Origin of the sequence: Mesorhizobium sp. L48C026A00 (assembly GCF_000502375.1) — a bacterium.
Lineage (GTDB): Bacteria > Pseudomonadota > Alphaproteobacteria > Rhizobiales > Rhizobiaceae > Mesorhizobium > Mesorhizobium muleiense.
This window is the reverse complement of record NZ_AYWU01000017.1, coordinates 173,015-254,938: the sequence shown is the minus strand read 5'-3', so window position 1 is coordinate 254,938 and position 81,924 is coordinate 173,015. Positions and strand designations below refer to the sequence as shown.

At 62.5% G+C, this 81,924-nt stretch carries 76 protein-coding genes, 1 tRNA gene and 3 pseudogenes (1 of these 80 running past the window's edge); 21 read left to right on the top strand and 59 right to left on the bottom strand.

The window, feature by feature from the left end:
• Positions 1-183 precede the first annotated feature (183 nt).
• The 5 genes from X738_RS67380 to tpiA form a co-directional block, all read right to left on the bottom strand.
• A complete protein-coding gene (locus X738_RS67380; protein WP_023801245.1) occupies positions 184-723 on the bottom strand; it encodes a DUF1697 domain-containing protein in 540 nt (179 codons plus the stop codon).
• 33 nt (positions 724-756) lie between these two features.
• Positions 757-2,394, bottom strand: a complete 1,638-nt coding sequence (locus X738_RS67375) for a CTP synthase (protein WP_084833810.1) — start codon at positions 2,392-2,394, stop codon at positions 757-759.
• 148 nt (positions 2,395-2,542) lie between these two features.
• Entirely contained in the window at positions 2,543-3,655 is a 1,113-nt protein-coding gene (locus tag X738_RS67370; RefSeq protein WP_023801243.1) for a L,D-transpeptidase, read from the bottom strand.
• A gap of 211 nt (positions 3,656-3,866) precedes the next feature.
• Positions 3,867-4,325, bottom strand: coding sequence for a preprotein translocase subunit SecG (gene secG, locus X738_RS67365; RefSeq protein WP_023801242.1), 459 nt, complete (start codon positions 4,323-4,325; stop codon positions 3,867-3,869).
• 305 nt (positions 4,326-4,630) lie between these two features.
• A complete protein-coding gene (gene tpiA, locus X738_RS67360) occupies positions 4,631-5,398 on the bottom strand; it encodes a triose-phosphate isomerase (RefSeq protein WP_023801241.1) in 768 nt (255 codons plus the stop codon).
• A 146-nt stretch (positions 5,399-5,544) separates the two neighbouring features.
• Between tpiA and X738_RS67355 the strand changes: the two genes are divergently transcribed.
• From X738_RS67355 to lexA, 6 genes are all read left to right on the top strand, one after another.
• Positions 5,545-7,437, top strand: a complete 1,893-nt coding sequence (locus X738_RS67355; RefSeq protein WP_023801240.1) for a SurA N-terminal domain-containing protein — start codon at positions 5,545-5,547, stop codon at positions 7,435-7,437.
• On the top strand, positions 7,434-8,444 hold the full coding sequence (gene trpD / locus X738_RS67350; RefSeq protein WP_023801239.1) for an anthranilate phosphoribosyltransferase: 1,011 nt from the start codon (positions 7,434-7,436) through the stop codon (positions 8,442-8,444). The genes X738_RS67355 and trpD overlap by 4 nt, the downstream gene beginning before the upstream one ends.
• A gap of 4 nt (positions 8,445-8,448) precedes the next feature.
• On the top strand, positions 8,449-9,300 hold the full coding sequence (trpC, locus tag X738_RS67345) for an indole-3-glycerol phosphate synthase TrpC (protein ID WP_023801238.1): 852 nt from the start codon (positions 8,449-8,451) through the stop codon (positions 9,298-9,300).
• 66 nt (positions 9,301-9,366) lie between these two features.
• Complete coding sequence (gene moaC, locus X738_RS67340) at positions 9,367-9,864, top strand: cyclic pyranopterin monophosphate synthase MoaC (protein WP_023801237.1); 498 nt, start codon at positions 9,367-9,369, stop codon at positions 9,862-9,864.
• Positions 9,864-11,069 (top strand): molybdopterin molybdotransferase MoeA, encoded by a 1,206-nt coding sequence (locus X738_RS67335; RefSeq protein ID WP_023801236.1) that lies wholly within the window; start codon positions 9,864-9,866, stop codon positions 11,067-11,069. The genes moaC and X738_RS67335 overlap by 1 nt, the downstream gene beginning before the upstream one ends.
• Positions 11,070-11,173: 104 nt before the next feature.
• On the top strand, positions 11,174-11,911 hold the full coding sequence (gene lexA / locus X738_RS67330; protein WP_023801235.1) for a transcriptional repressor LexA: 738 nt from the start codon (positions 11,174-11,176) through the stop codon (positions 11,909-11,911).
• Here lexA and X738_RS67325 read toward each other — a convergent pair.
• Positions 11,905-14,361 carry a ComEC/Rec2 family competence protein gene (locus X738_RS67325; RefSeq protein ID WP_023801234.1) on the bottom strand — a complete coding sequence of 819 codons (2,457 nt, stop codon included), beginning with the start codon at positions 14,359-14,361 and terminating at the stop codon, positions 11,905-11,907. The genes lexA and X738_RS67325 overlap by 7 nt on opposite strands.
• A gap of 101 nt (positions 14,362-14,462) precedes the next feature.
• Here X738_RS67325 and gltX point away from each other — a divergent pair, with 101 nt between their 5' ends.
• Together gltX and gltA are read left to right on the top strand one after the other, a co-directional pair.
• On the top strand, positions 14,463-15,887 hold the full coding sequence (gltX, locus tag X738_RS67320; RefSeq protein WP_023801233.1) for a glutamate--tRNA ligase: 1,425 nt from the start codon (positions 14,463-14,465) through the stop codon (positions 15,885-15,887).
• A gap of 180 nt (positions 15,888-16,067) precedes the next feature.
• Positions 16,068-17,396: a citrate synthase gene (gene gltA, locus X738_RS67315; protein ID WP_031255684.1), complete on the top strand. Its 1,329-nt coding sequence runs from the start codon at positions 16,068-16,070 to the stop codon at positions 17,394-17,396.
• 151 nt (positions 17,397-17,547) lie between these two features.
• Here the strand turns inward: gltA and lpxB are convergent, their stop codons facing one another.
• The 16 genes and pseudogenes from lpxB to X738_RS87340 all read right to left on the bottom strand — a co-directional run bounded on the left by lpxB (position 17,548) and on the right by X738_RS87340 (position 32,478).
• Positions 17,548-18,714 carry a lipid-A-disaccharide synthase gene (gene lpxB / locus X738_RS67310; RefSeq protein ID WP_023801231.1) on the bottom strand — a complete coding sequence of 389 codons (1,167 nt, stop codon included), beginning with the start codon at positions 18,712-18,714 and terminating at the stop codon, positions 17,548-17,550.
• On the bottom strand, positions 18,704-19,606 hold the full coding sequence (locus X738_RS67305; RefSeq protein ID WP_023801230.1) for an LpxI family protein: 903 nt from the start codon (positions 19,604-19,606) through the stop codon (positions 18,704-18,706). The genes lpxB and X738_RS67305 overlap by 11 nt, the downstream gene beginning before the upstream one ends.
• Positions 19,593-20,426, bottom strand: a complete 834-nt coding sequence (lpxA, locus tag X738_RS67300; RefSeq protein WP_023801229.1) for an acyl-ACP--UDP-N-acetylglucosamine O-acyltransferase — start codon at positions 20,424-20,426, stop codon at positions 19,593-19,595. The genes X738_RS67305 and lpxA overlap by 14 nt, the downstream gene beginning before the upstream one ends.
• A 13-nt stretch (positions 20,427-20,439) precedes the next feature.
• The gene (gene fabZ / locus X738_RS67295) at positions 20,440-20,898 is read right to left on the bottom strand and encodes a 3-hydroxyacyl-ACP dehydratase FabZ (RefSeq protein WP_023801228.1); all 459 of its coding nucleotides are present in this window, start codon (positions 20,896-20,898) and stop codon (positions 20,440-20,442) included.
• Between the two features lies 1 nt (position 20,899).
• A complete protein-coding gene (lpxD, locus tag X738_RS67290) occupies positions 20,900-21,958 on the bottom strand; it encodes a UDP-3-O-(3-hydroxymyristoyl)glucosamine N-acyltransferase (RefSeq protein ID WP_023801227.1) in 1,059 nt (352 codons plus the stop codon).
• Between the two features lie 180 nt (positions 21,959-22,138).
• Entirely contained in the window at positions 22,139-24,484 is a 2,346-nt protein-coding gene (gene bamA / locus X738_RS67285) for an outer membrane protein assembly factor BamA (protein ID WP_023801226.1), read from the bottom strand.
• 217 nt (positions 24,485-24,701) lie between these two features.
• On the bottom strand, positions 24,702-25,844 hold the full coding sequence (gene rseP / locus X738_RS67280) for an RIP metalloprotease RseP (protein WP_023801225.1): 1,143 nt from the start codon (positions 25,842-25,844) through the stop codon (positions 24,702-24,704).
• Between the two features lie 116 nt (positions 25,845-25,960).
• Complete coding sequence (locus X738_RS67275) at positions 25,961-26,791, bottom strand: phosphatidate cytidylyltransferase (protein WP_023801224.1); 831 nt, start codon at positions 26,789-26,791, stop codon at positions 25,961-25,963.
• Entirely contained in the window at positions 26,788-27,519 is a 732-nt protein-coding gene (locus tag X738_RS67270; protein ID WP_023801223.1) for an isoprenyl transferase, read from the bottom strand. The genes X738_RS67275 and X738_RS67270 overlap by 4 nt, the downstream gene beginning before the upstream one ends.
• A 32-nt stretch (positions 27,520-27,551) precedes the next feature.
• Positions 27,552-28,106, bottom strand: coding sequence for a ribosome recycling factor (frr, locus tag X738_RS67265; protein WP_077384157.1), 555 nt, complete (start codon positions 28,104-28,106; stop codon positions 27,552-27,554).
• A gap of 122 nt (positions 28,107-28,228) precedes the next feature.
• Complete coding sequence (gene pyrH, locus X738_RS67260) at positions 28,229-28,951, bottom strand: UMP kinase (protein WP_023801221.1); 723 nt, start codon at positions 28,949-28,951, stop codon at positions 28,229-28,231.
• Between the two features lie 320 nt (positions 28,952-29,271).
• Positions 29,272-30,195: a translation elongation factor Ts gene (tsf, locus tag X738_RS67255; protein ID WP_023801220.1), complete on the bottom strand. Its 924-nt coding sequence runs from the start codon at positions 30,193-30,195 to the stop codon at positions 29,272-29,274.
• Positions 30,196-30,312: 117 nt separating this feature from the next.
• Positions 30,313-31,110, bottom strand: coding sequence for a 30S ribosomal protein S2 (gene rpsB / locus X738_RS0142580; protein WP_027151898.1), 798 nt, complete (start codon positions 31,108-31,110; stop codon positions 30,313-30,315).
• A gap of 177 nt (positions 31,111-31,287) precedes the next feature.
• Positions 31,288-31,898, bottom strand: a pseudogene (locus X738_RS67250) (LysE family translocator).
• Positions 31,895-32,113: a DUF4031 domain-containing protein gene (locus X738_RS67245; protein ID WP_245277750.1), complete on the bottom strand. Its 219-nt coding sequence runs from the start codon at positions 32,111-32,113 to the stop codon at positions 31,895-31,897. Before X738_RS67245 ends, X738_RS67250 begins: the two are co-directional and overlap by 4 nt.
• Before the next feature lie 161 nt (positions 32,114-32,274).
• Positions 32,275-32,478 (bottom strand): hypothetical protein, encoded by a 204-nt coding sequence (locus X738_RS87340; RefSeq protein ID WP_245277745.1) that lies wholly within the window; start codon positions 32,476-32,478, stop codon positions 32,275-32,277.
• A gap of 113 nt (positions 32,479-32,591) precedes the next feature.
• Between X738_RS87340 and X738_RS87335 the strand changes: the two genes are divergently transcribed.
• The gene (locus X738_RS87335; protein ID WP_245277744.1) at positions 32,592-33,608 is read left to right on the top strand and encodes a hypothetical protein; all 1,017 of its coding nucleotides are present in this window, start codon (positions 32,592-32,594) and stop codon (positions 33,606-33,608) included.
• A 63-nt stretch (positions 33,609-33,671) separates the two neighbouring features.
• Here X738_RS87335 and X738_RS67235 read toward each other — a convergent pair whose 3' ends face one another.
• Positions 33,672-34,499 carry a cell envelope integrity EipB family protein gene (locus X738_RS67235; RefSeq protein ID WP_023801218.1) on the bottom strand — a complete coding sequence of 276 codons (828 nt, stop codon included), beginning with the start codon at positions 34,497-34,499 and terminating at the stop codon, positions 33,672-33,674.
• 138 nt (positions 34,500-34,637) lie between these two features.
• Between X738_RS67235 and X738_RS67230 the strand changes: the two genes are divergently transcribed.
• The 4 genes from X738_RS67230 to X738_RS67215 all read left to right on the top strand — a co-directional run bounded on the left by X738_RS67230 (position 34,638) and on the right by X738_RS67215 (position 37,650).
• The gene (locus X738_RS67230; protein WP_023801217.1) at positions 34,638-35,102 is read left to right on the top strand and encodes a RidA family protein; all 465 of its coding nucleotides are present in this window, start codon (positions 34,638-34,640) and stop codon (positions 35,100-35,102) included.
• A gap of 7 nt (positions 35,103-35,109) precedes the next feature.
• A complete protein-coding gene (locus X738_RS67225) occupies positions 35,110-35,838 on the top strand; it encodes a glycerophosphodiester phosphodiesterase (protein WP_023801216.1) in 729 nt (242 codons plus the stop codon).
• Between the two features lie 41 nt (positions 35,839-35,879).
• Positions 35,880-37,097 (top strand): GNAT family N-acetyltransferase, encoded by a 1,218-nt coding sequence (locus X738_RS67220; RefSeq protein ID WP_023801215.1) that lies wholly within the window; start codon positions 35,880-35,882, stop codon positions 37,095-37,097.
• A 118-nt stretch (positions 37,098-37,215) separates the two neighbouring features.
• Positions 37,216-37,650: an HIT family protein gene (locus X738_RS67215; RefSeq protein ID WP_023801214.1), complete on the top strand. Its 435-nt coding sequence runs from the start codon at positions 37,216-37,218 to the stop codon at positions 37,648-37,650.
• An 84-nt stretch (positions 37,651-37,734) separates the two neighbouring features.
• Here the strand turns inward: X738_RS67215 and clpA are convergent, their stop codons facing one another.
• The 7 genes and pseudogenes from clpA to X738_RS88450 all read right to left on the bottom strand — a co-directional run bounded on the left by clpA (position 37,735) and on the right by X738_RS88450 (position 45,857).
• Positions 37,735-40,200 (bottom strand): ATP-dependent Clp protease ATP-binding subunit ClpA, encoded by a 2,466-nt coding sequence (gene clpA, locus X738_RS67210; protein WP_023801213.1) that lies wholly within the window; start codon positions 40,198-40,200, stop codon positions 37,735-37,737.
• A gap of 6 nt (positions 40,201-40,206) precedes the next feature.
• Complete coding sequence (gene clpS, locus X738_RS67205; RefSeq protein ID WP_023801212.1) at positions 40,207-40,533, bottom strand: ATP-dependent Clp protease adapter ClpS; 327 nt, start codon at positions 40,531-40,533, stop codon at positions 40,207-40,209.
• 461 nt (positions 40,534-40,994) lie between these two features.
• The gene (locus X738_RS67200) at positions 40,995-42,716 is read right to left on the bottom strand and encodes an ABC transporter permease (protein WP_084833809.1); all 1,722 of its coding nucleotides are present in this window, start codon (positions 42,714-42,716) and stop codon (positions 40,995-40,997) included.
• Positions 42,716-43,741: an extracellular solute-binding protein gene (locus X738_RS67195; protein ID WP_023801210.1), complete on the bottom strand. Its 1,026-nt coding sequence runs from the start codon at positions 43,739-43,741 to the stop codon at positions 42,716-42,718. Before X738_RS67195 ends, X738_RS67200 begins: the two co-directional genes overlap by 1 nt.
• Before the next feature lie 115 nt (positions 43,742-43,856).
• Positions 43,857-44,920: pseudogene (locus X738_RS67190) on the bottom strand (ABC transporter ATP-binding protein).
• A 147-nt stretch (positions 44,921-45,067) separates the two neighbouring features.
• Positions 45,068-45,397 carry a phasin family protein gene (locus X738_RS67185; protein ID WP_023801209.1) on the bottom strand — a complete coding sequence of 110 codons (330 nt, stop codon included), beginning with the start codon at positions 45,395-45,397 and terminating at the stop codon, positions 45,068-45,070.
• 334 nt (positions 45,398-45,731) lie between these two features.
• On the bottom strand, positions 45,732-45,857 hold the full coding sequence (locus tag X738_RS88450) for a hypothetical protein (protein ID WP_280809885.1): 126 nt from the start codon (positions 45,855-45,857) through the stop codon (positions 45,732-45,734).
• Between X738_RS88450 and X738_RS67180 the strand changes: the two genes are divergently transcribed.
• Positions 45,835-47,157 carry a D-alanyl-D-alanine carboxypeptidase gene (locus tag X738_RS67180; protein WP_245277743.1) on the top strand — a complete coding sequence of 441 codons (1,323 nt, stop codon included), beginning with the start codon at positions 45,835-45,837 and terminating at the stop codon, positions 47,155-47,157. The two genes, X738_RS88450 and X738_RS67180, sit on opposite strands and share 23 nt — an antisense overlap.
• Positions 47,158-47,201: 44 nt before the next feature.
• Here X738_RS67180 and X738_RS67175 read toward each other — a convergent pair whose 3' ends face one another.
• From X738_RS67175 to X738_RS67160, 4 genes are all read right to left on the bottom strand, one after another.
• Positions 47,202-47,903 carry a DnaJ domain-containing protein gene (locus tag X738_RS67175; protein ID WP_198032858.1) on the bottom strand — a complete coding sequence of 234 codons (702 nt, stop codon included), beginning with the start codon at positions 47,901-47,903 and terminating at the stop codon, positions 47,202-47,204.
• Positions 47,900-48,631, bottom strand: a complete 732-nt coding sequence (locus tag X738_RS67170; RefSeq protein ID WP_023801206.1) for a hypothetical protein — start codon at positions 48,629-48,631, stop codon at positions 47,900-47,902. The genes X738_RS67175 and X738_RS67170 overlap by 4 nt, the downstream gene beginning before the upstream one ends.
• Before the next feature lie 97 nt (positions 48,632-48,728).
• Positions 48,729-49,166, bottom strand: coding sequence for a DUF1489 family protein (locus X738_RS67165; protein WP_023801205.1), 438 nt, complete (start codon positions 49,164-49,166; stop codon positions 48,729-48,731).
• A 122-nt stretch (positions 49,167-49,288) separates the two neighbouring features.
• A complete protein-coding gene (locus tag X738_RS67160) occupies positions 49,289-50,692 on the bottom strand; it encodes an L-serine ammonia-lyase (protein ID WP_023801204.1) in 1,404 nt (467 codons plus the stop codon).
• 159 nt (positions 50,693-50,851) lie between these two features.
• On the opposite strand from X738_RS67160, the gene X738_RS67155 reads away from it, so the two are divergent.
• Positions 50,852-51,607: a DUF599 domain-containing protein gene (locus X738_RS67155; protein ID WP_023801203.1), complete on the top strand. Its 756-nt coding sequence runs from the start codon at positions 50,852-50,854 to the stop codon at positions 51,605-51,607.
• Positions 51,608-51,643: 36 nt separating this feature from the next.
• On the opposite strand, the gene X738_RS67150 is transcribed toward X738_RS67155, so the two are convergent.
• From X738_RS67150 to X738_RS67130, 5 genes are all read right to left on the bottom strand, one after another.
• On the bottom strand, positions 51,644-53,209 hold the full coding sequence (locus X738_RS67150) for an amidase (RefSeq protein WP_023801202.1): 1,566 nt from the start codon (positions 53,207-53,209) through the stop codon (positions 51,644-51,646).
• Entirely contained in the window at positions 53,209-53,667 is a 459-nt protein-coding gene (locus X738_RS67145; RefSeq protein ID WP_023801201.1) for a GNAT family N-acetyltransferase, read from the bottom strand. Before X738_RS67145 ends, X738_RS67150 begins: the two co-directional genes overlap by 1 nt.
• A gap of 7 nt (positions 53,668-53,674) precedes the next feature.
• Entirely contained in the window at positions 53,675-53,962 is a 288-nt protein-coding gene (gatC, locus tag X738_RS67140) for an Asp-tRNA(Asn)/Glu-tRNA(Gln) amidotransferase subunit GatC (RefSeq protein WP_023801200.1), read from the bottom strand.
• 92 nt (positions 53,963-54,054) lie between these two features.
• Positions 54,055-54,471, bottom strand: coding sequence for a hypothetical protein (locus tag X738_RS67135; RefSeq protein ID WP_023801199.1), 417 nt, complete (start codon positions 54,469-54,471; stop codon positions 54,055-54,057).
• A 38-nt stretch (positions 54,472-54,509) separates the two neighbouring features.
• Positions 54,510-55,217, bottom strand: a complete 708-nt coding sequence (locus X738_RS67130) for a metal-dependent hydrolase (protein ID WP_023801198.1) — start codon at positions 55,215-55,217, stop codon at positions 54,510-54,512.
• 100 nt (positions 55,218-55,317) lie between these two features.
• On the opposite strand from X738_RS67130, the gene ruvX reads away from it, so the two are divergent.
• The gene (gene ruvX, locus X738_RS67125; protein WP_023801197.1) at positions 55,318-55,803 is read left to right on the top strand and encodes a Holliday junction resolvase RuvX; all 486 of its coding nucleotides are present in this window, start codon (positions 55,318-55,320) and stop codon (positions 55,801-55,803) included.
• Here the strand turns inward: ruvX and X738_RS67120 are convergent.
• Together X738_RS67120 and X738_RS67115 are read right to left on the bottom strand one after the other, a co-directional pair.
• Positions 55,770-56,111 (bottom strand): DUF6105 family protein, encoded by a 342-nt coding sequence (locus X738_RS67120; RefSeq protein WP_373420440.1) that lies wholly within the window; start codon positions 56,109-56,111, stop codon positions 55,770-55,772. The two genes, ruvX and X738_RS67120, sit on opposite strands and share 34 nt — an antisense overlap.
• 457 nt (positions 56,112-56,568) lie before the next feature.
• A complete protein-coding gene (locus X738_RS67115; protein WP_023801194.1) occupies positions 56,569-58,197 on the bottom strand; it encodes a DNA alkylation response protein in 1,629 nt (542 codons plus the stop codon).
• Positions 58,198-58,355: 158 nt separating this feature from the next.
• On the opposite strand from X738_RS67115, the gene X738_RS67110 reads away from it, so the two are divergent.
• The 4 genes from X738_RS67110 to dprA all read left to right on the top strand — a co-directional run bounded on the left by X738_RS67110 (position 58,356) and on the right by dprA (position 62,474).
• Complete coding sequence (locus X738_RS67110) at positions 58,356-59,336, top strand: aspartate carbamoyltransferase catalytic subunit (RefSeq protein ID WP_023801193.1); 981 nt, start codon at positions 58,356-58,358, stop codon at positions 59,334-59,336.
• The gene (locus X738_RS67105) at positions 59,333-60,619 is read left to right on the top strand and encodes a dihydroorotase (protein WP_023801192.1); all 1,287 of its coding nucleotides are present in this window, start codon (positions 59,333-59,335) and stop codon (positions 60,617-60,619) included. Before X738_RS67110 ends, X738_RS67105 begins: the two co-directional genes overlap by 4 nt.
• 146 nt (positions 60,620-60,765) lie before the next feature.
• Positions 60,766-61,353, top strand: a complete 588-nt coding sequence (plsY, locus tag X738_RS67100) for a glycerol-3-phosphate 1-O-acyltransferase PlsY (protein WP_023801191.1) — start codon at positions 60,766-60,768, stop codon at positions 61,351-61,353.
• On the top strand, positions 61,350-62,474 hold the full coding sequence (gene dprA / locus X738_RS67095; protein WP_023801190.1) for a DNA-processing protein DprA: 1,125 nt from the start codon (positions 61,350-61,352) through the stop codon (positions 62,472-62,474). The genes plsY and dprA overlap by 4 nt, the downstream gene beginning before the upstream one ends.
• 117 nt (positions 62,475-62,591) lie before the next feature.
• Here dprA and X738_RS67090 read toward each other — a convergent pair.
• Positions 62,592-62,667 (bottom strand) — tRNA-Lys (locus tag X738_RS67090).
• Positions 62,668-62,929: 262 nt separating this feature from the next.
• Between X738_RS67090 and X738_RS67085 the strand changes: the two genes are divergently transcribed.
• Entirely contained in the window at positions 62,930-63,484 is a 555-nt protein-coding gene (locus X738_RS67085) for a BA14K family protein (RefSeq protein WP_023801189.1), read from the top strand.
• A gap of 85 nt (positions 63,485-63,569) precedes the next feature.
• Here the strand turns inward: X738_RS67085 and glpK are convergent, their stop codons facing one another.
• From glpK to queA, 17 genes and pseudogenes are all read right to left on the bottom strand, one after another.
• Positions 63,570-65,063, bottom strand: coding sequence for a glycerol kinase GlpK (gene glpK, locus X738_RS67080; protein WP_023801188.1), 1,494 nt, complete (start codon positions 65,061-65,063; stop codon positions 63,570-63,572).
• 88 nt (positions 65,064-65,151) lie between these two features.
• Positions 65,152-66,876 (bottom strand): ABC transporter substrate-binding protein, encoded by a 1,725-nt coding sequence (locus X738_RS67075; protein WP_023801187.1) that lies wholly within the window; start codon positions 66,874-66,876, stop codon positions 65,152-65,154.
• A 72-nt stretch (positions 66,877-66,948) separates the two neighbouring features.
• The gene (locus tag X738_RS67070; protein ID WP_023801186.1) at positions 66,949-67,230 is read right to left on the bottom strand and encodes a DUF2160 domain-containing protein; all 282 of its coding nucleotides are present in this window, start codon (positions 67,228-67,230) and stop codon (positions 66,949-66,951) included.
• Between the two features lie 2 nt (positions 67,231-67,232).
• Positions 67,233-68,111 (bottom strand): carbohydrate ABC transporter permease, encoded by an 879-nt coding sequence (locus X738_RS67065; protein WP_084833813.1) that lies wholly within the window; start codon positions 68,109-68,111, stop codon positions 67,233-67,235.
• A 43-nt stretch (positions 68,112-68,154) separates the two neighbouring features.
• Positions 68,155-69,097 (bottom strand): annotated as a pseudogene (locus tag X738_RS67060) (carbohydrate ABC transporter permease).
• Between the two features lie 2 nt (positions 69,098-69,099).
• The gene (locus X738_RS67055) at positions 69,100-70,170 is read right to left on the bottom strand and encodes an ABC transporter ATP-binding protein (RefSeq protein ID WP_023801184.1); all 1,071 of its coding nucleotides are present in this window, start codon (positions 70,168-70,170) and stop codon (positions 69,100-69,102) included.
• Positions 70,171-70,182: 12 nt separating this feature from the next.
• Complete coding sequence (locus tag X738_RS67050) at positions 70,183-71,265, bottom strand: ABC transporter ATP-binding protein (protein ID WP_023801183.1); 1,083 nt, start codon at positions 71,263-71,265, stop codon at positions 70,183-70,185.
• A gap of 28 nt (positions 71,266-71,293) precedes the next feature.
• The gene (glpD, locus tag X738_RS67045; protein ID WP_023801182.1) at positions 71,294-72,820 is read right to left on the bottom strand and encodes a glycerol-3-phosphate dehydrogenase; all 1,527 of its coding nucleotides are present in this window, start codon (positions 72,818-72,820) and stop codon (positions 71,294-71,296) included.
• Positions 72,821-72,945: 125 nt separating this feature from the next.
• Positions 72,946-73,713: a DeoR/GlpR family DNA-binding transcription regulator gene (locus X738_RS67040; protein ID WP_023801181.1), complete on the bottom strand. Its 768-nt coding sequence runs from the start codon at positions 73,711-73,713 to the stop codon at positions 72,946-72,948.
• A gap of 126 nt (positions 73,714-73,839) precedes the next feature.
• Complete coding sequence (locus tag X738_RS67035; RefSeq protein ID WP_023801180.1) at positions 73,840-75,249, bottom strand: pyridoxal phosphate-dependent decarboxylase family protein; 1,410 nt, start codon at positions 75,247-75,249, stop codon at positions 73,840-73,842.
• A gap of 55 nt (positions 75,250-75,304) precedes the next feature.
• A complete protein-coding gene (locus tag X738_RS67030) occupies positions 75,305-76,036 on the bottom strand; it encodes a peptidase (RefSeq protein ID WP_023801179.1) in 732 nt (243 codons plus the stop codon).
• A gap of 32 nt (positions 76,037-76,068) precedes the next feature.
• The gene (locus X738_RS67025) at positions 76,069-76,863 is read right to left on the bottom strand and encodes a transglutaminase family protein (RefSeq protein WP_023801178.1); all 795 of its coding nucleotides are present in this window, start codon (positions 76,861-76,863) and stop codon (positions 76,069-76,071) included.
• 117 nt (positions 76,864-76,980) lie between these two features.
• Positions 76,981-77,922, bottom strand: coding sequence for an alpha-E domain-containing protein (locus tag X738_RS67020; protein ID WP_023801177.1), 942 nt, complete (start codon positions 77,920-77,922; stop codon positions 76,981-76,983).
• 165 nt (positions 77,923-78,087) lie between these two features.
• The gene (locus X738_RS67015) at positions 78,088-79,500 is read right to left on the bottom strand and encodes a circularly permuted type 2 ATP-grasp protein (RefSeq protein ID WP_023801176.1); all 1,413 of its coding nucleotides are present in this window, start codon (positions 79,498-79,500) and stop codon (positions 78,088-78,090) included.
• Positions 79,501-79,671: 171 nt separating this feature from the next.
• Entirely contained in the window at positions 79,672-79,908 is a 237-nt protein-coding gene (locus X738_RS67010) for an Lrp/AsnC ligand binding domain-containing protein (protein ID WP_023801175.1), read from the bottom strand.
• 139 nt (positions 79,909-80,047) lie between these two features.
• Positions 80,048-81,178, bottom strand: coding sequence for a tRNA guanosine(34) transglycosylase Tgt (tgt, locus tag X738_RS67005; RefSeq protein WP_023801174.1), 1,131 nt, complete (start codon positions 81,176-81,178; stop codon positions 80,048-80,050).
• Positions 81,175-81,924 carry the 3' portion of a tRNA preQ1(34) S-adenosylmethionine ribosyltransferase-isomerase QueA gene (gene queA / locus X738_RS67000; RefSeq protein ID WP_023801173.1) on the bottom strand. It continues 363 nt past the right edge of the window, so the window shows 750 of its 1,113 coding nt (coding positions 364-1,113); the start codon falls outside the window, past its right edge; its stop codon occupies positions 81,175-81,177. Before queA ends, tgt begins: the two co-directional genes overlap by 4 nt.

Sequence of the window (81,924 nt, the reverse complement as noted above, 5' to 3'; positions counted from 1 at the left end):
GCGGCGGACACGACAGGGGGAAAACTGTAACCCATGTATCCGGTTCAAAGTGTTACCCATCTATCAACTGGACAGCTGGCCGCAACATCGGCGCCCCTTTCTGCAGCGCTGCAGATTGGCGAAATCTTTGGCCAAGGCGTCTTTCTCCCCGTCGCTATACTCTCCCTGGGAGAAGGGGAAGCCCTATCCGCCGACCATCTCGGCTAGCTTGCGCACGGTGTTCCAGTTGCGCGAGGTGCCGATGCCGAGCCGTTTATGGCTTATCGCCGCCAAAAGACGCGAGCTTGGCGTCTCGCGCGAAAAGAAGATCCAGATGTCACCGCCGACGGCCTGCATCCGCTCATCCTTGCCGATATAGGCCTCCAGCGCCGCGACGGCCTCAGCGGGAACGGGCTTGCGCATCACGCGCACCGCTACCTGATCCGCGGCGGCAGCCGATTCGGCGGGAAACGGATTGCCGGCCGCAAGCTTCAACCAGTCATCTGCGCGGCGCACGATGATGTCGACATGGCGGCCGAAGGTCTTTTGGAACGCCGTCTCCAATCGGCGCTCCAGCGCGGCAATCTCTGTTTCTTTCGTTTCGAAAACCAGATTGCCGGTCGCCACCAGCGTGCGCGGGTTGTTCAGGCCCAGGCCTTCTGTCATGGCCCTGAGATCGGACATGACGACACGCCGCCCCTCGCCCAGGACGATGCTGTAAAGCAGAGCGACGTAGGTTTGCATTCTAGCCCGGATATCTCACGATAGCCTGTCGATTTAGACCAAGCGGCTCTGCTCCACCGCTGCCTCGATGAAGCTGGCAAACAGCGGGTGCGGGTCAAGCGGCCGGCTTTTCAGCTCGGGATGATATTGCACGCCGATGAACCAGGGATGGTCGGGATATTCGACCGTTTCCGGCAGCACGCCGTCCGGCGACATGCCGGCAAAAACCAGCCCGCAATCCTCGAGCCGCTCCTTGTAGTCGACATTGACCTCGTAGCGGTGGCGGTGGCGCTCGGAAATCTGCGTGTCGCCATAGATCTCGGCGATCTTCGAGCCCCTGGCGAGGTCCGCCTGATAGGCACCGAGCCGCATGGTGCCGCCGAGATCGCCGGTTTCCCTGCGCTTCTCCAGCATGTTGCCTTTCAGCCATTCCGTCATCAGGCCGACGACCGGTTCCTCGGTCGGACCGAATTCGGTCGACGAGGCATGATTGACGCCGGCCAGCGAACGCGCTGCCTCGATGCAGGCCATCTGCATGCCGAAGCAGATGCCGAAATACGGCACTTTTCGCTCGCGGGCGAACTTCGCCGCAAGGATCTTGCCTTCCGCGCCGCGCTCGCCAAAACCGCCGGGGACCAGAATGCCGTGGACCTTTTCCAGCCACGGCGCCGGGTCTTCTTTCTCGAATATCTCGCTCTCGATCCAGTCGAGCTTGACCTTGACGCGGTTGGCGAGACCGCCATGCGACAGCGCCTCGATCAGCGATTTGTAGGCGTCCTTGAGGCCGGTATATTTGCCGACGACGGCGATGGTCACCTCGCCTTCCGGGTTGTGGATGCGTTTGGACACCGCTTGCCAGGGCTCCATCCGCGGCTTCGGCGCCGGATCGATGCCGAAAGCGGCCAGCACTTCGGAATCCAGCCCTTCATTGTGATAGGCCATCGGCACGTCGTAGATGTGCGGCACGTCGAGCGCCTGGATGACCGCGCTCTCGCGCACATTGCAGAACAGCGACAGTTTGCGGCGCTCTTCCCTGGGGATGGGGCGGTCGGCGCGGACCAGCAGGATGTCGGGCGCGATGCCGATGCCGCGCAACTCCTTGACCGAATGCTGGGTCGGCTTGGTCTTCAATTCGCCCGCCGTTGGAATGTAGGGCATCAGCGTCAGGTGCACGTAGACGGCGTTGTTGCGCGGCAGGTCGTTGCCAAGTTGGCGGATCGCCTCCAGAAACGGCATCGCCTCGATGTCGCCGACGGTGCCGCCGATCTCGCACAGGACGAAGTCATAGTCGTCATTGCCGTTGAGGATGAAATTCTTGATCTCGTCGGTGACGTGCGGAATGACCTGCACGGTGGCGCCAAGATAGTCGCCGCGTCGCTCGCGCTCGATGATGTTCTTGTAGATGCGGCCCGTGGTGATGTTGTCCTGCTGGTTGGCCGAGCGGCCGGTGAAGCGCTCATAATGGCCAAGATCGAGATCGGTCTCGGCGCCGTCATCCGTCACGAAGACTTCGCCATGCTGGTATGGCGACATCGTGCCGGGATCGACATTGAGATAGGGATCAAGCTTCTTGATGCGCGCGCGATAGCCTCGCGCCTGCAAGAGAGCCCCAAGGGCCGCTGCAGCGATGCCTTTTCCGAGTGAGGAAACCACGCCGCCTGTGATGAATACATATCGCGCCATGGGAGTCATCGCTTAACGCGGCCGAATTGATTCCGCCAGAGAAAAAACCGCCGCGAAGGCTTTTTCCAGAGAAGGCGACCTGGTGATGCCCAAGCTGGCGCACCACCAATACAAAAGGGCCGGCGAGGCCGGCCCTTTTGTTTGACCCGTCAAGGCGTCAGATGATGACGACCTTGGTGCCCACTTTCACTCTGCGATAAAGGTCCATGACGTGCTCGTTGATCATGCGGAAACAGCCGTTGGAGGAGCTCGTCCCGATCGACTGCGGCGCAATGGTGCCGTGAATACGCAGATGGGTGTCCTTCCTGCCGTCGTAGAGATAGATGGCGCGCGCGCCGAGCGGGTTATCGCCGCCGCCGGGCATGCCATCCTTGTACCGGCCGTAATTCTTCGGCTCACGCTTCTGCATGTCGAGCGTCGGGATCCAGCGGGGCCATTCCTGCTTGTCGCCGACGGCGACCGTGCCCTTGAACTGCAGGCCGTCACGACCGACCGCAATCGCATAACGGCGGGCGGTCCAGGAGGATTCGACGAGATAGAGGCGGCGCGCACTGGTATCGATGACGATGGTCCCGGGGCTATAGCCGGTGAACTCGACCTCTTGCGGCACGAACTCCGGCCTCACCTTGAACTGCTTCCTGGCTTCCTTGCTGGCGAGCGCGGCATCGAGGGCGCGGGTCTCGGGCAGCAACGACATCGACGAGGACGTGCCGCCGAACAGGCCGGCGAACAGCCCGACGCGCTGCGGCTTCTGTCCGACCGGCTCGCTGCGCAATTCGCCGTTGTTGCCGGTCAGCGCGACGTTCATGGCCTCGGCGGGAATGGCCTCGGCCGACTGGATTGCTGCGATGGGTTGCATAGGGTCGATGATCTTGACCGGCCTAGCATTGGCCAGCCTGGCTTGGCCAGCGGACTTATCCTTCTTGACGAGGCCCTTTTTGGCAAGAAACGCCTGCCGTTCCGCGTCCGACTTGGCTTTGGCCGCCTCGCGCATCGCCAGCTTCCTTGCCTCGATGGCCTTTACTCGAGCAGCCTGCTTGCCAGCCGCGATCTTGGCTTCGAGCTTCCTGATCTGGGCAAGATCGGCCGCGGTCGGGTCTTTTTTCTTCTTGAGGAGTTTTAGTTGCGCCGAATCGCTTTTGGCGGCGACGTTGACGACGTCAGTTGTGATTGCAGGGGCCGAATTGCCCGCCGGCATGGCCGCGTAAGCGGGCGCACCAAGGCTGAGCACGGCCCAAAGGCCGGCTAAAATGAAGCTGCGAAGCTGCATGGCGAAGATCCGATCGTTCAATGCTTGTTGCCACGGCGTTGCCCGGCGTCCCCCAAGGACCCCGAATGTGCCGCGCGCAATCTATAATCGATTAATCGGAGACGCCTCAAGCGCCCTGGCGTGCCGCGCCCGGTCGAATCCTCGCGATCGTGCGGCATTTGCCGCGACTGTGTTCAAACAACAACAGATCGCGGCGCCGGACGTCTGCTGATTACTGGTTTGGAACCTGCGGCGTTACTGGCTGGGTGGCGCCGTTTGTGGCCGGCGGCGTGGTCGCTCCCGCCGCTGGCGGTGCAGCGGGGGCCGGGGCTGCGGCATCATTGCCGGAAGGCGGCGTTGGCGCCGTATTGCCGGACGGCGGTGTCGGCGTCGTGGTGCCAGGCAACTGGTTGAGCACGCCGCCCCCGCCGTTCGTCACAGGCACGCGATCGAGAATGTCGATCGGCTTCTCGCCGTAACGGGCGACGATCGACAAGGTCAGCGAGGTGGCGAAGAACGCCGCCGCCAGGATCGCCGTCGCCCGCGTCAGCGCGTTGGCGGCACCGCGCGCGGTCATGAAGCCCGATCCGCCGCCGATGCCAAGGCCGCCGCCTTCGGAGCGCTGCAGCAGCACCACGCCGACAAGAGCGAGCACGACCATGAGGTGAACGACGATCAGTACGGTTTCCATAATTTATCCTGGCAAAGCCTTACGCGGCCGCAGATACGACCGGTGATTTGGAGGCGGCTCAATACAATGCTTTGACGGCAATTCCAAGCCCGTGGCCGGAATATGGGAAGCAATGCGGCCGTTGCAACATTTTCCGCTGCGGCACAGTATCCGAAGTGCCCGACAGCCTTTCGATGCTAAAGCATGTCGCGCAAAAGCATGCCCTTGGGCCTGACCCGAGGGTGTGCAGCGGTTTTGCGATAACGACATGCGTAAAAACAACAACCTAAAGCGCGTCGCATTAGGCCGGCCAAACGCGACGCGCTTTAGGAGATGTTTCGATAGGCTTCGGCAATGCCGAGAAAGTCCGCCGCCTTCAGGCTGGCGCCGCCGACCAGCGCGCCGTCGACATTTTTTACGCCCAGCAGTTCGACCGCGTTCGACGGCTTGACCGAGCCGCCATAGAGGATACGCATCTTTGCCGCTGCGCTGCCAAGCTTTTCCGACAGTTTTTCGCGAATATGCGCATGCGCCTCAGCAACGTCGGCGGCAGTCGGCGTCAGCCCCGTGCCGATCGCCCATACCGGCTCGTAGGCGATGACGGTATTCGATGCCGTTGCATTCGGCGGCACCGAGCCGGCGACCTGGCGCGACAGCATGTCGAGCGTGGCGCCCGCCTCGCGCTCGGCTCTCGTCTCGCCGATGCAGATGATGGCAACCAGCCCGGCGCGCCACGCGGCGGACGCCTTTGCCTGGACAATGGCGTCGTCCTCGTTTTGATCGGCGCGGCGTTCGGAATGGCCGACGATGACGTGACTGGCGCCCGCATCTTTCAGCATCTCGGCCGAAATACAGCCGGTATGGGCGCCGCTCTCCTTGCTGTGGCAATCCTCGCCCCCGGCCCGGACCGGCGTGCGCGACAAGATCTCCGCGGCATGCGCAAGCAGCGTCGCCGGAACGCAGACCAGCGCTTCGGTCTCGGCATCGAGCCCGCTCATGAAGCCGTTGCCGATCATCCTGAGTTCGTTGAGTGAGGCGCTGGTGCCGTTCATTTTCCAGTTGCCGGCGACCAGCGGGCGGATTCCAGGCGTCATGGGATTTGCTTCTCCGGGCAATATTCGGCTGCGTCCTCACTACCAAACTCAGCCCACAAAGCAATCGACAGTGGGCCGGAAGGACGCTATTGCGCTTGTTTCAGACTCGGCGCATGCGAAAATGCGCGAAAAAATCGGAAGTGACCATGCTTGGTATCTTGAGAAGCGCGGCTGGGACCTGGATCGCGAAAGCGCTGCTGATATTGTTGGTGTTGAGCTTCGCCGTCTGGGGCATTTCCGGACAGATGGTCGGTGGTTTTGCAGGCCACGACGCCGTTGTCACGGCCGGCGGCACCAAAGTGTCGATCAACGAGTATCGGCTGGCCTATGACCGGCAGATCAGCGTGATGTCGCAGCAATTCGGCCAGCGCATCAGCCGCGAGCAGGCGACGGCGCTCGGCCTCGACACCCAGGTGCTGGCGCAACTCGTGTCGGGCGCGGTCCTCGATGAGCAGGCCCGCAAGCTCGGGCTTGGGCTGTCCAAGGACCGGCTGGCCCAACTCACGCATGAAGACCCGGCCTTCAAGGGTCCCGGCGGCAACTTCGACAGAAGGACTTTCGAATACATACTGCAACAGGTCGGCATGCGGCCGGAAGACTATCTCAGGAATCGCGCCCAGGTGGCTGTGCGCCAGCAGATCGTCGAGGCGGTTTCGGACGGCCTCAAGGCCCCGAATACGTTCTTGAAGGCGGTCGCGCTTTATCGTGGCGAAGACCGCACCATCGACTATTTGACCTTGCCGAAATCGCTGGTCGAGCCGATCGAAGCGCCATCCGACACTACGCTTTCGGCGTATTTCGAGGAAAACAAGAAGACCTATGCGGCGCCCGAATACCGCAAATTCTCCTATGTCAGGCTCGAGCCGGAAGACATCATGGATGTGAGTGCCGTGACCGACCAGCAGGTCAGCGACGACTACAACAAGAACAAGGGGCGCTACACCACGGCGGAAACGCGCACCATCGAACAGCTCGTGTTCAAAACGCCCGATGCCGCGAAGGCCGCGCTCGATTCACTCAAGACCGGCGCGACATTCGACAAACTCGTCGCCGCCGAGGGCAAGACGCAGGCCGACACGCTGCTCGGCACGCTGTCCAAGGACAAGATCGCCGACAAGGCGGTGGCGGATGCGGCGTTTGCGCTCAACATCAACGAAGTCAGCCCGGTCGTTCAGGGCGCCTTCGGTCCGGTGCTGCTGCGCGTCACCGAGATCAAGCCCGAAGTGGTGAAGCCGCTGGCCGAAGTGGCCGCCGACATCCGCAAGGACCTGGCGCTGGGCGAGGCAAGCCGCATTCTGCTCGACGTGCATGACAGTTACGAAGACAGCCGCGCTTCGGGCAGCACGCTCGAGCAAGCGGCCGAAAAACTGAAGCTGAAGGTCGTCACCGTCGACGCGATCGATCGCACCGGCCTGAGGCCGGACGGCGCCATCGTCAAGGATCTGCCGGAATCGCCGGAGCTGATCAAGGCGGTGTTCGATGCCGAACCCGGCACCGAGAATCCCGACCTCACTACTGCCAACAACGGCTTCGTGTTCTACGAGGTGGATTCGGTCACGCCGGCCCGCGACCGCACGCTGGATGAAGTCCGCCAGAAGGTGGTGGCCGACTGGACGGCGGCGGAAACGACCAAGCGGCTCACCGCAAAAGCGCAGGAGCTCGAAAAGCGTCTCGAGGCCGGCACTACGCTCGACGTGATCGCGAGCGAGCTCAAGCTTGAGAAGCAGACCAAGCGCGGCGTCAAGCGCGGGGCGGACGACGCCGATTTCGGCAAGGAAGGGGCGGCTGCGATGTTCGGCGAAGGCGAAGGCGGGACCGGATTGATCCCCTCGCCCACCGGCGACGGACAGATCCTGTTCAGGATTGCCGAAGTGTTCGAGCCTGCCGGAGCCGACGCCAGCTCGGTGCCGGACGACGAGCAGAAATCGTTCACCGCCGGCATGTCCGACGACCTTCTCGACCAGTTGGTGGCGCAGCTGCAGACGCAATATGACGTTCGCATCGACCAAACCGCCGTTGCCCAAGCCCTGATCAGATGAGCGCGCTCAAGACCCATATCGCCAAGGTCGCCGCTGGCAGCTCCCTTTCCTTCGAGGAAGCGCGCGATGCCTTCGACATCATCATGTCGGGCGACGCTACGCCCGGCCAGATCGGCGGCTTCCTGATGGCGCTGCGCGTGCGCGGCGAGACTGTGAGCGAGATTTCCGGCGCCGTCGCCACCATGCGCGCCAAGATGCTGCGCGTCGACGCGCCGGCTGGCGCCATCGACATCGTCGGCACCGGCGGCGACAATTCGCACAGCGTCAACATCTCGACCGCATCCGCGTTCGTCATCGCCGCCTGCGGCGTGCCGGTGGCCAAGCACGGCAATCGCGGACTGTCCTCGCAGACCGGCGCCGCCGACGTGCTGACCGCGCTTGGCGTCAAGCTCGACATCCCGCCGGAAACGATCGGCCGCTGCATCCACGACGCAGGCGTCGGCTTCATGTTCGCACCGGCGCATCATCCGGCGATGAAGCATGTCGGCCCGATCCGCGCCGAGCTCGGCACCCGCACAATCTTCAACCTGCTTGGCCCGCTCTCCAATCCGGCTGGTGTCGTCAGGCAGATGGTTGGCGTCTTCTTGCCGGAATGGATCATGCCGGTGGCCGAGACGTTGAAGGCACTGGGCGCCGACCACGCCTGGGTCGCCCATGGCGACGGCTATGACGAGATAACCACCACCGGCGAAACCCAGGTCGCCGAACTGGTCGGCGGCGAGATCCGCAGCTTTACGCTGACCCCGGAAGCGGTCGGGCTGAAGCGGCATACCAAGGACGAGTTGCGCGGCGGCGATGCCGCCTACAACGCCCAGGCGCTTCGCGACATGCTGGGCGGCGCTGCCGGCGCCTTTCGCGATACGGTGCTGATGAACGCCGGCGCCGGATTGGTGGTGGCGGGAAAGGCGACGACGCTTGCCGATGGCATGGCGACGGCGGCGCAAGCCATCGACAGCGGCCGGGCGCTAAAGGTGCTTGACCGGCTGGTCGAGATTTCAAACGGATAGCGCCGTGTCTGATATCCTGCGCAAGATCGAAGCCTACAAGCGCGACGAGATCGCGGCGGCGAAGGCGCGGGTGCCGCTTGCCGAAATCAAGGCGCGGGCAAAGGATACCGACGCACCACGCGGCTTTCTCTCGGCCCTTGAAGCCAAACGCAAATCCGGCAGTTTCGCGCTAATCGCCGAGATCAAGAAGGCGAGCCCGTCCAAGGGCCTGATCCGCGCCGATTTCGATCCGCCGGCGCTGGCCAGGGCCTATGCCAAAGGTGGGGCTGCCTGCCTCTCGGTGCTGACCGATGCGCCGTCTTTCCAAGGGGCGCCTGAATTCCTCACCAATGCGCGCAGCGCCGTGACATTGCCGGCTTTGCGCAAGGATTTTCTGTTCGAGCCCTATCAGGTGTTCGAGGCCCGTGCGTGGGGCGCGGACGCCATCCTGATCATCATGGCGAGCGTCGATGACGCCGTGGCCAGGGAACTCGAGACGACGGCGTTCGAGCTCGGCATGGATGCGCTGGTCGAGGTGCATGACGAGGCCGAGACGGAACGCGCGCTGAAACTGTCGTCGCGGCTGATCGGCATCAACAACCGCAATCTGCGGACGTTCGAAACCAGCATCGAGACATCGGAACGGCTCGCGGCGATGGTGCCGGCCGACCGGCTGCTGGTCAGCGAGAGCGGTATTTTCTCGCACCAGGACTGCCGCAGGCTGGAACGGAGCGACATTGGCACTTTCCTCGTCGGCGAGAGCCTGATGCGGCAACAGGACGTGGCCACTGCGACGCACCTGCTTTTGATGGGCAAGGCGCCCGCCAATGCATCTTCCCGAAAATCGGAATCGATTTTCGGAGAGCATGATGCATAGATACAAAGCGTTAGAGCGTAGTTTGTGCGTCCAAACGGACGCACGTCGCTCCAGGGTGACCTGACGATGTCGGCCGCCCTCACCCATCTTGGCGCGGAAGGCGAAGCCAATATGGTCGATGTCGGCGACAAGGCGGAGACGACCCGCACGGCAATCGCCGAAGGTCTTGTCTCGATGCGGCCCGAAACGCTGAAAATGATTCTCGACGGCGATGCCAGGAAAGGCGACGTGCTGGGTACGGCGCGCATCGCCGGCATCATGGCGGCCAAGAGGACGCATGAGCTGATCCCGCTCTGCCACCCGCTGCTGTTGACCAAGATATCGGTAGACATCGAACCGGACGCGAAGCTGCCCGGTCTGAAGGTCACGGCGCTGGCCCGCGTCACCGGCAAGACCGGCGTCGAGATGGAAGCGCTGACTGCCGTCTCGGTCGCCTGCCTGACCATCTATGATATGGCCAAGGCGGTCGACCGCGGCATGGCGATCTCCAACATCAGGCTGATGGAAAAGACCGGCGGCAAATCCGGCGACTACAAGGCGGACGCCCAGGGGGCAGGCCGATAATGGCGCTGCTTGCGGTCGCCGAGGCGCTCGAGCACCTGCTTGCGGATGCTGCGCCCTTGCAGGCTGAAAGCGTCGCCCTGATGGATGCCGCCGACCGCGTGTTGGCGGAGCCGCTCATCGCGCTCCGCACCCAGCCGCCATTCAACGCGTCGGCCATGGACGGCTATGCCGTGCGGGCCGACGATGTCGCGTCCGTGCCCGCGAGACTTTCGGTGATCGGCATGGCGCCGGCCGGACGAGGCTTTGCCGGAACAGTCGGCCCGGCGCAGGCCGTGCGCATCTTCACCGGCGCGCCGCTTCCCGGAGGCGCCGACACCATCGTCATCCAGGAGAATGTCCGCGACCTCGGCGGCGGCATGGTCGAAGTGACCGCGCCGACGGTTGAAGGCCGCAACATCCGCCGCCTCGGGCTCGATTTCTCGCAGGGCGACATGCTGCTGGAGAAAGGCCGCCTGCTTGATCCGGCGGCATTGTCGCTGGCGGCGTCGGCCAACCGCCAGCAGGTCCGCGTGGTGAAACGGCCGCTGGTCGCCATCATCGCCACCGGCGACGAATTGCTGCCGCCGGGCAGCGACCTTGGCCCCGACCAGATCATCTCCTCCAATGCCTATGGCGTCGCCGCCGCGGCCCGCTCGGTCGGCGCCAGCGCACTCGATCTCGGCATCGCCGCCGACCGCAAGGACGCGATCGCCGCGCTGGTGACAAAAGCCGTCGCCGCAGGCGCGGACGTCATCGTCACGCTGGGCGGCGCCTCGGTCGGGGACCATGACCTCGTCCATGACGTGCTGACCGGCGAAGGCATGGCGCTCGCTTTCTGGAAAATCGCCATGCGGCCCGGCAAGCCACTGATGTTCGGGCGGCTGGGCGCCATCCGCTGCATCGGCCTGCCTGGCAATCCGGTGGCCAGCCTGGTCTGCACGCAGCTCTTTCTGAAGCCGCTGCTGGCGCGGCTCGGCGGCCGCGCCTTCCGCCAGGACCTGCGTCAGGCGCGGCTCGGCGCCGCCATGCCGGCTAACGATCTCAGGCAGGACTATGTACGCGCGGTGGTGAAGGAAGAAGCTGGCACGCTTGAGGCAACGCCGTTCAGTGTCCAGGATTCCTCGATGCTCAGAATGCTGGCCGACGCCAACGGACTGGTCGTGCGCGAGCCATTCGCTCCCGCGGCCGCAGCGGGCGCCGCCTGCAGCGTGCTGATGCTACGCTGAACAAAACGTCAACACATTCATTAAACTTTAAATGGTTGCGGAACACAACTGGAACAGATAGTGTTTGTTCTGGGTTTGTTTTTCTGATTCTGTTGGGGGTCGCGATGCTGACACGCAAACAACATGAACTGCTGATGTTCATCCACGAGCGACTGAAGGAAAGCGGCATTCCGCCCTCGTTCGACGAGATGAAGGAAGCGCTCGACCTCGCCTCCAAATCGGGGATCCACCGGCTGATCACGGCGCTGGAGGAACGCGGTTTCATTCGCCGCCTGCCCAACCGCGCCCGCGCGCTGGAGGTGCTGCGCCTGCCCGATTCGATCGCGCCGGGCCTCAATGCGGCGCGCAAATTCTCGCCGAGCGTCATTCAAGGCAGCCTTGGCCAGGGCGGCCTCGGACGCCAGATCAAGCCGGCGCCTTCGCGCATGCGTGCGGCCGGCAATGACGACGACGTCGTTGCCACCGTTTCCATACCGGTGATGGGCCGCATCGCTGCCGGTGTGCCGATCGACGCCATCCAGCACCAGACGCATTCGATCTCGGTGCCACCGGACATGATCACCGGCGGCACGCACTACGCGCTGGAGGTCAAGGGGGATTCGATGATCGAGGCCGGCATCTTCGACGGCGACACGGTTATCATCCGCAACGCCGACACCGCCCAGCCTGGCGAGATCATTGTCGCTCTGGTCGACGAGGAGGAAGCGACGCTGAAGCGATTCCGCCGCAAAGGTGCCTCGATCGCACTGGAAGCCGCCAATCCGGCCTACGAGACGCGCATCTTCGGGCCGGACCGGGTCAAGGTGCAGGGCAAGCTCGTCGGACTGATCCGGCGTTACTGAACGGCAGGCTTCTTGGGTTTCTCGGCCCTGCGGTATGGCGGCAGGCCCCTCGCCTCGCGCGAAAATCGCCGCTGCTCATGCCAAGGCCTGTATGGCTGTCTGACGGCAAAACGGATTTCTGCGCGCGTCTTCGCCGATAGCGGATCGAAGAAGACGGCGGCACTGCCCATGCGAGCGAGCTGCCGTTTGGTGACGACGAGAACCAGCGGGTTGCGGCAGAGTTTGTAATAGGCTGTGGCATCGTCGATGACGATCAAATCCGCAAAGGCACAGGCCGGCCGCGCGGTTTTGCGGTTGTCGGCGAGCGCGATGAGCGCGCCGGACGGATGCCGGGCCAGGCACAGGCCGGCAGTGCAGGTGAAAGGCGCTCCCGGCGGCAGGTCGGCCGGATCGGCGATGTCGAACCGCACATCTCCTTTTTCGAATGTCTCCGGCTCGACGATCGTTGTTGAAACCAGCGCATGTTTCCAGTTGTCGGTGGTGAATTCGTTCGAACGCATCCGGTTGACGGCAAGTTCGCCGCCGCCGATCGGCAGCGCCACCAGATGCGCATCCTCCGAGATCAGCACGTCGGGGGTGCGCGTCTCGGAAATCGTCAGCAGGCCGGCGAGCGCAAAGGGAAGTGCGGCAAGCCGCAGCCATGTCGTCGCCATCGTGGCGATGACTAAGGCGACCGTCACCAGCAGAACCGATTGCAACGAAATCAGGCCGACTGCATCGACGGGCGAACGCCCCGAGATCCATCCCGAAATTGCAATCATCGCCGTCAGGCCCTTGCCCATCATGTAGAGGAAAGGGCCGTCGAGGCCGAAAGGCATTGCCAAGGCGCTGAGGACGGCCAGGAACATGACGATCGTGACGATCGGCATGACGGCCAGATTGGCGAACAGGCTGAGCGGCGAGACGCGCTGGAAGTGCCAGATGGCGAAGAGCGCGGTGGCGCTGCCGGCAATGATGGAGGTCATTGCGATGGTGCCTGCCCCGGCGACGAGCTTGCGCGTGACGAAAGCGACCGGTGACCGTCGCTGTCGCGGCGCCTTGGCCCTGTCGGCACGATAGTCGGACCAACCGGCATAGGCGCCCACGAGAGCCGCAGTCGCGGCGAACGACATCTGGAAGCTTGCGCCGACCACCTCGTGCGGCGACACGACGATAACGGCGATGGCCGAAATCGCCAGGTTGCGCATGGTGAGTGCCGCCCGGTCGAACAGCACGGCGACAAGCATTACCGCCAGCATGATGAAGCTGCGTTCAGCCGCGACCACGATACCGGAAAAGATCAGATAGGCAGCGATGGAGACGAGTGCGGCAGCAGCCGCATATTTTTTGACCGGCCGGCGCGACGAAAAGTCGGGAAACAGCGCAAAGGCGCCGCGCAGCAATCCCATGACGGTGCCGGCGACAAGCGCCATGTGCAGGCCGGAAATGGAGATGATGTGGTAGATGCCGGTGCGCCGCATCGATTCGTTTATCTCTTCGGGGATGCCGGCACGCACGCCGACGATCAGCGCAGCGGCAATCTCCCCCTCGGCACCACCGATGCTGTCCCTGATATGGTCGGCGATGGTTTCGCGCGCCTTCTCGATCGACGAAGAAAGGCGTGCGGTTAACGGTGCATCTTCGGAGACGACGATCTTTGGACTGCCAAGGAAAAAGCCACTGGCACCGACACCGGCGAAATAGCTGTCAAAGGAAAAGTCAAAGCTGTCCGGTCTGACCGGGCCAGTCGGAGGCAGAAGCCTCACATAGCCGGTTGCCACCGAGCCTGCGGTCATCTCAGCGGGAATCTTGCGTGCCGACACCCTGACACGTTCGGGTGCATAACGCAGTGTCGGCCGGGCGGTCGACATCACATCGATGGTCAGCCTGATCCGGCCGTTCGCCATCTGGTCGAGCCTGACGACACGGCCGGTCAGCCGGGTCTGGATTTCCGAACCGAGCATCTTCGTTCCGGCGCGCCACGTTTCAACCTTGGCGGCGAGCACACCAAGCGCGCACAGCAACGCTGCCATGAAGCACAGATGCGTTTTGCGGCGTGAGCGCGTGACGGCCGCACACAATGCCGTAAGGACCACGACGGCGATGGGCTGGGCAAAGTCCGGTTCGACGGCAAGCGAAAAATAGACGATCACCCCGCATGCCAGGAAAACCGGCACCAGCAGGAAGGCGACGCCCCGGTCGAGTTCCAGGCCGGCTGCCGCGGCCACGCTGTTGCGGACACCGGATGGTGAAAGATGGCTGAGCTGTCGGCGAAAACGAATGACAGGGCCGGGTGCTGAAGCCGGTATCGGCGCCGGGCGATCCGGCGAAAGAGGTTGGATGCTCGGCGGCGACGCAGGCAGCGAAACGGGTAGCGACTCAGTGTGAGGAACGTCGGCAAACAGCGATCGTTCGCTGACGCTTGCGGTCGCGCCCTCGCTCTCGTCCACGCCGCGGCCTGGTCCAGCCATAGGGTTCGCCCCTTGCGCCCTTGACCTCCTATGCTACATGAACGCGCGACGCGCGAAAGTCCGCGCACCACATCCGTTTTCTGCGCTTGCCCAGGAGTTCCATGTCCGACAAGGTCGTCACCCGTTTTGCCCCTTCGCCCACCGGATTCCTGCATATTGGCGGGGCGCGCACGGCGCTGTTCAATTGGCTGTATGCGAAACACACTGGCGGCAAGATGCTGCTGCGCATCGAGGACACCGATCGCGAGCGTTCGACCGATGCGGCAACCGCTGCCATCCTCGATGGGCTCTCCTGGCTCGGCCTCACCTGGGACGGCGAACCGGTATCCCAGTTCGAGCGCGCGCCGCGCCACCGCGCGGTTGCCGAGGAGCTGGTGCGCCTCGGCAAAGCCTATTACTGCTATGCGACGCCGGCCGAGCTGGAGGCGATGCGCGAGAGTGCGCGGGCCAAGGGCTTGCCTCCCCGCTATGACGGCCGCTGGCGCGACCGCGACCCGTCAGAGGCACCGGTTGGCGCCAGGGGCGCGATCCGCATCAAGGCGCCGGCCGAAGGCGAGACGGTGGTACATGACCGCGTGCAGGGCGAAGTCCGCTTCCCCAACAAGGACCTCGACGATTTCATCATCCTGCGCTCGGACGGCAACCCGACCTATATGCATGCCGTCGTCGTCGACGACCACGACATGGGCATCACCCACATCATCCGCGGCGACGACCATCTGACCAATGCCGCCCGCCAAATGGTGATCTATCGAGCCTTGGGCTGGGAGGTGCCGTCAATGGCGCATATCCCGCTGATCCATGGCGCCGACGGCGCCAAGCTGTCGAAGCGGCACGGCGCCCTCGGCGTTGAAGCCTATCGCGCCATGGGCTATCTGCCCGAGGCACTGCTCAACTACCTGGCGCGGCTCGGCTGGAGCCACGGCGACGACGAGGTCATATCGATCACCGACATGATTGCGTGGTTCGACATCGGCGATGTCAACAAGGGGGCCGCCCGGTTCGACTTCGCCAAGCTCGAGGCGCTGAACGGCGTGCATATGCGGCGCATGAACGAGCCCGAATTGCTCGATATCTTCATCAACACCTTGCCCTATCTCGAAGGCGGCCCGGCGATTGCAGCGCGCCTCGACGACACACGCAAGGCGCAGTTGCTGGCCGCCCTGCCCGGCTTGAAGGAGCGCGCCAAGACGCTGGTCGAGCTGGTCGACGGTGCCGCCTTCCTGTTTGCCGAGCGGCCGCTGCCGATCGACGAGAAGGCGGCGGCGCTGCTCGGCGGCGAGGCGCGCGAGATCCTGCGGGGCGCCCATGCGGCGCTGAAGGCGATTTCAGGGGATTGGACGGCCGCAGCGGCGGAAGCGGCGATCCGCGAATATGCGCTCGCCGGCGGCCATAAGCTTGGCGCAGTGGCCCAACCTTTGCGCGCCGCGCTAACCGGCAAAAGCACCTCGCCCGGCGTGTTCGACGTGCTTGCCGTGCTTGGCCGCGAGGAAAGCCTGGCGCGCGTCGCGGATCAAATCGATTAGCAAAACTGGCCCAAGAAGATTGGCATTGAAAGGTGGGTTTCGCAGTGCAACATTAGGTCTTGGCCCAATTTGGCACGCAATCCAATTGCGGGCGCAAACGCGCGAACTCCGATACTTTCGACGTGTTGCGTTGCAGAAATTTTGCCTTTGCCGACATGAGAAAACAAAAAGGAGTTTGCAATGTCCGAAGCTGCGACAAAAATGGAATTTGGCGGCAAAACCCACGCGTCGACCGCGAAACTTGAATTCGGCGGCAAAACTCACGAACTCAAGGTGCGAAGCGGCTCGGTCGGACCTGACGTCATCGATATCGGCGCGCTTTACAGCACCACCGGGGCCTTCACCTACGATCCCGGCTTCACCTCGACGGCAAGTTGCGAGTCGGAAATCACCTTCATCGATGGCGATGCCGGCATCCTTTTGCATCGCGGTTATCCGATCGACCAGTTGGCCGAGCACGGCGACTTCCTCGAAGTCTGTTATCTCCTGCTCTACGGCGAACTGCCGACCAAGGCGCAGAAGGACGATTTCGACTACCGGGTCACGCGCCACACCATGGTGCACGAGCAGATGTCGCGCTTCTTCACCGGCTTTCGCCGCGACGCCCACCCGATGGCGGTGATGTGCGGCGTGGTCGGTGCGCTGTCAGCTTTCTATCACGATTCCACCGACATCTCGGACCCCTACCAGCGCATGGTCGCATCGATGCGGCTGATCGCCAAGATGCCGACGATCGCGGCGATGGCTTACAAATACCACATCGGCCAGCCCTTCATTTACCCCAAGAACGAGCTGAATTTCGCGGCCAACTTCCTGCATATGTGCTTTGCCGTGCCGTGCGAGGAATACAAGATCAACCCGGTGCTGGCGCGTGCGATGGAGCGCATTTTCATCCTGCACGCCGATCACGAGCAGAACGCCTCGACCTCGACCGTTCGCCTCGCCGGCTCGTCCGGCGCCAATCCGTTCGCCTGCATCGCCGCCGGCATCGCCTGCCTGTGGGGACCGGCCCATGGCGGCGCCAACGAGGCAGCCTTGAACATGCTGGGCGAGATCGGCCAAGTCGACCACATCCCGGAATTTATCGCCCGCGCCAAGGATAAGAACGATCCGTTCCGATTGATGGGCTTTGGCCATCGCGTCTACAAAAACTACGATCCGCGCGCCAAGATCATGCAGAAGACCGCACATGAGGTTTTGGGCGAACTCGGCATCAAGGACGATCCGCTGCTCGACATCGCCATGGAACTGGAAAGGATTGCTCTGACCGATTCCTATTTCATCGAGAAGAAGCTTTATCCGAACGTCGATTTCTATTCCGGCATCACGCTGAAGGCGCTGGGCTTCCCCACCACCATGTTCACCGTGCTGTTCGCGGTCGCCCGCACCGTCGGCTGGATCGCGCAGTGGAAGGAGATGATCGAGGATCCGCACCAGAAGATCGGCCGCCCGCGCCAGCTCTATACAGGTGCGCCGGAACGCGACTACGTGCCGATTGCTAAACGGTGAATAGTGAATAGTGAATAGTGAATAGTGAATAGTGAATAGTGAATAGTGAATAGTGAATAGTGAATAGTGAATAGTGAATAGTGAAGCAGGGTCTCTTTGTGGCCTATGGTCAAGCACGATTTTGACCATTCACTATTCACCACTTCACCATTCACCGCTTGATACACCTTATCACGATCCCTGCAGCGATGTCGCCAGACGGTCTGTCGACGGCCATGCGTCTGGCCACCTCGGCAAAACCGTCCTTCTGCCATGCGCGATAGGCGGTGTCGGAAAACAGCGCCTCCAACTGCCGCGCCAGATAGTGCGGTCGCACATATTCGTTGTAGCTTTCCGGCACGATCGGGCGGTCGGCGATGAGATTGGGCAAGGAGGCGCTCCATACGGTGACCAGGCGTTGGGCCATCCGCATGACCGGATCGAGCCGGTAGCAGGAGATCATCGGCACACCCGACAGCGCCAGTTCCAGCGACACCGTTCCCGATGCGATCAGCGCTGCGTCGGCCTTGCCGAAGGCCTGCCATTTGCGCTCGGGATCAAGGATGATCTCCGGCTTCTCGTCCCAGCTTGCCACCGAAGCCCTGACCAGGTCGGCGACATGCGGCACCGTCGGCAACAGCAGGCGCAAGCGGTGTCCGCGCGCACGCAGGATCGAGATCGTCTTGCCGAACGGGCCGGCCAGCCGTCGCACCTCGCCGCGACGCGAGCCGGGCAGCACAAGCAGTGTCTTCACACGATCGTCGGACAGGTCGCGAGGCAGGCTTTGCGCCTTGGCGGCGCCGAGCACGCCCGGATCGTGGGTAAGGCGATGGCCGACATAGGTGCCGGTCGGACCGCCGAGGCGGGCGAGCTCCCTCACTTCGAAAGGCAGGATGCAGAGGATGTGGTCGACATACGGTTTCATCGCCACCGCCCTGCCCGGCCGCCATGCCCAGACGCTCGGGCAGACATAGTGGACGATCGGGATTGTCGGATCGGCGGCACGCACCTTTTTCGCCACGCGCAGCGAAAAATCCGGGCTGTCTATGGTGATGAGGCAGTCCGGCTTTTCATTGGCGACCGCACCGGCCGTCTGGCTGATCCGTCGTATCAGGCGCGGCAGATCGCGCAGGATGGCGCTCAATCCCATCAGCGCGATCTCGCCGCCGTCGAACAGCGGCGTGAGGCCGAGCGCCTGCAAATGCCGGCCGCCGATGCCGACGAGCCGGACCTCGCGGCCGGTCACGCGCTTGAGCGCCTCTACGATGTCGGCGCCAAGCAGGTCGCCGGATTCCTCGCCGGCGACGATGGCGATCTTCAGCGGTCGCTCAGTCGCCATGCACCGGCTCCGCAGCAGGCAGGCCGATCACGAACAGGCCGAGCGCGTTGGCGCGAGCGACGACTGTCGGGCCTTCGAGAACCAGCGAGCGGCCGGCTTCGACGGCAATGCCGGCAAGTCCGGCGGCATGCGCCGCCTCGATCGTCTGCGGGCCGATGGAGGGCAGATCGGCGCGCAACTCCTGGCCAGGCTTGGCGCATTTGACCAGGACGCCGCGCATTCTGCCGGCCAGCCTGCCATGGCCGCGCAACTGCCGTGTTCGATCGAGCAATCCGTCGGTACCCTCGATGCCTTCCAGCGCGATGGCGCGGCCGCCGATCGCAACAGCCGCCTGGCCGATATCCAGCGCGCCGATGGCCATTGCCGCTGCGTGGGCCGCTTTGATGTCGCGCCAGTCGGATTTCCGCGGCGCTGCCTTGGTCAGCGCGCCTTCGGCGGCGACCAGTTCCGGCACGATCTCATGGGCGCCGACCACCTTGATGCCGCTGCGCTCGACCCTTCGCACGAACAGTTTCAACACGGTGTCGTCGCCTTGGGTTACGCCGACAAGAAGGCTGGGCACCCAGGCGAGCAGGCCGAGATTGAGGCGCATGGCGCTCAGCCTGGGGCGGCGTGTGATATGGCCCGCTGTCACCAAATGGGTAACATGACTATTTTTGAGCGTCGGCAGCAGTGAGCCGACATCCTCCAGCCTCAACGTCGCCTGCTCATAGGCGTCGAAGTCGGCTATCCGGTCGACCTCGCCCGCCACTATTACCACGAAGGGAGACTTGCCTTGCCCAGCAAGCGCCTTGGCGACTTCGACCGGCAAACTGCCGCCGCCGGCGATGATGCCGACCCTGGCGTCTGGCGCGAGATCAAGGCCCGTCCGGGTGCCCTCAATCTTCGTCATCGGCATCGTCGCCGCCGCCAGCCTTGAGCGACGGGACGGCATAGTGCCGCTTACCGCGACTGGCGATGAAATCGATGATCTTCATGGCGGTCGGTGACGAGGCGAATTCCGCCTTGGCGAACTCGATGTTTTCGCCGACGGTTCGGGAGCGATCGAAGATCGTCTTGTAGGCCTTGCGCAGCGTGTGGATCTCGGAGCGCGGCAGGCCGGCGCGCTTCAGGCCGATGATGTTGAGGCCGCGAAGGCTGGCGCGATTGCCGACGGCGATGGCGTAGGGAATGACATCGCCGACGAATGCCGAGCAACCGCCGAGAAAGGCGTTGTCGCCGACGCGGACAAACTGATGAACGGCGCTGAGACCACCGATATAGACGTTGTCGCCGATCTCGCAATGGCCGCCCAACGTCGCCTGATTGGCGAAGGTGGCGTTCTTGCCGACGATGCAGTCATGGGCGATGTGGGCGTAGGCAAGGAAGTTGCCGTTGTCACCGATCGTCGTCTCGCCGCGGCTGGAATCGGTGCCGAGGTGCATGGTCACGCCTTCGCGGATCGTGCAGTTCTCGCCGACGACCAGCGTGGTGCGGCCGCCCTTGTGCTTGGTATTCTGCGGCGGCGCGCCCAGTGTCGCCATCGGATACACCTTGGTCGACGCACCGATGGTGGTCGCGCCCATCACCGAGATGTGGCTGACCAGTTCGACGCGGTCGCCGAGCACCGCGTCGGCGCTGATGTGGCAGAATGGCCCGATGCGGACGCCTTCGCCGATTTTTGCGCCGGCCTCGATGACCGACGATGGATGGATGACTGTCTGGATTTTCATAAGCATTCGATCGTCAGTCGCTCGCGACCATCATCGCCGAGATCTCGGCTTCCGCGGCCTTGACGCCGTCGACGAGAGCCTCGCAGGCGAATTTGAGAAGGTTGCCGCGTTTCTTGATTTTCTTCACATGGATCTTCAACTGGTCGCCGGGAACGACCGGTTTACGGAATTTGGCGTTGTCGATGGTCAGGAAATAGACCAGCGACGGTTTTTCGGTGCCTAGGCTGCGGATGCAGATGGCGCCGGCCGTCTGCGCCATCGCCTCGACGATCAGCACGCCGGGCATGACCGGCTGATCCGGGAAATGACCTTGGAAATGCGGCTCGTTTATGGTCACGTTCTTGATGCCGGTGGCGGACTCGTCGCCATCGATATCGATGATGCGGTCGATCATCAGGAACGGATAGCGATGCGGCAGGAGCTTCATCAGCCCCAATATGTCGACCGCCTCGAGCGTTGTCGCCGCAACCATCTCAGCTCTTCCCTCCGTCGCCCGATTTGCGCGCCCTGGCCAGTCTTCGCAGAGCTGCGATCTCCCGCATGGCTTCCGCCATCGGCTGCGCCGGGTACCCTCCCCAAATCTCGCCTGCGGGGACGTTGCTCATGAACCCGCTTCTTGCAGCAAGCTTGGCCCCTGTCCCTACCGTCAAGTGATCCGCAAGACCGACACCGCCACCCATGGTGACGTTGTCGCCCACCGTTACGGAACCGGAAATACCCGAAAGGCCGGCGATTATGCAATTGCGGCCGATGCGGACGTTATGAGCGATCTGGACCAGATTGTCGATCTTGGTGCCTTGACCGATAATCGTGTCGGACATGGCGCCGCGATCGACCGTGGTATTGGAGCCGATCTCGACGTCGTCCTGGATGACGACCCGGCCGATTTGCGGCACGCGCTCCGGACCCTTGGCGCCGGCCACGAAGCCAAAACCGTCCTGGCCGATGCGGGCGCCGCCATGAATGATGACGCGGTTGCCGATCAGCGCGTACTGGATGCTGGCGCCTGGGCCGACATAGCCGTCGCGGCCGAACTGGCAGGAGGGACCGATAACGGCATGAGGAGCAATGACGGTTCCGCTGCCGATAGAAGCGCGAGGGCCGATGATCGCGCCGGCCTCGACGATCGCGCCGGCCTCGACGCGCGCCGATGGATCGATATGGGCATGCGGCGAGATACCGGTTTCGCCGGTCATCGGCGCCGGTGTCGCAGCCGCCGGGAAAAGCAGGCGGCCGACCATCGCGAAAGCCTGTTGCGGGCGCGGATGGATCAGAACCGCGATACCCGCCGGCGCTTTGCCGGCAAATTCGGCGGGGCATAGAACCGCCGCTGCTCGCAGCGATTGCATTAGCGCGAAGTTGCGTCTGCCATCGACAAAGACAAGAGCGTGCTCGCCGCCTTCGCTTGCCGGCGCCAAGGCTTCGATCGATCTATCGGAGAGGTCGGAATCGACAAGCACCGAGCCGGTCAGATTCGCGACTTCGCCAGCCGTATACCGGCGTGATGGCGCGAAGAACACCGGATCGGTCATTCCAGAAGCTATATCCAGCTAGCGCACGACCCCGAAAATCGGAATCGATTTTCGGAAAGGATAATGCGCAAAATCAAAGTCCTGCAGCGTCCTTTGCGCGTCCAGGAGGACACGCGGCGCCGTAGTGTCGAATTACTTTCTTCCGGACCGCTACGGCCCGGACGTATCGTTGCCCGCCGATCAGAACCGGGACGATATGCCGAAGTTGAATTCCTGCACGTCGTCGGTGTCCTCCTTGAGGACTGGGATCGCATAGTCGATGCGGATCGGGCCAAAAGGCGACGCCCACATCAAGCCGACGCCGGCCGAGGCACGCCATTCCATGCTGGTTGTCGATGGATCAACACCCGCCACATCGTTGCCATAAAGTGTCGCCGCATCGGCAAAGACCGCGCCGCGCAGGCCGAAGCTCTCCGGAATGATCGGCATCGGAAACTGAGCTTCCGCCGAGGCGTTGAAATAGGTGGTGCCGCCGAGATGGTCGTCAAAGCCCTGGTTGTCGACAGGACCGATGCCGCCATAGGCGAAGCCGCGGATCATGCGGTCGCTGCTCTGGAAATGATCGAAGATGCGCAGGTCGTCGTTGCCGAAGCCCTGGATATGGCCAGCCCCGCCCGAAATCAAACCAACCAGATCAAGCTGCTCCGACAACGTCTGATAGACGCTGCCGCGCGTTGTCACCTTGACGAATTTGGCGTCGCCGCCGAGGCCGGCGAATTCCGTGGTGACATTGGCGAAGATGCCTTCATGCGGGTTCTTCATGTCGTCGATGGTGTTGTAGACCAGGCCGAGACTGACCGACGACTTGAGCCACGGGCTTTCCGCAATGCCATTTAGGATAGCCGTAGAGACGGTGCAGCCAGGGAGATCGCAATCATCGTCGAGCTTGTACTTCTCCTGCGAGATATTATACGCCAGCTGCGTCGAGATGTCGTCGGTGATCGGCAGGCCGAAACGCACTGTCGCGCCTAGCGTCTCGCTCTTGTAGTCGTCGTATTCCCTGGTCCGGTTGAAGACATCGAAACCGGCGGCAATGCGCCGCCCGAGGAAATAGGGCTCGGTGAAGGAGAAGCTGTAGTCGCGCGAATTCTTGCCGCCGCCCGCCGAAAGCCTGATGAACTGGCCGCGTCCGAGGAAGTTGCGTTCGCTGATCGATCCTTCGATGGTCGGGCCTTCGGTGTCGCCACCGCTCGAATAGCCGGCGCCGACGGAGAACTCGCCGGTCGACTTCTCGACCACGTCGACCACCAGCACCACCTGGTCAGGCTCAGAGCCGGGCACGGTCGAAACCTCGACTTTCTCAAAAAAATCGAGCGCTTCCAGCCGTTTCTTCGCGCGCTGGATGAGAACCTGGTTGAATGCATCGCCCTCACTCACGTCGAATTCTCGGCGAATGACATAGTCGCGTGTCCGGTCGTTGCCGCGGATCTCGATGCGCTCGACATAGGCCTTGGTGCCCTGGTCGATCGTATAGACCACTGAAATGGTGTGGTTCTCGAAATTGCGGTCGCCGCGCGGCGTCACCTGGGCGAAGGGATAGCCGGAACCGGCGACCCTCTCGGTCAATGCAATGATGGTGTCTTCGACGTTCTCGGCGTTGTAGACATCGCCCTTGTGGGTTTCGACCACCGACTGCAGCGATGCGCCGTCGACTTCGGGAATCGTGCTCTCGACGCTGATGTCGCCGAAGGTGTAGCGCTCGCCCTCCTGCACGGTGATGGTCACCGTGTATTTATTGGTGGTTTCGTCGAGCTCGCCGACCGCGGAAATCACCTGGAAATCGGCATAGCCGTGATTGTAATAAAAACGGCGCAGCAATTCCTGGTCGGCGTTGAGCTTGTCTTCGTCATAGACGTCGTCGCGCAGCACGAACGAAAGGATGGTCGAGCGCTTGGTCGAAATGACATCGGACAGGCGACGGCTCGAGTAGGCGCTGTTGCCGACAAAATTGATCGCGGCGATCTGTGTGCGGCCGCCTTCGTTGATGTTGAACACCACGTTCACGCGGTTGTCGCCGAGATCCATGATCTGGGTGGTCACGGCGGCGTCGTCGCGGCCGATACGCCTGTAGGCGGCCTTGACCGCCTCGACATCGGCATCGAGCGCCTGCTGCGAGAACGTTCCACGCGGCTTCAACTGGACCGCGGCCGCCAGCGCGTTGTCCTTGAGCTTCTTGTTGCCCTGGAACAGCACCTGGTTCACGACCTGATATTCGGAAACCTTGATGACCAGCGTCGAACCGACCTGGTTGATCTGGACGTCCGAGAACAGCCCGGTGCCGAACAGCGCCTTGACCGCCTCGTCGATATCGGCGCTGGAAAACGGCCTGCCGGGCTTGATCGTGACGTAGTTGCGGATCGTCTCGGCGTCGACACGCTGATTGCCGCTGACTTCAACTCTTGAAACAACAGCGGCCTCGGCCGCCGATGTGGCAACGAACTGCACTGCGAGCGCACCTGGTACGACCAGGGCGGCGGACAGGGCCACCGCGGACGCGGCGCTCAGAAACTTGGATGCTGCCTTCATCGGGCTTTTGTACCTTTTCTCGAAGTCCCCACGGCGAGAAAACCGGACGTGCGGTAATTTCCCCTACCGTATTAACCGGATTTTCCCTACACGCAAGGCTCCTGGTTAATTTGTATTTACTTAACCCAATTGCGTGGCTTTCGCGTCACGCATATCCCCACGCATGGTAAACGGCGTCTCAACATTGGCTGTGCTGAAGCCAAATTTCTTCATGATTTCAGCATCCAAACAGGTCGTTCCAGAAAACAAACCCCATGAAGCCCAAGACGAGAAGCAGGCCAGCCCTGTAGCCCAACTCCATCATCCGTTCCGACACCGGTCGCCGAATGATGGCCTCCACGCCGTAGAACAGGAGATGGCCGCCGTCGAGCGGAGGAATCGGCAAAAGGTTCAGAATACCGATCCCGACCGACAGCAGGGCGACAAGTTGCACAAGCCAGTCGAAGCCGAGTTTCGCCGCCTGCCCCGACATCTTTGCGATCTTGATTGGGCCGCCCAGCTGGCATTTGTCTTCGCGACCGACAACGAAACGCTGCAGGAACTGACCGGTGCGCTGAATGATGTATCCGGTCTCCTCGACCGCCGCCCCTACCGCTCCGACCGGGTTATAGGTGATCAGCCTGGGCTGGCCGAATTCCTGGTTGTTGACGACGCCGATCACCGCCACCTTGACCTTGTTGCCCAGCCCGTCTTGCTGCTCCATCAATTCCGGCGTCGCCGTAACGGTGATCTCCTTGCCGTCGCGCAGCATGACGAAGGTGATGGGGTCGCCACCGCGGCCCGAGACCCGGCGCTGGACGTCGGCGAAGGTCTGGACCTTGCTGCCGTCGACGCTGACGAAGCGGTCTCCGGGCAGGATGCCGGCCCTGGCCGCTGGGCTGCCCGCAGTGACTTCAGCCACCATTGGCTCCAGCACGGGCCGGCCATAGGCGGAAAACAGCACCGCAAAGACGGCGATCGTCAGCAGAAAATTGAACAGCGGGCCAGCCACCACAGTTGCCGCGCGCTTCCAGACCGGCTGCGTGTGAAAAGCGACCTTGCGTTCGGCAGCCGTCAGCGTTTCGATCTCCTCCGAACTGGGCTGGCTCGAGGTGGCGTTCATGTCGCCGACGAATTTGACGTAGCCGCCAAGTGGAATGGCGCAGAGTTTCCAGCGCGTGCCATGGCTGTCATTAAAGCCGAAGAGCTCCGGGCCGAAGCCGATCGAAAAGACCTTCACGCCGATGCCGCACCAGCGGCCGACGAGATAATGGCCCATCTCGTGAACGAACACGACGACGGTCAGCACGAACAGGAAAGGCACCAGCGTGCCGAGGACAAAGCCCTCCGTGCTGAAAACCGCGTGAAGAATCTCGTTCAACTCATGTCCTCAAAATTCGTCCGCAGCACGGTGGTACCGCGACTGTGGCATCAATCCAGGCGAATCCATGGCGCATCCTGCGCAGGTCAAGAAACGAGGCCCGGAATCGATGCCGATCAAGCTGGAAACAGCCCCTGCGCCGGATGGTCGGCGGTCGCCGAAATCCAGCCGATGACGTACAGGGCGAACGCCGCCGCGACAAGCCCGTCGACCCGGTCCATGACGCCGCCATGGCCCGGTATCAGCGTGCCCGAATCCTTGCGGTTGTGGCGCCGCTTCACCCATGATTCGAAAAGGTCGCCAGCCTGGGAGACGAGCGAAAGCACCAGCGCGACGACGCCGAGCACTGCCAGATTGCCGGCTCCGGCCGCAGCGGCCAGAAGCAGCCCGGCAACCACGCCGCCGACAGCGCCGCCGAGCGCACCGCTCTGCGTCTTGCCCGGCGAGATCGATGGCGCCAGCTTCGGCCCGCCGACAGCGCGGCCGACGAAATAAGCTGCTATGTCGGTCGCCCAAACCACCGCGAACAGGAAGAGAATGGCGACGAGGCCGGAATGGTCGCCGTCGCGCAAAAGAGCAAGTGACAGTCCGGAAATGGCGGCATAGGCAAGGCCGGACGCGTCCCACTGTCCCGTTTGATGCATCGAAGTCTGGTGCATCGAAGCCACGACCACGGTGACAACGACCATCACCGCTACAAGAAGCAGCAGCCAGGACGCCGGCAGGCCGGCGACCAAGGCGCCGACGAAAACCAGAAGCAGCGCTTCCGGCAGAAGACCAAGACCCGTGGCGGCGACCGGGCGGCACATTCGCGTCCATTCGTAGAAGATCAGGATCGTCATGGCGGCGCAAAGCAGCCGGAAGGGCAGTCCGCCGAGCCAGGTCAGGCCGACCGTGACGACCGCAAGCACGACGGCAGAAATAACGCGAAGCTGGAGGTTGCTCATCCCTTGGCTGTCACGGCGACGCCTTCAGCGCCAAGCCCGCCGAAACGGCGCTCGCGACCGGCAAAGTCGCGCAATGCGTCAGCCAAATGCTCGCGGCTGAAATCGGGCCAGTAGCAAGGCAGGAAGACAAGTTCGCTGTAAGCCGCTTGCCACAAAAGGAAATTCGACAGCCTGAGCTCACCGCTGGTGCGGATGACCAGTTCCGGATCCGGAATACCCTGGGTGTCGAGAGAGCCGGCAAAGGATTCGGCCGTAATCGCCTCGCTGTCGAGCTCGCCGCGCGCCACCGCAGAGGCAAGCTTGCGCGCGGTGCGCACGATCTCGTCGCGTCCGCCATAATTGAAAGCGATGACCAGGGTCAGAGCGTCGTTGCGGACGGTCAGCGTTTCGGCCTCTTCAAGCAGGCTCCTGATGTCAGGTTGCAGCCCTGCCCTGTCGCCGATGATCCTGACCCGCACGCCATTTTGGTGCAGTTCGGCGAGGTCGCGGCGGATGAAGATTTTCAACAGGCCCATCAGGTCGCTGACTTCGGACTTCGGCCGCGACCAGTTTTCCGACGAGAAGGCGTAGACGGTGAGGAACGAGATGCCAAGGCCAGGAGCGGCGCGCACCGTGTTGCGCAGCGCCTCGACGCCGGCACGATGCCCAGCAAGCCGTGGCAAGCCACGCGCCTTGGCCCAGCGTCCGTTTCCGTCCATGATGATTGCGACATGCGCAGGGCTTGTCATGTTCTCGCTTTCGAGCCAGCAGTGGCCAGACCCTAAACCTGCATGATTTCAGCTTCCTTATCGGAAAGCAGATGGTCGATGGTGCCGATCATCTCGTCGGTGAGCTTCTGGACCTGGTCGGACCGCTTGCGATGATCGTCCTCGCTGATATCGCCGTCCTTTTCCGCCTTTTTGAGGAATTCCATGCCGTCCCGGCGCACGTGGCGCACGGCGATGCGCGCATTCTCGGCATAACCATGCGAGATCTTGACCAACTCCTTGCGGCGCTGTTCGTTGAGCTCGGGCAGCGGAATCCTGAGATTGGTGCCGTCGACGATCGGATTGAAGCCGAGATTGGATTCACGGATGGCGCGATCGACCGCACCGACCATCGACTTGTCCCAGACCGAAACCGAAATCATGCGCGGCTCCGGCACCGACACGTTTGCCACCTGGTTGATCGGCATGGTGGTGCCGTAGGCCTGCACCTGGATCGCATCGAGCAGGTTGCTCGACGCGCGGCCGGTCCGCAGCGAAGCCAGATCGTGCTTGAACGCAGCGATCGCCCCGTCCATGCGCCGTTTGAGATCATCGTATTCGCCACTCATCATCGTCTCCTCGACCCGTTAGCCGGATTCACTTCAGGGTAATCCGTATTCAAGCCTCGATCCGAAAACCGGTTCCCGTTTTTCGCCTACGGAAAACCTTCGGTTCGGCATCGGGCTCCCGATCAGTCGTCCGTGACGACCGTGCAACGTCCGCCGCCCCTCAGAATATCACCGAAACCACCCTTCTCGTGGATCGAATAGACGATTATCGGGATGTTGTTTTCGCGCGCAAGTGCAATCGCGGCCGTATCCATGATCGAAAGACCGCGTTTTATGACTTCGCCATGGCTGATGCGCTCGAAGCGGGTCGCATGCGGGTCCTTCTTGGGATCGGCGGAATAGACGCCATCGACCTGGGTGCCCTTAAACAGCGCGTCGGCGCCGATTTCCGCCGCGCGCAGCGCCGCGGCCGAATCGGTGGTGAAGAACGGATTGCCGGTGCCGCCGGCAAAGATGACAACCTTGCCCTGGTTCATGTAGGCGGTCGCCTGGCGCTGCGAAAAGCTCTCGCAAAGCTCAGGCATGGCGATTGCAGACAGCACCACCGCGTCGACCCCGATCTTGTTCAGCGAGGTGCGCAGCGCCAGCGAGTTGATGACGGTGGCGAGCATGCCCATGTGGTCGCCGGTGACGCGATCTCCGCCCTTGGAGGCAACGGCGACGCCGCGAAAGATGTTGCCGCCGCCAATGACAACCCCAACCTCGATGCCAAGGGTGCGGGCCTCGGCGATGTCGGCGGCGATGCGATCGACCACCGACACGTCGATGCCGAAATGCTGCTCACCCATCAGCGCTTCGCCCGACGCTTTCAGCAAGACACGTCGGTAGAGGGGCTTCACCGTCATCTGGTCCTCATCATTATGCGTGTGACGCGCCGGGGCGGCTTCCCGCGCAGGCGCTGCCCCGAAACATTTGGCGTTGCGATACACGAAGGGCGCTGCGATGTCACGCGGCGCCGGAACCGGCAAACGCTCTTCCAGCCATTGGCTTACACCGGCAAATGCAACTTGTGCGTGCAGATCCTTGCATGAGCAGATCCGGGCATGAGCAGATAGCCAGCCGGCCTGTCGCCGACGCCTGGCCTTCATCGATACCGCGCAAGAAATCGGCCGGGCATCCTCGCGGACACCCGGCCGTAAAGTCTTTCAGAAAGATAGAGTGCGTTTTACTTCTTGACCGCCGCCGCGACTTCCGCCGCAAAATCGGTCTCGTCCTTCTCGATGCCCTCGCCGAGCGCGAAGCGCAGATAGGCAGTGATCTTGGCCGGTGCGCCGATTTCCTTCTCGGCATCCTGCAGCGCCTTCTCGACGGTGATGTCGGGATTGAGCACGAAAGCCTGCTTGAGCAGCACGACCTCTTCGTAGAACTTGCGCAGGCGGCCCTCGACCATCTTCTCGATAATCGCTTCCGGCTTGCCGGACTGGCGCGCCTGGTCGGCGAAGATCGCCTTCTCGCGCTCGACCGCCGCCGGGTCGAGTTCTTCCGCGGTCAGCGCCATCGGGTTGGTGGCGGCGACATGCATGGCGACCTGACGCGCAAAGGCATTGGCGGCCTGCGCGTTGCCTGACGTCTCGATGGCGACCAGCACGCCGAGCTTGCCAAGGCCGTCGGCAACCGCATTGTGGACGTAGGTTGCGACGGCGCCCTGCTCGACGGTGAGCTTCGCCGAACGACGGAAGCCAAGATTCTCGCCAATGGTGCCGACAGCGTCCTTGATGGTGTCGGCAACCGACTTGTCGGAACCGGGATACGGGGCAGCCGCGACGGCCTCGGTCTTGCCGCCATAGGCGAGCGCCACCTTGGCGACATTGGCGACGATCTCCTGGAAGGCAGCGTTGCGGGCAACGAAATCGGTCTCGGAATTGACCTCGACGACCGCCGCTTCACGCACGCCGGAATCGACGCCGATGAGCCCTTCGGCCGCGGTACGGCCGGCCTTCTTGTCGGCCTTGGAGATGCCCTTCTTGCGCAGCCAGTCGACGGCCTCTTCCATGTTGCCGTTGGTCTCGTTCAACGCCATCTTGCAGTCCATCATGCCCGCGCCGGTCAAGTCGCGGAGTTCTTTGACCTGTGCAGCCGAAATGCTCATTGTCGCCTCTTCGTTTAAAATGCACCGACGCACCACCGGTCCTCGATGATGCGCCTGGCGCCAGCGCTCAGCGCGCCAAAATATGAGAAAGATGAAGGCCGAAACCGGCCTTCGCTGTTACGCTTCCGGTGTCTGGGCGGCCGGTGTCTCGGCGGCCGGCGTCGGCTCGAGTGCCGGCTCGATCGGAGCCTCGGCCAAAGCGCCGACGTCGACACCAAGCGCGCCCTGCTGGCGAGCAATGCCGTCAATTGCAGCCTTGGCGATCAGATCACAATAGAGCTGGATGGCGCGGGCCGCGTCGTCATTGCCCGGAATCGGGAAATCGATCTTGTCCGGGTCGCAGTTGGAATCGATGATGGCGACGACCGGGATGCCGAGACGCTTGGCCTCGAGGATGGCGATCGCTTCCTTGTTGGTGTCGATCACGAACATTAGGTCTGGCGTCGAGCCCATGTCCTTAATGCCGCCCAGCGCCTTGTCGAGCTTCTCGCGCTCGCGGTCGAGGTTGAGGCGCTCCTTTTTGGTGAGCCCCTGGGCCTCGCCAGCCAGCATCTCGTCAAGCTTGCGCAGGCGCTGGATTGAGTTCGAGATCGTCTTCCAGTTGGTCATCATGCCGCCGAGCCAGCGGGAGTTGACATAGTACTGGGCCGAGCGCTGTGCGGCGTCGGCGACGATGTCGGACGCCTGGCGCTTGGTGCCGACGAACAGCACGCGGCCACCCTTGGCGACGGTGTCGGAAACCTGCTTCAGCGCCTGGTGCAGCAGCGGCACCGTCTGCGAGAGGTCGATGATGTGGATGTTGTTGCGGGCGCCATAGATATAGGGCGCCATCTTCGGGTTCCAGCGGTGGGTCTGGTGGCCGAAGTGAATGCCAGCTTCCAAAAGCTGGCGCATGCTGAAATCAGGCAGAGCCATTGTTATGTCCTTTTCCGGTTAGCCTCCACGGACACAGGCATTTCTGGACTTTGTCCTCGAACGCCACCGGAGGTTTCAGCCGGATTTCTCCCGGGCAGACACCAAAGTCCGTGTGTGGAATGAGCGCGCATATAGAGGGGATGCGCGGCAAACGCAAGCGCTGCGGTGTCTTGCGGCTCAGCGTGCGGCGATCAGCGCACCGGTGCCGATCATGGCGCCGCCGGCAAACCTGTTCATCAAGCGCATCCGCCGTGGCGTCTTGAACCAGCCCGAAGCCTGCCCGGCAAGCACCGCATAGACGCCCATAGTGATAATGTTGACGCCGATCACGACCGTAACCACGAGCAGCCCCTCAGCGAAGTTCATTGCATTGAGATCGAGGATCAACGGCATGATGGAGGCGTGGAACAGGATCGCCTTGGGATTGCCCAATGCGATGGAGATGCCGAGGTAAAACGATCGAGACAGTCTTGCCTGCGTAACCTTCAGTCCATTCGATCGCGCGGAAGCCGATCTCCACATCCTGACGCCAAGAAACATCAGATAGGCTGCACCCGCATATTTCAGGATGAGAAAAACCATTCGAAGGTCTGTGCCAGTGCCACGAGGCCGAGCAGCGCCAAAGTCACCAGCACCGCGTCGCCGGCGGCGATACCGAGGCCAGCCAGGAACGCGCGAACGAACCCGCGCGAGACGCCGTTGGCAATGACCGTGAATACCGCCGGGCCAGGCGTGGCGGCGGCAAATGTGATCGCAGCGCAGTAAGCCAGAAATGCCGTCAACGTCATAGTCGTATCTTCCCCTTCGGCACCCGGACCCGCCGGAAAACAGCAACGATCTCCTCGCGGCTGCATTCGACGGCGCCTAGCCGCACCGCGCGGTCGCGCTCGAAGCCGGTTATGTCATAATGCGGCGCCGATGTCTTCGGCGGCCCCTGATAGGACGAGCGCTTGACGCCGAGCTGTGCTGCAAAACGATGCAGCTCGTCGGTGTCGTCGGCCAGCAGGTGACACCAGCGGTGGCCGACCCATTTCCAGATCGCCGCGTCGATATAGACCGCCATGAGGCTTGCCGCACTCCTTCATCTTGCGCCGACCAGCGGAGCCGCAGCTCACCCGCAGCCGAGATCCAGCGTCAGCGATGCCAATGCTAGAGATGCCAATCCTAGCGATGATAGAAGGGATTCGGATAGAAAATGAAGCTGCCGGCGGCTTCGAGTTCGGCCACGGTCGTGGTGATGGTCTCCTGCATGCGCCGGTGCAGTTCGGCGAGAGCATCGTCGATAGAGCCCGGAAAGGCGTGCAATCCCAACGGCTCCGGCACCCGGATATGCGCGCAGCGCGGCCCGGCCGGTTGCGTACGAAGCAATTGACCGTGTCGCGCAGCGTGCCCTTGCAATAATCGTTGCGGATACGCTTCAGATGCTCTGCGATCTCCTCTTGCGCAATGCGCGGATTGGCTGAGGCCCACGGTCCGACGCGTTGGAGACGCTGGATCGTGTCCGCCAGCGAGCGGATCTGTTTTTGTCGCTCGGCGTCGCCGGTGCCTTCCCGCAGCCAGCGGCGCGCCCGGCGCAAAAGCTCGGCGATCTCGCTGGCGCCGGGATCGACCGAAATACCCTCCCCCAGGCGCCGGCTCAATTCGAGCAGCAATTGCTTGTGCCGCGTAGCATACGAAGCCCGTTCGTCGGGCGCCATGCCGCAGGCAATCTCATCGCGCGACAGCAGCGTCGCATAGATATGGTGGACGCGCTCCGGCAGCGTATCGGCGGCACGACGCTCAATCTTCAGGCTCTTCTCGACATAGGCGCATTCCTGCGCCAGCGCCGGCTCGACATTTTTGGTGAAGGCGAGCTTCCAGACAACCGGCGCGATCCAGACTTTGAAATCCTGATCCGTGACGCGACCGCGCTTGAGCGCTTCGAACCCCATCTCGACCGCCCCCGGAAGAAGCGGAGCGACGACATTGCCATGCCAGCCGACGCCGCCTTCGGGATGCAAGAGAACGCCATGCCCTTTCAGCGCCCAGGCGATCGAGTGTTCCTTGGCAGCGCCGCTGTTGCCGGGTATCTGGGCGATCAGATTGTTGGCCAGCCAGAATTTCTGCATGATCCGGCCGAGGCCGTTGACGACGCCATGCGTGGCCCAGGATGCCGCGAGCGGACTGACCCTCGAGACGATCTCCTTGTCGATCATCCAGTCGGTGAAGAATTCCGGATGGTTGGGCGTGATGAACGTTGCCTTGCCTGCGCCGCAACAGGCCTTCAGCCGCTGCCGGTCGTCGTCGGGAAAGTCGATATGGCGGACATTGGCGACACCGCGCAATCCGGCCACGCGGTTGAACGGCAACAGGTCGCGAAACCCGGGAATGCCACGCAGCATGACGACCCGGTTGACGACAGTCATGATCCTGATCAGCGCCGGATTGGGCGTCGGCGCCACGAACACATCGATTTTGCTCAACCCACCCCCCGATCGATCCCTCGGCGTAGAGGTTGAAATGCAATTGCGGCGTGTTCAAGTCATTCGCCGCCGCCTTGCGGGCGTGGCTAACCCAAGGCTCTATTTCGGCGGACAGGGTTTCGTCTGATCGAACAGCGAAAGATTGACCAGCTTGCCGGTCATCGAGAAGTCGTTGTAGTCCATGAGCAGGTCGCGCGTGATGCCGTTCTCATGCAACTTGAAGCTGATCCGGTATTCCGGCACCTCCTCGCCTGACTTGTCGGTGCTGTCGAAATAGGCGATGTCGACTGGCCAGTATTTGTCGGTGGCGAGTTTTGCCAGTGCCGGCACTTCCGGATCGGTCTTGTCGGCATCGGCCTTCTTGCCGACGACGACGGTGGTGGTCATCACCTTGTTGGCATCTTCCGAACCGTCGAACAGGTTGGTTTCGTAGAAATTTTCGCCCTTTTCGGCCTTGTCGATCAGTTCGGCCAGATGCTGCGTCGGAAACTGTGTGGCCGGCAGTTCGACGCTGCTCTTCTCCGGCTTGTCGATGTCGACCTTGAGGCCGTTTGTCTCCTTCGTCGCGGTGCCCTTGACCTCCTTGTCGAGAGTCTGGTCGACAAAGGATTTTGTCACGAACGAGAAGGTCTTGCCTTCGGCGTCCTCGAAAGTGGTCGTCTGCTGGTCGGTCAGCCTTGTATTCTCGTTGGTGACGATCTGGGTGACGAAACGGAACTTCACCGTATAGCCTTCGCAAGGCGAGCCGTTGAACTCATAGACCATGCGGCCGGAAATGCCGGTGATGCCGGAGCGGTCGGAGGCCTTGTCCAGGGTCAGATCGTAAACCGCGCGATGCGCCTGCAGCGCCGGTACGGCAAAAGCCGGCGCCATCGAGAACACCGCTGGCAGCAGGACAGCGTGGAATGCGAGGCGTGTTGCGCGCATGAGGGGCTCCGATCATCGCGCCTGATGGCAGGCCGCAGGGAAAGAGGGTCCAGCTTAAAAAAAGTCGTGGCGGAAGCGAGGCAAAAATTGCAATTTCGGCCCGGCCTGCGCAGCGTCATCAAGCAATAGGGAAATACCATGAGTGAAACAATCGAAAAGCGGCTAAGCGATCTCGGCGTGACGCTTCCGGTCGCTGCCGCGCCCGCCGCCAACTACGTGCCCTGTTGCAGATCAGGCAATCTGCTGTTCATCGCCGGACAGCTGCCGCTCAGCGAGGGCAAGCTGCAGGCGAGCGGCCTGCTCGGCCGTGATGTCGACATCGCAATCGGCCAGGAAGCGGCAAAATACTGCGCGATCAACATATTGGCGCAGGCCAAGGCAGCACTTGGCGATCTCGAGAAAATCCGCCGCGTGGTGAAGATCACCGTCTTCGTCGCCTCGGCGCCGGATTTTTTCGAGCAGCACCTGGTTGCCAACGGCGCCTCGGATCTACTGGTTGCAGTGCTCGGCGATCCCGGCAAGCATGCTCGCGCCGCCGTCGGTGCCGCCTCCCTGCCGCTTAATGCCGCAGTGGAAATCGAAGCCATCTTCGAAGTCGAATGAGCCCGGCATGACCGACCTTTCCTGGCTGACCGCCCGACCCATTGCCCATCGCGGCCTCCACGACATGAACAAGACGCGCTGGGAGAACACGCTTTCCGCCTTTGCCGCTGCGGCTGAACGCGGCTATGCGATCGAATGCGATGTGCATCTGTCGTCAGACCGCATCCCGGTGATCATCCACGATGGCGATCTGAAGCGGCTGACCGGCCAGGACGGTTTCGTCTGGCAGCGCACGGCAGCAGAAATGACGGCCCTCAAGATCGGCGGCACATCAGATCGTCTGCCGACGCTGCAGCAGGCCCTCGACCTGGTCGATGGTCGCGTGCCGGTGGTCGTCGAGTTGAAAGGGGTTCCCGGCCGTGACGAAGGCTTGGTGGAAAGCGTCGGCAAGATGCTCAAGAACTACAGGGGCAAGGCGGCGATCATGTCGTTCGACCACTGGCTGATCCGCGACTTCCCAAAACACGCGCCCGGCATTCCGGGCGGGCTGACCGCTTATGGCAACGAAGTCAAGCTGATCGAGGCGCATTTCGCCATGCTGGCGCACGACATCGCCTTCGCCTCCTACGCCGCCGGCGACCTGCCGAACCAGTTTGTCAGTTTCGTGCGCGAAAGGCTCAAAATGCCGGTCATCACCTGGACCGTGCTCGACCAACCGGCGGTCGACCTGACCTTCAGATATGCCGACCAGATGACGTTCGAAGGATTTGAGCCGGATCTTGTGCAGGTCGCTTGAACTGAGCTTGCATGGACCGGCACGGAGCTTAAATAGGCCTCATGGATCAAGGCGATGAAGGCGACGGGCAAACGGCGAATGGAGAGTATGCGATCCGGGTTGCCTCCGGCATCGGAGCCTTCACCTGCGCCGAATGGGATGGCCTCGGCGGGACCTCACGCGGCGATACAAAAAACGGATACAACCCACTCGTTTCATTCGCTTTTCTGAGCTCGCTTGAGGATTCCGGCTGCGCCGTGCGGCGCACCGGCTGGCAGGGCCATCATCTCAGGCTCGAGACAGCGCAGGGAAAGCTGCTCGGTGCCACTCCCTGCTACCTGAAATCGCACAGCCAGGGCGAATATGTATTCGATCACGGCTGGTCGGACGCGTTCGAGCGCGCTGGCGGGCGTTACTATCCAAAACTGCAATGCGCCGTGCCGTTCACGCCGGTCACCGGCCCTCGCCTGCTGGTCAACAAGGGCGAGGACAGTCGCGCCGTGAAGGCCGGCCTGGCAGTCGGCCTGAAGGCGGTGACGGAAAAACTCGGCGTTTCCTCCGCGCATGTGACTTTCGCGCAGCTGAGGGATGTCGAAGCGCTGGAAGCGGCGGGTTTTTTGCACCGCACCGACCAGCAGTTCCACTTCTTCAATGAAGGTTATTCGACCTACGACGATTTTCTCGCCACGCTGGCATCGCGCAAGCGCAAGGCGATGAAGAAGGAGCGGCGCGAGGCGCTCGGTCACGGCATCTCGATCGACTGGCTGACCGGCAAGGACCTGACCGAAAGGGTCTGGGACGACTTCTTTGCCTTCTACATGGATACCGGGAGCAGGAAATGGGGGCGGCCCTATCTCAGCCGCGCGTTTTTCTCGATGATCGGCGAGCGCATGGCCGACGACATCCTGCTGGTGATGGCCAGGCGCAATGGACGCTACATTGCCGGTGCCATCAATTTCATCGGTTCCGATGCGCTCTACGGGCGCAACTGGGGCTGCATCGAGGACCACCCTTTCCTGCATTTCGAGGTCTGCTATCACCAGGCGATCGACTTCGCCATCGACCGTAAGCTGAAGGTGGTCGAAGCCGGCGCACAAGGCGAGCACAAGCTGGCGCGCGGCTACAGGCCGGTGACCACGCATTCGGCGCATTACATTGCGCATCCCGGCTTGCGTAACGCGGTCGCCGACTATCTCAGGCGCGAGCGCCGCGAAGTGGAGCGGATGGCCGGCTATCTCGAAGAGCACACCCCGTTCCGCAAGGATCTGGCGGACGATTAGAGCGACGTGCGTCCAATTGGACGCACAAAGCACGCTCGAAAGCATCGTAGTTTCCGAAAATCGATTCCGATTGTCGGGTCGATGCGGTAGGAGCAAGGCACAATCCGGAGCGCACGCCATGGCCGAACAAACCACCTACGACAGCAACAATATCTTCGCGAAAATCCTGCGCGGTGAAATCCCGTCGCATCGCGTCTATGAAGATGACGCGGTTGTCGCCTTCATGGATGTGATGCCGCAAGGTCCGGGTCATACGCTGGTTGTGCCGACGGCGCCGTCGCGCAACCTGCTTGACGCGGATCCGGCAACATTCGGCCCACTCTTCGCCGTCGTGCAAAAGGTGGCGGTGGCGGTGAAGAAGGCCTTCGGCGCCGATGGCGTCACCATCCTGCAGTTCAACGAGCCCGCTTCGGGCCAGACCGTCTACCACCTCCATGTCCACGTCATTCCACGCTTCGAGGGCATCCCATTGAAGCCGCATAGTGGGCAGATGGAGAAGCCGGAAGTGTTGGCTGAGAATGCTGGCAAGATACGGACGGCGCTGACAAACTGATGTCGGGCGTCGCACGTCCGGCCGCCCACCAGCCCCTCGAAGCAAAAAAGCCCCGTTTCGGGGGCTTTTTTAGCTTTCAGGCCATCATCCCTTGCGGGGCAGTTGCGGCACCAGGCTGCGCTTGCTGCCGTCCTTGCCCTTGGGCTCCGCCTTCTGCGCGACCGCCTTTTTCGCGGCCGGCTTCTTGCCGGCAGCTTTCCTGGGCTTCGGCGTGTCGTCCGGTTCTTCCTTCTTCGGCTTGACCGGCGCCTCGTCGGCGAGCGACTCGAGCTTCAGCCCGGTTTCGCCGGTCTCTTTCTTGTCGACGGTGACACGCACCGTGCCGCCCTTCTTGAGCTTGCCGAACAGCACCTCGTCGGCCAGCGGCTTCTTGATGTGCTCCTGGATGACGCGGCCGAGCGGCCGTGCTCCCATGCGCTCGTCATAGCCCTTCTCGGCCAGCCAGGCGATCGCCTCCTGCGACAGGTCGAAGGTGACGCCACGCTCGGAGAGCTGGGCCTCGAGCTGCATGACGAACTTCTGCACCACCTGGTGGATGACCGGCACCGGCAGCGAGCCGAACGGGATGATCGCATCGAGACGGTTGCGGAACTCCGGCGTGAACAGCCGGTTGATCGCCTCGACATCGTCGCCTTCACGCTTGGTCGAGCCGAAACCGATAGCCGCGCGCTGCGCATCCGAGGCGCCCGCATTGGTGGTCATGATCAGGATGACATTGCGGAAGTCGATCTGCTTGCCGTTGTGGTCGGTCAGCTTGCCATGGTCCATGACCTGCAACAGGATGTTGAACAGATCCGGATGCGCCTTCTCGACCTCGTCCAGCAACAGCACGCAATGCGGATGCTGGTCGACGCCGTCGGTCAACAGGCCGCCCTGGTCGAAGCCGACATAGCCGGGAGGCGCACCGATCAGCCGTGAGACGGTGTGGCGTTCCATATATTCGGACATGTCGAAGCGGATCAGCTCGACACCGAGCGAGGCGGCGAGCTGCTTTGCCACTTCGGTCTTGCCAACGCCAGTCGGTCCCGAGAACAGGTAGGAGCCGATCGGCTTCTCCGGTTCGCGCAGGCCGGCCCGCGCCAGCTTGATCGCCGAGGTCAAAGCCGTGATCGCGGTGTCCTGACCGTAGACGACGCGCTTCAGCTCGATGTCGAGACCGGCCAGCACCTTCTCGTCGTCGGCGGAAACCGTCTTCGGCGGAATGCGGGCGATGGTAGCGATCGTCGCTTCGATCTCCTTGATGCCGATGGTCTTCTTGCGCTTGGCCTCCGGCACCAGCATCTGCGAGGCGCCGGTCTCGTCGATCACGTCGATCGCCTTGTCCGGCAGCTTGCGGTCGTTGATGTAGCGCGCCGACAGTTCAACCGAAGCCTTGATCGCCTCAGCCGTGTAGCGAACCTTGTGGAACTCCTCGAAATACGGCTTGAGACCCTTCATGATCTCGATAGCGTCCTCGATGGTCGGTTCGTTGACGTCGATCTTCTGGAAGCGCCGCACCAAGGCGCGGTCCTTCTCGAAGAACTGGCGGAACTCCTTGTAGGTGGTTGAGCCGATGCAGCGGATCGTTCCGGACGACAGCGCCGGCTTCAACAGGTTCGATGCATCCATGGCGCCGCCAGACGTCGCTCCTGCCCCGATCACGGTGTGGATCTCGTCGATGAACAGAACCGCGCCCGGATAATCCTCAAGCTCCTTGACGACCTGCTTCAGCCGCTCCTCGAAATCACCGCGATAGCGGGTGCCGGCCAGCAATGTTCCCATGTCGAGCGCGAAGATGGTGGCGTTGTGCAGCACTTCCGGCACGTCGCCCTCGACGATGCGCTTGGCGAGGCCCTCGGCGATCGCCGTCTTGCCGACGCCGGGGTCGCCGACATAGAGCGGATTGTTCTTGGAGCGGCGGCACAGCACCTGGATGGTGCGGTTGATCTCGGACTCGCGGCCGATCAGCGGATCGATCTTGCCGGCCTTGGCCTTGTTGTTCAGATTGACGCAATAGGCGGTCAGCGCGTCCTGCTGCTGCTTTTTCTTGCCGCTGTCCTCTTGCGGCTCGGCGCCGCTCTGGCCCTGCTCGTCATCGGCGCCACGCGGCGACCGCGTCTCGGACGCGCCGGGCCGCTTGGCGATGCCATGCGAGATGTAGTTGACCGCGTCGTAGCGGGTCATCTGCTGTTCTTGCAGGAAATAGGCGGCATGGCTCTCGCGCTCGGCGAAGATGGCAACGAGCACGTTGGCGCCGGAGACTTCCTCGCGGCCGGACGACTGCACATGGATCACCGCGCGCTGGATGACGCGCTGGAAACCGGCCGTCGGCTTGGAATCCTCGTCATAGCCGGTAACGAGATTGTCAAGCTCGGTATCGATGTAGGTGAGAACCGTGTGCTTCAACTCGTCGAGATCGACGTTGCAGGCGCGCATGACCGCGGCCGCCTCGGTGTCGTCGATGAGCGCGAGCAGCAAATGCTCAAGGGTTGCGTATTCGTGGTGCCGCTCATTGGCGAGCGTCAGCGCCTGGTGAAGCGCCTTTTCCAGGCCTTGGGAGAAAGCCGGCATGTTACCTCACTTCTTCTCCATCACGCATTGCAGCGGATGCTGATTCTGTCGGGCGAAATCCATGACCTGAGACACTTTGGTCTCGGCCACCTCGAATGTATAGACCCCGCACTCGCCCACTCCATGATTGTGAACATGAAGCATGATGCGTGTGGCGGCTTCACGGTCCTTCTGGAAAAAGCGCTCCAGCACGTGAACCACGAATTCCATGGGTGTGTAGTCGTCGTTGAGAATGAGGACCCGATAAAGGCTAGGCTTCTTGGTCTTGGTTTTGGTGCGCGTGATGACGGCCGTGCCGCGACCGGTCTCGTTGCCGTCGCTGCCGTTTTGCATCCGCACCACATCTGTTGTGGCAGTCAAACCTGTCGTCACGTAACCCTGCCTTTTCGAATCCCCATATGAGTTCGACATGTAGGTCTTCGATGAACGATTTTAAGCCCTTCTGTTTAGCTGACAATATGGCTAGGTGGCCAAACTTGACCGATTTTTCGAAATCGTGAAGGCAGCAGAGCCCCTGATTTCAAATTGAGGGCATCGCATCGAAAGTACGCTAGTCAACGGCAAGGGAAAACGAAGCCTGAACTCTGTCATGCTGCCCACTGCTTCGGTCGATAGGTTGAGCGGTTTTCCGACCCGTCGCTTTGGCGGCACGATCCGATAGGCGTGGAGCACTTACGATTTATCGTAGATGCGTCAGCTAACGAAACAACATGCATCTGAATAACGAACCTGGAGGCGCATGATCCCTTCAGACGCGCTTTAGGTGCCAGCGAGTCTGTTTAGGCCGGACACACTTAGGATTTCCATCGTCCAACACGAGCGAGAACAGCGACAGGCAAGGTGCCGACGAGGACTATGGCAAGTGCCGCGATCGAGGCTTCCTCGTAGGTCCCGCGCGCCGCCTCGCCGTAGAGATGCGTCGCCAGGGTCTCGAAATTAAGCGGCCTCAACAGAAGCGTCGCCGGCAACTCCTTCATGCAATCGACAAACACGAGCAAGCCCGCAGCGACGAGCGACGGTTTCGAAAGCGGCAGAAGAATATGCCGGAATGTGCCAGTCACATTCTGGCCGAGGCTGCGCGCGGCGTGATCGAACGAGCGCGGAATGCGGCTGAAGCCCGCCTCGACCGAACCGACCGCAATCGCCAGGAAGCGTGCGACATAGGCGTAGCCGAGCGCTGCTCCTGACCCGATCAGCAGCAGGCCGGTTGGCGCGCCCAGCCATGCTAGCGCGGTTCGGTCGATCATCTGATCGAGGGCCGCGACGGGCAACAATATTCCGATGGCCACCACGGTGCCAGGCATCGCATAGCCGACCGTGGAAATCCTCTGCAAAGCCGCCGTGACGCGGCCGGGAAGCGAGCGCGCCGTATAGGCGATGATCACGCCGAAGAGCAGGATTGCGAGCGTGGCCATGGCCGACAGGGTGACGGTGTTGAGCGTTTCCGACAAGAGCCGGGGCGACAGCCCTGCGAAACGGACGCGCTTCCACGCCTCGACGACAAGATAGCTCGCCGGGGCGATGAACCCGATGAACACCGGCAGAAGGCCGAGCGCAAAAACCACCAGACCCGAAACGGTGCCGAGACGATGCGGTGTGAAACTCCGCGCCTTTTGTGCGCTCGACCAATAACGCTGACGACGGCGCGCCCAACGCTCGATGGTGACGAGCGCGACCACCAATGACAGCATGGCGAGCGCAATCTGCGCCGCGCCCGGCAGGTCGGACCGCGTCACCCATGTCGTGTAGACCGAGACCGTCAGTGTCTTCACGCCCAGGAACTCCGAGGCACCGATGTCGTTCAGCGCCTCCATCAGCGCGAGGCTGACGCCGACGGCGATCGCCGGACGTGCCAGCGGCAGCGCAACGCGCCAGAAGACGCCGCCTTTGCCACTTCCAAGCGTGCGCGACACCTCGACTAGATTGGCCGCCTGGGTGAGAAACATCGCCCGCGTCGTCAGGTACACATAGGGATAGAGCACGAAGCCGAGCAGCACGATGCAGCCGGCCATCGACCGGATGTCGGGAAGGCGGAATTCGTGTGGGCTGGTGAAGCCAAGTGCCACTCTGAGCGCACCCTGGACCAAGCCGATCGGATGGAGAAGATCGAGATAGACGTAGGCGATTATGTAGGTCGGCACCGCGAGCGGGAGGAGCAGCGCCCATTCGAGAAACCTGCGGCCGGGAAAGTCATAGGCGGTGACAAGCCAGGCCGTCGAGGTGCCAAGAAGCGTGACGAGGACACCGACGCCGATGAGTAGCGCCGTGGTCTGCTGGAAGGCCTGTGGCAGCACATAGGCGAGGAGATGCGGCCAGAGCCCGCTCGATCCCCGCAGCGCCTGCCAGATAAGGGCGAGAACCGGAGTCGCCACCAGCACAGCGACAAGCACGGTCGCCATGAACCACAGTCGCCCGGACCAGTACCGGGCGACCTTTAGAGTGGAGGCTTTCCGCAGGTCGACATCCGACATCGGGAGATCACCGGGCGCAGCACTGCCCACGCCCGGATCGCCCATCAGTTGTCGAAGCCGACCTTCTCGGCCAGTTCGCTTGCCTGCTTGCGATGCTTGACGATTTCCGTCATCGGCACTGGATCGACTTTCAACGCGCCGAACGAGGCGATGATCGGGTCGATCGGAGCGCCGGCCTTGACCGGGTATTCGAAATTTGCCTTGGCATAGAGTGTCTGGGCGTCGTCGGAAACCAGATATTCCAGCAGCTTGACCGCCTCACCCTTGTTCGGCGCATGCTTTGCGACGGCCGCGCCGCTGACGTTGACCTGCGTGCCGCCATCCTTGAACGTTGTCAGGACGACCTTGATCGCGTCGCCCCAGGCGACCTGCTCCTCACCGCCCTTGCCGGAGCGCATCAGTCCGACGTAGTAGGAATTGGCGATGCCTATCTGGCAAATGCCGCCGAGGATGTCCTTGGCCACATCGCGGTCGCCGCCGCCCGCCTTGCGGGCGAGATTCCCCTTGACGGCGGCAAGCCATGCTTCCGTCGCCTCGGCGCCGTTATGTGCGATGTAATCGGCAAAAAGAGCGGTGTTGTAGGGATGCTGGCCGGACCGGATGCAGACCTTGCCCTTCCATTTTGGATCGGACAGGTCCTCGTAGTTGAACGCGGCAAGATCGAGATCCTTGGCCGCGTAGAGTACGCGGGCCCGCATCGACAGAGCAAACCAGTTGTTGGCCGGGTCACGCAGGTTCTCCGGGACCGCGGCTTTCAGAACATCTGATACGACCGGCTGCGTCAGGCCTTTTTCGGCCAGGTCAGCTAGGTTGCCGACATCGACCGTCATGAGAATATCGGCAGGTGAGCTTTCCCCTTCCGAGGCCACACGCTCCGCCAGACCATCTTTCATGAAGACTGTATTGACCTTGACGCCGCTCGAGGCGGTGAAGGCGTCAAGCAGCGGCTGGATCAGCCCAGGCTCACGCGTGGTGTAGATGTTCAGTTCGGCCGCCATGGCGCTGGCCCCGCCAGCGAGGGCGAAGACGCCGCCCACCAGGGCGAGTCGCAATGTGGAAAGGCTCTTCATGAAGCGGTCCTCCATTAATTGATCGGTGCGGCCGGCATTGGTTGACAGCCCGGGAATTGCTCGATCATATGTGAGTAATTTAGGCAAGTTACTTTGCGACCAAAGCGCTTGCGACTTATGCCGCAGCGAATATCAGCACGCCGCCTGGATCTATGGTCAGATGGATCGGCTCACCCGGCTTTACATCGATCCGGCTGGTGGTGCGCAAGCGCAAGAGGTCAGCAACGCCCTCGATCCTGACCAGCAATTGTTCGATCTCACCCAGAAAAGAGCGGTTGACGACAAGCGCCGGCAGACCTTCGTCGGAACCTGAAAGGCAGACAGCCTGCGGGCGGATGCAGGCAAACGCCTTGCCGCCTTCCGGAAGATCGAGCCGGGCTGGAAAGGTGCCCAGCACCGTTTCGACCCGGCCATCGCGGTAGATGCCCTCTACCCTGTTGCACGGGCACAAGAATTCGGCGGCGTAGAGTGAGTTGGGATGATCATAGATACGTAGCCCGTCCCGACCTGCACAACCCGCCCCTCCTGCATCAGCACAACCCGGTCACCGACGGAAAGGGCCTCCTCCGGGTCGTGCGTGACGAGGATCGCCGTCGTCCCCAAGGCTCTCAACGTTGAAGTGGTCTCCTCGCGCACCCGCTCCCGCAGGCCACGATCAAGGTTCGAGAAAGGCTCGTCCATCAGCAGGATGACGGGTTTTGGGGCAAGCGCCCGCGCCAGTGCGACTCGCTGCTGCTCGCCACCTGAAAGCGTGTGTGGGTAACGGCCGGAAAGCGCCTGGATGCCGATTCGGGCGATCACCTCGGCCGCACGGGCGCTCGCCTCGCGCCGCGACAGCCGCTTGAGGCCGAAGGCCACGTTCTCCTCGACGGTCAGGTGCGGGAACAGGGCATAATCCTGGAACATGAATCCGATGTTGCGGTCTTCGGGCTCGACAAAGCTGTTCGCGCCCGCGATCTCAATGCCATTGAGCAGAATTCTTCCGCTGTCCGCAGTATCGACGCCTGCAATGATCCGCAAAAGCGAGGATTTGCCGCAACCGGACTGGCCGACCAGGCAGACGATCTCTCCAGGCGCAATCGACAGCGAAACGTCATCCAGCGCCTGGGTGTCGCCGAAGCATCGGCTGATGTGTTCCAGCGTTAGCGGAGCGCCGGCATCATTTATCGACCCATGCATCATTCGCCCTCCGACACGCTGGCTCATAGCTGTTTAGATCAGCGTCGATCGGCTGGAAACTTAATTGCCATGAAAAAACCCGGCCGCACGTTCGCGACCGGGTCCGTCTTGCTGGCCCAAGGGCCGTGTTCACATCTTGTAGCGAGATTATTTCGCCTTTGCGACGATCGATTCGAACGGCTTGTAGGCTTCCTTGGCGAGTTCGGCATAGAGGTCACCGATCTTGGTGGCTTCGGTGACGAAGGCTTCGTACGACTGCCTGGCAAAATCGGACTGGATCTCGATCGCCTTCTCCAGCGACTTGGCCGACAAAAGTTTCTCGGCTGCTGCGCTGCCGGCCTCGAAGCTTTTCTTGGTGTACTCGCCCGCCTCGGTGGCGATGGCCTGCGCGCCCTTGGAAAGGGATGCGAAGCTCTTCAAGCCGCTATCCGCAAACTCCTTGCCGTATTTGCTGAAATCTTCATAGGTCTGGGTCATTCACGCAATCCCTTGCCAGTTGTCCTTGAGCGGTGGACGCGGCCTTTTCTCGGGGCCGCGTTGTGCAATGCAAGTAATATATTGTGCACTGCACAAAAGTCAAGGTTTCACCGACTCTGGGTTTCACCAAGTGCCATCCGGCCAGCAGATCGGCGCAACCGTCGGGAAATGGCTAAGATTCGAATAAAGAAAAGCTCAAGCTCGAAGAAAATGGTGAACGCCGCGGTTACCATAAACGGATTGGTAACGCTGGCCGCGATAGCTTGGCTTGAAGTGAGGCAGGACCCCTTTGCCGCCTCCACCGCAACAAAAATTCAAAGGAACCATCGGTGCGTCAGGCGTTGTCGGGCATTCTCTCCAAATCCGCGTCCTCCTTGAAAACGATCATGATCCTCGCTTTGGCGATGACATTCGTCGTTGCCGGAGCTGCTTCGTCCATGGCGGCGAGGTCGGCGGCCATCGTCATCGACGCCAAGACCGGCAAGGTGCTTTACTCTTCGAATGCCGATGGCCGACGCTATCCCGCCTCGCTCACCAAGATGATGACGCTTTACCTGGCCTTCGAGGCCATGGCGAACGGCAAGATCGGCAAGAACTCCCGGGTCGTCTTCTCGGCCAATGCCGCTGCCGAACCGCCGACCAAACTCGGCGTCAAACGGGGCGGCGCGATCACGGTCGAGACCGCGATCCTGTCGATGGTGACCAAGTCGGCAAACGACTCGGCAACCGCAATCGGCGAACTTCTCGGCGGCAATGAAGCCAATTTCGCCCACATGATGACGGCCAAGGCGCGGGCCCTGGGCATGAAGGGGACTGTTTTCCGCAACGCCCACGGCTTGCCAAATCCCGGTCAGTTCACCACCGCGCGCGACATGGCGGTGCTCGGCATCGCGCTGCGGGAGCATTTTCCCCAGTATTACAGCTATTTCTCGCAGCGTTCCTTTCTCTACGGCCGCAGGCGCATCAACGGCCACAACCGCCTGCTTGGACGCATCAAGGGCGTCGATGGCATCAAGACTGGTTACACCCGCGCCTCCGGCTACAATCTCGTTTCCTCGGTCGACGACGGCGATCGCCGCATCGTCGCGGTGGTCATAGGCGGGAAATCCGGCGGCAGCCGCGACAACCAGATGGCCGCATTGATCAAAACCTACCTGCCGAAGGCGTCGTCGCGCGGCAGCGGCATGCTGATCGCCAAGGCCAGTGGTGGCAACCCGATCACCGCGCTGGCGAAAGTATTCCTGCCCAAGCGCGACGCGCCGACGCCGGACAGCAGGCCGGACGACGATGCGGCGTACAACGAGGCCCCGGACGGCGATGCCATTGCCTCCCTGGTGGAGGAAGCCGAGCCCGTCGTTGAAGAAGCCACCCCCGTCGTTGAGACCAGGCCCGTCTCCCAGACCAGGAAGGTCGAAACAGTGGCCGCGGCTACGGCGGACGATGTGGCGACCGCACGGGTCGCAGCAGCCTATGGCGAACCGGCAACGGTCGATCCCGTCAACACGGCATCGGTGCCGTCCGGCTGGGCAGTCCAGGTCGCCTCTTCGCCAAAACAGTCCGAAGCCCAGGCTCTCCTGGACGAGACGAGCAAACAGGCGCCTTCGGTCCTGGCCGATGCTGTGGGCTTCACCGTCGCCTTCGAGAAGGGCGGCGTCACCTACTACCGCGCCCGGTTCGGCTTTGGCTCGAAGACTGCCGCCTCGAAAGCCTGCAACGCCCTGAAGAGAAAGAAAATCGAGTGCTACGCCGTCCACCAGTAGGCGGCGTCGAAACATCTCCCGGAAGAATTCTGCGTCGAAGGAGACTAATTGTGATTGGAGAGCAAGACGTCCTTGGCTTCGTTGATCCGCGCCGCCAGAAACGAAGTGCCGCCGAGATCGGGGTGCAGGCGCTGCATCAGGCGGCGGTGCGCCTTGCGGACATCCGCCGCGGCGGCCCCCGCTTCAAGACCAAGGATCTTGTAGGCCTCCTCCTTAGTCATGGCGCCCGAACCTGGCGAAACACCCAGCCCGTCGCCACCATTCGCCTCCGCGTCTTTGCGCCAGATGGGAAATCTGCCGTCAAGATACGTCTCTAGCAGCTGGCGGCTCTCCGGGTCGCCGGGGAGTTCGCGATAAAGCTGCTGCAATTCCGCAAGGCTCATCGTGCCTAGCATCTTGCCTTCATGGCGGCCGGCGAGCACGAGCCCCTCCAGATTGCCGGTATCGTGATCAAGCTCCATTTCGAGGGCCGCGGTGCGCACCGTCGAATACTTGCCCGGCTCCAGTTTCGCCGTCGGCCGCTTCATCCGCATCGAGCCATACCAGGCGAGCGCCGTCGACAGGATCAAGCCGCCGATGCCCGCGCGTCCAACCAGAAGCGCGGCGACGCCGATCAGCGCCAGCAGGACAGGCCCAAGCGTCCTCATCCAGCTTGCGAGTTTCGCGGGGTCGGAGCGCAGAAACACCATGGCCACGCCGAGCAGCACCAAAAGCAACGCCACGAATGCGATAGTCGCGCCCATCATTTCCTGCCGCTCCGCAGATGCTCGATCAGCAGCCGGTCTTCCGGCCTGCCCCTGGCCTCCAGAGCCTTCAGCCCGCCCGTCGCAAACACCGCAACCGCCGATAGCAGGCTGGCCAAGGTTGCGGCGGCCCGCCGATCAAATCGGAACCAGGCGCCTTTGGACAGCCGCGCAATTTCCTTGAACGCCTTCTCCGCGCCGGCATCATGGCCCTCCTGAAAGACGAAGACAGGAACGCCGTGCAGGCCGAGGCTGCCGGCCTTTTCCGCCAGATCGTCGATATTTTCCTCCATCGCGTCGCCGATATAGACCAGCGCGTTGACCTTGGCCGCCGCCGTCTGTTTCAGCGCATGGGCGAGCACCTTGCCGATCTGGGTGTGGCCGCTGCGGCATTCGATCCGCGTCATCAGCTGCTTCAGCGCGTTCGTATCGGTGACGAATGCGGATGAGCGGCACTCGCCAAAACCGCGAAAATAGACCAGTTGGACCTTGAGCGCCCCGGCCTTGCCGACGGCGTCGAACATCTCGCCCTGCAGCGCACAGGCGAGATCCCAGGTCGGCTGGCGGCTCATGGTCGCGTCGAGGGAAAGGATCAGCCTGCCAGTACCGGTCGCGGACGCAGCCAGCGTCCTTGCCTGACGGATAAACGCGTCGATCTCGCCGCTGCTCGATTGGGATTCGACCGGCGCAGGATTGGCCTTTGCGGGCACGGGCTGCTTCTTGTCGCTCATGACATTCAAGATGTGGCGTTGTCGCACAGCTTGCAAGCCCAGCATGAGGCTATCTGGAGGGCCGGCGATCACCGCAGCTTTGAATTTTGGGGCCTTCCTAGAGAAGGCCGAGATCGGCAAGCTCGCGCCTGAGTTTCGGCGGCATTTCGACCAATCCCGCTTTGCCCTTGGAGAGATCGGCCGGTGCGTCCGACGGTTTCAAATAGCGCCAGCCTTGAAAGGCGCGGCGCGGCTGCCATTCAGTCGGCACGACCGCGGGATCGAGGATCAGGTGACAGCGGCCGATACCCTCGTCATCGGTGAAAGGACGGATTTCGGTGATCAACTGGCGGCACTGCACGTTGCCCTTGATTACCCAGTAGAGGGAACCGCCATCGGTGACCTCGGCGCTGCGCGTCGGCGTCATGCGGGTGGTGTGGTAGTGCTCGACCGGTTCACCGGCGCGCCGCCGTTCGTCGAGGCGGAACGCGATCCACTCTTCGAGATCTTCGACGCTGTCGCAGCCAACGCAGAGCTTTATGAGATTGAGGGACATGGATCAAGGTTTAGTCCGGCGCGCGAAGGCGTCAACTGGCCCAATCGACTTTCTCCACAGTGCCGACTTTCTCCACAGTGCCGCTGTTCTCCACGGCGCCAATCCACAGTGCAAGGTTTGGCTCAGCATTCCACGATATTGACGGCCAGTCCGCCGAGGCTGGTTTCCTTGTATTTCTCGTTCATGTCGAGGCCGGTCTGGCGCATGGTCTCGATCGCGGCATCGAGCGGCACGAAATGAACGCCGTCGCCCTTGATGGCCAGCGACGCGGCAGTCACCGCCTTGACGGCGCCGAGCGCGTTGCGCTCGATGCAAGGCACCTGCACCAACCCGCCGACCGGATCGCAGGTCATGCCGAGATGATGCTCAAGCGCGATCTCGGCGGCGTTCTCGACCTGCTCAGGCGTGCCGCCCATCACGGCGCACAGCCCCGCTGCCGCCATCGCCGAGGCCGAACCGACCTCGCCCTGGCAGCCGACCTCGGCGCCCGAGATCGAAGCGTTGGTCTTGATGATGCCGCCGACCGCTGCTGCGGTCAGCAAGAAATCGCGGATGCTTGGCTGGTCGGCCTCGGGATGGAAATGCAGCCAGTAGCGCAGCACCGCCGGCAGCGTGCCTGCAGCACCATTGGTCGGCGCGGTGACGACGCGCCCGCCGGCGGCGTTCTCCTCGTTCACCGCCATGGCATAGATCGACAGCCAGTCGTTGGCGAGCAGCGGATTGGGCCGGTTCTGCCGCCACTGCTCCTGCAGCTTGTCATGCAATTGTCGCGCGCGTCGGCGCACCTTCAGGCCGCCCGGCATGATGCCGTCCTGCGACAGGCCGCGCTCGATGCAGCTCTTCATGGCGCTCCAGATGCCGTCGAGGCCGGCGTCGAGTTCTTCACGCGACATCTGTGTCTCTTCGTTGACGCGCTTCATGTCGGCGATGGAAAGACCGCTTTTCGCGGCCATCGACAGCATCTCGACAGCATTCTTGAAGGGGTATGGAACCTTCTTGCCTTCGCTCGTCACCGAGCCCTTCGCCTTCATCCGCTGCAGTTCTTCTTCGGAAACCACGAAGCCGCCGCCAATCGAATAGTAGATGCGCTTGAGCAGCAGGCGGTCGTCGGCATCATAGGCGGAGAAAGCCATGCCGTTGGCGTGGCCGGAAAGCGGCGTCTTGCGATCCAGCACCAGATCCGTGGCCGGGTCGAAGCGATAAGACGGATGGCCGGGCGGCGAAATCCGCTTCTCGGCGGCGATACGGTCGACGATGCTGTCGGCCTGATCGGGGTCTACCGTCTGCGGCGTCTGGCCGGCAAGCCCGAGCACGACGGCGCGATCGGAACCATGGCCGATGCCGGTATAGGCAAGCGAGCCGTGCAGGCTGGCGGCGATGCGGTCTACCTTGGCGCCGACCGGGCGTGGCCAGTCATCTCCCGCGACCTCGTCGAGAAAACGCCGCGCAGCCGTCATCGGTCCCATCGTGTGCGAACTCGATGGTCCAATGCCGATCTTGAACAGGTCGAAAACCGAAAGGAACACGCGTCGCTCTCCTATTGGAATTTACATATAGGAATTCCTGTGATGTTTCCGCTCTTTCGAAGATTGCGGCGCTGCACCTGCCGACCTTGTTTGCTCCGGCAGCGACATCGTTGCGTTCCGCCATCGAAGCGCCGACACCGCTTGTGGTAAGAGGGTTGCATGGGCGATTCCTTCCATTTGTCGACGGCAGACCTCGTTGCGCTTGCCTTCTTCGTTTTCGTGTGGGTGCTGCATACGCTCGCCTCCGACGGAAAGCTGGTCAGGCGCATGTCGCTGACGACGGCGATGAACGTCCAGCGTCAAGCCTGGATGCGGAACATGGCCGAACGCGAGGTCCGCATTGTCGACACCGCCATCATGGCCGGCCTTCAACAGGGAACCGCCTTCTTCGCCTCCAGTTCGCTGATTGCGATCGGCGGCTGTTTTGCCCTGCTCGGCGCCTCCGATCAGGTTGTTTCGGTGCTGAGCGACCTGCCGCTCGGCGCGACGTCGTCCCGCTCCGCCTTTCAGATGAAGGTGTTCGGATTGGTGCTGATCCTTGCCTATTCCTTTTTCAAGTTCGGCTGGGCCTACCGGCTGTTCAACTATTGCTCGATTCTGATCGGTGCGGTGCCGATCCCGCACGGCGAGGCTTCACGCAACCCGGTCAGTGAGACGGCGGTATGGCGGGCGGCGCGCATGAACATGCTGGCCGGAAAACATTTCAATTCCGGCATGCGCGGCGTGTTCTTCTCGATCGGCTATCTCGGCTGGTTCGTCGACCCAAAAGTGTTCGTGCTGTCGACGCTGCTGTTGCTGGCGGTTCTGGTGCGTCGCCAGTTCTTCTCGGCGGCGCGGCAAGCCGTGATCGGTCAGCCGCCCGAGCCGACACCCGGTCCGGGAAAAAGCCGATCGATGCGGCCCGACAGCCGGTAGGCGACGAGCCCTCACCCCTTCAGGTGGGAGACGACACTACCACCACTTTTCCGGCTGGAACGTTCCCGCAGCCTCTTCGATGACATGGGCGGTCTGGAACAAGGTTTCCTCGTCGAACGGCCGGCCAATGAGCTGCAGGCCGAGCGGCAGGCCCTTGGCGTCGAGCCCTGCGGGCACGGCGATGCCCGGCAGTCCGGCCATGTTCACGGTCACCGTGAAGATGTCGTTGAGGTACATCTTGACCGGGTCGGCGGCCATGTCCTCGTCGGCGATGCCGAAGGCCGCCGACGGCGTCGCCGGCGTCAGGATGACGTCGACGCCGGCGGTGAATGCGTTTTCGAAATCCCGCTTGATGAGGTTGCGCACCTTCTGCGCCTGCAGATAGTAGGCGTCGTAGTAGCCGGCCGAGAGCACATAGGTGCCGATCATGATACGGCGCTTGACCTCGCGGCCGAAGCCGGCGGCGCGGGTCTTCTCGTACATGCCGACGATGTCCTTGCCCGGCACGCGCAGCCCGTAGCGGACGCCGTCATAGCGGGCGAGGTTCGACGAAGCTTCGGCGGGCGCGACGATGTAATAGGCCGGCAGCGCGTATCTGGTATGCGGAAGAGAAATGTCGACGATCTCGGCGCCGGCATCTTTCAGCCAGGCAATGCCCTTCTGCCACAGCGCCTCGATCTCGTCGGGCATGCCGTCGACGCGGTATTCCCTGGGGATGCCGACCTTCATGCCCTTGATCGGCTTGCCGATCGCCGCCTCGTAATCCGGCACCGGGCGGTCAACCGAGGTGGTGTCCTTCGGATCGACCGAGGCCATGGATTTCAAGAGAATCGCGGCGTCACGCACGTCGCGGGCGATCGGACCGGCCTGGTCGAGCGACGAAGCGAAGGCGACGATGCCCCAGCGCGAGCAGCGGCCGTAGGTCGGCTTGATGCCGACCGTGCCGGTGAAGGCGGCGGGCTGGCGGATCGAGCCGCCGGTGTCGGTGGCGGTGGCGCCGGCACACAGGAACGCCGAAACGGCGGAGGCCGAGCCACCCGACGAGCCGCCCGGCACGAGTTGGGCGTTATCCAGCGTGCGCGCGGTCCTGGTGCCGCCGGCCGAGACAAAACCGCCATCGCCCTGATGCGTGGTCGGCATCACCATCGTGTCGACGCGTGAACGCCGCCACGGATTGACGACAGGGCCGTAGTAGGAGCTCTCATTGGACGAGCCCATGGCGAACTCGTCCATGTTGAGCTTGCCGAGCATGACGGCGCCGTCGGCCCACAGATTGGCGGTGACGGTCGATTCGTAGTGCGGCTTGAAGCCGTCCAGCACATGACTGCAGGCCTGGGTGTGGATGCCTTCGGTGCCGAACAGGTCCTTGATGCCGAGCGGAATGCCTTCGAGCGACCCGCCCTCGCCCTTCGCAAGCTTCGCGTCCGAGGCCCTGGCCATGTCGCGCGCCTTGTCATCGGTTACGACGACATAGGCATTGAGCGCCGGATTGGCCCGCTCGATCGCCTGGAGATAGGCTTCGGTGATCTCGGTTGCGGTGATTTCCCTGGCGCGCAGCTTGGCGCGGGCCTGCGATATCGTCAGGTGGGTCAGGTCGCTCATCAGGCAAGGCTCTTTTCGTAAAACACCGACCACCCGGAATCGGGATAGTCCAGCACCGGGCCGCAGCGCGAAAATCCGGCGCGTTCATAGACGGTCCACGCAGCCGGATGGCGGTCGCCGGTTTCCAGCACCAGACGCTTCAGTCCTTCATTGCGCGCCAGCGCCTCGATTCGCTCGACGATCCCGGCGCCGATCTTCTGCCCGCGATGCGAAGGCCGCGTGTACATGCGCTTGACCTCGCCGACGGCGCCATCGTGGCGTTTCAGCGCGCCGCAGCCGATGGCGAGGCCGTTGTCGCGAGCGATGAAGACAGTCGTGTCGTTGTCGGCCATCTGCTCGACGGTCATGTGGGAGCAGTGCTCCGGCGGCGTCAGTTCCAGCAGCGTGTCGTTGAGCTCCTTGACCAGCCCGCGGACGTCGTCCTGCAGCGGCGTTTCGATGGCGATCTCGATTGCCATCGGCCCGCTACTCCACGACCTTCGGAACGAGGAAGAAATTCTCTTCGGTCGCCGGTGCGTTGGCGACGATGTCGGCCGCCTTGCTGCCGTCGGTGACGACGTCCGGGCGCTTCTTCATCTCCATCGGAATGACCGACGTCATCGGCTCGACGCCGGCGACCTCGACCTCGTTCAACTGCTCGACAAAGCCGAGAATGGCGTTCAACTCGCCGGTCATGCGCTCGGCATCCGCCTCGCTCACCGCAATGCGGGCGAGACGCGCGACGCGCTTCACTGTCTGCAGATCAACGGACATATTTGCTTGTGCCTCGGGAAAACCAGTCCGCGCTATAGCGGCGCGGCGCGTGCCGCGCAACATGCATCGTGCCGAGAACTCAGCCAGAAGGTCTATGGCAGGGCCACACCGTCGCAGAGGAAAAAGCTGCCGCTGTTGCCGCTCGCCTCGCTTTCGTCTTCCGCAGGTCGGACCGAAACCAGATCGATCTGCTTCGGGCTCAATTGCGTTACGGAGAGAACGTCCGGAAAGACATGTCCCGGCTCCTGACATATGGCTGCCACCGCCCAACTCGGCGATAGCGTCGCCTTGGTGATCTGAAGGAACTCGCAATCGTATTCGACGCTTTGCAGGCCACGCGCCGAGAGCACGATGTTGCCAGCGTCGATCAGCGCCTCCAGTGTGTACTTCTTGGCCTGCGCACAAAGGTCCTCGGACTGGAGATAGACGCCTTTGATGAAGTCCTCCGCGGCGGGAGCCGGGGAGGCCACAGAAAGAACAGAAATGAAAAGAAAGCCCCTTAAACCCATGTTTTCACTCCATTTTGGCGCCTTATACCTAGCGTCTTCTACAAGCTAATCGTCCCGCCGATCTCCGGCAACGCCACCTTCACGCCGGAACCCTCCAGCCCCGCGACAAATTTGTCGGCAGTCTGGTCGATGATCGGAAACGTGCCGAAGTGACTGGGAATGACCGTCTCGAACTGAAAGAAGCGCCGGCAGGCAAGGGCTGCCACCGCGCCGCCCATGGTGAAGCGGTCGCCGATCGGCACGATGCCGATCTTCGGCTCGTGCAGTTCGTTGATCAGCGCCATGTCGGAAAAGATGTCGGTGTCGCCCATATGATAGAGCGTCTTGTCTTCCTGGAAATGCAGCACGAGGCCGCCGGGATTGCCGAGATAGGTGTTCTGGCCCTTGTCGCCCGGGAACGACGAGGAATGCAGCGCCTGGACGAAGGTGGTGGTGAAGCCGCCGCAATCGATCGTGCCGCCGATATTGCCCGGATTGATCTTCTTGTCGCTGACGCCCTTGCCGACCAGGTACATGCAGATCTCGAAATTGGCGACCAGCATGGCGCCGCTTTTCCCGAGCACTTCGAGCGCACCGCTGATGTGGTCGCTGTGGCCGTGGGTCAACAGCACATGCGTGACCCCTTCCGCCGGCTCTTCCCAGCCGCCCGTCCATGACGGATTGCCGATCAGGTAGGGATCGATGAGGATTTTCGCCTCGGCGGTTTCGACGCGAAATGCGGAATGTCCGTACCAGGTCAGTTTCATGAATGCCTTCCTCGATTTTTGCTTCGCCAAAGGATAGAACGCCGGCAGTGAAATTAAAGTCCCACAGCGTCCTTTGCGGCGTATGGTTCGAGGAAAGCCGTTGAGCATCATCACCATCGAGGAGTTGCCGGCGCGGCTCGGCGGCGGCAAGACGCTGGCCGGGCTCGACCTTGGCGACAAGACGATTGGCGTGGCGGTTTCCGACCGGGGCTTTGCCTTCGCCCACCCGCGTCCCGTCATCATGCGCAGGAAATTCTCGCTGGATGCCGCAGTGCTGCTCGCCTTGCTGCAGAAAGAGAATGTCGGGGCCGTGGTGCTCGGCCTGCCGGTCAACATGGACGGGTCGGAAGGCCCGCGCGCCCAGAAATCCCGCGCCTTCGCCCGTAACATGGCTGGTGTGACCGACCTGCCCTTCGTCTTATGGGACGAGCGGCTGTCGACGGTGGCGGCCGAGCGGACGCTGATCGAGATGGATTTTTCGCGCCGCAAACGCGCCGGCAAGATCGATTCGGCCGCGGCGGCCTTTATTCTGCAGGGCGCGCTCGACCGGCTTCAGGCGCTCGGCGTCGACGCCTGGTCGAAATAGCGGTCGCGCATAATCCTGATCCAGCCACCGATCACCCGGCGGCGGCGAAATGCCCAAAACGCCATCAGCAGCAGGCTGTCGAGGATGCAGGCCTTCGCCACCATGCCGGGAATGAGCGCCGGATCGATGCCAAGCATCTCGCCATAGAGCTGGAAGACGAGGTCATGCAATTGGCGGCTCAGCATGACATAGCCGAAATTGATGTCGTTGAGCGACAGGAAGAACCAGCCCCAGAACAGGGCGAGCGGCGTCGCCCATAGCGCGAACAAGGTGCGCATCAGCGGTCCCTCAAGTTCGTGTCCAGCCACAAGTTCGTGTCCAGGGGGCCTGAAATGCGCGAGAGCGCCGAGTTGTGCGCCGCCGCGTTCGCCGTCAAGGAGCCCAATATATGCCACATAGCGTTCCTGCTTCCGTAGACAGGACAGTGGGCTTTGCGGCCTGCCGCTGCAATGGAAACCATTTGTTAAGGTTAACGGTCATCCACAGCGGCGGTGAGCGTTATCTCGCCTGATACCGTGGCTTGGACGTGGATTTCGCCCGCTCCCCAATAGGCCCTGGGCCAGTCATCGGAACGATCCTGACACCACCAGACGCTTGATACCTCAACTTCAGCTGCTGACCTTGATGTCGTTATCCGCGCACCAGGTCTTCAACGCTTCTTCCGTGGCTTTTTGCTCGAAGTCGTACCATCGATCAACGGCGCCCCTGTGCTCTCGCAATCATCTAGCGGCGCGACAAACGACGAGAAACCTTGCCGAAGTCGCTTCAGGTGACCGGGGGGTAGAGCGTGTCGATGATCATACGCGCGTCATGGCGCGAATCGAGCATGCCATAGGTGTTGCGCCACTGGCCGGCGAGGCGCGTCTCGACGAAGGCGTCGGCGATCCGCCCTGCCCCCAGCCTGCGAAGCTCCGCCGCCGCCGCCGACAGCGCCAGTTGCTCGGTGAGCAGACGCGCCGAGCCCTCGTCGGTTGCCGCGACCTGCATGGCTGCCTTGAGCACACCGACGGTGCCGCGCCCGCCGGCGCCGAGATCGCGATCGATGCCGGCCAGCACCTCCTCGAACAGTCCGGGTGCACGCCCCAGCACGCGCAGCACGTCGAGCGCCATGACATTGCCGGATCCCTCCCAGATCGCGTTGACCGGAGCTTCGCGATAGTAGCGGGCGAGCGGGGCCTCCTCGACATAGCCATTGCCGCCGAGGCACTCCATCGCCTCATAGAGCAGCGGCGGTGCGATCTTGCAGACCCAGTATTTGACGACCGGCGTCATGGCGCGCGCAAAAGCCGCCTCGCCGCGGTCGCCGGCCGCCTCGTCGAAAGAGCGCGCCAGTCGGAATGACAGCGCGGTGGCGGCGGCGACGTCGAGCGCCATGTCGGCCAGCACGCGCTGCATCAGCGGCTGCTCGATCAGATTGGTTCCAAACACCTGGCGGTGACGGGTGTGGTGGACGGCTTCGGCCAGCCCGGCTCGCATGATCGCCGACGAGGCGATCGCGCAGTCGAGCCGGGTCAGCGTCACCATATCCATGATCGTCTTGACGCCTGCCCCGGGCTCGCCGACCATCTCGCCGATGGCATTGACGAACTCGACTTCGGACGAGGCGTTGGAGCGGTTGCCAAGCTTGTCCTTCAGCCGCTGGAAGCGGAAGCCGTTGCCCGAGCCATCGCCGAGAATGCGCGGAACGAGAAAGCACGAAAGTCCTTCCGGCGCCTGTCCAAGCACCAGGAACGCATCCGACATCGGCGCCGACATGAACCATTTGTGGCCGGTCAGCCGATAGAAGCTGCTGCCGGCGCGCTCGGCCCTGGTGACGTTGGCGCGGACGTCGGTGCCGCCCTGCTTCTCGGTCATGCCCATGCCGAGCGTCAACCCGGCTTTTTCGACCGGCGGCTTCTGGCTCTGGTCGTATTTGCGTGTCGTCACCCGTGGCGCCCATTCGCGAAACAGTTTTGGGCTTGCCATCAGCGCTGCCAGCGAGGCGCTGGTCATGGTGATGGGACAGAGGTGCCCTGTTTCGAGCTGCGCCGTCAGGTAGAAACGGGCGGCCCGCACCTGATGGCGGCGGCCGATCTCGGCATCGCCATTTTCCCAGACCGACGAATGCAGTCCGTTCGCCACCGACCGGCGCATCAGCGCATGATAGGCTGGATGGAACTCGACCAGATCGATGCGCCGGCCCTGGCGGTCATGGGTCCTGAGCTTCGGCGTCTCGACATTGGCAAGGCGAGCCAGTTCCTGCGCCTCCTGCGTCAGCACGAAACGGCCAAGCCCATCGATATCCTTGCGCACCGGATCGGAAAAACGCTCGGCAAGCTGGATCAGCAACGGATCGCCTCGCCATGCGTTGCCGCCTGCCAGCGGCGGCGGCTGGTTCGTCACGTCGTCGGTCACACACTGTCCTTATCATCACAAGGCCACGAATCCGAAGCCATCAGCTAGATATAGCCCAAGCCGCGCAACGCGCGCGACGAAAATACCGGGGAGAAAGGCCGCAATCCAAAGCTGGTGCTTGCAGCCAAAGGTCCTCCACCCTATAGCAGCGCCTTGAGATGACCGACGCTTCGTCCCTGCCACTCTATCCCCACCGCCATCTTCTGGGCATCCGCGATCTTTCCCCCGCCGACATCGAGCTTTTGCTGGACAGGGCGGACCGGTCAGTCGCGATCTCGCGGCAGTCGGAGAAGAAGGCCTCGACGCTGCGTGGCCGCACCCAGATCAATCTGTTCTACGAAGCTTCGACCCGTACCCAATCGTCGTTCGAACTGGCCGGAAAACGGCTCGGCGCCGACGTCATGAACATGTCGGTGGCCAGTTCTTCGGTGAAGAAGGGCGAGACGCTGATCGACACGGCGATGACACTGAACGCCATGCATCCCGACATCCTGATCATCCGCCACCAGTCGGCGGGTGCCGCCGCGCTGCTGGCGCAAAAGGTCGGCTGCTCGGTGATCAATGCCGGCGACGGCGCCCATGAGCACCCGACGCAGGCGCTGCTCGACGCGCTGACCATCCGCCGCGCCAGGGGCCCGCTGTCGAAGCTGATCGTGGCGATCTGCGGCGACATCCTGCATTCGCGCGTGGCGCGTTCCAACATCATGCTGCTCAATGCGCTCGGCGCGCAGGTGCGCGTCGTGGCGCCGTCGACGCTTTTGCCCGCCGGCATCGAGAAAATGGGCGTGATCGTCACCCGTTCGATGGCCGAAGGGCTCAAGGACGCGGATGTGGTGATGATGCTGCGGCTGCAGCGCGAGCGGATGGAAGGCGCCTTCGTGCCTTCGGTGCGTGAGTATTTCCACTATTTCGGCCTTGACGCCGAGAAGCTGAAGGCGGCCAAGGACGGCGCTCTGGTCATGCACCCCGGCCCGATGAACCGCGGCGTCGAGATCGCCTCGGAAATCGCCGACGGTCCGCAGAGCGTCATCCAGGAGCAGGTGGAGATGGGTGTCGCCGTGCGCATGGCGGTGATGGAAGCGCTGCTCGATCCCCGCCGCAATTATGAGGGCCGCAACCTTGAGGGCCGCGGCGCATGAGCACAACGGTGTTCAGCCGGGCCCGCATCGTCGATCCGTCGCGCGGCATCGATGAGGTCGGCACCGTCATTGTCGAGGGCCGCAAGATCGTCGCCGCCGGCAAGGCGGCCTTGAACCAGGGCGCTCCGCAAGATGCTAATGTCATCGACTGCGACGGCAAGGCAATCATTCCCGGCCTGATCGATGCGCGCGTCTTCATCGGCGAACCGGGCGGCGAACACCGCGAGACCATCGCTTCGGCCAGCGTGGCGGCGGCCGCCGGCGGCGTCACTTCCATCGTCATGATGCCCGACACCGACCCGGTGATCGACAATGTCGCGCTGGTCGAATTCGTGCTGCGCACCGCCAAGGACACGGCCATCGTCAACATCTTTCCGGCGGCGGCGATCACCAAGGGGCTCGAAGGCCGCGAGATGACCGAATTCGGCCTGCTGCGCGAGGCCGGCGCGATCGCCTTCACCGACGGGCGGCACACCATAGCAAGCGCACTGGTGATGCGCCGCGCGCTGACCTATGCGCGCGATTTCGGCGGCGTGATCGCGCATGAAACCCAGGACGCCGAACTCGCTTCGTCAGGCGTCATGAACGAAGGCCTCTATGCCAGCTGGCTCGGCCTTGCCGGCATTCCGCGCGAGGCCGAGTCCATTCCGCTGGAGCGCGACCTTGCGCTGGCGCGGCTGACTGGCGGCGCCTATCACGCGGCCAAGATTTCGACTGCGATGGCGGCAAACGCGGTAACGAGGGCCAAGGCCGACGGCACCAAAGTCACATCAGGCGTCTCGATCCACAATCTGTCGCTCAACGAGAACGATGTCGGCGAATACCGCACCTTCTTCCGGCTGACGCCACCGTTGCGCGCCGAGGAAGACCGGCTGGCGATGATCGAGGCGGTCAAGGACGGCACCATCGACATCATCGTATCCTCGCACGACCCCCAGGATGTCGACACCAAGCGGCTGCCTTTCGCCGACGCCGCGGCCGGTGCCATCGGACTGGAAACGCTGCTCGGTGCAGCGCTGCGGCTCTACCACAATGGCGATTTGACGCTGCTCAGGTTGCTTGAGACATTGTCCACTGCGCCGGCAAGACTGTTCGGCCTGCCCGGCGGCACGCTGAAGCCGGGTGCGGTCGCCGACATTGCGCTGGTCGATCTCGACGAGCCATGGATCGTCAGCGAAAGCGGCATCCGTTCGCGCTCGAAAAACACCTGTTTCGAAGGCGCGCGGCTGCAGGGCAAGGTCTTGCAAACGATGGTGGCGGGCCGCACAGTGTTTTCGGCCTAATGCATGTCGCGCAAAAGCATGCCCTCGGGCCTGACCCGAGGGTGCGCAGCGGTTTTGCGATAACGACATGCATAAAACAGCAACCTAAAGCGCGTCGCGTGAGGCCGGTCAAACGCGACGCGCTTTAGGGCATATCCGGGGGAACAATGGCTTACGGCATCGTCTTGGCGCTGGTGTTCGGCTATCTGCTCGGCTCGATCCCGTTCGGCCTCCTGATCACCCATGCCGCCGGCCTTGGCGACGTCCGCAACATCGGCTCCGGCAATATCGGCGCCACCAATGTGCTGCGCACCGGCAACAAGGGCCTGGCTGCCGCCACTCTGCTGCTCGACGCGCTGAAAGGCACGGCGGCGGTGCTGATCGCCGGTTACTTTGCCCCGGAGCTCGGGCTCTGGGCCGGCTTAGGCGCCTTCTTCGGCCATCTCTTCCCGGTCTGGCTCGGTTTCAAGGGCGGCAAGGGGGTCGCCACCTACCTCGGCGTGCTGATCGCTCTTGCCTGGCAGGTGGCGCTGATCTTCGCCCTCGTCTGGCTGGCCATGGCTTTCCTGTTCCGTTATTCCTCGCTTGCGGCGCTGACGGCAGCAATCGTCGTGCCGATCGCGCTCTATGTCCTCAGCACGCCCGAGATTGCCGGGCTGTTCGCGCTGATGAGCCTGATCGTCATCATAAAGCACCGGGCCAACATTATCCGGCTGCTGGCCGGCACCGAGAACAAGATCGGAGCCAGGGAGTGAGCCAGCGCGCCGCCGGGACGCGGCTCAGCGACCGGCAGCGGTTGAGCTGGCTTCGTTTGATCCGCACGCCGAATGTCGGTGCGGCCACCTTTCGCGACCTGATCAACCGCTTCGGCTCGGCCGAGACGGCGCTCGAGATGCTGCCCGAGCTGATGGTTTCGGGCGGCGCCAGAAAGGCCGTCCGCATCCCGACGGTGGCCGAGGCCGCGGCTGAACTGGAGACCGCACGGCGCGCCGGCGCTCGCTTCGTCGGCATTGGCGAGGCCGACTATCCGCCGCTGATGAAAAACATGGACCATCCGCCGCCGCTGCTCGCGGTCAAGGGCGAAGGCGCGGTGTTCCGGCTGCCGGCGGTCGCCATAGTCGGCGCCCGCAACGCCTCGCTGGCCGGCATCAAGATGGCGCGGACGCTCGCCGCCGAACTCGGCCGCGACGGCTTCGGCATCGTCTCCGGCCTGGCGCGCGGCATCGACACGGCAGCACATCAGGGCAGCCTTGCGTCAGGCACGATCGGTGTGCTGGCCGGCGGCCTCGACCTGCCCTACCCGCCCGAGAATGCCGCATTGTGCAACGAGATTGCCGAGCGCGGCGGCGCCATCATTTCAGAGATGCCGTTCGGCTGGCAGCCGCGCGCCCAGGATTTTCCACGCCGCAACCGCCTTGTCGCCGGTGCGGCATTGGGGCTGGTCGTGGTCGAGGCGGCGCTGCGTTCCGGCTCGCTGATCAGCGCCAGGCTTGCCGGCGAGATGGGCCGGCTGGTCTTCGCCGTCCCCGGCTCGCCGCTCGATCCGCGCGCCGCGGGCGCCAACGCCTTGCTCAAGGACGGCGCCACCCTGGTCACCGAAGCATCGGACATTACCGGTGCGATCGCGCCGCTGGTCGGCGCACTGGCGCCAAGGACGCCGCTGCTCGAAGAGCCGCCCGACTTTTCGGCAACACCGCCACCCGGCGAAGACGACCGCGCCCGCGTCATCGAAGCGCTCGGCCCAACGCCGGTGGCGATCGACGAAATCATCCGCCACACCGGCCTGCATCCCGCCCAGGTTTTCATGGTGCTGCTGGAACTCGACCTAGCCGGCCGGCTGGAGCGCCACGCCGGCGGGAACGTGTCGCTGGTGTGATCGAGACGATTCTTGAGAGAACCTGGCTCGACGCCGCTGGAAAACCCAAGGCGTCATGAAGCATCTCGCTTTAGACCGGGAACAGGAACGCTAACCTGTTGATTTTCAGGGAAAAAATGGTGAGCGCGCAGGGATTCGAACCCTGGACCTACTGATTAAAAGTCAGTTGCTCTACCGGCTGAGCTACGCGCTCCCGCGGGCTCAGGATGCCGCCCTCGAAATTGCGCGGAACATAGGGAGAGTGTCTCGAACGGTCAACCGGAAAAAGAGGCCTCGCGAGCCGGACTTTTCGCGGTCTGCTGACGCCTCGCAAACCGTCTCGACAAGACCGGAGTGGCTGTCTCGCACAAAAGCCGAGACGCATTACGAATCAGCAGCTTGCTATTCTTCGCGGAACAATTGCGCAACATCCCCGTTTTATCGCTACAAGGGACGACGTGTTCAAGGAGAAGACCATGAACAGGATCATGTCGGGCTTGCTGGCGACTGCGCTGTCAGCGTCGTTCGCTGTAGCACAAATCGTGCCCGTCAACGCCCAGCCCATCTATGTGCCGCTAGGCCAGAATGTCTCGTCGGATGTCCAGACTGTCGAACACAGACGATGGAGGCGTGGTTTCGACCGCGATTTCTCCCGTCGCGATTTCCGCCGTGAGTCCCGTCGCGATTTCTCCCGTCGCGATTTCCGCCGCGATTTTTCTCGTCGCGATTTTGACCGCCGCGATTTTCGTCGTTTCGCCCGTAACGACGATTTCAGGTATTGGCGCGGCTATCGCGGCTATCGCTACTATCGTCCTGGCTATCGTCGCTACAACGACTACTGGTTCCCGCTGGCGGCCTTCGCTACCGGCGCGCTGATCACCGGCGCGATCATCAACAACCAGAGCCGCCGCATCTATCGCGGCGATGCCCACGTGGAGTGGTGCTACAGCCGCTACAGATCTTACCGGGCTTACGACAACACGTATCAGCCTTACTACGGTCCCCGCCGGCCGTGCATCTCGCCCTATTGATAACAGGGCGAAGCTGAACAAGAGTCGTTGAAGAGAAGAGCCTGCGCTGACACGGCGCAGGCTCTTTCTTCTTCGGTGCGCGAATCTACAGCGGGCTCAGTGTCCGGCGCACAGCATGGCGCCAACCCGCCAGCTTTGCGGAACGGACCGATGCATCCATGTCCGGTCGAAACCGTCGCTCCAGCGCCCAGCTCCTGGCGAATTCCATTGTCTTCGGCCAGACGCCCGCCTTCGAGCCGGCCAGCCATGCCGCGCCGAGCGCCGTCGTCTCCAGGATGGTCGGACGGTCGACCGGCGCATCGAGGATGTCGGCCAGCCGCTGCATCGTCCAGTCCGACGCCACCATGCCGCCATCGACCCTGAGAACGGTCTTCGCTGACGCGCCCTTCCAGTCCTTGCGCATCGCATCGAGCAGGTCGCGCGTCTGGAACGCGACGGATTCGAGTGCGGCACGGGCAAATTCCGCCGGGCCCGAATTGCGGGTCAGCCCGAAGATGGCGCCGCGCGCCTCAGCGTCCCAGTGCGGCGCGCCAAGCCCGACGAAAGCCGGCACCAGATAGACTTCCTGGGTCGGGTCGGCGCTCGCCGCCAGCACGCCGCTCTGCTCGGCCTTGCCGATCACCTTGATGCCGTCGCGCAGCCATTGCACGGCAGCACCGGCGATGAAGATCGACCCTTCCAGCGCATAGGTGGTCTTGCCGTTCAGCCTGTAGGCAATGGTCGTCAGCAGACGGTTCTTCGAGCGCACCAGATCGCTGCCGGTGTTGAGCAGCGCAAAGCAGCCGGTGCCATAGGTCGATTTCATCATGCCCGGCTCGAAACAGGCCTGGCCGATGGTCGCCGCGTGCTGGTCGCCGGCTACACCGAGGATCTTTATCTCTGCGCCGAACAGGCTTTTCTCTGTGATTCCATAGTCGTCGGCGCAATCCTTCACCTGCGGCAGCATTCTTACCGGTATACCGAGAATGGCCAGGAGCTCGTCGTCCCATCCATTCTTTTCGATGTTGTAGACCAGCGTGCGCGAGGCGTTGGTGGCGTCGGTAGCGTGAACCTTGCCGCCGGTCAGCCGCCAGATCAGAAAGCTGTCGATGGTGCCGGCCAGCAATTCGCCGTTCTCGGCACGTTTTCTGGCGCCCTTCACCTTGTCCAGCATCCAGGCGATCTTGGTGCCGGAGAAATAGGGATCGAGCAGCAGGCCGGTCTTCCTGGTGAACTTCTTCTCCAACCCCTGCTTCTTCAATTTCTGGCACAGCGGCGCGGTGCGGCGGTCCTGCCAGACAATCGCGTTATGGATCGGCCTGCCGGTCGCCCTGTCCCAGATGACGACGGTCTCGCGCTGGTTGGTGATTCCGATGGCCGCGACATCCGACGCATCGCGGCCGGCGCTCTTCAGCGCAGCCTTCGCCGTCGCCACGACACTCGACCAGATTTCCTCCGGATCATGCTCTACCCAGCCGGAGGCCGGATAATGCTGGATAAATTCCTTCTGGCCGCTGCCTACGACCTTCATCTCACCGTCGAACAGGATCGCCCGGCTCGACGTCGTCCCCTGGTCGATTGCTAGGATAAAGCCAGTCATTCTCACTCCCTCGGCGCAAACAGGGGAGACGGCAAGATGCCGCCTCCCCCGATTGGTGCGATGCGGGCGCGAACGCCCGGACCGATGCTCAGTTGCTCCAGCTCTTGACCAGCTCGTCGTAGTTGATGGTCTGCGGCTTGTCCTTCTCCGGCTCGATCTTCAGCTGCGGCGCGAGATTGCCCTTGGCGACGGCATCGGCGTTCCACTCCTCCAGGGTCTTTTCCTCGGCGAGTTTCGGTCCGATGTCGCCCTGCACGCCGGCGCGCTCGAGGCGCTCAAGCACCTCTTCCTGCTCGGCACAGAGCGAGTCCATCGCCTCCTGCGGAGTTTTGGCACCCGACGAGGCGTCGCCGATCGCCTGCCACCAAAGCTGTGCCAGCTTCGGATAGTCAGGGACGTTCGTACCCGTCGGCGACCACTGGACGCGGGCCGGCGAGCGGTAGAACTCGATCAGGCCGCCGAGCTTCGGGGCGCGGTCCGTGAAGCTCTTGTGCTGGATCGTGCTCTCGCGGATCAGCGTCAGGCCGACATGGGCTTTCTTAACGTCGACTGTCTTCGAGGTGACGAACTGCGCGTAAAGCCAGGCTGCCTTCGCGCGGTCGTCAGGCGTCGACTTGAGCAGCGTCCAGGAACCCACGTCCTGGTAGCCGAGCTTCATGCCGTCCTTCCAGTACACGCCATGCGGCGACGGAGCGAAGCGCCATTTCGGCGTACCGTCCTCGTTCACGACGGGAAGGCCGTCCTCCACCATGTTGGCGGTGAAGGCCGTGTACATGAACATCTGCTGGGCAATTTCGCCCTGCGCCGGAACCGGTCCGGATTCCGAGAAGGTCATGCCCTGGGCCGCGGCCGGAGCGTAAGCCTTCATCCAGTCGAGATATTTCTGGATGGCATAGACCGACGCCGGACCGTTGGTGTCGCCGCCGCGAGCCACGCAGGAGCCGACGGGCCGCGACTTCTCGTCGACCTTAATGCCCCATTCGTCAACCGGAAGACCATTCGGCAGCCCCTTGTCACCATTGCCGGCCATCGAAAGCCAGGCATCGGTGAAGCGCCAGCCGAGCGACGGATCCTTCTTGCCGTAATCCATATGGCCGTAGACCTTCTTGCCGTCGATCTCGCGGCCGGTGAAGAATTCGGCGATGTCCTCATAGGCCGACCAGTTGACGGGAACGCCGAGGTCGTAGCCGTACTTCGCCTTGAAGTCCGCCTTGTTCTTCTCGTCGTTGAACCAGTCGTAGCGGAACCAGTAGAGGTTGGCGAACTGCTGGTCGGGCAGTTGGTAAAGGTCGCCGTCCGGAGCCGTCGTGAACTTGGTGCCGATGAAGTCGGCGAGGTCGAGGTTCGGGTTGGTGACGTCCTTGCCCTCGTTCGCCATCCAGTCGGTCAGGCTGCGTGCCTGCTGGTAGCGCCAATGGGTGCCGATCAGGTCGGAGTCGTTGACATAGGCGTCGTAGATGTTTTCGCCCGACTGCATTTGCGTCTGCAGCTTTTCGACAACATCGCCTTCGCCGATCAGATCATGGGTGACTTTGATGCCGGTGATGTCTGCGAACGCCTTGGCCAGCGTCGTCGATTCATAAGAGTGCGTCGTGATGGTTTCCGAGACGACCTTGATGTCCATGCCCGCAAAGGGTTTTGCAGCATCGATGAACCACTGCATCTCGGCTTCCTGGGCGGCGCGGTCGAGCGTCGACATGTCCTTGATCTCGGCGTCGAGAAACGCCTTGGCTTCGTCCATTCCAGCATAGGCTTGGCCGGCTCCGAGGAGCAGGACCAGAGCAGTCGTTGACGTCAGAAATTGCCTTCGCATGTGTTTCCTCCACTGTTCAGTTCTAAGTGCTATCTGGAGCAGCCCCCGGGCATGCTCCAACAGTTTCCCCCTCTATACGTAGCGGAACACGCCGATGGCGTAGACCACGGAGAGAGCGAGAGCCCACCACAGGTTGGGTCCGACAAGACCCAGCCAAGCGAGATGGATAAAGGCGCTGCCAAGCAGCGATAGGAAGAGACGGTCGCCGCGCGTCGTCTCGAAGCGCAAGACGCCGATGCGCGGATTGCCGCCAGGCGAGGCGTATTCCCAGACCGCCATGCCGCAGAGCAGCAGGAAGATGGTGCCGAAGAAGGCGGCGGTCGGCCAGGTCCAGGCCATCCAGGAGAAGCTCATGATCACACCCTCCCCAGGGCAAAGCCCTTCGCGATATAATTTCGCACGAACCAGATGACGAGCGCACCCGGTATGATGGTGAGCACGCCGGCTGCGGCCAGCACACCCCAGTCGAGGCCCGAGGCCGAAACCGTCCGCGTCATGATCGCGGCTATCGGTTTTGCCGCGGTCGTGGTCAGCGTCCGCGCGATCAGCAGCTCCACCCACGAGAACATGAAGCAGAAGAAGGCCGCGACGCCAACGCCGCTCGCGATCAGCGGCATGAATATCTTGAGGAAGAAGCGCGGGAAGGAATAGCCGTCGATATAGGCGGTCTCGTCGATTTCCTTCGGCACGCCCGACATGAAGCCTTCAAGGATCCAGACCGCCAGCGGCACGTTGAACAGGCAGTGCGCCAGCGCCACCGCGATATGGGTGTCGATCAGGCCGAAAGCCGAATAGAGCTGGAAGAACGGCAGCGCGAACACCGCCGGCGGCGCCATGCGGTTGGTCAGCAGCCAGAAAAACAGGTGCTTGTCACCGAGGAAGCGGTAGCGCGAGAAGGCATAGGCTGCCGGAAGCGCCACAGCCACGGAAATCACCGTGTTCATAACCACATAGATGATCGAGTTGATGTAGCCCCTGTACCACGACGGATCATTGAAAATGACCGCGTAATTGGCAAGCGTCGGGTTTCTCGGCCAAAGCGAGAAGGCGCCGAGGATCTCCTGGTTGGTCTTGAAGCTCATATTGACCAGCCAATAGATCGGCAGCATCAGGAAGATGATGTAGATCGTCGGCACCAGCCACCAGAACCGTGACTCCTCGCCGCGTCGCCGCATCTTGCGGGCCAGCGCGGCGTTCGCCGTCTGCGCTTCCGCTGTAGCGGGGGTCTGCCGCATCAGCGTTCGTTCGTTGGCCGTGGTTTCGTCGAGGCGCGCCATCTCACCGCTCCGCATCGTAGGCTGTCATGACGGTGTAGAACACCCAGGACAGGAGCATGACAATCAGGAAATAGATGATCGACATGGCCGCCGCCTCACCGAGGTTGAACTCGCCGATGGCCAGCTTCACCAGATCGATCGACAGGAAAGTGGTGGTGTTGCCGGGCCCGCCGCCGGTCACGACGAACGGTTCCGTGTAGATCATGAAACTGTCCATGAAGCGCAGCAGAACCGCGATCAGCAGCACGCGGTTCATCTTCGGCAGCTGGATGTAGCGGAAGATCGCCCAGCGCGACGCCCCGTCGATCTTGGCCGCCTGGTAATAGGCGTCGGGGATCGAGACCAATCCTGCGTAGCAGAGCAGGACGACGAGGCTCGTCCAGTGCCAGACGTCCATGACAATGACGGTGATCCAGGCGTCGAACGGGTCGTTGACATAGTTGTAGTCGAAGCCGAGCGCGCGCAGCGTATATCCGAGCAGGCCGATATCGACGCGGCCGAACACCTGCCAGATCGTGCCGACTACGTTCCACGGGATGAGCAGCGGCAGCGCCATCAGCACCAGGCAGACCGGAACGCCCCAGCCCTTCTTCGGCATGTTGAGCGCAATGAAGATGCCGAGCGGNCGCCATCAGCACCAGGCAGACCGGAACGCCCCAGCCCTTCTTCGGCATGTTGAGCGCAATGAAGATGCCGAGCGGAATCTCGATGACCAGGATGATGGCCGAGAAGACCAGGTTGCGGCCCATCGCTTCCCAAAACCGGTCGGAATGCAGGATTTCCTCGAACCATTCCGCGCCCGCCCAGAAGAAGACGTTGTTGCCGAAAGTGTCCTGCACCGAATAATTCACGACCGTCATCAGCGGGATGATCGCCGAGAATGCCACCAGCAACAGCACCGGCAGCACCATGAACCAGGCCTTGTTGTTCCAGGTCCTTCCCATGCTCAGCCTCCCATCTCGACGCGCCAGGAATCGGCATAGATGTTGATGCCGGCCGGATCGAAAGCGATCTTCGGATCGGCGGGAATGTCCTCGTCCTCGCCGATAATCGCCGCGATGTCGCGGCCTTCGAAACTGGCGCGCACCACCTTGTGGCGGCCGATATCCTCGACCTTGCGGATTGAAACCGGCATGCCGCTGGCGCCAAGCCTGACATATTCGGGGCGGATGCCGAGTTCGATCGCACCGGTGATCCCGGCCTTGGGCGCGCCCGGCAATTCGATCGTCTGGCTGCCGAGCCGCGCGCTCCTGCCTTCGACCGCGACCGGCATGACGTTCATGCCCGGCGAGCCGATGAAATAGCCGACGAATGTATGCTTGGGGCGCTCGAACAGTTCGGCTGGCGAGCCGATCTGAACGATCTCGCCCTCATACATGACGACGACGTTTTCGGCGAAGGTGAGCGCCTCGGTCTGGTCGTGCGTGACATAGACCATGGTGAAGCCGAAGCGCCTGTGCAACTGCTTCAACTGCGAACGCAGCACCCATTTCATATGCGGGTCGATGACGGTCAGCGGCTCGTCGAACAGGATCGCGTTGACATCGGAGCGCACCAGCCCGCGTCCGAGCGAGATCTTCTGCTTCTGGTCGGCGGTCAGGCCCCTCGCCTTTCGCTTGGCCATGTCGGCCAGACCGGTCATGTCAAGGGTTTCACGCACCTTGCGGTCGACGTCGGGTTCCGCAACGCCGCGGTTGCGCAGAGGGAAGGCCAGATTGTCGTAGACGGTCATGGTGTCGTAGATGACCGGGAACTGGAACACCTGAGCTATGTTGCGCTCCTGCGTCGACAGATTGGTGACGTCCTTGCCGTCGAACAGAAGCTCGCCGTGCGACGGATACAACAGGCCGGAAATGATGTTGAGCAGCGTGGTCTTGCCGCAGCCCGACGGCCCCAGCAGCGCATAGGCGCCGCCGTCCTCGAAGGCGTGATGCACCTCCTTCAGCGCATAGTCCTTGTCCGACTTCGGATGCGGCCCGTAGGCGTGGCGGATGTGATTGCAGTCGATGCGCGCCATGTGCCCTCCTCCTCAAGCCGCCAGCATCTGCGGCGGCGCGGCCGAGCGGCCGTTCGCGTCGAACACCATGATGTGCCGCGGGTCGATGAACACCTCGATGGTCTGGTCCGGCTCGAACACCAGGATGCCGTGCTCAAGCATGACCCAGCGGACATCGGCGAAGTCGAGATGCACGAAACTTTCAGAACCGGTGATCTCGGTGACCGAGACCTTGGCTCTCACCGCCACCGCCGACGGGCTCGGCCGGGCAAGGGAGAGATGGTGGGGCTGGAAGCCGATCGTGTAACTCGTATCGGCAATACCGACGAGTTCAGCCGGCACCGGGAGGCTCACCCCACCTTCAAGAAGGAAGCTCGAACCGCTCTTCTTCAGCACGATCGTGTTGAGCGGCGGATCGGCGAACGTCCTGGCCGTGACGAGGTCGTTCGGCCTGCGGAAGACGTCGATCGTCGGGCCGAATTGGGTGATGCGGCCTTCGGAAAGCGTCGCCGTGTTGCCGCCGAGCAGCAAGGCTTCGTGCGGCTCGGTCGTGGCGTAGACGAAGATGGTGCCGGTTGCCGCAAAAATCTTCGGCAATTCCGCGCGCAACTCCTCGCGCAGCTTGTAGTCGAGGTTGGCGAGCGGCTCGTCGAGCAGCACGAGGCTGGCGTTCTTGACGATGGCGCGCGCCAGCGCGGTGCGCTGCTGCTGGCCGCCGGAGAGGCTGAGCGGCGTGCGGTCGAGAAAGGGCGTCAGCTTGAGAAGGGCTGCGGCATTGCGCACCTCCTTGTCGATCTTTGCCCGCTCGGCACCGGCCACCCTCAGCGGCGAGGCGATATTCTCGTAAACGGTCATCGCCGGATAGTTGATGAACTGCTGGTAGACCATGGCGACGTTGCGCTTCTGCACCGGGATGCCGGTGACATCCTTGCCATCGAACCAGACCGAGCCGGATGTCGGCACGTCAAGGCCGGCCATCAGCCGCATCAGGCTGGTCTTGCCGGAAAGCGTCGGCCCGAGCAGGACGTTGAGCGAGCCATGCTGAAGCGTCAGCGACACGTCGCGTATGTGCTCCGCCGCGCCGACCGTCTTCGACACGTTTCTCAGTTCCAGCATGATGCCTCCTCCCAGGCTTTCTGCATGACTATTCGGCAGCCGCGACATGGCGCCGGCTTATCCCGCGCATGAATTCGTCGAGCGCTGCCGACTGCTCGCGGCTCAGTTGCAGGCCGCGCTTGGTCCTGCGCCACAATACATCTTCGGCCGTCATCGCCCATTCATTTTGAACGAGGTAGCGTACCTCGGCCTCGTAGAGATCGGCGCCAAAGTTGCGGCCAAGGTCGGCATTCGACCTGGCGAGGCCCAGCAGCATCCTTGCGCGAGTCCCGTAAAGCCGGGTCAGGCGGCGCGCCAGACGCGCATCGAGGAACGGATAGGCCGTTTTCAGTTTCGCCACTTCGGCGTCGAAGCCGCTCGCCGGGAAATCGCCGCCCGGCAGCGGCGCGTTTGCCGTCCACGGCTTGCCGCGCTTGCCGAGAAAACCCTCGATTTTCTCGAGCATCGATTCCGACAGCCGGCGATAGGTGGTGATCTTGCCGCCGAAGGTGTTGACGATCGGCGCCGTGCCTTCGCCGCCGTCGGTCTTCAGCACATAATCGCGGGTCGCTTCCTGCGCCTTCGAGGCGCCGTCGTCATAAAGCGGGCGCACGGCGGAATAGGTCCAGACGATGTCCGAACGCTTGACCGGTTGCGCGAAATATTCGCTCGCCGCAGCACAGAGATAATCGATCTCGGCATCGCTGATCTTCACGTCGCGCGGGTCGCCGGAAAAGTCCTGGTCGGTGGTGCCGATCAGCGTGAACTCTTCCTCGTAGGGGATGGCAAAGATGATGCGGCCATCCTTGTTCTGAAAGAAATAGGCGCGCGGATCGTCGAATTTCTTGCTGATGACGATATGGCTGCCCTGTACCAGCCGGACATTGTGCACGTCGTTCAACCCGACCGTAGCCGACAGCACGTGGTCGACCCATGGGCCGGCGGCGTTGACCAAAAGCCGCGCCTTGACCTCCTCGGTATCGCCGGTCTGCGTGTTTTGCAGCCTGACCGTCCAGAACTCGCCTTCACGGCGTGCGTCGACGACTTTCGTGCGGGTTCGTATCGTTGCGCCGCGATCGGCGGCGTCGCGGGCGTTCAACGCCACCAGCCGCGCATCGTTGACCCAGCCGTCGGAATATTCGAAGGCCCTGCGAAACAACGGCTTCAGCGGCTTGCCGGCTGGATCGTTTGCCATGTCCAGCGTCTTGGTCGCCGGCAGCAATTTGCGCCCGCCAATGTGGTCGTAGAGGAAAAGGCCGAGCCTGATCAGCCAGGCCGGGCGCAGGCCCTTGGCATAGGGCAGCACGAAGCGCATCGGCCAGATGATGTGCGGCGCGTTCTTCCAAAGGATCTCGCGCTCCATCAGCGCCTCGCGCACCAGGCGGAACTCATAGAACTCCAGATAGCGCAAGCCGCCATGGATCAGTTTGGTCGAGCCCGAGGACGTGCCGCTGGCCAGATCGTTCATCTCGGCAAGAAACACCGAGAAGCCGCGCCCAACCGCATCGCGGGCAATGCCGCAGCCGTTGATACCGCCACCGATGACGAAGATGTCATGGATCGGGGATGCGCTCACAAAAAGTCCTCCCGGATTTCGCATTGCAGCATTTTCAGGTTTTTACGAAACCGTGTCGGGATTATTTCGAAATAGGAACGAATGTCAAACGAAATATAAACAGCGGGAGTTGCCGCAACGGCACTCTAGGAGAGCGAGGTTTCGATCAGTTGAACCTCTGCTTCCTGGCAGATCTTGCGCACCGACGGGATGTCGCAGCGGTCGGTGATGAAAGTGTTGACCTGCGACAAGTGGCCGATGCGAACCGGCGCCGTCCGCTCGAACTTGGTCTGGTCGGAAACGAGGATGACATGCCGGGCATTGGCGATGATCGCCTGCGCCACCTTCACCTCGCGAAAATCGAAATCGAGCAACGCACCGTCATGGTCGATCGCCGAGGCGCCGATCACCGCGTAGTCGACTTTGAACTGCCTGATGAAATCAACCGCCGCCTCGCCGACCACACCGCCGTCGGAACCCCGCACGACGCCGCCGGCAATAACAACTTCGATGGAAGGATATATGCGCATCCTGTTGGCAACATTGATATTATTGGTGATGACCATCAGGCCGGTATGATCGAGAAGCGCCTTGCTGACCGACTCCGTCGTGGTGCCGATATTGATGAACAGCGAGGCGTTGTCCGGGATCAGCCTGGCTGCGGCGCGGCCGATCGCCTCCTTCTCGTCGGCGGCGATCTTGCGCCTCGCCTCATATTCCATGTTTTCGATGCCGGACGGGAACAGCGCCCCGCCATGGATACGGGAAAGCAGGCGCTGGTCGCACAGATCGTTGAGGTCCTTGCGGATGGTCTGCGGCGTCACGTTGAAATGCGTTGCCAGATCCTCGACCAGCACGCGGCCATTGTCCTTGGCCATCTGGATGATCTCGGAATGACGCGGCGACAGATACATTGGGGATCTCCCGTTTTCGTTTTCCTTGTCTATAGCGAAAAACGAAAGCGGTGAAAAGGCATGGGGGCGGCTAACGAAAAATGCATGCGTCCAAAGACAAACCTCCACGCAACTTCGCCGACCAATTCAGGCCAGCCGGCGGGAGATTTCGGTGATGACCCCGAATGCGGTGTCGACATCCGCCGCCGTCGTCTCGAACTGGCCGACCTGAAAGCGGATCGCGACCTGCCCGTCCACCCGTGTCTGCGTCAGGTAGATGCGGCCATCGTCGTTGATCGCGTTGACCAGCCGCAGGTTGTGTTCGTCCGAATCGGTGCCGGCCGCCCGATGCCGGAACGAGAACAGCGACAGCATCGGCTCCGAGGCGATCTCGAAATCCGGTTCCCTGGCCAGCCGCTCGGCCAGCCCTTCGCTCCAGGCGACATGGTTGCGGATCATGGTCCGCAGATTTTCCAGCCCGTGGGCGCGCAGCAGGAACCAGAGTTTCAGTGCGCGAAAGCGACGCCCGAGCGGCACCGACCATTCGGAATAGTTGATGATGCCGTCGCGCCCATGCGTCTCCAAGTAGTCCGGTTTGATGGCCAGCGTCCGCACCAGGTCTTCCGGCCGGCGGATGAACTGCACCGAGCAGTCGAACTGCGCGCCCAGCCATTTGTGCGGGTTGAAGACGATGGAATCCGCCTGCTCCACGCCCGCCCAGAAATGCCGGTATTCCGGACATATCATCGCCGATCCGGCCCAGGCGGCATCGACATGCAGATAGAGGCCGTGCCGTTTCGCCACCGCGGCGACGCCGGCGATATCATCGGTGCCGCCGGTGCTGGTGCCGCCGACGCAGGCGATAATGCCGGCCGGCAGCATGCCCGCCTGCCGGTCGGCAACGACAGCCGCTTCGAGAGCTGCGACATCCATGGCGCGAAAGCGGCCGGCAACCGGAATACGCACGAGATTGTCCTCGCCGACGCCCGACACCCAGATCGCCCGGTCGATGGAGGTGTGGACCTGATCGGAAGAATAGACGCGCAATATCGGCTGGCCTTGCAGGCCCTTCTTGTTGCCCTGCCAGTCGAGCGCGCGCTCGCGCATTGTCAGCACGGCGGCGAGCGTCGCCGACGATGCCGAATCCTGCATGACGCCGGAAAACCCTTCCGGCAGGCCAAGCGCCTGACGCATCCAGTCGACGACGCGCGTCTCGAGTTCGGTCGCTGCCGGCGAAGTTTGCCAGAGCATGCATTGCGCGGCCATAACCGAGACCAGATATTCGGCCACCACCGAGACCGGTGCGGCATTGGCCGGGAAATAGGCGAAGAAGCGCGGATGCTGCCAATGCGTCATGCCGGGCAGGATTTTGCGCTCGAAGTCGGCGAAGATTGCCTGCATCGTTTCGCCATGTTCCGGCGGCGAGACTTCGATGCTTCTGGAGATTTCGCCCGGCTCGACGAGCGGCCGCACCGGCCTTTCGCGAAGTGTGCTCCTGTAGTCGGCACCCCATTCGGCCGCGCGCAGCGACCACTCCCGGAATTCGTTGCTATTCATCTTGCTCTCCGTCGCATCGGGCCCAGCGATCAAAGAGCACGAAAAACGGAGGCTTTCACTCGGGAAAGTCAGGCAGGCTCGCAAAAGCAGCCTTCAGTGCATTCGACCAGCCGTCCGAGATCGTCCGATAATATTGGTCGTCCTGGGCGATCCGCTTCTTCAGGCTGACCTTGAAGGCGTCCTTTTCGTAGAACAGCAGGTCGAGCGGCAGACCGACCGACAGGTTCGATTTCAGCGTCGAGTCGAACGACACCAGCAGCAGTTTCACCGTCTCGGCGAAACTCATCGCCTTCTCATAGGCGCGGATGATGATCGGCTTGCCGTATTTGGTCTCGCCGATCTGGAAGAACGGCGTGTCTTCGGTCGATTCGATGAAATTGCCTTCCGGATAGATCATGAACAGCCGCGGCGCGCTGCCCTTGATCTGGCCGCCGAGGATGAAGGAGGCATTGAAGTAGGAATCGGCCTTTTCGCCCGCCGGCGACGAACTGGCGATGACTTCCTTGACGGTGTCGCCGACCAGCCGCACCGTCTGGTACATCGACGGCGTTTCAAGCAGCGTGGCGTGGCGATCGGCCACCGCCTTGGTGCGCTCGTCGAGCAGGCTGACGACAGCCTGCGTCGTCGCCAGATTGCCGGCCGACATCAGCACGATGACGCGCTCGCCCGGCTGCTCCCAGACATGCATCTTCTTGAAGGTAGAGATCGAATCCATGCCGGCATTGGTGCGCGTGTCCGACATGAACACGAGCCCGCGATCGATCTTCAAGCCGACGCAATAGGTCATCGAATCCCTTTGGCAGCAAATCTTGCCGGGGATTACTGCTCCACGGTGACGGTCACCGCAAGCTGTTCTTCCGCTTGTCCCAGCCGAATTCCTGATACGGGCGTGGCATCGCGGTAATCACGGCCGGTTGCCACCTTCACATAGCGTTCGTCGGGCGAAATGCCGTTGGCGACGTCGAACGCGACCCAGCCAAGGCCCGCAACATGCGCTTCGGCCCAGGCATGGCTCGCCGCCTGCTCGACCGCCGCATCCATCATCAAATAGCCGCTGACGTAGCGGGCCGGAAACCCCATGGCCCGCGCGGCGGCGGCAAAGATGTGGCTGTGGTCCTGGCAGACGCCGGTCTTGAGCGCCAGCGCGTCCTCGGCCGGGGTCGCCGCGTTGGTGGTGCCCATCGTATAGGCGACGCGCTCGCCGATCACCGCCATCAGCCGGTGCAACCTTTCGATATCGGCCCCCTCGCCGACCGAGGCCGCGAGTTCGCGAATACCGCCGCCGATCGTGGTCAACGGCGTTTCCTGGCCAAACAACCACAGCGGCGCGAAACCCTGATGCGGCCCGCTGACGCCTGATGTGTCGCGTGTCACCACCTCGCCCGATGCCTCGACGGTGATGAAATCGCGCTCGCCTTCGACGCTCAAAAGCCGCGTGTCGTTGCCGAAATGGTCGGTGAAGCGCACCTCTTCGCGCGCCCCTTCGATCTTCAGCGCCCAGGACAAGACGGTCTGTGTCGGTCCGCTGACTGGAAGCAGCCGCAGCCGCTGCAACAGATAGTGCACCGGCGCATCGTAGCGGTACTCGGTCCGGTGAGTGATCTTCAGCCGCATTGCTCTCGTCCCCTGAGCATGATCTTTTCCGGAAACCGGCTTCCACCTTCCGGGATCATGCTCGTCCCCTGAGCATGATCTTTTCCGGAAACCGGCTTCCACTTTCCGGGATCATGCTCAATAAAACCTGTAGTCCTGCGCGATCTCGTCGCCGAGCCTGATGTTGTCGAGGATGAAATTGGCCAGGAATTCATGCAGGCCGGCATCGAATATGTCCTTGATCGAGCCGGCGGCCAGCATCGCCTGGGTTTTGCCGGCTGTCACATGACAGGCATGGCGCTCACCGTAATCATCACCCAGGAATCTGAGATGCTCCGTCAGGAAACGGTAGCAGAAGGTCAGCGAGCGCGGCATGCGAACGTTGAGGATCAGATAGTCGGCGATGTTGCTCGGCTTGTAGTCGGCCTCATAGACCCAGCGATAGGAGCGATGCGCCGACACCGAACGCAGGATCGATTCCCACTGGTAGTTGTCGAGCGTGGAGCCGACCCACGAGATCGACGGCAACAGCACGTAGTATTTCACGTCCAGGATGCGCGCCGTATTGTCGGCGCGTTCGACATAAGTGCCGAGCTGCGAGAAATCGAAGATCTCGTTGCGCAGCATGGTACCGTAGAACGAGCCGCGGATCAGTGCCGTTTCGCGCTTGATCGCGTCGAGCACGCTGGGCAGGTCGCGTTCGTCGATCGGCTTGGCCAGCATGCGCTTCAGCGACATCCAGGCTTCGTTGATGCTTTCCCAGGTTTCGCGCGTCAATGCGGTGCGCACCATGCGGGCATTGTTACGGGCCGTTTCGATCGACGTCATCGTGCTCGACGGGTTGGATGTGTCGCGCAGCAGGAAATCGGCAACGTTGGCGGCGGTATAGTCGGAATATTTCTGCGTGAAGGCAGCGTCCGAACCGGCACTGAGCAGCACCGAATTCCACTCTTCGGAGGCGTTCTGGGTGCGGGTCAGCGCCATGCGCAGCCCGGCATCGACCAGCCGCGCCATGTTTTCCGCCCGCTCGATGTAGCGGTTCATCCAGTAGAGCCCGTTGGCGGTGCGGCCGAGAAGCATTCTACGCGGTCCTTCGGACGGTGAATGGTGAATGGTGAATGGTGAATGGCCAAATTTTTCCAGGGCACGACGCCGCGTGCTTTATTTCAGGGCATTTCACCAACATCAACGACATGTCATCCTTATCTATTCACTATTCACTATTCACTATTCACTATTCACTCTCTAATCATCCAGCACCCACGTATCCTTCGTCCCGCCGCCCTGGGACGAATTGACCACCAGCGAGCCTTCCTTCAGCGCCACACGCGTCAGCCCGCCCGGCACGATCTGGATGCGATCAGATACCAGCACGTAGGGCCTGAGATCGACATGGCGCGGCGCCAGTCCCTTGTCGGTCAGGATCGGACAGGTCGACAGCGCCAGCGTCGGCTGGGCGATGTAGTTCGACGGTCTTGCCGCGAGTTTCTTGGAAAAATCCTCGCATTCCTTCTTGGTCGCGGCCGGCCCGACCAGCATGCCGTAGCCGCCGGAGCCATGCACCTCCTTCACCACCAGCTCGTCTATATGTTCGAGCACGTATTTCAGGCTGTCCGGCTCCGAGCAGCGCCAGGTCGGGATGTTGCCGAGGATTGCTTTGCGGCCGGTGTAGAATTCAACGATCTCGGGCATGTAGGAATAGATCGCCTTGTCGTCGGCGATGCCGGTTCCCGGTGCATTGGCGATGGTGATGTTGCCGGCACGGTAGACATCCATGATGCCCGGCACACCCAGTGCCGAGTCGGGGCGGAAGGTCAGCGGATCGAGGAAAGAATCGTCCACCCTTCGATAAAGAACGTCGATCTGCTTGTAGCCTTCGGTCGTGCGCATCGCGACGTGGCCATCGATGACGCGCAGATCCTGCCCCTCGACAAGCTGCACACCCATCTGGTCGGCAAGGAAGGCATGTTCGAAATAGGCGGAATTGAAGCTGCCCGGAGTCAGCACGGCAATTGTCGGCGCGCCCTTGGTACCTTGCGGCCGCACTGCCGCCAGCGACTGGCGCAAGAGCTGCGGATAGTTTTCCACCGGCCGCACCTTGATCTGCTGGAACAGTTCGGGAAAGAGCTGCATCATCGTCTCGCGGTTCTCCAGCATGTAGGAGACGCCGGACGGCGTGCGCGCATTGTCCTCCAGCACGTAGAACTCGTTCTCGCTGATGCGAACGATATCGACGCCGATGATATGGGTGTAGACGCCGGCTGGCGGCCGCACTCCGATCATCTCCGGCAGGAATGCCTCGTTCTTGGCGATCAATTCCTTGGGGACGCGCCCGGCGCGCAAAATCTCCTGGCGGTGGTAGATATCGTCGAGAAAGGCGTTCAGCGCCTGGACGCGCTGCTCGATGCCTTGCGTCAGCCGTCGCCATTCATTGCCGGAAATGATGCGCGGAACGATGTCGAAGGGAATAAGGCGCTCGGAGGCTTCCTGCTCGCCATAGACGGCAAAGGTGATGCCGGTCTTGCGAAAGACGCGTTCGGCGTCCTGCATCTTTTCGGTAAGCCTGGCCGGATCCTGCTCCTTCAGCCAGCGATCGTAAGCCGAATACGGTTTTCTCAATCCGGAGATTTCCGGAAGCATTTCGTCGAACGCTGCCAATCGCTTACTCCCTGTGAGGCCATTTCACTGGCGTCACCGGAGAAAATCAAGCGCAATCGGTGATTTGGAGGATGTTGGCGATCAGTATGTCGCGACCTGCCTAAAATTAGGGCAGCGCCGATATGGCTGGGTCAGGCTTTGCCTTGTGCCCGGGCAGGTGGCAGGCGTCGCTCAGAACGCGCGGAAGGTGACCACCGTAAACGTGTCCTTGATGCCGGGAAGACTCTGCACCTTCTCGTTGACGAAGTGGCCGATGTCTTCGTCGTCGTCGACATAGAATTTGGCGAGCAGATCGTAGTCGCCGGCTGTCGAGTAGATTTCCGAGGCGATCTCGGCATCGGCCAACGCGCCGGCAACGTCATAGGACTTGCCCAGATCGCACTTTATCTGCACGAAAAATGCCTTCATTGCCCGGTCCTGCTCAGCTTGCACGGCATAAGCGGCCCTTGTGGCAGACTGCCGCCCGGCTTTCAAGCATCAGGACGGCGCTCAGGCAAAACACTGGCTGCAACCTGCGCGCGGTACTTCGCTGAGCACCAGAGCACCATCACATCGCCGGGATATCGCCCCTAGCCCAGCCCTCGGAAATTTCCGCTGCCCGCGCCTCGAACGCGCCGGCTTCGATGGCGGCACGAATGTCCTGCATCAGCTTCTGGTAGTAGGAAAGATTGTTCCAGGTCAGCAGCATCGCTCCCAGCGCCTCTTGCGAGCGGACCAGATGGTGCAGGTAGGCGCGTGAATAATCTCTGGCAGCCGGGCAGTCGCTCTCCTCGTCCAACGGGCGCGGATCGTCGGCATGGCGGGCGTTGCGCAGATTGACCTTGCCGCGCCTTGTATAGGCGAGGCCATGGCGGCCGGCGCGTGTCGGCATCACGCAATCGAACATGTCGATGCCGCGCGCCACCGATTTCAATATGTCGTCGGGCGTGCCGACACCCATCAGATAGCGCGGCCTGCCCGCCGGCAGCTCCGGGCAGGTGATGTCGAGCATTTCGAGCATCACCGCTTGCGGCTCGCCGACCGCCAGCCCGCCGATCGCGTAGCCCTTGAGGTCCATCGCTTTCAGCGCCTGCGCCGAGCGCAGCCGCAGGGCCGCTATGTCGCCGCCCTGGACGATGCCAAACATCGCCTTGCCCTGCTGGTCGCCAAACGCCGTCCTGCAACGCTCGGCCCAGCGCAGCGAGAGCTCCATCGCCCGCTCGATCTCCTTCTCCATGGCCGGCAGCGCGGTGCATTCGTCGAGCTGCATCTGGATGTCGGCGCCGAGCAGTCCCTGGATTTCGATCGAGCGCTCGGGCGACATCTCATAGGCGGCGCCGTCGATATGGGAGCGGAAGGTGACGCCCTTTTCGGTCAGTTTCCTCAGCTTCGACAGCGACATCACCTGGAAGCCGCCGCTGTCGGTCAGGATTGGGTGCGGCCAGCGGGCGAATTCATGCAGACCGCCAAGCCGCGCCACACGCTCGGCGCCCGGCCGCAGCATCAGATGATAGGTGTTGCCAAGGATAATGTCCGAGCCGACGCCGCGCACCTGATCCATATACATGGTCTTGACCGTGCCGCCGGTGCCGACCGGCATGAAGGCCGGCGTACGGATTTCTCCGCGCGGCATGGTGATGGAGCCGCGCCGCGCTTTGCCGTCGGTCGCCAGCACCTTGAAGGTGAACGCTTTATTCATTGAATTCCTTGTTCTATACCGGGCGCGCGTCCATCGTTCTCCTGCTTGAGCAGCAGACTTGCATCTCCGTAGGAGTAGAACCTGTAGCGGTTCTCGATGGCATGCGCATAGGCCGCACGCATCGTTTCCAGACCGCAAAACGCCGAAACCAGCATGAACAGCGTCGAGCGCGGCAGATGGAAATTGGTCATCAGCATGTCGGCGGCCTTGAAGCGATAGCCGGGCGTGATGAAGATATCGGTCGGACCCGACCATCCGGCCAATGTGCCGTCCTCCCGCGTGGCGCTCTCCAGCAGGCGCAGCGACGTCGTACCGACGGCGATGATGCGCCCACCGCGCGCCTTCGCCGCGTTGAGCGCCGCGGCGGTTTCCGGGCTGACAGAACCGATCTCGGCATGCATCTTGTGGTCGGCGGTGTCGTCGACTTTCACCGGCAGGAACGTGCCGGCGCCGACATGCATGGTGACGAAGCGCCGCTCGACGCCCTTGGCATCGAGAGCGGCGAAAAGCTCGGGCGTGAAATGCAGGCCGGCAGTGGGTGCCGCCACAGCCCCCTCCTCCCTGGCATAGATGGTCTGGTAGTCCTTGCGGTCGCGTTCGTCGTCGTCGCGCTTCGAAGCGATGTAAGGCGGCAGCGGAATGTGGCCGACGGCGTGCAGCGCCTCATCGAGAAACGGACCTGAGAGGTCAAAACCGAGCAAAGCCTCGCCGGCCTCGCCCTTCGCGATCACCGTGGCATCAAGCTG

Excerpts from the sequence above, each read along its gene's own strand:
- clpS (WP_023801212.1), bottom strand. The coding sequence starts at position 40,533 with ATGCAAAACGGCAGCGACGGCAACGAGACCGGTCGCGGCACGGCCGTC.
- X738_RS67130 (WP_023801198.1), bottom strand. The coding sequence starts at position 55,217 with ATGAAACTGACCTGGTACGGACATTCCGCATTTCGCGTCGAAACCGCC.
- X738_RS67355 (WP_023801240.1), top strand. The coding sequence starts at position 5,545 with ATGCTTGGTATCTTGAGAAGCGCGGCTGGGACCTGGATCGCGAAAGCG.
- X738_RS67275 (WP_023801224.1), bottom strand. The coding sequence starts at position 26,791 with ATGAGCAACCTCCAGCTTCGCGTTATTTCTGCCGTCGTGCTTGCGGTC.
- glpK (WP_023801188.1), bottom strand. The coding sequence starts at position 65,063 with ATGACTGGCTTTATCCTAGCAATCGACCAGGGGACGACGTCGAGCCGG.
- X738_RS67335 (WP_023801236.1), top strand. The coding sequence starts at position 9,864 with ATGGCGCTGCTTGCGGTCGCCGAGGCGCTCGAGCACCTGCTTGCGGAT.
- X738_RS67150 (WP_023801202.1), bottom strand. The coding sequence starts at position 53,209 with ATGAGCGACCTGACCCACCTGACGATATCGCAGGCCCGCGCCAAGCTG.
- tpiA (WP_023801241.1), bottom strand. The coding sequence starts at position 5,398 with ATGACGCCTGGAATCCGCCCGCTGGTCGCCGGCAACTGGAAAATGAAC.
- tsf (WP_023801220.1), bottom strand. The coding sequence starts at position 30,195 with ATGAGCATTTCGGCTGCACAGGTCAAAGAACTCCGCGACTTGACCGGC.
- frr (WP_077384157.1), bottom strand. The coding sequence starts at position 28,106 with ATGAGTGGCGAATACGATGATCTCAAACGGCGCATGGACGGGGCGATC.
- X738_RS67055 (WP_023801184.1), bottom strand. The coding sequence starts at position 70,170 with ATGGCGCGCATCGACTGCAATCACATCCGCCACGCCTACGGGCCGCAT.
- X738_RS67175 (WP_198032858.1), bottom strand. The coding sequence starts at position 47,903 with ATGATGGGCGCGACTATCGCATTCGTGGCGTTGCTTTTGGTGCTGCTC.
- lpxB (WP_023801231.1), bottom strand. The coding sequence starts at position 18,714 with ATGGCGACTGAGCGACCGCTGAAGATCGCCATCGTCGCCGGCGAGGAA.
- X738_RS67380 (WP_023801245.1), bottom strand. The coding sequence starts at position 723 with ATGCAAACCTACGTCGCTCTGCTTTACAGCATCGTCCTGGGCGAGGGG.
- clpA (WP_023801213.1), bottom strand. The coding sequence starts at position 40,200 with ATGCCGGCTTTCTCCCAAGGCCTGGAAAAGGCGCTTCACCAGGCGCTG.
- X738_RS67070 (WP_023801186.1), bottom strand. The coding sequence starts at position 67,230 with ATGAGCTTCTCCTGGATGGCCTGGACCTGGCCGACCGCCGCCTTCTTC.
- X738_RS67375 (WP_084833810.1), bottom strand. The coding sequence starts at position 2,394 with ATGACTCCCATGGCGCGATATGTATTCATCACAGGCGGCGTGGTTTCC.
- X738_RS67225 (WP_023801216.1), top strand. The coding sequence starts at position 35,110 with ATGACCGACCTTTCCTGGCTGACCGCCCGACCCATTGCCCATCGCGGC.
- plsY (WP_023801191.1), top strand. The coding sequence starts at position 60,766 with ATGGCTTACGGCATCGTCTTGGCGCTGGTGTTCGGCTATCTGCTCGGC.
- fabZ (WP_023801228.1), bottom strand. The coding sequence starts at position 20,898 with ATGGTTGCGGCGACAACGCTCGAGGCGGTCGACATATTGGGGCTGATG.
- secG (WP_023801242.1), bottom strand. The coding sequence starts at position 4,325 with ATGGAAACCGTACTGATCGTCGTTCACCTCATGGTCGTGCTCGCTCTT.
- lpxD (WP_023801227.1), bottom strand. The coding sequence starts at position 21,958 with ATGACCGATCCGGTGTTCTTCGCGCCATCACGCCGGTATACGGCTGGC.
- X738_RS67305 (WP_023801230.1), bottom strand. The coding sequence starts at position 19,606 with ATGACGAAGATTGAGGGCACCCGGACGGGCCTTGATCTCGCGCCAGAC.
- X738_RS67215 (WP_023801214.1), top strand. The coding sequence starts at position 37,216 with ATGGCCGAACAAACCACCTACGACAGCAACAATATCTTCGCGAAAATC.
- X738_RS67040 (WP_023801181.1), bottom strand. The coding sequence starts at position 73,713 with ATGTATCTGTCGCCGCGTCATTCCGAGATCATCCAGATGGCCAAGGAC.
- X738_RS67155 (WP_023801203.1), top strand. The coding sequence starts at position 50,852 with ATGGGCGATTCCTTCCATTTGTCGACGGCAGACCTCGTTGCGCTTGCC.
- moaC (WP_023801237.1), top strand. The coding sequence starts at position 9,367 with ATGTCGGCCGCCCTCACCCATCTTGGCGCGGAAGGCGAAGCCAATATG.
- X738_RS67165 (WP_023801205.1), bottom strand. The coding sequence starts at position 49,166 with ATGTCCCTCAATCTCATAAAGCTCTGCGTTGGCTGCGACAGCGTCGAA.
- X738_RS67195 (WP_023801210.1), bottom strand. The coding sequence starts at position 43,741 with ATGAAGAGCCTTTCCACATTGCGACTCGCCCTGGTGGGCGGCGTCTTC.
- X738_RS67200 (WP_084833809.1), bottom strand. The coding sequence starts at position 42,716 with ATGGGCGATCCGGGCGTGGGCAGTGCTGCGCCCGGTGATCTCCCGATG.
- X738_RS67325 (WP_023801234.1), bottom strand. The coding sequence starts at position 14,361 with ATGGCTGGACCAGGCCGCGGCGTGGACGAGAGCGAGGGCGCGACCGCA.
- X738_RS67145 (WP_023801201.1), bottom strand. The coding sequence starts at position 53,667 with ATGGCAATCGAGATCGCCATCGAAACGCCGCTGCAGGACGACGTCCGC.
- X738_RS67010 (WP_023801175.1), bottom strand. The coding sequence starts at position 79,908 with ATGAAGGCATTTTTCGTGCAGATAAAGTGCGATCTGGGCAAGTCCTAT.
- gltX (WP_023801233.1), top strand. The coding sequence starts at position 14,463 with ATGTCCGACAAGGTCGTCACCCGTTTTGCCCCTTCGCCCACCGGATTC.
- lpxA (WP_023801229.1), bottom strand. The coding sequence starts at position 20,426 with ATGAAAATCCAGACAGTCATCCATCCATCGTCGGTCATCGAGGCCGGC.
- X738_RS67030 (WP_023801179.1), bottom strand. The coding sequence starts at position 76,036 with ATGACCTATTGCGTCGGCTTGAAGATCGATCGCGGGCTCGTGTTCATG.
- rpsB (WP_027151898.1), bottom strand. The coding sequence starts at position 31,110 with ATGGCTCTGCCTGATTTCAGCATGCGCCAGCTTTTGGAAGCTGGCATT.
- X738_RS67370 (WP_023801243.1), bottom strand. The coding sequence starts at position 3,655 with ATGCAGCTTCGCAGCTTCATTTTAGCCGGCCTTTGGGCCGTGCTCAGC.
- X738_RS67065 (WP_084833813.1), bottom strand. The coding sequence starts at position 68,111 with ATGCGGCAGACCCCCGCTACAGCGGAAGCGCAGACGGCGAACGCCGCG.
- X738_RS67230 (WP_023801217.1), top strand. The coding sequence starts at position 34,638 with ATGAGTGAAACAATCGAAAAGCGGCTAAGCGATCTCGGCGTGACGCTT.
- X738_RS67025 (WP_023801178.1), bottom strand. The coding sequence starts at position 76,863 with ATGCGGCTGAAGATCACTCACCGGACCGAGTACCGCTACGATGCGCCG.
- lexA (WP_023801235.1), top strand. The coding sequence starts at position 11,174 with ATGCTGACACGCAAACAACATGAACTGCTGATGTTCATCCACGAGCGA.
- trpD (WP_023801239.1), top strand. The coding sequence starts at position 7,434 with ATGAGCGCGCTCAAGACCCATATCGCCAAGGTCGCCGCTGGCAGCTCC.
- X738_RS67050 (WP_023801183.1), bottom strand. The coding sequence starts at position 71,265 with ATGCTGGAACTGAGAAACGTGTCGAAGACGGTCGGCGCGGCGGAGCAC.
- X738_RS67020 (WP_023801177.1), bottom strand. The coding sequence starts at position 77,922 with ATGCTTCTCGGCCGCACCGCCAACGGGCTCTACTGGATGAACCGCTAC.
- X738_RS67235 (WP_023801218.1), bottom strand. The coding sequence starts at position 34,499 with ATGCGCGCAACACGCCTCGCATTCCACGCTGTCCTGCTGCCAGCGGTG.
- X738_RS67180 (WP_245277743.1), top strand. The coding sequence starts at position 45,835 with ATGGCGGCGAGGTCGGCGGCCATCGTCATCGACGCCAAGACCGGCAAG.
- X738_RS67075 (WP_023801187.1), bottom strand. The coding sequence starts at position 66,876 with ATGCGAAGGCAATTTCTGACGTCAACGACTGCTCTGGTCCTGCTCCTC.
- X738_RS67270 (WP_023801223.1), bottom strand. The coding sequence starts at position 27,519 with ATGACAAGCCCTGCGCATGTCGCAATCATCATGGACGGAAACGGACGC.
- bamA (WP_023801226.1), bottom strand. The coding sequence starts at position 24,484 with ATGAAGGCAGCATCCAAGTTTCTGAGCGCCGCGTCCGCGGTGGCCCTG.
- tgt (WP_023801174.1), bottom strand. The coding sequence starts at position 81,178 with ATGAATAAAGCGTTCACCTTCAAGGTGCTGGCGACCGACGGCAAAGCG.
- pyrH (WP_023801221.1), bottom strand. The coding sequence starts at position 28,951 with ATGACGGTGAAGCCCCTCTACCGACGTGTCTTGCTGAAAGCGTCGGGC.
- gltA (WP_031255684.1), top strand. The coding sequence starts at position 16,068 with ATGTCCGAAGCTGCGACAAAAATGGAATTTGGCGGCAAAACCCACGCG.
- X738_RS67105 (WP_023801192.1), top strand. The coding sequence starts at position 59,333 with ATGAGCACAACGGTGTTCAGCCGGGCCCGCATCGTCGATCCGTCGCGC.
- X738_RS67185 (WP_023801209.1), bottom strand. The coding sequence starts at position 45,397 with ATGACCCAGACCTATGAAGATTTCAGCAAATACGGCAAGGAGTTTGCG.
- X738_RS67170 (WP_023801206.1), bottom strand. The coding sequence starts at position 48,631 with ATGAGCGACAAGAAGCAGCCCGTGCCCGCAAAGGCCAATCCTGCGCCG.
- gatC (WP_023801200.1), bottom strand. The coding sequence starts at position 53,962 with ATGTCCGTTGATCTGCAGACAGTGAAGCGCGTCGCGCGTCTCGCCCGC.
- X738_RS67135 (WP_023801199.1), bottom strand. The coding sequence starts at position 54,471 with ATGGGTTTAAGGGGCTTTCTTTTCATTTCTGTTCTTTCTGTGGCCTCC.
- X738_RS67085 (WP_023801189.1), top strand. The coding sequence starts at position 62,930 with ATGAACAGGATCATGTCGGGCTTGCTGGCGACTGCGCTGTCAGCGTCG.
- X738_RS67220 (WP_023801215.1), top strand. The coding sequence starts at position 35,880 with ATGGATCAAGGCGATGAAGGCGACGGGCAAACGGCGAATGGAGAGTAT.
- X738_RS67035 (WP_023801180.1), bottom strand. The coding sequence starts at position 75,249 with ATGAATAGCAACGAATTCCGGGAGTGGTCGCTGCGCGCGGCCGAATGG.
- X738_RS67110 (WP_023801193.1), top strand. The coding sequence starts at position 58,356 with ATGACCGACGCTTCGTCCCTGCCACTCTATCCCCACCGCCATCTTCTG.
- X738_RS88450 (WP_280809885.1), bottom strand. The coding sequence starts at position 45,857 with ATGGCCGCCGACCTCGCCGCCATGGACGAAGCAGCTCCGGCAACGACG.